Origin of the sequence: Bradyrhizobium sp., assembly GCF_016213215.1 — a bacterium.
Classification (GTDB): domain Bacteria; phylum Pseudomonadota; class Alphaproteobacteria; order Rhizobiales; family Xanthobacteraceae; genus Bradyrhizobium.
In genome coordinates this window covers 1-93938 of the sequence record NZ_JACRAW010000038.1, presented here as the reverse complement: position 1 = coordinate 93938, position 93938 = coordinate 1, and the positions used below count along the sequence as shown (strand labels likewise).

The window sequence follows — 93938 nt, the reverse complement described above, 5'->3', positions numbered from 1 at the left end:
TGACTCCCGTGATCAAGCAGGCCAGGGTGGATGATGCTTTCCTCATCCCTGATGAGGAAGCCGTTCCGCTGATCTACCAGTTGCTCCAGCATGAGGGTCTGTGCCTGGGCGGATCGAGCGGCATCAATGTCGCCGGCGCCATCCGATTGGCGAAACAACTCGGCCCCGGAAAGACGATCGTCACGGTGCTGTGCGATTATGGCAATCGCTACCAGTCGAAGCTGTTCAACCCCGACTTCATGCGCTCGAAGAACCTGCCGGTTCCGGATTGGCTGGAGAAGCGCACGAAGATCGAAGTGCCGTTCGTGAACGTCTAAAGGTCTCTATTCGTGTCATTGCGAGGAGCGCAGCGACGAAGCAATCCACTCCATCTCCAAGGTCACATTCACTGGATTGCTTCGCTTCGCTCGCAATTGACGCCCCGCTCTCTCACCGCAGAATCTGGCTGAGAAACAGCTTCGATCGCGCGTGCTGCGGATGGGCGAAGAATTCCTGCGGCGTGTTCGATTCGATAATCTGCCCCGCATCCATGAAGACCACGCGATTGGCCACCTCGCGCGCGAAGCCCATTTCATGAGTCACGACCAGCATGGTCGTCCCGTCCCTGGCGAGATCGACCATGGTGTCGAGCACCTCCTTGACCATTTCGGGGTCCAGCGCCGACGTCGGCTCGTCGAACAGCATCACCTTCGGGCTCATGGTCAGCGCGCGCGCGATCGCGACGCGCTGCTGCTGACCGCCGGACATCTGCCCGGGATACTTGTGGGCCTGGTGCGGGATCTTGACCCGCTCCAGGAATTTCATGGCGGCGGCCTCGGCGTCCTTCTTCGGGATGTTGCGCACCCAGATCGGCGCGAGAGTGCAATTGTCGAGCACGGTCAGGTGCGGAAACAGATTGAAGCTCTGGAACACCATGCCGACTTCGCGACGGACTGCGTCGACATGCTTCAGGTTCGGCCCAAGCTCGATGCCGTCGACGATGATCTCCCCCTCCTGGAATTCCTCGAGCGCGTTGATGCAGCGGATCAGCGTCGATTTGCCTGAGCCCGACGGCCCGCAGATCACGATGCGCTCGCCCTTCCGGACCTCGAGATCGATGTCCCGAAGCACGTGAAAATCGCCGAACCATTTGTTTAGGCCCGAAATCTTGACGATCGGATCTGTGGACATGGCGACCTTAGTGGCGGCGATGGGCGTTGAGCCGGTTTTCGACAAAGAGAGAATACCGCGACATTCCAAAGCAGAAGACGAAGTAGATCATTCCCGTAAACGCGAAGCCTGTAAACGCCATCGTCGGGGTCGCCCACGTGGGATCGGAGAAGGACGCCCGCAGCGAGCCCAACAGGTCGAACAGCGCGACGATGGAAACCAGGGAAGTATCCTTGAACAGAGCAATGAAGCTGTTGACGAGGCCTGGGATGACGTGGCGCAACGCCTGCGGCAGCACGATCAGCGACGTCGTCTTCCACCAGGACAGACCGAGCGCCGACGCGGCCTCGGCCTGTCCGCGCGGAATGGCCTGCAGGCCGCCTCTGATGACCTCGGCCTGGTAGGCACCGGTGAACAGCGCCACGCCGATCAGCGCGCGCACCAGACCGTCGACGGTAAAATTGCCCGGCAGAAACAGCGGCAGCATGTAGGTCGCGAAGAACAGCACCGTGATCAGCGGCACGCCGCGCCAGAATTCGATGAAGGTGATTGAGAAGATGCGGATCAGCGGAATGGTGGATCGACGGCCCAGCGCGAGCGCGATCCCGATCGGCATGGAAGCCACGATACCGGTGATGGCGATGACCAGCGTGACCAAGAGACCGCCCCACAGCCGCGTGTCGACGATCGCAAGTCCGCCGTGATCCAGCCCCAAGGCTTTGATCACGACTGCGATCCCGGCAAAGGTCATGAGGCTTGCGATCAGCGCCCGCCAGCCGGAGCGAACGCCGCCGCCGAGCAGGAAAAGGATCAGCGATACGATCACGGTCGTGACGACAAAATCGATCCACACCGGCTGGCCGGAAGCCTGGATCTGATCGCGCAGCCAGGTCAGCGGGGAAACGAGCCAGGAGATCGCAATGCTCAGCAGCATGATTGTCTTGCCGACCGCCCAGAGCAGCGGGCCGATGGCCGAATTCTGGCTGAGGTTGATCAAGACCTGACCGGCACTGCCGATGCTGTCGTCGAACAGCTGCAGAATGCCGACCGTCCAGCTCACGCCGAAGCCGCCAATGCCGCCACCGCGCAGCAGGAAGAACGCAAGCACCGGGAAAGCGAGGAAGAACAGCCCGGAGCTTACCCCTTTCGCCGGCAGCCGCGGAATCAGCAGCGGTACCAAGAGGACCGCGCCGAGGAAGAACGTCAGATTGACCCGCCAACGCTCGGGCTCCGGATAGAAGCCATAGATCAGCTGGGTGAGCTTCGCCTGAATATAGGGCCAGCAGGCGCCGACCGGATGCCCGGCATTCTCGGCAAGACATGCGGCGCGATCCTTGCCGCTCCAGACCGCGTCGACCAGCAGGAATTTGAGCGACGGGATGATCGTAAACCAGAGCAGCAGCACGCCGAGCAAGGTCAACAGGATATTGGTCGGCGAATTGAACAGGCGCGTGCGCAGGAAGCCGATGAGGCCGGTCGTTTTCACCGGCGCGCGACGCTCGGCAACGAGATCCTGCCTGACGAAGGATGACGCGGTGGTGTCGGTCATGCGGCCAGGCTCCGGTTGATGCGCCAGCCATAGACGCTCATGATCGCGCTGGTGATGAGCGAGAGCAGCAGGTAGACGCCCATGGTGATGGCGATGATCTCGATCGCCTGCCCGGTCTGGCTCAGTGTCGTACCCGCGAAGACCGAGACCAGATCGGGATAGCCGATCGCGACCGCGAGCGACGAATTCTTGGTCAGGTTGAGATACTGGTTCGTCAGCGGCGGAACAATGACGCGCATCGCCTGCGGCACGACGATCAGGCGCAGCGTCGCGCCACGGCTCAGACCCAAGGAAGAGCCCGCCTCCATCTGCCCCCTATGCACCGACAGGATGCCGGCGCGGACGATTTCCGCGATGAAGGCGGCCGTATAGGTCGACAGCGCCACCGTCAGGGCAACGAACTCCGGAATGACGCGCGAACCGCCCGCGAAATTGAATCCTTTGAGCTGCGGCAGCTCGAAGGTGATCGGAACACCGAACACGAGCAGGGTGACCAGCGGCAGCCCGACCAGGAGCCCGAGCACATAAGGCCAGATCCTGATCAGCTGTCCGCGCTGGAACAGCGCGCGCCGTGAATAGACGCGCAGCACAAGTGACGCAACGATCCCGACGGCGAGCGCCACCAGAAAAGGATCGAGGCCCGCTTCGGCGATCGGGCGCGGAATGACCAGCCCGCGATTATTGAGAAAGAACGCTCCGAACAGCGAGATGCTCTGCCGCGGACCCGGCAGCGCCGCCAGCACCGCGAGGTACCAGAACAGGATCTGGAACAGGAGCGGCAGGTTGCGCACCAGCTCGACATAGATGCCACCGATCCGCGACAACAGCCAGTTCGGCGAGAGCCGGCACAACGCGACGATGAATCCGATTACCGTGGCAAAGAAGACGCCGATCACGGACACCAGCAGCGTGTTCAGAAGGCCGACCAGGAACACCCGCGTATAGGTGTCCGATCCCGTGTACGGGATCAGGCTCTGACTGACGTCGAAGCCGGCCGTGTTTTGCAGGAATCCGAAACCCGAGGCGATGCGCTGGCTTTCCAGGTTTGCGCGGGCATTGGCCACGATCTCATACGCGATCCAGGCCAACACCGCGGCGAAGGCCACTTGCACCGCAAAGCCGCCCCATCCGGCCCTGCCGCCGAGTGCGCGCTTCAGCTTCAGCGCGAACTGCGGCGGGGGTTTTCGGGCCTCGGTGCTCATCGCCGCAGCGGCGCGTGCCGCTGATCAGCGGATCGGCGGAGCGTACTGGATGCCGCCCTTGTTCCAGAGCTGGTTGATCCCGCGGGCAATCTGCAGCTTGGAGCCGACGCCGACATTGCGCTCGAAAGACTCGCCGTAATTGCCGACCGCCTTCACGATTCGCGCGAACCAGTCCTTGGTCAGGCCGAGCTGCTCACCGAGATTGCCGTCGGTGCCGAAGGCGCGCTTCAGCTCCGGCTTGTCGGATTTCGCCATCTCGTCGACGTTCTTCTGGGTGACGCCGAGCTCTTCGGCACCGACCATCGCAAACAGCGTCCATTTGACGATATCGAACCACTGATCGTCGCCATGGCGGACCATCGGGCCCAAAGGCTCCTTCGAGATCACCTCGGGCAGCACCACATGTTCGGTGGGATTGGCGACCTTGAGCCGCTCGGCATAGAGCTGCGACACGTCCGACGTGAACACGTCGCAACGTCCGGATTCATAGGCCTTGACCGTTTCGTCGGCGGAGGCGAACGCAATTACCTCGTACTTCATGTTGTTGCCTTTGAAGTAGTCGGCGAGATTCTGCTCCGTCGTCGTGCCGGTCTGGACGCAGACCGAGGCGCTGTTCAGCTCCAGCGCCGAATTGACCTTGAGCGACTTCTTCACCAGGAAGCCCTGGCCATCGTAATAGGTCACGCCGGTGAAGGAGGCGCCGAGCGAAGTGTCACGCGACAGCGTCCAGGTGGTGTTGCGGGACAGCACGTCGATTTCGCCGGACTGCAGTGCGGTGAACCGGTCCTTGGCCGACAGCGGCACGAACTTGACCTTGGTCGGATCGTTGAGAACCGCGGCCGCGATCGCGCGGCATACGTCGACGTCCAGTCCGGTCCAGTTGCCCTTGTCGTCCGGCGAGGAGAAGCCGGGCAATCCCTGGCTGACGCCGCAAGATAGCATGCCCCGGTCCTTGACCGTCTTCAGCGTTTGCGCAGTGGCTGTCTGGGCGGTGAAACCGGCGGCGAAGGCGAGGGTGAAAACCAGAGTAACGCGTTTCATGGCAAAGGCCTTTCGAGGTCGTCCTGGGAACGTGCTATCAACGCGCAGGTCGATGGGCCAAACCCCGCCATCCCGCCCGCGAACGTTCGCCTTGAGGCCGCAACGCATCGTCCAGGCAAGCGAATGGATCGAAGGTCGCGCAGGCCCCTCAACATGCGGCGACTGAACAGCTCCTCCGCATCACAGAACGATTGGCGTGCCCGGTCAAGGGGTTGACGGGGCTCTTCCGGCTCCTGTTATTAACGGTCCTACCCTGCCCTTTCTCGGTAGGATCTTTTGGCCTAAGGCAGAGCGCCAACGGCACTATATGTCTGAAAGCGAACGCATGGACTCCTCGCGCGGCCCCGGCTCTATCCCGCAACAGCCCGAAACCCGGCTTGTCACATCCGGCCGCGACACCAAGGCGCAGAGGGGCTTCGTCAACCCGCCGGTCGTCCATGGCTCGACCGTGCTCTATCCGACCGCGGAAGACCTGCACGCCCACCGCGGCGAGTTCCAATATGGTCGGCACGGCTCCCCGACCACCAAGGCGCTGCAGGAGATGCTGATGGCGCTGGAGGGCCCGGAATGCGCGGGCGTCGGCATCGCGCCCTCCGGCCTCGCTGCCATTACCACCGCCCTGCTCTCCGTGCTGAAGGCCGGCGATCACCTTCTGGTCTGCGATAACGTCTATCGGCCCTCACGCAATTTCTGCAACGGCTTGCTTGCGCGATATGGAGTCGAAACCACCTTCTTCGATCCGCTGATCGGGGCCGGCATCGAGCGAATGTTCAAGCCCAACACCAGGGCGGTGCTGGTGGAAGCACCTGGCTCGCAGTCCTTCGAGATGACCGACATTCCCGCGATCGCGGCCGTGGCACACGCGCGGGGCGCGCTGGTGATCGACGACAACACCTGGGCAACGCCGCTCTATCACCGCTCCCTGGAACAAGGCGTCGACATCAGCCTGCAGGCGGCCACCAAATACATCGGCGGTCATTCCGACATCATGTTCGGCACGATCTCGGCCAATGCGAAAGCCTGGCCGTCCGTTCTGGAGACGATCCGCCTGCTCGGCGTCTGCGCCGGTCCCGACGACGTGTTCCTGGCGCTACGCGGCATGCGCACGCTGGCGGTGCGCCTCGCCCAGCATTACCGCTCGGGCCTGGAGATGGCGCGCTGGCTGGAGCACAGGCCGGAGGTTGCGCGCGTGCTGCACCCGGCGCTGGAAAGCGATCCAGGGCATGCGATCTGGAGGCGCGACTTTACCGGCGCCTCCGGGCTGTTCAGCATCGTGCTGAAGCCGGCGCCGCAAAAGGCCGTCGACGCGCTGCTCGATTCGGTTGAATTGTTCGGCATGGGGTTTTCGTGGGGCGGTTTTGAAAGCCTCGTGATCCCGTTCGACTGCTCGAACTACCGGACCGCCACCAAATGGGTCCCAGGCGGCCCCACGCTGCGTCTTCACATCGGCCTTGAGCACGTCGATGACCTGAAGGCCGACCTCGAGCGCGGCTTTGCCGCTTTCAACGCAGTGTTGGCCGGCTGAGGCGGGATGCGGCTTCCGGCGCGGTCGCAGGATCCGCAGCCGCTCACCCGCCCGACAGCTGCTTTCGGTTGATGAGGATGAAATAGACGTTGCGGAAGTAGACAATCAGGCCGAACGCCTGTCCCGCAATGAACACCGGGTCGCGGCGGTACAGGGCATAGATCAACAGCAACATCCCACCGCCGATCGAGAAGAACCAGAACGCGACCGGGACAACGCTCCTGCGCGCGCGCTCGGATGCAATCCATTGCACCGCAAACCGCATCGTGAAGAACCCCTGCGCGATGAATCCGAGAACGACCCAGGCATCGAACTTGGCGACGAAGACGTCGTGCAGATAGTTGAGCAGGTCAGTCATAGGGTCACCTCGGTCACCTCGGGCGTCGGCTTCTTGCGGCGGATCAGCCACCACACCCCGGCAAGATCCATGATCCCGACCCAAACCCGGTCGAAAAAGCCGTAATTCGAAACGCCGGAATGGCGGGGCCGGTCGATCACGTCGACATAGGTGACATCGTAGCCTTCCCGCCGAACCAGGGCCGGCAGAAAGCGATGCAGTCCGTCGAAGTAAGGCAGCATCAGGAACACGTCGCGCCGAAACGCCTTGAGCCCGCAGCCGGTATCGCGCGTCCCGTCATGCAGGATCGCGTTGCGCACGCGGTTGGCGACGCGTGACTGGAACTTCTTGAAACCCGTATCCCTTCGACCAACCCTTTGGCCGGCGGCGAGACCGACGTGTTCGCCACCCTTCTCGATCGCCGAGATCAGATCGGGCAGAAAGGCCGGATTGTTTTGGCCGTCACCGTCGAGCGTGGCCACGATGCCCCCGCGGGCCGCGCGTACGCCGCTGCGCACCGCGGCCGATTGGCCGGTCGACTTGGCATGACGGAGTTGACGCAGATTGCCCCGCTGCTCCATCGCATTGATCAGCCGCTCCCCCGTCGTGTCGGTCGAGCCGTCGTTGACATAGATAATTTCGTACTCCCACCGGCCCTCGAGCGCGGCCACGATCTCCTCGATCAACGGCACGATGTTCCCGGCTTCGTTGCGCACGGGCACGACGATGGAGACCGCTACGGCTGGTTCGAAAGAAGGCAAATCGAAGCTCACGGTTTGGGTTGGGTGGCGGCAGGCGCCCCGGGCGTCGCGGCGACCGCTTTTATGGGGCCGGTGCGGCGCGGGCAACCCTTTTGAAGCCTCGTGATACCGGGTCGGGCAGCGGTACGATTTCGCCGCCCGCGCGGATCGCAAATCCCAGCCGCCGGGCGGCAAACCAGTATTGCACCGCCATCGCGCCGACGATGCCGACCAAGGCGCCGGCCACCACGTCGCTCGGGTGATGGGACAGCAGCACGAGGCGAGTCAGCGCAATCGCGACGGCGTACAGGTACATTGCAGTCCGCACACGCGGCCAGAGCGCGCCGACTGCGAAAGCAAGGGCAAAGGCCGTCACCGCATGCCCGGATGGCAAACTGTAATATGCCTCCGTTCCATTGAAGGGCACGAAATTGAACGGATTGGCCTTGCCGCCGACAAACGGGCGGCCGCGGCCGACCACCCACTTCAACAGATCGCCGATGAGCACTGATACCAGCACGGCGAAGAACATGAACTGAAGCCGCGTACCGATCCCGAGCAACAGAGCACGCGTGTTCCCGTGCAACGCTGCCGCGGCCAGCGCGACCAAAACCAGTGCGCCGCCCAACGACAACAGCACATAGGCGTCCTTGCCGAACTCGGTCAGGATCCGCACCGGCCACAGGGTGGGCGTGCCGCGGGGTGGCATCAGCTCGATCTCAGGCCCGTCCAGCGCAATCATCAGCAGGATGATCAGCGCCGCCCCGGTCGCGGCAAGCAGCAGCGAGTGACGCGCCAATTGGCGCGCCGCCTCGGCGCGGCGAGAATGGGATGGCTGGCGCACGAGTTGCAAGGCCGCCCGCCGCGAAATCGCGAGCAGTTGGGCGACATAGCTCGGAGACCGGCTCGCGCCGGCTGGCGGCGACATCTTATTCGGTGCCTTCCGAGCGGAAGATCGCGATCGAAATTGCCCGGCCCTGCGAGAAGTTGTAGCCGTCGACGCGGGCGCCGACATCATATCGCAGCCCAATCGCCTCGGCGCGTTGGGCGAAACTGCGCTCGGAGCGCTGCTCCACCAGCGCGAAGCGGCAACTGCCCTGCTTCAGGAAATCCGCCGCACCCGAGCCGTCAGTCAGCAGCGTCGACGTGCCGGTCATGAAAACCAGGCTCGGCTCGTGATAGCCGGCCGCGGCGGCTTTGGGCCCGACGCAGGTCACGTTGCGCAGCGCGCGGGCAACCTCGGCGCTCGGGAACAAGGGCGTCAGCGACGGCAGGACAATCCCATAGACTGCAATAGCCAGAAACACCGCCGCGGCAACGGCGTTGAGAAGCGAGCGTTCGGCATGGTTGTTATCGTAGAGCCACCAGGCGAACAGGCCGAAGATCAGCGCGGCTGCGATGAACGGCCACGCGGCGAACCCCGGGTGCAGCGTCAGCTTGACCGCGCCGACCACGGCGATGATCGAGCCAAGCGCAGGGATCGCGAACCACCACGCCGATCCACGCGTCAGCCAGGAGCGCGACAGCACCCGCCGCTCCAGCGCGCCGGCGGTCAGAATCGCGATCGCCGGATAGAGCGGCAGCACATAATGCGGCAGCTTGGTCAGCACCGCCTCGAATACAAGCCATGACGGAATCAGCCAGGCCAGCAGATATTGAGCGCCAGGCTCGCGCCGCGCCCGCCAGACCGCGGGCGCTGCCATGGTCGCGAGCGCGGCTCCCGGCCAGAATGTCACCCAGAACAGCAACAGGTACGCTCCGGGCGGCGCACCGTGGGATTCCTGCGCCCCCAACTTGCTGAGCATGTCGCCGCCGACGGAAGTGGCGAAGAAGGTGTCGCCGGCGCGCAGGAAGATGGCGACGAACCACGGCAGCACGAGCACCAGCGTCCACATGAGGCCCCACACGGGGCGCAGGCGCCGCAGCCAGGCGGCGTCGCGGTCGAGCACCGCGAGCGTGATGATCGTCAGCCCCGCAAACATCAGGATCAGCGGTCCCTTGAGCAGGATGCCGCCGGCAAGCGCCGTCCAGAAGATCACAGGCCAGCTCCAGGGCGGGTGAACCGGATCCTCGCCGCGCTGCCAGGACAGATAGACTTTGGACAGCGCGCCCATCGCCGCGACGACGGCGAGCAGCAGCATCGCATCGGTCTTGGCGAGCCGCGCTTCGACGCCAAGCAAGACCGAGCTGCACATCATCAGCGCGGCCAGGACCGCGCCGCGGCGCGTCACGAAGCCGAGCGCGGCCCAGTAGGTCAGGAGCACCGCGCCGATTGCACCGATCAACGAAGGAACGCGATAGACCCAGATGCGGAGCTGTGCCCGCGGCAGGCCGAACGCCGAGGCGGTCTCGACGGCAGCGGACTGCAACCAGTAGATGCCGACCGGCTTCTTGTAACGGACGTCGTCCTGGAAACGGATGTCGACGTAGTCGCCGCTTTCGACCATCTGCTTGGTCGCCTGGGCGAACCGCGCCTCGTCGCGGTCGATCGGGGGGATCGTGAAGAAGCCGGGCAGGAACAGCAGCAGCGCGCACACGACCAGGAAAGCGGCGGCCCGAAAATGATTGCCGGTGACGAATTCGATCACGCGCATGAGCCGGTTACCCGGGTTCACCAGGTTCTTCGGCTCGCGCGGCTCTCCAAAACGGGGGCGTGCGTAGGTCTCGGCCATCGACCCCGCATACGCTGAAACTGCCGCGCCTACAACTGCTTAGCCCCCAGCCTATTGAATTCGGATGACAACTGTGTCCGCGGTGCCCTTGGCGTCGATGACGGTGAGCCGCGCGAAACCCGGCCCGGGCGGGTCGATCAGGCGCTGGCGGCGGCCATCGATCTCGCCAACCGCCATGCCGTTGACCAGCACCGTCATCGGCAGCACCCCACCAGCAACCTTGACGGGCATGGCTGAGGCGCCGCCGGCGGTCCGGTCGACGTCGATGCGCGAGCCGTTCAGCGGAAACTGGATATGCGGCGCCTGCTCGCCGCCGGACCGCACCAACTCGCCAACCGGCCGGAACCGGCGGAGCGGCAACGGCAACTTGGCGTTGCTGGCAGCCAAGGTTCCTTTCGGCGCCTTTGACAGCGGCGCCGGCAGTTTGCCGGTCCGGGCGAAAGCGTCGAACAGGATAGGAGCCGCGGCGGTGCGTCCGATCAGCCCTGGAACCGGGGCACCGTCGGGACGCCCGACCCACACGCCGATGGTCATGCGGCCGTCGAAACCGACCGACCAGGCGTCCCGGTACCCGTAGCTGGTCCCGGTCTTGAAGGCGATCCGGTTGTGCGGCGCGTTCTCGGGCGGCGGCGTGCCCAGCAGGACGTTGCCGACCTGCCAGGCCGCGACCTGGTCCAGCAGGCGCAAGGGATCGCGCTGATCGTCCTTGTCGGTGACGATCTCGTGCAGCGGCCGGGTTGTCCCCAGCCGCGCCAGTCCGGCATAGAGCTGCGCCAGATCCTGCAGCGTGATCCCGACGCCGCCCAAGCCCATGGCTAGCCCCGGCGCCTCGTCCTTGGGCAGCACGAGATTGACCCCGCCCTGGCGCAGCCGCGAGGTCAGCCGGCTGGAGCCCACCCGATCGAGCAGCGCGATCGCCGGCACGTTCAGCGACAGTTGCAGCGCCTTTCGCACCGGCACCGTGCCCTGGAACGTCATGTCGAAATTTTCCGGGGCGTAGGAGCCGAACCGGATCGGGCGATCGTCAATCAGGCTTTCGGGATGGACAAGGCCATCCTCGAAGGCAAGCCCATAGATGAACGGCTTCAGCGTCGAGCCCGGCGAACGCACCGCGCGCGTCATGTCCACCTGCCCTGCACGGGCGTGATCGAAATAGTCGGCAGAGCCGATACGGGCGAGCACGTCGCCGCTTTCGTTGTCGACCGCGATGATGGCCACGGAGATGTTCGGCCCCAACGCAATCGCCCGATCGCGGGCGAGCGGCTCGAGCACTCTCTGCAAGCCGGCATCGAGGGTCAGCCTGACGACCGGCAGATCCTTCATGGTGGTGATGGCCTGATCAGCCGAATGCGGAGCCAGGATCGGCATCGGCTTGCGCAGCCGCGGCACCGGCGCGGCCTTGGCCTGTGCGGCATCTTCCGCGCTCACCAGGAGCTCCTCGACCATGCGGTCGAGCACCCGGTCGCGCGCGGCGCGGGCAGCATCCGGATAGCGATCGAGCCGGCGGGTTTCCGGCGACTGCGGCAACGCGACCAGGAGCGCGGCTTCAGCGAGCGACAGCCGCTTCGGCTCCTTGCCGAAATAGCCCAGGGATGCGGCACGAATGCCTTCGAGATTGCCGCCATAGGGCGCCAGCGCGAGGTACAGGTCGAGGATCTGATCCTTGCTCAACTCCCGCTCAAGCTCGATCGCGCGCACCATCTGCCGCAGCTTGGCGTAAAGCGACCGCTGCCGCCTCGGCTCCATCAGCCGCGCCAGCTGCATGGTGATGGTCGAGCCGCCCGAGACGATCCGGCCGCGGCTGATCAGCTGAAGTGCGGCGCGGCCGAGCGCGAGGGGATCGACACCGTGATGGGAATGGAAGCGCTGGTCTTCATAGGCCAGCAGCAGCTTGATGTAGGTCGGATCGACGCCACCCCTCGCATCGACGGGCAGCCGCCAGCGCCCGTCGGCCATCGCATAGGCGCGCAAGAGTCTGCCGTTGCGATCGACCACCGTGGCGGAAACCTCCCGCGCCTTGTCGAGCGGCAGCGGGCCGAGCGAGACGACCCAGGCCGTGAAGGAGGCGCTAGCAACGATAAAAAGCGTTGCGGCCGCAATGAGGAAGATGCGACCTGCCCTGCTCTTCACTCCACCGTCATGGCCGGGCTTGACCCGGCCATCCACGTCTTTCCCCGCTGCACGCAGTTTCGTGGATGCCCGGGTCAAGCCCGGGCATGACGACCGAGTATGCGGAGCCGCTTCGCTCATCTCGCCTTCTCATTCCCCGGACGCACCTCGACGGTACCGGTGCCGGTGCGGCCGTAGCGCGAGGGATTATACATGTCCTCGACATAGGCCTGCGGCAGCACATACTTGCCCGGCGACACCGCGCGCACGACGTAGGCCACCGTGAACACCGACTTGTCGTCGGCGGCGCGGTCGACCGCCGCGGTAAAGCGGTCGTCACGGAACTGGGTGTCTTCAGGCTCCTCGCCATCCTCGATCCAATCCAGCGTGCCGGTCTCGCCGGAGGAGACGAGATGCGGATTGTCGATCTCGAGCCCGGCCGGCAGATGGTCCGAGACCATGATGTGGCCGAACTCCGGTTTGGCCTCGGTGATCTTCAGGACCACCGCAAACCGGTCGTTCTGCCTGACCTTGCTGATGTCGGCCGGCTTGCCATCGAGCGTGAAATAGCTGCGTTCGATCTTGAAGCCATTCGATGCCGCCGGCTCCGGCGTGACAGGCGAACCCGACACCGAGACCACCGCCTGCACCGGCGCATCGCCGGTGTTGGTGATCTTCAGCTGCTTGTTCGCCATGTCCGATGCCCTGTAGCTGCGATACACAGCGCTCTTGACCGGCTGGCCGTCGATGTCGAGCGACAGGTTCTCCTTTGCGAGCGCCCGCGCCGCCAAGACCAGCCAGGCATTCTCCTGGGTCGAGGTGTACGGCGTCAGCCCGCGCGCGGTTTCGATCCGGCTCACAGCCTGTGTCAGCGTCGCGCGCGGCGCATTGCCTTCGCTCGCCAGCGACACCAGCGCGGCGGCATCGCGCAAGGCCGAACCGTAGTCGGTGCGCCCGAACTCCAGCACCGGCTTCGGCGCCAGGCTTTCCAGCGCCGCCCCATAGACCCGCTCGGCCCGGTTGCGGTCGCCGACCAGCGCCAGCGCCGCCGCAAGCTGCGACTTTGCGATCGGAGTGGCCAGGTTGTTGAGCTTGGTGTCGGCGAGATAGCGCAAGTCGCCGATGGGCGCCGCGCCGTTGCGGGCCAGCACATAGAGCCCGTAGGCGAGATCGCGTCCGCCGTCCTTTTCCGGTTCGTTGGCATTCACCACCGAGTTGCGGATGCGATCGAGCGCGTTCTTGAACAGCGCGTCCGGCACCACAAAGCCTTTCTCCCGCGCCCGGGTCAGGAAGTCCGTGACGTAGGCGTCGAGCCAGGCATCGTCGCCGCCGGCTGACCACAGGCCGAACGACCCGTTGGAGCCCTGGCGGGCCAGCAGCCGCTCGATGGCGTCCCTGATGCGCTGGTCGACTTCGGTGTCCATCGCCAGATGCGCGCCCGCCGCAAGCTCGTTGACATAGAGCAGCGGCATCGCCCGGCTCGTGATCTGCTCCGAACAGCCGTAAGGATAGCGATCAAGCGCCTTCAGGATGGTCGCGGCATCGAGCGCGGTCGAGAGGCTGGCCGAGATCGAAACGCTGCCGGTGCCCGGCACGAGATCCGAGAACATGTCGGCGGTCAGCGTCAGGCTCTCGCCCCTGGCAAGCGTCCGGATCGAGCGGCGCGCCAGAACCTGCGTCGCCGGCTTCACGTCCAGCGCGTAGTGCCGCGCGAGCGCCAGCCCGTTCGGTCCCTTGATGTCGACGTCAAGGGTGGCGGTGCCGGCCGCGTCGGCGTCCAGCGCGAGCGACAGCGAAGAGCGCTGCTTGGCGGCAAGCTTGACCGTGGTCGCCGGATTGCCGCTCATCTTGACGGGACCGGCGGCCTTGACGTTGAGCGTGTAGTCGCCGGACGCGCCTTCGACATTGTCGATCTCGAAATTGACCGTGCCGTGATCGCCGTTGAGAAGGAAGCGCGGCAGGGTTGCGGTCAGCACCACCGGATCGCGGATGGTGACGTCGGTCGTCGCGCGGCCGAGCTTTGTGGCGGTCCAGGCCACCGCCATGACGCGCGCGGTGCCGGCGAACTCCGGAACTTCGAAGCTCACCTCGGCGCTGCCGTTGGCTCCGACCGTGACGATGCCCGAAAAGAGCGCGAGCGGCTTCTGGGTCGGCGGGCTGCCCTGCAGCTCGACACCTGCCCCGTCGCCGCCGGATCTGATCTGGCCGCGAGTACCCTGCATGCCGTCGATCAGCTGGCCGTAGAGATCGCGGATCTCCGAGGTCATCTGGCGCTGGCCGAGATAGTAATCGTCCGGCGCCGGCGGCTTGTAGTTGGTCAGGTTGAGGATGCCGACATCGACCGCGGCGATCACCACCTTGGCGTCCTCGCCGGGATTGAGCCCGTCGATCTTGACCGGGATCTTCAGCGTCGAGTTCGGGCGGATCAGCGAAGGCGGCGACAGGCTGACCGCGAGCGTGCGGGCCTTCTTGTCGATACCGAACCATTCTATGCCGATCGCTCGGCCCGGCATGCGCTGCGCCGCCGCATCGAGCGGCCGGCGAAACGTTGCCACGACGTAGGCGCCGGTGCCCCAATCCTTGCCGACCGGAATCCTGACCTGGGCGGTGCCTTCCTTGACGTCGACCGTCTGCGTGGTCAGCAGCCGGTCGCCCAGCACGCTGATGGTGAGCTTGCCGGCGCTGCGTGCATTGACCGACACGGTCATAGTCTCGCCCGACTGATATTCCGGCTTGTCGATCGAGGCCTCCAGCATGTCCGGCGTGTCGGCGCTGCCGTCCGAATACCAGCCGACGTCGAACTGCACCGAGGTGATCGGACCATCGGCTTCGTTCGACTTGACGTCGAGCCGATAGCGGCCCGGTTGCGGCGACAGCGTGACACGGGACGGCTTGTCGGCCGCGATGGTGAGATCGCCATCCGCGATGCGGCGGGTGCTCTTGACCGGCTCGTATTCCCAATAGGAATTCTGCCGGTACCACTGGTAGCGGGATTCGATCTTCAACAGCTCATAGCGAAGGCTGCCGCGCGGCAGCGTCCTGCCTTCCGGCGAGACGAACACGACGTCGAACGAGGCCTTGTCGCCCTCGGCGACGTTCTTGCCGTCGAACAACGGCTTTACGCCGAGCATCGCGGTCGCGGGCGCCACCGGCAGCACGATCTTGCGCTCGACCGCGCGACCGCCGGCTTCCACCATGCGAATGAAGATCTGGGCTTCCTGCGGACGCGACGAAGAGGGCTGCTTGTCGAGGCTGACCGGGAAGGTCGCCGTGCCCTTGGCATCCGACTCCGGCAGATCCTCGATCGGGGTGCGCTCGTTGCTCGAGGTCTCTTCGTCCTTGACGCCGAACTGATAGCCGGGGAAGCCGGGCCGATCGGACGCAGGGGCGACCAGCATGTCGCCTTCGAGCCGCAAGCCGGACGCCGGGGCGCCGTAGAGGAAATGCCCGTCCACCCTCAGTTCCACCGGAACCTGAGCTTTGATCTGCTTGTCCTTGGAAGTCAGGTCGAATTCGATGCGATCGGGGACGTAGTCTTCGACCATGAAGGTGGTCTCGCCGACCGAAGACCCCTTCGGATCGGTGAACGCCCTCACCCGCCACGTCCCGGTCGGGACCGCAGAGTTGAGCGGCACGGCGAGCGTGCGGCCGCCTGCGCCCTGGTCGGCCAGCACGGCACGGCGGAATTCGACCCCGTCCGGGCGCTCGATCACGAGCGTCAGCGGCCCGCCGGTGATGGCGTTGCCCTGCCCGTCGCGCACAAGCGCGGTCAGGTACACCGTCTCGCTGGAGCGATAGACGCCGCGCTCGGCATAGACGAAGGCATCGGCGCCGGGCGGCACCACGCGTCCCTTGACGCCGCGGTCGGAAAGATCGAAGGCATTGGTCTTCAGGCTCAGAAACGCGTAATCGGTCTTTTCGCCCGACACGGTCAGCATCGCCGGCGACAGGCCGCCCTCGCCGCGCGCCAGCCCCGCCTCGAACAGCGCATGGCCGGCCTCGTCGGTCTTTCGGGTCGCGAGGATCTCGTTGTTGCGGGCGACCAGCCGCACCTCGGCCTTCGCAACGGCATCGGTCGATGCGAGCGAATTGACGAAGACGTGGATGCCGTCATTGCCGGAATAGGCGGTGACGCCGAGGTCGGAGACGATGAACCATTGCGTGGCAAGCGATGAATCGTCGTCATTGGACGGCCCCTTGGCCGCCGCCGTCATCACGTACACGCCCGGCTGCAAGTCGCCGACCGCCTGATCGACCGGAAACGCGGTGGTGACGTCCTGGTTCAGCGTCGTCGCGGTCGCCAGCTCGCCCGACCAGACCTTGACGCCGCGCTCGCCGCCGAGTTCGAAGAGCTGGTAGCGGCTCAGCGTCCTCTGGAAATCGCTGTCGACCACCGTATTGATCAGGTTGCGGTCGCCGATCCGGAAGATGTTGATGCTAACCGCCGGCGTGTTGACGCTGACGACGGGAATGCCGCGCTGGCCGGTGCGCGGCAGTACATAGGCGCGGCTGGTGAAGCGCACGAACGGCTTGCGGTCGCGCACATAGATGTTGAACTCCGCCGATTTCGGCAAGGACTCCTTGACGGTCGACGGCAGACCCGTGCGCAGGTTGATGTTGTAGCGCTCGCCATGCTTCAGCCCGTCGACACAGAGCTGCTTGCTTTCGGCCGACAGCGCCGGCTTGTCGGTGCCGGCCAGCGCGACGAAGGGCGAGAAATCCGTGCGCTTGGCCAGTTCCTCGGAGAACTGGAAACAGGCCCGCGGCGAGGCCGAATCGGAGTCCACGGTATAGTCGAGCAGCCGGAAGCCGTGCTCGTCGCGCATCTTCTCGTATTGCCCGCGCACCTCGGCGACCTCGCGCAGGTCGAGCGAGAGCCGCAGCGCGTCCAGGGCCGGCCGCCACAGCTTGCGCTGCGACATGGCGCGGCCGAGCACGGCGAGCGCGGCCGCCTCCTCGCCGGGATTGCCCGCGCGCTGGTAGGCGATGTAGGCGGCGGTCGAAGCGCGCTCCAGCAGGAAGGTCTGCTCGCTGGTGCTCTTCGGAGCGATCTGGAAGATGACGCGGCCGAGCCGCAGCCAGTTGCCGCTGTCATCGGGGGCGGTGGCGGCGATCTGGCCGAGGATCTGCAGCCCGGTGCGGAGATCGTTGCGCTTGAAGGCGGCGTCGGCGTCGGTCCGGAGCGTCGCCGCGCTCTTGGCCACGGGTCCCGACTCGCTCTTGATCTGGGCCTCCAGCTTGATCGCGGCATCGGCAAGATCGTCCCGTTTGAACGCCTTGTCCGCCGCCTGGGCGGAGGCCAGGCCAAGCGCGAGCGTTGCGCAAAGTATCGCAGCGCGAACCAAACCGATCATGATGGAGCTCCCGGAGCGCGGCCAATGCGGCCGCGTTTGCAAAGAAGTACGCGAAATGGTGACCGACTGATGGCAATGGAACTCGAAACAGCCAAAGGTCGTGTTCGTCATGGTAATGCAAGTTCAAGGCGCTGCCGAGCAGGCAATCGCGGCGCGCGCTGGTTTATCGGCGACCGAACTTTCGGTCCACCGCTCCGGTTTGTCGCCCGCCTCCCGAAAACGGTTCGCAAGGGGCTTGGCGGCGAAGCGGATTTTTCATATTGCCCGTGGTAAACTCCGCTTCGGCGGGTCTGCCCGGACGGTCCCATAGCTCAACTGGATAGAGTAGCGGATTTCTACTCCGCGGGTTGCAGGTTCGAGTCCTGCTGGGATCGCCATAAAAACAAATACTTAGAGGCCATTCTTAGCGCGAAAGCACGCTGGGCCTGTAGAGAAGATTCTCCTTAACTCCCACTACCGTCCCCTGCACTCCCAGGGCGATCGCATATGACTCTATGGAGGCTGTGAACGGCGCGGCCTCATGGTTCGAGACGCGCCCACCATGAGGGTCCAGTATTTCGCCGCGAAACAAGACCTCATCCTGAGGAGCCCGCTGAAAGCGGGCGTCTCGAAGGATGGTCGCGGAGAAACTGCCACCAAGTTCGTTTTCAAATGCGATAGCCCTGCCTGCACTCCCGGCAGTTCGGCGCAATATCGAGCGGAACAGGCGTAGCTGCCCTTGGGAATCTCGTGCTACATGCGCAAGTTGATAGACAAAGGCGCAATCTCTGCCGCGAGGATGCGAAGTCGTGCCTGCTGTTTGAAATCGATGCCGCATTGACTCGTCTTTGCGAGCGAAGCGACGCAATCCAGACTGCCTCGGCGGTGACAGCCTGCTTCGTCGCTTGCGCTCCTCGCAAAGACGTTGCCCCTTCGCAAACCGGACGCGCGCATCCACCAGATGATGATCGATGCGCCGGAGCGCTGCGTGTCTCTCGACGGTCTCGGCGACAATCCCGAGCCGCAGGTGAGATCGGCATGACCACGACCAAGGTGGTTAAGGCTGTCAAGCTATCGCGGAACTTGAATGGCAACGGGTTGTCGCTGCGGAGATCTGACCTCGACAAGAGTCATGTGAGGTCATGCCTGGCCGTGCCGATGCGTCGGATCGCCCACGTGGGCTAGCCACACGCTCTACGCGCTGACGTCGTGGGAAGATCAATTGCGGTGCAACAAGCAGCGAAATCCGTCGGCGCGCACCCGCGCAAACCCGCGCCGCGCTGCAGCAGCCGGCTGGCCGCTTGCTGCGGCTACAAAGCAAGATGACAACGTGAGCTGACGGTGGCAGACTTCGTTCACGGCCAGGCGGCAAGAAAACAGAAGAAGAGAACCCGCCAAGGTCACATCGGGAGGAGATGGCTCATGAAACGCTCGTTTCTGGGAATGCTCGGTGGCGCCCTCATGGTAGTGGCGTCTCTCGTATCCGCCAGTGCGGTCATGGCGCAGACGCAGACAAAAACGCTGAAGATGCAGGCCACATGGCCGGCGTCGCTCACACTCTATGACAACTTCACCTACTTCGCCGACCGGGTGAACAAGCTGTCGGCCGGCGCGCTGAAGATCGAGGCGATGCCCGCCGGCCAGGTCGTGCCGGCGTTCGAAGTGCTGGACGCGACCCACAAGAAGGTGCTCGACGGAGCGCATGCGTGGGCCGGCTACTGGACCGGCAAGAACAAGACCGCGATCCTTTTTACCGGCGGTCCTGGCGGCACGTTCGGCATGGACTTCATGGACGTGATGGGCTGGCTCTATCACGGCGGCGGCCTCGAGCTTTACAACGAGTTCTACCAGAAGGAACTCAAGCTCAACGTGATCGTGTTCCCCATCCTGCCTGCCGGGCCGCAGGCGTTCGGCTGGTTCAAGAAGCCGATCCAGACGGTCGAGGACATGAAGGGCATGAAATGCCGCCAGACCGGCATGGCCGGCGAAGTGTGGCAGGCGCTCGGCTTCACGGTGGTCAACATGCCGGGCGGCGAAATCATTCCTTCCGCGCAGCGCGGCGTGATCGATTGCGCGGAATGGGTCGGCGGCATCGAGGACATGCAGCTCGGCTTCCACAATGTCTGGAAGTACCACTATTCGCCCGGCCTGCATGAGAACGTGACGGTCGGCGAACTCGTAATCAACGGCGATGTGTGGAAGGAGCTCAGCCCCCAGCATCAGGAGATCATCAAGTCGGCGGCCAACGAGACATTCCTCGTCTGGTGGACCAAGTGGCAGCGCCAGAATGCCGATGCGCTGATCGAGATGCAGCAGAAGCACGGCGTGCAGATACTGCGCACGCCGACCGAGATCCTGCTGGCCTTCATCAAGAAGTGGGACGAGATCGCGGCGGCCGAAAGCGCCAAGAACCCGTTCTTCAAAAAGGTGCACGACTCGCAGAAGGCGTATGCGAGCGCTGTGGTGCCGTACAAGCGGTCCTATTTCCCGCCGTACTCCTTCATGGCGAACTACTACTTCCCCGTCGAGAAATAGGGCTTCGTCCGAGGGCGGCCGCTTCGACCGCCCTCAATTCCTGCGCGGCGGTCCTGCGCGCCGCAAGGCGCGCCGCGCAAACGTTCGGCTGTAGGGGGATGGATGGCTGAGACAACAGGGAGGCAGCCGCCGGCGCTCCTGGCCCTAATCAGGATCATCGACGGCTTCACGGACCGGACCGGCACGATCATCTCGTGGCTGTCCGTGCCGCTTGTCCTGAGCGTCGCCTACGAGGTTGGATCGCGTTACCTGTTCAACGCGCCGACCATATGGGCCTACGACGCGACCTACATGCTCTACGGCTCGCTGTTCATGCTGGGGGCCGCCTACGCGCTGCACAAAGGTGCCCACATCCGCACCGACTTCTTCTGGGAAAAGTTCTCCATCCGCAGGAAGGGCTGGATCGATACGATCTCCTATATCGTCTTCTTCTTCCCGAGCCTGATCATGCTGTTCCTGATCAGCTGGAACGAATTTCACTACGCCTGGCTGATCAACGAGACTTCGGACCAGACACCGTGGCGGCCCGTGCTGTGGCCTTTCAAGTTCGTCGTGCCGCTCGCTTGCCTCCTGCTGCTGATCCAGGGCGTGTCCGAGCTGATCAAGAGCTTCTACATGATGCGCACCGGTGTCGAACTCGAGCACAAGGCGAAGGTCGAGATATGACCGCAGAAGCGCTCATCGGCCTCGTCATGCTTCTGGTCTTGCTTGGCGCGATCTTCATCGGCGTGCCGATCTCGTTCACGTTGCTGTTTCTCGCCTTTTCGTTCGGTTACTGGGGCATGGGCGCGACGGTCTTCGAACTTGGCTACTTTCAGACCATCGGCATGATGAAGGAGGAACTCCTGGCCGCCGTGCCGCTGTTCATCTTCATGGGCTTCATCACCGAGCAGGCGGGCCTCATGGAGCGCCTTTTTACGGCGTTCCGCATGCTGCTTGCGCCGGTGCGCGGCGCGCTCTTTCTCGTCGTCATCCTGACATCGACCGTGTTCGCGATGGCGACAGGCATCGTCGGCGCCGCCGTCACCGTTCTTGGCATCATGGCCTCGCCGATCATGAACAAGGCGGGTTATGATGCCAAGCTTTCAGCGGGCACGATAACGGCGGGCGGCACGCTCGGCATTCTCATTCCCCCGTCGGTAATGCTGATCGTGATGGGACCGGTGCTCGGGGTGTCGGTCGCCGATCTCTATGCCGCAGCCTTCGGGCCGGGCTTCCTGCTGGCCGGCATGTACATCGCCTACCTGATGGGCCGCGCCTTCCTGAACCCCAAACTCGGGCCGCCCGTGCCAAAGGACGAGCGGATCTACTCGGCGGGGCACATTGCGCGCGAGGTGATCATCGGCACGCTACCCCTGCTCGGACTCATCACGGCGACGCTCGGCTCGATCATCGGGGGTCTTGCGACGCCGACGGAGGCCGCCGGCATCGGCAGTGTCGGCGCGCTGATCCTGGCCATCGCATATGGCAGGTTCTCGCTCGGCGGACTGCAGCGCGCGCTGACCTCGACGATGTCGACGTCGAGCATGGTCCTGCTGCTGGCGGTTACGTCGAATATTTTCGGTGCGGTGTTCGCCCGCCTTGGCTCGGCGAACTGGATCACCGAGACGATGCTCGGCCTCCAGTTGCCTACGAGCCTCATGCTGATCGTCGTGCTCTTCCTGATTTTCCTGCTGGGTTGGCCGTTTGAGTGGCCAGCCATCATTCTGGTGTTCCTGCCGATCTTCTATCCGGTCGTAAAGGGCATGGGCATCGACCTCATATGGTTCGGAGCATTGGTGGCGGTGGTGCTACAGACCGCCTTTCTGTCGCCGCCGGTCGCCATGTCGGCGTACTATCTTAAGCAGGTGGTGAAGGGCTGGAGTCTCGCGACGATTTACGCCGGCATGTTCCAGTTCATGATCCTGCAGGTGATCTGCGTCGGGCTGATGATCACCTTTCCCGGCATTGCGACCTGGTTCCCGCAGACGCTGAACGAGGCATCCCGCCGTCAGGTGATCCCCGAGGAGTACAAGAAGATCATGGAACAGCAGAAGCGGGCACCGTCCCTGGAAGACGAAGACTGGCTGACACCAAAGAAGAAGTAGCCGCGTGTCGGCCGGGTCGGCCCTTGGGCAGTTCGTCCGCCCTTTCACGCCAGATCGCGATGATGGCATGGCGATGTAGCGCATGGCTGAAACAAGCCAATTCCAACCGTCAAATCCCCACCAGCAGGCGCTCGCGCGTGATGGGCAGCCTGCGTTGCACAGGCCCCGCTTTTCCTCCCGCCGCCGATAATAGACCTTGCTTTGCGTGCGCAATAGGAAGCTAGTGTTGATCTCATCGGGGCCACGCTGCTCAGCCGCTGGGCGGCCCTGGAATCATACGTTTCCAAAAATTCTGTGGAGCCCCGGACGGCCGCGAAAGGTGACGCGCGATGAACAATTATAGTCCGCTGTCGCAAAGCCAGATCATCACCACCGTCAACCTGGTTGTCCTCGCCATCATCGCCATCACTATGTTTGCGCTCTGACAAGACGCGCTGGAAGCTGGTGCCCTGTTCCAGCGCCGGAACCGACTTAACGCACCGGCGGTTAATTCTGGCACAGCGTTCGTCACGGAGGTTGTCCTTGGCGCAGGCCGCGCGATTGGAAATGCCGCAGTTGAGCAGGCATGGCCGCTTCTGATTGAGCTATGGCGCTAGCTTGCCGATCACCGCTGACTGTGAACAAACCGTCCACCAACTCCCTTTGGCGAAGATGACCCGCACGCGACGAGCGTGAAGCGTTCATTCGAGGCTCTCGCCGCCGCGGCCGCGCCACGATCCCCCGGAAAAATCCCGGACTGCGGCGATGGCCAGGGCTAAGCGATTGAGGGGTGGCGCAAAACGGCGGGCCGGGTCAAATCTTTCTACTCCGCGGGTTGCAGGTTCGAGTCCTGCTGGGATCGCCACTGATTTCAATGTCTTGTGCGTTCTGTTCTCATTTTTCCGTGTACGCTTGTCGCTGCCTTCGTATCGTCAACCGCTTCCGCGGTTGGACGGGTCAAGATTTCTATTCTTCTCCGGAGGTATGGGCGGATAGCCGGGAAACTTGTACCACCCCGGGGGGACGGCGACACCTTTGCTGGGACGAACGACGATGTGATCGCGTGAGCGGGAGTGATGCACCGTCGCGGCGTTGGCAGAAGCGCAAAGGGCGATCAACAGGCCCAAGGCCAAAACAGAACGCATCGGGTTTGCTCCAATTGACCTACCGCCGCTCCCATGTGGAAGGCTGGCCGCACCGCCGCAATCTGTAGCGGCCTCACGATCGGTCAAATTGGCGGCACCAAAGGTGCATGACCCCGCCCTCACCCGCCCCGCTGGGGCTAAAGGCGACGCCCACAAGGACCTGACCGCTGCCCACTCTGGGGCGCGAACGCGCCATCGGTATTGCGCTCGCCCCAGGGTTGCAGGATGATGCCTGCCAAGGGCGGGGGCTAGAAGGTGGGCGGAATCACTGACTTTATTGCGCTGGATGTCGAAACGGCCAATGCCGACTTCGGGAGCATTTGCTCGATTGGGCTAGTCCACTTCCGCGATGGGACCGTCTTCAAGTCCCTTACGATCCTGGTTGACCCTGAAGACGAATTCGATCCGATCAATATCGGCATTCATGGAATCCGACCGGAGCACGTTTCCGGTAAACCAACCATGGCGAAGGTCTTTCCGGTCATCAGCGCAGCCCTGCAGGATACCGCCATCGTCCACCACAGCCCGTTTGATCGAACGGCGCTTGCGCGGGCGGCGGATCGGTACGGCACTGGTGGACTACCTTGCTTTTGGCTGGATACGCTGCAGGTCGCGCGGCGCACATGGGACGGGTTCCGCCACAATGGCGGTTACGGTCTCGCCAATCTGGCGGGTGCGTTTGGAATAGAATTCAAGCACCATGACGCGGCCGAAGACGCGCGGGCTGCCGGGCTTCTTTTGCTGCGCGCGGTCACCGAGGGCGGCGTAACGTTGCAGCAATGGGTCGACGATCTCGGTTATGCGTCGACTAAGTCCACGGCGCCAAAGCGAATTAAGCGCCCGATCTATCCGAACACCAAAGTCGCAAGAAAAGGGGATGGTGACGGACCAATTCTAGGCGAGACGGTCGTTTTTACCGGCGAGCTTCAGATCGCGCGGGACGCAGCCGCATCATTGGCCTCAATAGCTGGCGCTGACGTCGCCGATGGCGTGACGAAGAAAACGACGATTTTGGTCGTTGGCGATCAGGATCTGCGGCTAACAAGGGGCCAAGCAAAAAGCTCAAAACACCGAAAGGCCGAGGCCATGATCGCTTCCGGTGCCACCATCCGCATCGTCGGGGAAAGCGATTTCATGCTCATGGTAGCCAGCTAGACTCCGCTGATGGTTTGGGCAAGTTCTGCGCGGACTAAGTGCACCGGCACCGTAACTCCTTGCACGGGGAAACATCTTCTACGGATCGACGACAGCCATGATTGCTCACTCAGACCCGACAGGCAAATCACTCCCAAAATCCCGTCAAGCCCCCGCCGCGAAAATATTTCTCTTTTCCCGAATTCGGATTTGGCGTATACGCTGGTCCGTCCCGGCCCGATATGAGGGGCGGTTCGCGAGTCGTCACGAAGCGCGGGCCGGGATGCGGTGGACGCATCCGCGCCGGCGCGCAATCGCAAATCGCAGGGCCTCTCTCGATCCGGGAGTGGTGAGCGATCGGGCGGCGCGCGAGACGAACGGCGCAAGGTGCGTACGGCAAAACCGTGTGGTCCTGACACCCGTTGCTGGTGCCAAGTCCGCGGAGGCTCTTCCGCCCAACCGGGATTGAGATGCTAGCCTCAATCCGCGGACGACGGTGGCAAAAGGAATTCGTCGCCGGGGAGAGCACGGTATAAGCCGTAAGGCCACTGCGCAGGGAAGGCCGGGATGTCTCGGCTGCCCTGTGGTTTTCCCGCTGTGCATTTTGCGCAGAGCCTGCGCACAGCGGGCCACGGGTGTCAGCCGGCACCCGGTCTTCCCTGCGCCCTCCGTTTTCAAGGAGGGTGAGACGACGAGCAAAACTCGGGCAAAACATGCCGCGAGGATGCGAATTCGTGCCTGCTGTTTGAAATCGATGCCGCAATTTGACTCGTGTTTGCGAGCGAAGCGAAGCAATCCAGAATGCCTCCGCGGCGACAGTCTGGATTGCTTCGGAGCTCACGCTCCTCGCGACGACGTCGTTGAAACGGACGCGCGCCGCCATCTCGCTTCGATTGGCGCGTTGATTGCGCGGATGCGGACTTGAAGCGCGGCCCAAGGACGGCGCAGTTTCGCCGCCGGGTGCCTGCCGGGCCGGACCGTTCGCGCGGTTCGGCCGTGTTCGCGAAACCTATGGCCTCATATCTCTCGTCATTCCGGGATGCGCCGCAAGGCGCAGGCGCGGAATCCAAAACCACAGGCTGGGGTTATGGATTCCGGGCTCGCCTCTTCGAGGCGCCCCGGAATGACGGTAACTAAGACCGCCGCGCCGACTTCCTGATTTCGTCCTTCGGAGAAGATCTCCTTGGCATGCGCGACATCACAAGGACAACAACTTCGCTGCTACGGGAACATCTTCGGCCGGCGCAGTCTGTTCGAGCTCGCCATCCATTGCGGCAGAGGCGCGCCGTCGCGATGCCGGCCGCCGGCGCAGGCGGCTGCCCAGGCCGTGACGGCCCCAAGCAGGGTCGCCGCAGCAACCGAGAACGCCAGAATGATCGAAGTCCGCCGCGAACGCGCGATGGCTGTCTTTGAATCGGCCATCACCGCGTCGACCCGCCGCTCGGATTCCGGCGGCGATAGCCCGGTTATCGCCGCGACCAGCTGGACGAGGTAGGTCCTGTCGTCACTGCTCACGCCGCTGTGGCTTGACGACGTCAGCAGGACCCGACCGGCCTCGGCGCGCTCAGCGGTCAGGTCGGCGTTGGCCGGCCGGCGAGCCGCGCGAAACAGCTTGTCGATCTGGTAACTGAGCAGTGGTTCGGCCGCGGTAGTGTTGGCACTCGACATCCCCGTCGAGGCGCGATTGGCTGTCGCGGCTCCAATTCCCGCGGCCAGCATAGCGCCGAGCAGAACCGCCACCGCCCAGGCGGTCAGGCCATGCAGGCCATCACGTCTCTCCACATCTTCTGCTTGCGCCCCTGCCAGCGGCATTCTTGTTCGGCCTGCGATATAGCCGCCAAAGCCGAAGCTCACGATCGCCTGCAAAATCAGGTAGATGCCCGAAAGCAGTGCGAGCGCGCCCGAAGCATCCCGCCAGCTCGGCGAGGTGGAGCTGACGCCGAGCCCGACGGCAACCCCGAACGCCACGAGGATGAATGACAGCGCGGCAGCACTCAGCGCGCCGGCGACCACAGGCGTCCATTGCAGATAGCGCCCCTCCTCGCCTTCAGGCACGACAACTTCGATGCTCATCTGGGTGGTTCCCTACCTGAGACCGAAGAACGACAGGATGGCCAAGATCACGACAATCAAGCCGATCAGATAAATCAACCCGTCCATGCGACCCTCCTCTCCGGGGTCCCTGCGCGCAGATAATCGCCGCACGGTGACGAAGGTTCCTGTTGGGCAGAGCGGCGAGCGGACGAGGAACGGCGCAAAAAAGAAGAGGCGGGCACCAGGCCCGCCTCGATCGGATCAAATTGCAAAGAAGATCAGTAACATGCCCGCGGATCGGCCTGGACGTACTGCCCGCTGGGATGGCGGTAGTAGCAGTTGCCTTCGGCCAGATAATAGCCCGGCCGGGAGGCTGCGGTTGCGCCGGCGATCGCGCCGGTCGCGCCACCCACGATGGCGCCCGCGGCGGCACCCGAGGCGTTGCCCGAGATCAGGCCGCCGAGCAGACCGCCGACAATGGCTCCGCCGAGCGCGGAAGCACCGGGATCGGCCGGCGGTGGCGGCGGAGGCGGCTCATACGCCACCCGCGGGGGCGGCGGCGCGTAAGTCACCGGAACGTCGTCGACGTATTCCTCGGAAATGTAGGTGGGCGGACCGTCCATCGGCTGAGCATAGTAGTACCTGGCCCCGCCGACGTCCCACCACCAGCCCAAGCGGCCGTTGTGGCGTTCGTGACGCCAGCGCCCGCCTTCCCAGGCGACATGGCCGCGATAATGCTGTCCTCCGTAATCGCGCATCGGCACCGGACCGCGTGCCATGCGGCTCCCCGCGTGCGGCGGCGGACCACCCGCGCCCACCCTGCTCTGGCCCGGCGCCGCCATCGTCGAGGGAGCGGCCCGGCTCGTCTGCTGCTGCTGCGGTGGGGGCGCCACGCGGCCGGCCTGCGGAGGCGGCGGCGCCGTTCTGGCGACCGGCGGCGGTGGCTTGTGGCCAGGGGGCGGCTCGCGTCCGGTTCGCCCGCCGTCCTGGGCCTGAGCCGACAGCGCCACCATCGAGACGACCGATACGATGGGAACAATGAGCCTGGACCGGCTAAACGACTTCATAGTGCCTACCCCTCCGTGCCTGGCGCCGCGGCTTCGCGCCCACGACCTGCGTGGAACCCGCGCCGGAATGCACATACCTGACGCTCTTCTGGCGCCGTGTCTTGTTACAAATGATTAAGATCACGACAATTTTGCATGGGATCCGGTCCGGCGGGAACAGAACCGGCCGCCGTTTCCTGCGAGGTTGCGCTGAGGTGATCCGGAAAGCAGCAGCAACGGCGGCTTTCGCCAGGGAAACGGCGCCAGCTGATGACGGTCGGCGATTGCCGCGTGCCCCTGCCCTAGCGCGCCGGTTCGATGATGTTGCAGTTTGTCCGTCCCGACATCAGGCAATCCTGCATCCTGCTGGTCGCCGTCAGCTCACGGGCGAGCCACAGGCCGACCGCAAGAAGGGCGGCAGCGATGATCAGTCCCGCGACTGCGCCGCGGCGATTGTCGCTTCGTTCGGGGTCGGGCATCGATCAGGCGTTTCCTTGCGACGCCCCCACTTGTATCAGTTCCATCCGGCCGCGTCATACGCGCGGCCGATGGCGGACGGCGTCCTTGCTCGACGTCTCGGCGGCCGGCAGCAGCTGAGGGGCTGTCGGTGCACAGGTCGTCACAACGAAGGCGATCTGGCTGCAAGCCCAGCCGGCCCCCAGAGCGGCACTGGAGACAGGCCGCGGCCGAGCAAGAACCATCGCGGCACCGGCGAGGACCACGGCCAGAGCCACCATTGCCAGGGTTCGCGAGCTTACCAGGTTGAAGTTCATGGCCGATGCTCCGTTTCGTTTGGGTGCCGGACCTTACGTCGCCGGCCCCATGCTCCCTTGTGGGGGAAATCACATTTCGACAAATTTTCTGGACTAAGGAGGGTCGCCGATCCAGGGGCTTTGCGAGCGCGCGATTCACTGCGATATATGTGGCTTCATGGCGCACAGGGATGTACACGCTTGCTCGATCGCACGCAGTGAAGTAGCACCGCGTTCCCTGCGGTCGGACTGACCTAGGATTGATGTTGAAGAAGACAAGGCTCGTTCAATGAGTGGATTCAAGGAGCCCGGCTTTGCTGACCGCCAAAAGGCGGCCCAGCAGGCGAGGCAAAATCTCCTTAACAAGTTTCGTGCCCAGCCCGGACCCGACGATCCTGCGGTAGCGGCACGGCGCGCCGAGCGCGAGACGCTGGCTGCAAAGCGGACTGAGGCGAAGGCTGCCCGCGAAGCCGCGAAGGCCGAACAAAGGCGTCGCGAGCAAGAAGCCGCGGCGGCCGATGCAGCAAGGATCGCTCGCGAGAAGGAAGAGGCTGCCGCGAGGCTCGCCGAGATCGAGGCCGAACAGAAGGCCAAGCGCGACGCGCGCTATGCCGCGCGCAAGTCCAAGAAGAAGTAACTCCTCGATGCGGACGAGCGGCCCTGCAGCAAGTGCGCGGCAGGGCCATTGGCTGCGGACGAGCGCCATCCCGGCGTGGACGACCTCGCCGGCAGATCAATTCTTCTTCATCATGCCGTCGTCCTTCTTCATCCCGTCCTTGGGCATCGCATCCTTCTTCATGCCGTCATCCTTGGACATCGCGTCCTTCTTCATGCCGTCCTTGGACATGGTGTCCTTCTTCATGGCGTCGTCCTTGCCCATCTTGTCCTGAGCGAAGGCTGCGGGCGCAAGCGTCAGACTGAGCGAAACAGCGGCAACCGAGATGCCGAGCGCGATACGGGTGCGAATGGTCATGGTCTGCGTTCCTTCGAGAATGGTTTCCTGAGCGACGGATGCCGCCTCATTCTCGACGAGACTGCCTCGGCCGTTGTTACGCAGGCGCGCAAATATCTTGCCGGAGGCGTCTCTTGACCGGCCGAATCCCGCGTCTCCTTGTGTTCGACACAATTTTCGCCCGGCTCGGCCATTTTGGTGCCGTTCGGTTGACCAGATCGTCCGGCAAGGGTGCGCCGCAGCATCACTGCGGCTTACCGCCGCCGTCTCACACTATGAGAGTAGAGAATTCGGGACGAAGACCGGCGAGACGCTCATGCCGGTCTCACGCCCGATCAAAGAACTTTTGTCCCAGGGGAACCTCCATGCTTACACGCCGCCATCTCCTCACTGCAGCCGTTGCCGCGCCTGCCATCCTTCGCTTCGGTGTAGGGACGGCAAAAGCTGCGACCGCGCTGAAGATCTCGCACCAGTTTCCGGGCGGCACCATCGACAAGGGCGATTTCCGCGACCGATTGTGCCGCATGTTCGCAGCCGAAGTCGCAAAGCGCAGCGGCGGCGACATCACCGCCGAAGTTTATCCGAACTCCTCGCTGATCAAGACCACGGCGCAATTCTCGGCGATGCGCAAGGGCGCGCTCGACATCAGCCTCTATCCCATGCCCTACGCGGGCGGCGAGTTGCCCGAGACCAACATCGGACTGATGCCGGGGCTGGTGACCAACTACGATCAGGGGCTGCGCTGGAAGAAGGAGCCGGTCGGCAAGGCACTTAGCGATTTCCTGGCTGACAAGGGCATCCTCCTGCTCACCTGGGTCTGGCAGGCCGGTGGCGTCGCCAGCCGCTCCAGGCCGATCGTGGCTCCCGAAGACGTGAAGGGCATGAAAGTGCGCGGCGGGTCACGCGAGATGGACATGGTCCTGCAGACCGCCGGCGCGTCCGTCCTCTCGGTGCCTTCGAACGAAATCTATGCGGCCATGCAGACCGGCGCCTGCGACGCCGGCATTACCTCCTCCACCAGCCTGATCTCGTTCCGGCTTGAGGAAGTGTCCAAAGCGCTCACCTCCGGCGCCGGCGCGTCCTACTGGTTCATGCTTGAGCCGCTCATGATGTCGAAAGCGATCTTCGATAAGCTGCCGAAGAACCACCAGGACATCATCCTGGCCGTCGGCAGCGAGCTCGAGGAGTTCGGGAAGAAGGGCGCTCAGGCAGACGATATCGAAGTGGTCAAGGTCTATGAGAAGGCCGGCTGCAAGATCGCCAAGCTCGACACCGCGACCGTCGGGAAGTGGCGCGACATCGCCCGCGATACCGCCTGGAAGGACTATGGCGCGAAGACCGCGACCTCAGCCAGCCTCCTGAAGCTCGCCACCAACGTCTCCGCATGATGCACGGTCCGCTCCCGAGTCGTGGCGACCGGATGGATGCTGCTGCGGGGAATGGACTCGCAGCGGCGGTCGACCGCGTTCTTTCCATCTGCAATGGCATCATTGTTAGCCTCGCCGCGATCGCGTTGATAGCGGCCTGCGTCATCCTGAGCTACAGCGTGCTGAGCCGCGCGCTGTTCCAGAGCGCCAACTACTGGCAGGACGAGGCGGCGGTGTTTCTCCTGGTCGGCGCCACCTTCATGACCGCCGCCTATGTGCAGCAGCACCGCGGCCATATCGGCATCGAAGCCTTCGTCGGGCTGATGTCGCCGATGGCCAATCGGATCCGGCTCTGGCTTGTCGACCTCACAAGCTTCCTGTTCTGCGGCTTCTTCACCTGGAAATCGTGGACGCTGGCGCACGAAGCTTACGTCGACGGCCAGGTTTCGAATTCGATGTGGTCGCCTCCGCTCGCCATTCCCTACGGCCTGATGGGGCTAGGCATGACCCTGCTCTGCCTGCAGATCCTGGTCCAGCTCGCCGAGCCCTTCAGCGGGGCCAGACGGCGATGAGCGTGTTGGGCATCGGTCTATCTTACGGCCTCGCGACCCTGTTCGCGATGTTCTCGGGCATGCCGATCGCGTTTGCTCTGGGCGCCGTCGCGATCGTGTTCATGGGCATCTTCATGCCGGCGGCATCGCTCGACACCGTGACGCAGAACGTCTACGAGGAGATGGCGTCGATCACGCTGTTGTCGATCCCGCTCTTCATCCTCAAGGGCGCGGCCATCGGCAAATCGCGCGCCGGTCAGGACCTCTACTCGGCCTTGCACGCCTGGCTGCATCGCGTTCCCGGCGGGCTTGGCGTCGCCAATGTCTTCGCCTGCGCTCTGTTTGCCGCCATGGCGGGCTCTTCTCCCGCGACCTGCTCGGCAATCGGTTCAGCCGGCATTCCCGAGATGCGCAAGCGCGGCTATTCCGGCGGCTTTGCCGCAGGCATTATCGCCGCCGGCGGCACGCTCGGGATCCTGCTGCCGCCCTCGATCACCATGATCCTGTTTGCCGTCGCGGCGGAGAAGTCGCTCGGCCGGCTGTTTCTCGCAGGAATCGGGCCCGGACTTCTGCTCGTCACCCTGTTCGGCATCTATGCGGTCATCCGCTTCCGCCAGGAATATGCGGCAGCGCAGGCCGCATACGAGCAAAGCGGCACGGCTTCGGCCATCCTGACGCGCGACGAGTTCAGCCTGGCCGAACGCTTCAACGTGCTGCCGCGCGTCATTCCCTTCGTGCTCCTGCTGACCGGGGTCATGATCGCGCTTTACGGCGGCTACGCCACGCCGTCGGAGACCGCCGGTCTCGGCGGCCTCCTGGCGCTGGCGCTGATTGCCCTGATCTACAGCGTGTGGAAGCCGAGCGACCTCGGCCCGATCATGAGATCCACGATCCGGGAGTCGACCATGCTGATGATGATCATCGGCATGTCGCTGCTCTATTCCTATGTCATGAGCTATCTGCACATTTCACAGTCGGCCGCGGAATCGATCGTGGCGATGCATCTGCCGCGCTGGGGCCTGCTCGCCGCGATCCTCGGCATGGTGATCGTGCTCGGCTTCTTCCTGCCACCGGTCTCCATCATCCTGATGACCGCGCCGATCATCCTGCCGCCCCTGCGCGCCGCCAACTTCGACATCATCTGGTTCGGCGTCGTCATGACCATCGTGATGGAGATGGGACTCATTCACCCACCGGTCGGGTTGAATATCTTCGTCATCCGCAACGTGGCACCGGATATTTCGTTGAGCGAAGTCATCTGGGGTACGCTGCCGTTCGTGCTGCTGATGATGGGAGCGGTGCTGCTCCTGTGCATCGCGCCGGAGATCGCGACTTGGCTGCCTGACCTGGTGATGGGACGGGAGGGAGTAAGATAGCGTCGCGAGGGTAGCGGCTAGTCTGCCGCCCGCTTCGCCTTCGCGTTCAACGCTGAGGCCACCCGGCTGACCGGCGGGCGGCCGAGCACGCGGCTCATCTCGTTGGTCGCGGCGAGCAGCTTCTCCATGTCGATGCCGGTCCTGATCCCCATGCCATGGAGCATGTAGACGACGTCCTCGGTCGCCACATTGCCCGTCGCGCCTGGAGCGTAGGGGCAGCCGCCGAGGCCACCGGCGGCGGAGTCGATGACGCGCACGCCCTCCTCCATGCCGGCATAGAGATTGGCGAGCGCCTGGCCATAGGTGTCATGGAAATGCATTGCTAGACTGGCGACAGGGACCGTCCCGCCAACCGCGCGCAGGAGCTGTTTCGCCTTGAGCGGCGTGCCGACGCCGATGGTGTCGCCCAGCGAGATCTCGTAGCAGCCGAGGTCCCAAAGCGTCCTGGCGACCTCTGCGACCGCCTGCGGCTTGACCTCGCCGTCGAACGGGCAGCCGAGCACGCAGGAGATATAGGCGCGCACCTTGACGCCATCAGCCCCGGCACGCGCGAGCACAGGCTTGAATCGCTCGATGGACTCGGCGACCGAGCAATTGATGTTGGCGCGAGAAAACCCCTCTGAAGCGGAGGCGAACACCGATACAACCCTGGCGCCGGCGATTAGCGCCGCCTCATAGCCCTTCTCGTTCGGCACCAGGACGTGGAACTCGGCATCGGTGATATGGCTGACGCCCTTCAGGACCCGGTCGGAGCTCGCCATCTGGGGAACCGCCTTGGGCGAGACGAACGCGCCGACCTCGACCGTATGCAGCCCCGCGCCGACCAGCGCCTCGATGAAGCGGATACGCGCCTCCATGCTGACAGGCGTCTTCTCGTTCTGCAGGCCGTCGCGCGGCCCCATTTCGATGATGCGGACCTGTTCGCTCATCTCGCCCTCAGTCGCCTTGAGGCTCGACCTCGGCCAGCTCGGCGCCTTCCTGCACGATATCGCCGACCTTGCACCTGATCGCCCTCAATGTACCGGCAAACGGTGCGCGCAACGTCTGCTCCATCTTCATCACTTCCAGCGTCAGGATTGCGGCGCCCTTATCGAGCACCGTCCCTTCCTGCGCGAGGATGGCGACCACCGTACCGGGCAGCGGCGCGACAATCTTGTCCTCGCCGGTCTGCTCTTCGGTTTCCCCGCCGAAGGGATCGACCCAATGCAGATCGAACCGCCCGTTGCGCGTCCTCAGATAGAGCTCGTGGCCGTCGATCACGGCCGCGACCTGCGACTTGACGCCGTCGAGCGTGAGATCAAACCGGCCATTTTCGCCGGGTGACACCTCGAAGGCGAATTCGCGCTCGCCGGTCGATAGCGTCGAGGGACCGTTGCCGTATGTCAGGGTCACCTTCTGCTCGGGCCCATGCCCGACGCGGAAAGCGAATACCCGCTGCCGGCGCCCGACCGGCATCCAGCCAAAGGTTTGCCAGGGCGAACGTGCCTCGGTGCACACAGCTGCCCGCTCCTCGGCCACGATGGCCGCGACCGCAGCGCACAGTTCGAAATCCGAAGGAGCCGCAGGCGGACGCGCCAGATTCGCCAGCTCACGCTCGATAAGGCCGGTATCGATCGTATTCGCCCGCACCTTATCGTGCGTCAGCAGCGCCGACAGGAACGGAATATTGGTGACAACGCCGCGGACGTCGGCCTCCTCGAGGCCGCGGTTGAGGCGCTCAATGGCCGCTTCGCGCGTCGGCGCCCAGGCGATCATTTTGGCCAGCATCGCATCGTAATAGGGCGAGACCGCATCACCCTCGCGATAGCCGGCGTCGATGCGCAGGCCGCTCACCGCTGCCGGCAGGCGCCAGGTCTTGATCCTGCCGACCGAGGGCATGAAATTCTTGTTCGGGTTCTCGGCGTAGACCCGCGCCTCGATGGCGTGGCCGTTGAGACGGATCTGGTCCTGACTGAGCGGCAATCCCTCGCCGAACGCCACCCGCAATTGCCACTCCACCAGGTCGATGCCGGTGATCAGTTCGGTGACGGGGTGCTCGACTTGCAGGCGCGTGTTCATCTCGATGAAGAACACGTCCTTGCCATCGGAAACGAACTCGATGGTGCCGGCGCCGACATAATTGACCGCGCCAGCCGCCTTGCGTGCGGCGGCGCAGACCTTCTCGCGTTGCGCGGCATTCAAGGTCGGCGATGGCGCCTCCTCGATCACCTTCTGGTGCCGCCGCTGCAACGTGCATTCGCGCTCGAACAGCGACAGCAGGTTGCCATGGCTGTCGCCGATCACCTGCACCTCGATATGGCGGGGATTGTCGACGTACTTCTCGATCAGGAGGCGGTCGTCGCCGAACGCCGCCTTGGCTTCGCGCTTGGCGCTGACGATCGCCGGCGAGAGCTCGGCGGCCGAACGGACGATGCGCATGCCGCGACCGCCGCCGCCAGCGGAAGCCTTCACCAGGACCGGAAAGCCGATCCTCTCGGCCGCGCCCGAAAGCGTCGCCTCATCCTGCGCTTCGCCGTGATAGCCCGGCACCAGCGGCACGCCGGCCTTCTCCATCAGCGCCTTGGAGCCGGACTTTGAGCCCATCGCCGTCATCATCTCAGCGGTCGGGCCGACGAACACCAGTTCTGCGTCGAGGCAGGCCCTGGCAAAGTCAGCGTTCTCGGACAGAAAGCCGTAGCCGGGATGCACGGCCTCGGCGCCGGTCCTGCGGGCCGCCTCGATCAGGCGTTCGACGTTGAGATAGCTGTCGCGCGCGCGAGCCGGCCCGAGCAGCACGGCTTCATCGGCCATGCTTACATGCATCGCGCCGCGATCGGCCTCGGAATAGACCGCCACCGTCCGCAAGCCCATGGCGCGCGCTGTGCGAATAACGCGACAGGCGATTTCGCCGCGGTTGGCGATCAGGAGGGTACGGAAACGCCGGTACAGGTTCGAGCGGTCCATCGTCACATCCTGAACAGGCCAAACTTCGTTGGTTCGATCGGCGCGTTCGAGGCCGCAGAAAGCCCGAGGCCGAGCACGAGCCTGGTATCGGCGGGATCAATCACACCGTCGTCCCAGAGCCGCGCGGTTGCGTAGTAGGGATTGCCCTGGCTTTCATATTGAGCGCGGATCGGCGCGCGGAAGGATTCCTCCTCCTCCTTCGACCAGCTCTCACCCTTGGCTTCGATGTTGTCGCGCCGCACCTGGCTCAGCACCATGGAGGCCTGCTCGCCACCCATCACGGAGATGCGGGCGTTCGGCCACATCCAGAGGAAGCGCGGGCCATAAGCCCTCCCGCACATGCCGTAGTTGCCGGCACCGTAGGAGCCGCCGATCACCACGGTGAACTTCGGCACCGAGGCGGTCGCAACCGCGGTTACCAGCTTGGCGCCGTCGCGCGCGATTCCGCCCGCCTCGTATTTCCTGCCGACCATGAAGCCGGTGATGTTCTGCAGGAACACCAGCGGGATGCCGCGCTGGCAGCACAGCTCGATGAAATGCGCGCCCTTGAGCGAGCTTTCGCTGAACAGGATGCCGTTGTTGGCGATGATGCCGACCGGATAGCCAAAGATGTGAGCAAAGCCGCACACCAGCGTCTGGCCGTAGAGCTTCTTGAATTCGTCGAACTCGGAGCCGTCGACCACGCGCGCGATGATATCGCGGACATCGAACGGTTTCCTGCCGTCGACGGGGACGACACCGTAGATCTCCTCCGCGGGGAAAAGCGGCTCGCGCGCCTCGCGCATGTTGAGCGCCGGCCGCGTCGGGGGCTTAAATGTCGCAACGATGCGCCGGGCGATCCCGATCGCATGGGCATCGTTCTGGGCGTAATGATCGGTGACACCGGAATGGCGGGAATGCACGTCGGCCCCGCCGAGTTCTTCCGCGCTCACCACCTCGCCGGTCGCCGCCTTCACCAGTGGCGGGCCGCCGAGGAAGATGGTGCCTTGATTGCGCACGATGATGCTTTCGTCCGACATCGCCGGCACGTAGGCGCCCCCCGCCGTGCAGGATCCCATCACGATCGCGATCTGGGGAATTCCAAGCGCGGACATCTGCGCCTGGTTGTAGAAGATGCGGCCGAAATGCCGCTCGTCGGGAAAGATCTCGTCCTGCAGCGGGAGAAAGGCGCCGCCGGAATCGACCATGTAGACGCATGGCAGGTTGTTCTGGCGCGCGATGTCCTGTGCGCGCAGATGCTTCTTCACCGTCATCGGATAGTAGGTGCCGCCCTTGATCGTCGCGTCGTTGGCGACGATCACGCATTCGCGCCCCGAGATCCGCCCCACCCCGGTGATGACGCTTGCCGAATGCACGTCGCCGCCATAGAGGCCGTAAGCGGCGAGCGGCGACAACTCGAGAAAGGCGGTGCCGGGGTCGACGAGGAGATCGACGCGCTGGCGCGCGAGCATCTTGCCGCGTGCCGTGTGCCTCTTGCGCGAGGCCTCCCCGCCAGCGTCGGCTACGAGACCGAGCTTCTCGCGCAGGTCGGCGACCAGGGCGCGCATCGCCTCAGCGTTGCGGGCAAAGTCGGAGGATGAGGGATCAATGCTGGAATGGAGCGGCATGGCGTTCCGGACTTGAGGGACGGCGCAATTTGCGTCTTGCGTCTTGCGGCTGGATCATGGTGGCATCAGATTGCCACTCGGCGCAATCCCAGGCCTTTGAAACCGCTCACCCCGCCCCAAGCCGGGTCCTACGCTAATGGGTCCAAGGTTCGCCGCGCCGAAAGGAGAAATTGTCCGCATAGGCAACAGACCGCCGCACGGGCTCCTTGGGCTCGATCACCTGGTAAGGAATGCCCTTGCGCTCGCAATAGGCGACCGCCTCTTCCTTGGTGTGGAAACGCAGCGTGATCTGCTGCTTCATGTCGGCCGACGAGGTCCAGCCCATCAGGGGCTCGACCGCGCGCGGCTTCTCAGGCTCATAGTCGAGCTGCCATTCCCGGGTCTTGGCCTTCCCCGATTGCATGGCGTTCTTGGCGGGCTTGAAAATACGTGCGGTCATGGGCGGGCCGGACCCTTAAAGGCTATGCGACACGGAAGCGCTTGGTGGAAACCGCCGGGATAGTATAGAGACACCTTTCAAGGATTTGATCGGTGATTCCTCGTCCAGGAGGTTACCCTGCCGGTCCGTATAGTCATTATACCGCGCCGTGACAATCTCGTGTCTTGCGCTTTGCGAGCGGGAACGAGGGGCTGGCGGCGCGGCGGTGTCTTGATCTCGTCGCGAAAGCATCACCTCGCATGGGCCTCTTGAAGATCAACGCAACCCTACCCGAAAAGGGCCGCGACCTCCGGCTCGACCTGTTTCGCGGGGTGGCGAACTGGGCGATTTACCTGGACCATATCCCCGACAACGTCGTGAACTGGATTACGACCCGGAACTACGGCTTCAGCGACGCCGCCGACCTTTTCGTCTTCATCTCCGGCTATACGGCTTCCTTTGTCTATGCGCGGATGATGCTTGAACGCGGCTTCATCGTCGGCGCCACCAGGCTGACCAAGCGCGTGTGGCAGCTCTACGTGGCCCATATCGTCCTGTTCGTCATCTACATCGCCGCGATTAGCTATCTGGCGCTGCGTTTTGGCGACTCGGAGATGATCAACGAGTTCAACGTCACCGGGCTGGTCGACCACGCGACTGAAACCCTGCGGCAGGGCCTTTTCCTGAGGTTCAAGCCTGTCAATCTCGACGTGCTGCCGCTCTACATCGTGCTGATGGGACTCTTCCCGCCGGTGTTATGGTTCATGCTGCGTCAGCCCGACCTGACGATGCTCGCCTCGATCGTACTGTGGCTGCTGGCGGGCCACTTCGGCTGGAATCTCACGGCCTATCCGGCCGGCACCTGGTACTTCAACCCGTTCTGCTGGCAGGTGCTGTTCGTATTCGGTGCCTGGTGTGCAATGGGTGGCGCGAAGCGATCGGTGTCGCTCATCAATGCGCCCATCACGCTCTATTTCTGCATCGCTTACCTGATCTTCGCGCTCATCATGACCATGGCCGGCCGTTTCCCCGATTTCGGAGCGCTGTTCCCGGACTGGCTCTATTCGGCGTTCAACCCGAACGACAAGACCTTTCTCCCGCCTTACCGTTTCCTGCACTTCGTCGTGATCGTGATCCTTGTCATCCGCTTTGTCCCGAAGGAGTGGCCGGGCCTAGAGTGGAAGATATTCGATCCGCTGGTCGTCTGCGGCCAGCAGTCGCTCGCCGTATTCTGCGTCGGCGTATTCCTTTCCTTCGTGGGACATTTCGAACTGAGCATGAGCTCGGGCTCGCTGTTCGCCCAGATCTTCGTCAGCCTGACCGGAATCGCGATCATGACCACGGTCGCCTATTACATCTCCTGGTCGAAGCGGCAGGACAAGCCGCTCCCGAAGCCCACCCCGACAAAGGCGGGCTGATTCCACAGGGGCCACCGGAAAGACCGGCCCGACGCGACGGTTTTCTGTCCGGTTGACCTGGGTCAACCCGATTCCATTCGAGGGAACTAGATTGCGGTGCGGACCTAGGTACGCCGCAGCCCCGGGGCGACCGCGAGCTTGCGAGTTCTTCGAAGCGTGTGTTCAGGGGCCCCGCGTGGTAAAGGCGAACGGCCTGACGCCAGGCTTGTCCGGCCCGATCTTATTGCGGCGATCAATATGGAAATGAAGGTTGCGCCACCGTCCGCTGCCAAGACCGGAACCGGGCTTGCAGCCACCCGGTTGCGGGTGTCGCCACTGAGGCTCGTTTCCGTGGCGCTGCCTTTGCTCGTCCTCGTCTCCGCGGGCTGGTGGCTTTGGCGTGGTCCGACCATCACCGTCGTGAACGTGAGCCGCGGCGACGCGGCAGAAATCGTTTACGCCACAGGCGCGGTCGAGCCCGAGACGTGGTCGCGCTCGACACCGCTGGTGCGAGGCCGCATCGTGGAGCGATGCCGCTGCGAAGGAAAGTTGGTCAAGGCCGGCGACGTTCTGGCGCGCCTCGACGACAAGGAGCCCTTGGCGACGTTGAACGACCTGCGGGCGCTGGAAGTGTTCCAGCGCCGGGAATTTGACCGGCAAACCCAGCTGCTGGAGCGCGGCGCCACGACGTCCCAGTCCTATCAGCGTGCCGAAAGCGACCTGGCGCGAATCCAGGCCCAGATCGCCGCTCAAACGCAGCGACTGGACCACTACAAGCTGTTGGCCCCGATGGATGGCGTCGTGCTCAAGGAAGACGGCGAGGTCGGAGATATGGTCGATCCTGGCACCATCCTCTACCGGATCGGCCTGGAGAAGCCGCTGTGGGTTGTTGCTGACGTCAACGAAGAGGATATCCCGCGCGTCCAGATTGGCCAGAAGGCCTTGCTGCGTACCGATGCCTTTGCCAACCAGCCGTTGTCCGGTCACGTCAAGCAAATCACCCCGGCGGGCGATCCCGTTTCCAAGACATTCCGCGTCCGCATCGGGCTGCCGGACGACACGCCGCTGCGGGTCGGCATGAGCGTAGAAGCCAACATCATCACCCGCGAGAAGCGCGACGTCGTTCTGGTCCCTGCAAACGCAGTGGTCAACAACGGCGTGTTCGTGATCGAGAACGACCGCGCTCGCATCCGTAAGATCAGCACTGGCATCCGCGGCAGCGGCTTTGTTGAAGTTCTCGACGGGGTGCGTGAGGGTGACGTGGTCGCCTCCCCGGCTACAACGAACATTCGTGACGGATCCCGGGTTCGGTCTGAACTGACCGGATCCGGTGCGCCATGAACCTCGTCCTCTCGATCGCCTGGACCCATGTCCGGCACCGAGCGCGCCAGACGCTGGTAGCCATCGCCGGCGTTATGACCGGCGTCGGGTTCTCAGTGATGATGGCAGCGATGATGGAGGGGTCCCAGGACGACTTCATCAAGACCCTGGTCGACGCGCTGCCGCACATCTCGATCACCGACGAGCTGCGCGAGCCGACCCGGCAGCCTGCCGACAAGTTCTATGCAGCAGCTGAGTTCCATGGCCTCACCCCGGATGTCCGGCGTCCCGGCATCAAGAACCCGATGGCAACAATCGCATCCCTGCAAAGCTGGGTGCCGGGCGCACTGACGCCCTCGGTTCAGTCCAAGGCCGTGCTCCGCTTTGCCGGCCGCAATTTGACGATCTCGGTGATCGGCATCGATCCCCGCACCGAGGCCGACGTGTCCAACCTGGCGACGCACATGAAGCAGGGCACGCTGAATTCGCTTTACCGGTCTTCGAATGCAATTCTGATTGGCGACCGCCTTGCCCAAAAAATCGGCGCGCGGGTGAATTCCAACATTACGCTCGCCTCAGCCGAAGGCTCGACGATGAATGCAACCGTGGTCGGCATGTTTCACTCAGGCTTCCGCACCACTGACGAAACCACGGGGTACGTGCTGCTCAAGACAGCACAGATCCTGGAAAGGCAAACCGGCATTATCAATGAGATCCGCGTTCGGACGCAGGATCCGATGCAGGCTCGTCTGATCAGCGAACGGATCGGCGAGCAGACTGGCTATAAGTCGATCTCGTGGCAGGAGGCGCAAGAGGACCTTCTCTCGGCGATAACGCTGCGTAACGTGTTGATGTACACCATCGTCGGCGCCATTCTGCTGGTGGCAAGCTTCGGCACCTACAACATCATCTCCACGATCACGCACGAAAAGACGCGTGACATCGCTATCATGAAATCCCTGGGATTCCGGGACGGAATGATCAGAACGATCTTCATTGTGGAGGCGCTGCTTGTCGGATTTGTCGGCTCGGCGCTGGGCTGGGCTCTGGGCTATCTGATGACGCGAGGGCTGGCGTCCCTCGAATTCAAGACGCCGTTCTCGGACTTCAATCACCTGCCCGTCCTCTACTCGGTCAAGCACTATCTGCTGGCGACGGCGGTTGCGCTGTTATCGAGCTTCGTCGCGGGGTACTTCCCCGCCCGTGCTGCAGCTCGGCTGCACCCCGTGGACATCATCAGGGGCGCGACGTGACAACGGCTCTCATTGAAGCGCGGCACATGACCAGGATCCTTTCCGGTGTCGTGCCGGTTACGCTGGTGCAGGACATCAGCCTAACCATCATGCCGTGCGAATTCGTCGCCATCACCGGTCCCTCGGGATCGGGCAAGTCGTCGCTACTTTACCTGCTGGGCCTGCTTGATCTGCCGACCAGCGGCGACGTGCTGATTAACGGACGATCCACGCGCACGATGACCGAGGAGGAGCGCGCAGAGGTTCGGCTCGCTCACCTCGGCTTCGTGTTCCAGTTCCACTTTCTCCTGCCGGAGTTCTCGATCACGGAAAATGTCGCGCTGCCGATGCGCGCGCTGGGCCGCCTGGCACCCCGCGCCATCGTAGCCCGCGCCGAGGATCTGCTGGACTCGCTCGGTCTCGGCGATCACCTGCGCAAGACTCCGGACCAGCTATCGGGCGGCCAGCGCCAACGAGTTGCGGTGGCACGGGCGCTTGCCAACGACCCTCCCGTGATCCTCGCCGATGAACCGACAGGCAGTCTCGATTCCGTCTCCACGGAACAGGTATTCGACATCCTGCGCGATCTGGTCGAGCAACAGGGAAAAGCGGTCGTTTCCGTTACCCACGATCTCAATCTCGCCGCGCGCATGCACCGTCAAATCCGCATCATCGACGGGCGATTGGCCAGCGACGAGCGCTCGATTGGCGCAAATGCGTAAGCGGCCCAGCCATAGGGTCAGGGGTGCAAGAGACTATTCGCAAGAGAATATTAACCACGATGACTTACGCTTTTGTCCGTCATGGATACGCAATTTCTGCCGCAGCAGATCGTGGTTCAAGAGCCAGCCTGCGCAAGGATCGTGAGGCTGCGCATTGCGGAACGTCCGAAGGCCGCGAACGACAACGAGGTGAAGTGGCCCCTCGTCCCGTTCCCCGACGGCTGGTACGCCTGCTGCTAGCACCTATTGAAGCGTCTTCGGTGATCTGACGCATCGCACGATCGCGCTCATACAGGAGCCACAACGCCCGGGCGGAATGTGCTCGCCGAGTGGCGTCGGATATTCACTCGGCCCTTAAAATCCGACCCTCATTGGCGTACCTGGCTTCCAGGAGTTCGATGACGGCGTGGAGATGTCCACGAGGGAACCCGGTATCGGGGCACGTCGAAGCCCTATCAGGTCCATCAGGTGCTCTAAGACGAAATCGCCCGCAGTTACCCCTCTCTGATCGAGAGCCTGCAGCCGCTGCGGCAAGTGCCGCAAGGTCGACGCCGCCAAGTGCCTGCGCGACGGCTGGCCGAAGTGCTGCGGCGTGAACGCGCGACTGCATCCGAAGATGAACAACACATGAGCCGCAAGAAGAACTGGCCGCCCTACCTCTACCGCTGGGACCGGCAGGGCCGCAAAGGCTGGCGCGCGGGACCATGAACTTGCCGACGGCTATCGAAGGTAACTAGTCGCAAAGCGGTGCGGCGGACTGGCCGCGGCTCAACCGGAGTCGTTTAGCGCTCCAGTAGTATGACTCGACTATAACAACCGGCACGTCTAGACTGCGCGCGGGCCGGGTTTATTGATGCACACCTCTAATAACAAATCTCTGGAAGACGACGCCAGGCGCATCGCGATCGAGATGGGCGACCCCGCGATCGACGACAGCGAATGGGAAATCTTCTTCGGAAGGCGTTTCGGGGTCCTGGAGGATAAGCGCGAGGCGAAGATGCTTTTCGCCTATTCTGCCGCGCACACGGTTGCCGGGCACGCGCAGAGCGAGTTGGAAGCGCCTCCGCGACGCACGGCCACCATGGTGCTGCTGGCGTTGGCAGCGACCGCCGTGCTCTACGCCCCGCTCTACCTGTACGCCCAGGCCGGCTACGTCCCCGGGGATCCGCACATCCTTAGACAGCACTTTGTCCGGCTCGACCAGAACGCCTGGATCGCCTACTTCGGAACGCATGCGCGGGCCAGAACCGATACGGCCGACTATCCGGCCCGCTCCACGCTGCAGCTCTACGAGGACAGCCGCCCGCTCGGCCCGGCCCACGCGCCGCACCGCGAGATCGCGACCAATGGCGGCGGCAGGTATTCGCACTGGTTCAACGGCCTCGAAACGCTGATCTTTTCGACAAGCGACAATTCCGACCCCAATACCAACGGGCGGACCTATCGGGCGATCGATCCCGAATATCGTGATCCCTACCTGCCCGGGCGCAAACGGGAAGCTGTCGCGGCGAAATAATCCGAAGAAGCCATTGTCGGGTTCGACCTGATCGCAAGCGGACCAAGAAAAACGTCAGAATCGCAGTGAGCAGAATCAGCTGGTTAGCTGGTCGGGGCACGCGGATTCGAACCGCGGACCTGCAGTACCCAAAACTGCCGCGCTACCAGGCTGCGCTATACCCCGAGATCCAGCAGACCGAGTCGATACACGCTTGAGACGCCACCAGCAAGGCGGCAACCGCACCCTATTTGCCGCTGAACAGGGGGTGGGCGACCCGGTCACCGGGCCGGATGCCGTACTTCTGCGCCGTTCCAGCCGGCACCTCCAGCACCCCCCGTGCCAAGCCATTGGATGAAATGATCCTGGTCGACATCGGCTCGGTATTCTCGGCGATGCGAATGATCCGCCCGTCGGCGCGGATGAAGATCATGTCGAGGGAAATGTAGGTATTCTTCATCCACATCGACACTTCCTGCTCCGGCGAGAAGTCGAACAGCATCCCCTTCCCGTCTGCGAGTTCCTTCCGGTACATCAGCCCGGTTTCCTTCTCCTTCGGTGTCGTCGCCAGCTCCACGGAGAAGACCTGCACTCCGTTCCTGGTGACGATCTCGAGGGTTTGGAAGCTGGCGGCGCGAGCGTCCGGACCCGCAAAGGCGAACAGGGCAAAGGCGACGCAGCCGACAAGCCAGAGCCACGCCAACGACGGGTCAGCCTTTCGTTGAAACTTCATGGGGAGGGCACTCATCCCAGCAGCGGTAAGAGGCCCCATCCTTACGCGGCGATCGTGGGGATTACCAGACTGCCATACCAAGCAGCCGGCTTGGAGACGACATCGGGGTCGCCTCGCGAATGAGAGAGTTGGCTACCGGGACTCCGCCCGTCAGTGCGACGACAGCGCGGGCGAGCCCGTCTCCGGATGAATTTCGGCCGCCATCATCCCCTTGGAACCGGGCCCGTAGCGGACCAGGACATACTGACCCGGCCGCAACTCGGTCATACCGAAGCGGCGGAGCGTTTCCATGTGCACGAAAATGTCCGGCGTCCCCTCGCCGCAGGTCAGGAAGCCGAACCCGCGGAGGCGGTTGAACCACTTGACCTGCGCCCGCTCCAGGCCGCTGGTTGGGGTGACGCTGACATGGGTGCGGGGCGGCAGCATCTGCGCCGGATGAATCGCCGTGGACTCGTCCATCGACAGGATCCGGAACGCCTGGTGGCCCTTGGCGCGCTGCACGCATTCGCAAACCACGCGCGCACCCTCGTAGGCGGTTTGATATCCATCACGCCTCAGCACGGTGACGTGCAACAGGACGTCCGGCCAGCCATTGTCCGGAACGATGAAGCCATAGCCTTTCGAGGCATCGAACCACTTGATGACGCCCGTTATCTCGACAAGGCTCGCGCCGGCCTCGCCAAGGCCTTGAAACGGGTTGATCGCGGTATCGCGCCCGCCGCCTGGAAACTCGCCTGCACCAAGACGGGTTGTCCCGGTCCCGCCTGGCACGCCCCCGACCTTCTTGGACTCTAATCCGTCCGACCCCATGACCCCGGACCCCACACATCAATTGCGGCCTGCCATCGTGACGACAGCGCCGAAAACACGCGTCCGTTCAGAGCAGCTCCTTAGGACGACACACGAATCTTTCGAATCAAAAGATAACACTCCCGCTTGCCGCGCATAGACAAAAAAGAGATTCGGCGGAACCTATGAACAGTCTTGCACAGGCGCACGAATCACTTGGAGCATCAATTGCCGACAAACGGACCAAGGGCCTCGCCGATATCATGCCGGATTACCAGGTCGGCGATGTGGTCCTGATCGGTCGGGTCCCTGTTGATAATCACAAGCCGCGCGCCGCAGTCCTTCGCCATCATCGGGAAACCCGCGGCGGGCCACACCACGAGCGACGAACCGATCGCAATGAACAGGTCACAGTGCTGCGTGAGCTCGGTAGCGCGGCGCATCGCATCCTCCGGCATGGCTTGGCCGAAGGAGATGGTGGCGGTCTTGATCGGTTCGCCGCAATCGATGCAGTCAGGCGCACTGCCTCGTCGTATCGCTGCTTCACCCAGCCAAGCTCGTAGCGCTGCCGGCACCCGAGGCAGCGCGCGTAAGTGGTATTGCCGTGGAGCTCGACCACGTGGTCCGGCGCGATTCCGGACGCCTGGTGCAGATTGTCGATGTTCTGGGTTATCACCGCCGGAATCTTGCCGGCGCGATAAAGCGAGGCAATCGCCCGATGCCCGCGCCCGGGTTTGGCCGTGGCGAAGGTCGCTTCCATGGCAAAACGACGTCGCCAGGCCTCGTTGCGCGCTTCGTGGCTCGCGAGGAACTCATCGAACCCGATCGGACGGTTGCGCTCCCACACCCCTCCCGGCGAGCGGAAATCGGGGATTCCGCACTCTGTCGAGATCCCGGCCCCGGTGAAAGGCACGATGGTTGAGGCTGCGGCGATCATGTCGCCGAGCCGTTCGACGCCACTGCCAAGATCCGGTGCAATCATGGTGGGTTTCCGTGCTTTGGACGTGCTCCTATAGCACGTCCAAACGGAGCCCTGCCGGGGGTTGCCTCATCCTCGCCGCCGGCACTGCCGGAGCGACGCGAGCGGATCAGGCCGCCTTGGCCACCGCGTCCTTGGGCTCGTCGATCTTCTTGTCTTCGCTCTTGCGCTGCTTGCTCGTCGGCACCGCGGCGACAGCCTTCTTGATCGGCCTGTATTGCGCGAGCTTTTCCAGCTCGGCTTCCAGCTCCGCCTGGCGCGCCGCCACCTTTTCCATCAGTTTCTCGGTTGCACTCTCGCGCAGTTTCGCGAGTTCTTCGATGCTCAGTGAATCCAGATCAAACTTAGCCATGAGGCCTCCCCTTTGCTTCTTGGCTACCGGGAAGACGGGCGAGCGACAAGGACACGAAGCATTTTATCCACCGTGGCGCGCGAATGTGTCCACCGTGCGCGAAGCATGCGCAGGCAGGAAGTCGCTCGATGTGCGTACCACAATCCTGCACCGTCTACTCCCAATTCGCGCCCCACTCTCCTACCCCAATCCGCATCGGGACAGGAGATTCGAACTCGATAGAAGGGATGGGCAAATGGCAGAACAAGAAGAACGAAGAACACGCGAGCGCTCAGAGATCGAGGCGCGGGTCGCGGCCTTTCGTGCCACGCAGGAGAAGTTCAGGCAGGAACGCGAGGAATATTTCGTGTCGACGCTGGAGAACGCCCGCAAGGTGGAAAGGCCATCTTTCTGGCCATGAGCGATGCCGAGCTTTCTCGTGCCATTGCCGAGTTCCTCAAGGAGACGCCGTCGGCAGAGACAGGAAGAAGCAGTCTTGGCCGGCGGTTGGATCACTTCCGGCCTTTGAAGCTCACGGCCCGCTCCGGCCATGTGAGTTGCGCGGGTCGGCGCGCGCTCGGTGCAGGAACCCGCAGCGGTCTTGCGGGATTGAAGTCCAGAGGTGGCGAATGCCCGTCTGGCTTGACGTCCTGCTCAATCTCCTCGGCTATGCCGGCTTCGTCGCGATCGCGACGCGCGGCCCCTCGGCTCGGGCCGGTTCGGACGACGAGCGGTTGTGCGGCAACAAAGACTAGTTGGCGGTGTTCGGCTGGCCCGCGGTGCGTACCAGCCTGTCAGCCTTGACCAGCACGCGGCCTTCTTCGGGCTGCGGTCGCAGCGAAAAGCTGATCATGACGAAGGCAACGCAGAACAGCGCGCCGACTCCCACAACACGTCGGTAGGTTTCTCTGTCGGCTTGATAGAATGAAGGGACCATGGCTGTCTCCGCCAGGTACACCTATCGCAACAGGCCACAACTGCAACGCGATCTGGGTTTTAACCTAACCGAATAGGTTTATCCGTTCCGCGGAAAGCCTTTGTTAGCCCTCCTGTAGCGCGCTTCACCCCGTAAGCATCCGGCACGTGCCGCAATTCATCACGCAAATGCGAGATCGTGCGGATAAGCATTTCCTGATGATCGCCCCCTGCCGGCGTCCGGCGTTTGCTGCTATTCAGACCCGAAGCAACGGCTTTAGGGAAGCAACGGCTTTAGGGGAGACCTGACCATGCGTTACCTCCACACCATGCTGCGCGTGCGCAATCTCGACATCGCCCTCAAGTTCTTCCGCGATGCGCTCGGGCTGAAGGAGGTACGGCGGATCGTCAATGAGAAGGGCCGGTTCACGCTCGTCTTCCTGTGCGCGCCCCAGGACGAGGCCCAGCTGAAGCACCTGCCGTCGACCCGTGGCGCGCCGCTTGTGGAACTCACCTACAATTGGGACGAGGAGAGATACGGCGAGGATCGCTTTTTCGGCCACCTCGCATACGAGGTCGACGACATCTATGCGACCTGCGAGCGCCTGATGAAGCTCGGCGTCACCATCAACCGTCCGCCGCGCGACGGCAACATGGCGTTCGTGCGATCGCCGGATCTGCACTCGATCGAGCTGCTTCAGAAAGGCGAGCCCAAACCGCCACAGGAGCCGTGGCTGTCAATGCCGAACACCGGCCACTGGTAGGCAGCTCCCTGCCGGAACCAGCGAAGTCATCCTGCGTTTTCTCCTTGATTGTGGATGGAGGAGGAACCATGGGACGAGGACTTTTGCTTTGGCTGCTTGGCGTGCCGATACCGGTGATCATCCTGCTCTGGTTGTTCTTCGGCGGCTGACATTTCATGTGAATTTGTGACATGCCGCTCCAACGAAGGCTCCGCCGCACGGCGGGGCTTTTTCGTTTCTTGCATTGCGATCGCGGTCGCGCGGCCTGCATTATCAGGGCCTCAAACAATAGCGAAAGGGAGCGACGACGTGCCGGAGGACAACCAGCCGCAATTGACGATCTGGGGCCGGACCAACTCGGTCAATGTACAGAAAGTGCTGTGGTGCCTTCGTGAGCTCGATCTCAGCTATGAGCGGATCGATGCCGGAATGCAGTTCGGGCGCAATCAGGATCCAGATTATCTCGAGATGAACCCCAACGCGCGCGTGCCGACCCTGGTCGACGGCGATTTCGTGCTGTGGGAATCCAATTCCATCATGCGCTATCTCTGCCTCGCCTATGGCCGGGGCACCCCGATCTACCCGCAGGCACCGAGACAGCGCGCCGCCGTCGATCGCTGGCTGGACTGGACATTGTCGACGGTGCAGCCCGTGGACCGGCCGGTGTTCTGGGCACTGGTGCGCACGCCGCCCGATCAGCGCGATATGGAGGTGATCCAGGAGAAAGCCGACGCCGCCGCGGAAGTATGGCGGATCGTCGATCGCCAGCTCGCCACGTGCTGCTTCATCGAGGGCGAAGATTTCACCATCGCCGACATCGCGCTTGGTGCCTTTGCGCGGCGATGGCTCGGCGTGGAGGGGATCAGGCGGCCGACCCTGGCCAACCTCGCCCGCTGGTTTGCACGATTGGCGGAGCGGCCGGGCTTCGTTCAGTTCATTGCGCCGCCAATGTCATGACTGCTCAGCGCCACCCGCGCTCTGCCAGAACGACATAAAGGATGAGTGCGAGCGTGACGCCCACGACGACAAGGCGCCTGGTCCAGCTCATGCCCCGGCCAACCCACCAGAGCAGCGCGCAATACATCAGTAGCGGGACGATGATGTCGAGCTGCAGCAGCCCTCCCATCACCCGGTCCTTTACCTGCGCCCGCCGCCCGCGGCGCCCACCCCGATCCCGATGGCTCCGCCAATCTTTACGCAAGTGTCGCTGCCATCGACCTTGACAAAGCCGGGCCCGAACGCCGCGCAGGAATTGGCGGCCGGTGCGCTCTTGGGGGCAAGCCGCTTCACCGGCGTATCGTCTACTGCCGCCTTGCTCAAGGGTTGGGCTGCGGAAGGGACGAGCAGAGTGACGAGGAAGAGGAGCAACAAGCTTCGCATCGGGCCCTTTTAGCCCGACGGCCGACCCGAGGCCATCTGCGGCTTCGACGCAGATCAGATGAACTTGATTCCAGCCGAGCGGCCTCGACGCCACACCACTCGGCAGGAGCGGCTCGCCTTGGTGTTACGCGCAAATCCCAGCCGCACTGTGCCCGGCAACTGGCTCGCGTCCTCGTTCAGGGTGATTCTGGCTCCCGATCGTGAGAGGTCCTGCACGACGCAGTTGCGGGCAGCGAAGCCGCCATCGAGCGTGATCCAGGCGGGCTGGGATAGCGATTTGCGCGCTTCCCGTTTCTTGGTCAGGGCCATTTCAGCGAATTCTCCTGCTCCAGCGCTACCGCAGGGAACCCTAAGAAACCGTTGATTTTACCGCCGAAACACCCTCCGCGCAGCTCGGTCGCGCCCTGCCCGGCTTTGCTCCGGCAGCGCTCCCGAATGGCTTGCCCGGTCGCGCAAAGGCCACTATACGTTCGGCCGCCCCCCGGGTCCGGCGCGACCTTTCGGGTCCGGTACGGCACCGCCGCGGCCATCGGTCGACTGCCGTAAGTATAAAGTGTGATGAGCCATGCGAGCGGCAGCCACGACCTTGTGGTGGGGCTTCCGGTTTGCTCCCTTCGTCTATCGGTCAGGACGCCACCCTTTCACGGTGGAGAGAGCGGTTCGATTCCGCTAGGGAGCGCCACTTCCGGCGTATTTCCCTTGTCAAACTGGCTGTTCGGATCGCAGTAGGCCGGCTGCCCGGGCCCAGCGCAGCGTGATACGCCATGAATACGGACGCCTTTGGCGGCGGCAATACGCTGCCGCTATTGCGCCCTACGCGCCTTTGTTAGCGAGCTGCGATCAGCGCGCCGCCTCCTGGATCGTCAGCCTTGCCGGCCGTCGGAATCCAAGTGGATCAATTCGCAGATCAGATGAGACGTCTGCCCGGCGACCCCGATAGCCCTTGTCGACCGGTTCGATGGTGACGTCGAACTCCACGGAGACGCCGCGCATATTTCTTCCGCCGGTCTGCCACCATTTGCCGACGCGCATCCAGACATGATCGCGGATGAGAATTCCGGTCTCAGCTTCGACGACATCGGTAAACAGGAGGGTTTGAACCTTGGATCCTCTCCAACGGCGCATCGTGCCCAATCGCTCGAGGGTCGCCCGGACGCGCATCCGTCGCTTTTGACTTTCCATCAACGCGCCACCTCATGCGTGCGGAGATTGTGTGCCGCCTTACGCGAAGGCGATGCGCTGTTCATTTTGGCTCAGAATGAGTTGCAGGAGCCACTCTTCCGGGTCGAGCCGGCAGTTCGTATTTTGTCCTGACTAGCGCCATTTCTTTACAACACTGGGCACTCAAGCTGCATTCTTGACGCGCGAAACGGCGACGAGCGCTCGGCAGGACCATTTTGATTTTATACAAGCCCCGACCGCATGGGAATTAGGTTCATAAGTCCACCGGTTAGCTAGCACAGGTTGCGAATTTGTTAGTTTCACGTTCAATAGGCCATTCAACCTTTGCCGGTGACCAGATGTTCTTTGATAATTTCTCCGCGCAGTCTTTCGAGCGCTTGATCCAAGCGTTGAGTGTCAACGTACTTGGTCCGGGGATCGTCGTATTTGGAGCTGGGCCGGATGGCGGGCGGGAAGCTACCTTTGAGGGCACAGTGCCCTTTCCTAGCTTAGAAGCTCGGTGGAACGGCTATATTGTTATCCAAGCGAAATGCAAAGAAGTTCCGAAGGGTGACGCCAGAGATGCGAGTTGGCTGATAACCCAACTGAAGGCGGAATTTGGCAAATATCAAAAAAACAAGCGTCTTCGACGCCCAGAGTATTACATCATAGCGACTAACGTCACGCTCTCGCCCGAAGCAAAAAATGGCGGAAGAGCGAAAGTCGAACGTCTAATCGAACAATATCAAAAGAAGCTGAAATTCAAAGCAGCTGCAATATGGGCAGCAGATGATTTGCGGGCCCTTCTGGAGAATGCCCGCGACGTGCGCATATCCTACTCGGCTTGGCTCACGCCGGGGGATGTTCTCGCTGAATTAATTGACCTTATTGCCCGCCCAAAGCTGAAAGATGTTCTTCCATTAGCGCTAGCTCGTGACCTAAGGCAAGAGCGTGATATTCGCCTCAGAGACGCAGGGCAAGAAACAGAGAAGCCAGTTTACCTACACGACCTCTTTGTTGATTTGCCTTTTCTGCATGAAGTGCATGTAGAAAAAGGCAAACCTGAAGATGGGGACGAGGAGGATGAGGCCGAAGAGCCATTCCAGAACTCTGACGAACGGAAAGAGAGCGCTCCGAAAATCGTCGCTGAAATCCTGCGACGGGCAGCGGACAAACTCGACAGCGAGGCCATCTCTTGTCACCCGCGGCCCGACAAAGGGCGCTCGCTTCCGTTGCCCAACAGGATTGTAATTCTCGGCGGCCCGGGGCAAGGCAAGTCAACTCTCGGTCAATTTCTGGCGCAGGTTGCCCGAGCAAGGCTACTATCACAGCATTCAAGCGCACAACTAAACCCCCAGACAGCCGATCTTGTTTTTCCAGTTTTGGAAAGAGCTCGTATCGAAGGCCTGCCGCTCAACGGTCCTGCTCGTTTTCCAATTCGCGTCGATCTACCTCTCTACGCGGATGCATTGCAGAAAGCAGGAGGCAATGGCGTCAGTCTTATTGCCTTCATGGCGGCGCGTCTTTCTCGCGATGTGGATCAGGCTATCTCGGCAACCGATTTGCGTCACTGGTTGTCGAGTTGTCCCGCGCTGATCATCTTGGACGGCCTGGATGAGGTGCCGCCAAGTGGAAACCGCGCGCAGCTTATCAAGAGCATTGATGCGCTTTGGGACGATTTGAGCTTAGCGAAGTCAGACGCTCTTGTTGTCGTCACGACGCGGCCGCAGGGCTACAATGACGACCTAAGTTCTCAATACTGGCAGCATTGGGAGCTTTCGCCGTTAACTGCACCAAACGCTCTGAATTTTGCTCGGCGACTTTCGGAAGTTCGTCTCTCGGACCCCGACAGGCGGGAGGCTATTATTGCTGAGCTGACCCGCGCGGCAAACGATGCATCAACCATGCTCCTACTCACGACGCCACTTCAAGTGACTATCCTCTTTGGAATTTCCCTTTTAAAGGGTGCCATACCACAGGATCGGTGGGAGCTTTTTGAGCGGTACTACACTCTTCTCCGCGATAGAGAAGCTCAGAAAACAAGTTCTGATGCTCAGCTAATTCGTGACTACAAGAGGCAAATCGACACCGTACACTATCAGGCGGGGTTCATTCTCCACGTGATATCGGAGGTCGCTGGCGCGGCTAATCCGCATCTGTCTGTTGAGCAGTTCAGAGCGTTGGTCGTCAGACTGTTATCCGAGGAGGAGTACACGCCAGAGGAGGTTTCCAGCATTTCTGAACAGCTTGTTCGAATTGCCACTGAGAGGCTTGTTCTGCTCGCATGCCGCGTAGAAGGCAGGATCGCGTTCGACGTGAGATCATTGCAAGAATTCATGGCAGCAGCTCAAATCGCTGCGTTCTCGACCACCGTCGTGGTGCAGCGTTTGCGAGCAATCGCGCTCAGCGCTCACTGGCAGCACGTCTTTCGTATAGCTGCGAGTAAGATATTTTCTGTGGCTGAACTTAGTCCACTGCGCTCCGAAGTGGTCGCAATCTGTCACGCACTCGATAACGGCGACCAAGGTGAAGACGGTCGATTAGTGCGCTCCGGAGCAAGGCTCGCATTGGAGTTGTTGCACGACGGTTTGGCTCATACTGCTCCAGTTTTCCGCAGAAATCTCGTTCGTCGAGCGCTATCTGTACTGGATATCGGCCCAGACATGTTGGACCCGAGGCTCAAACTCCAACTGGTTTCTGGCACTGCAAACGTTTTCCACGAGGAACTAACTAGTCGACTTTCGCAAGGGAACACTCCCGCTGCGAAGGCGGCTTGGGCTCTAACATCAGAGCTTCTTGATGTTGATCCTGCCTTCTCGGAAAGCATCATGCTGGCTCATTGGCCTTCCGACCCCAACCGAGTGCTTGAAACCGTCGATGTCATGACTGGTACTTGGACTAGTCGGTTGATAGAGGAAATTAAACTAGCCCAAGCGGAAGCTGGCCCGCGAGCGACCCATCGCTTCATCGATGATATTGAGTGGTACGACGAGGATGAGCCTCCAAGCGTGACGTTGGAAAAAATGTTGCGCTTTAGCGTTCTTCCATCAGGTTTCTTGAACAACCGCCTCACTGAACGAGTAGCGATCCGTGATCGTAGCGGCCACGTGGTCTCAAACTCGGCGTTCGTTCCTCTTGGCGAAGCACCTGCCTACGTTATTTGTCCCGATTTGCAAGCTAGGCCGAATTGGGCGGCTTATCTGGCTCTGGCGACATTTGTCAGCAAGCCGTCCGCTACGTCACTCGCTCGAATGCTCCGGCAAATGGCCGTCTGCGGTCGCGAAGGGCTTCCGACCCAAGGTTTGCCTTGGATTTGCGTCTCAATCCTTGCTGAACTACAGGATGGAGCCTCAGCCGAGTTGCTGGCGCAGGAGGTTGAAGATGGGAAGTTTGGCGACCTCGATGACTGGAAGGCGGCCGAGGAACGGTGGATCGAGAAAGGTGCTTATCCCGGTGATTTTGAGCCGTGGGCGAGCGGGCGATACTTCAACGCAAGTGTTGGATCAAAGGGGCTAGCTTATCTCAATGTATTGAGGCCCTTCGGGAGGGACACCGGGCCATTCAAATACGATGATTTCACTGTCGTTTTGCGGGGTATTCAGTCTGAGCAGAAGAAGATCAGGCTGCTTGAAATCCTGATTTCAAACATGCGCCACAGATCGAGCGATGCTCTTCCGCAAGGGGCGAGAGAGTTAATTGAGGAAGCTATCGACCTCGTTGCAGAGCATCAGCGCCTCAAAGTCGCGAGGCTGTTTAGTTACCTGCTTAGGGCGCTTGGTGCTTGGGAGAGAGACAAGTTCGTTGATCTCGTTGATGAAGCGGGGCTTCGGGGAGCGCGTCAATTTGCTCCAACACCTCTCGTTGCTGCGGCCTTCAACCGTGATCCTCGACGGCGAGGCCTCCTCCCGTTTCTTAGGGTCGGACCAGGAACGGGATTTCAAGCCGCTATCTCTAGGCTAGACGGATCAGCGTTTACGGCTCTGCCAAGTGACCCTCCATCTGTGCGGCATGCAGTAGCGCTATTGCGGCTCGGTAGGAATTCTTGGGGAGAGAAAGATGTGCCGGAGCTCCTTCGCGATTTGAATTGGGCACCCGGTGAGCTTCACATCCCTCCCTCTGCCATTCCAGACTTGCGGAAGCATCCCGACTATCCGTCCTTTCTCCGAGCCCTTTGCTTAAGGCCCGTTGGAGAGCCGATTGTTTTGCACGCTCCTCTTAGGCTCCTTGCCTATGATCTTGGAGCGCGGCCGTCTCCGTTGACCAAACAAAGCAAGCGAGCGGAGCTGGAACTTCCGGATTTTCCAAATAAGAGCTGAGCCAGTAGGTTCGACGGTTTGCTCGAAGGCAAGAGCGTGCGGCAAGATGCTCCAATTAGACGGGCTTCGTCGCATGCGGGATCATTACGGTGACAGTGCACTTAACTCCCCTCGCGCGGCTTCGGCCCACGTTTGGCGGGTTTGAGGACGCGCCGCGTCCTGCGCTCGATGGCATCCATGAATTTGCGACTGCCGAGCGGCCGGCCGATGGTCTCGGCCCGGCACAGCCGCTCGATCATGTCGGGATCGGCCTCTTCGGACAGAAAGGCCGCGAAGTCCGGATAGCGCTCGCGCACCGGCGCGATCGCCGTCACGCCATCGTCGCGTCCGCTGATCTGCGCCCGCACGCTGGACCACTGCCAGTCGCGCGCGCGTTTGACGAGCCGCGCCCGCACCGGATTGAGCGACACATAGCGCAGCGCCGCTGCCAGATGATCCTCATCCATCGCCACGCAGCCGAACCGCCCCTGCCAGAAATGACCGGTCCGCTTGCGGCGCGCATGGATGACGCCTGCGTAGCGCCGGTGCACCGGCGCAAGCGCGCGGCGCAGTCCGTCGGCATCGGCCGGCACGAGGATCAGGTGGACATGGTTCGGCATCAGGCACCACGCCCAGATCTCCACCTCGGCTGCCCGGCAGGACGCGGCGAGCAGATCGCGATAGAGCCTGTAGTCGTCATCGCCGAAAAACGTCCGCGCACCGCCGTTGCCGCGCTGCGTCACGTGATGCGGCAATCCGGGAATGACGACACGGGCGAGACGAGCCATGCGGCCCAGCATGAACCACGGACAAGGGGAACGTCAATTACGTGCACTGTCACCGTAATTCCGTAATTCTGTTGGAATCGGTGGCAGGCTTCGCCGGCGACATCGGCGCGGTGCTGACAAAGCAAGATATTTCGACTAACCTTCATTGCGGGCCAGCAAGGCTGGGCAGGACACGGCCCGCGAGAGGAGATCGATGAGCACAGTAAAAATCGCTCTGGCCCAGAAGAGTGGCGCCCTGATCCATGTTCGTTCCGGCGACATGGTCGTCGAAGCCTTGCGCCAGATGCGCGACAACCGGGTCCGGTCGGTGCTGGTCATCGACGACGACGTGCTGGTCGGTATCGTGACCCAGGGTGACTGCGCCATCAAAGTGCTGCTGCCCGGGCTCGATGCGAAGCAGACGCCGGTGGGCCAAGTGATGACGCGCAACCCGGTGACGATCAAGCCGGACGATCGGCTGGAAGGCTGCATGGCAATGATGTCTGCGCGCGGTTTTCGCCATCTGCCAGTGCTGGACGCGGGCAAGGTCGTGGGCGTGATCTCGATCGGAGACGTCGTCAAGAACATCATCCGGGATTTGGAGCACAACGTGGACGACCTGATGGGCTACATCATGACGGATAGCCCCGGGGGCTGACAGACGAACCGTGGTGCCGTCGCCCCCCGTCACCGATTTTGCGGCGGGCCTAGTTCTTGGGTATTACGGTGACAGTGCTGGACTGCACCCCTGAAGTGAGACACGGTAGTTGCGGTGACAGGGCGGCATTACGGCATTACGGTGACAGTGCACTTAACTCTCCTCGCGCGGCTTGGGGCCGCGTTTGGCGGGTTTGAGGACGCGCCGCGTCCTGCGCTCGATGGCATCCATGAATTTGCGACTGCCGAGCGGCCGGCCGATGGTCTCGGCCCGGCACAGCCGCTCGATCATGTCGGGATCGGCCTCTCATCCTTTCAACGGGAGACATCCCTTGGTTGTGCAGCGGGAAGCGCTAACCTTCGGTAAACGGCCTGCCGTAGTTTCCGCATCTGGCCCTTAGCTGAAAGACGGCAGACCTGGCGTTGCTTCTGCTACCCGGGTAAGACCGGACGCTATTCGCTCAAAAATGTGCTGGTTGCCAAGGTGAGAAGTCTCGCACCGACTCTCAGTGTTATTTCTCGCGCGGCACCTGCTGAGTTGTCGCGTCCCGGAGTCCGGATTTGGACATTTCCGATAACGCCTCCGGGAAGTTCCAATGGTTTGTCTTATCGATGGTGTTTCCGCCAGGAAGCCCCCGTTGCTCTTTGCAGACCCACTCACTTCATCCCTTCCAGCAAGCTCCGCGCCTCACCCAGCAGCACCCGAATCTGCCTTCGCTCCGCGAGCGCATCCCTGGCGAACAGGCCGTGCTTGCGCGCGTTCTGGTTCGCCTTTGGCGCGCCGGATCGCGGTGCGCCGCCGTGCATGCGGCAGCGCTTTTTGCCGTGCACCGCCGGGGAGCGGCAGGCGCCGCCGCAACGGGTTTTGGCGCCGCAACGCGGGCTCGTTAGCATCGGGCCGGTGTTTCTGATGTGATCGCTCATGCCTGTGCTTTTCGCCCGGTCTCAGCGCAATCGCGTCCTCGCCTGAAGCGCGCGACGTTCGGCGCCTTCGCCGCGGATGCCGGGTTCTTGTCGGGAACGATCACGCTCGCATGCTGCGTGACGTTGCCGACAATGGCCTTGCCGCCATCCCCCACCGACACGTTCTGCACGGTGAGCTCTCCATGGCTACGGCAGCGGTTACCCTTGCAGATAGCTCGAATCCCGGCTATATTACTGGATATATCCATGGAGAGCATTGTGGGCAGCAAGTCTCAGAAGCGCGCCATCAGGAACTATCGGAATCGTCTCCAAAAACGGGGAATTGCCCGGTTCGAGGTTCTTGGGCTCGACGGTGATCGCGACCTCATCCGATCGCTCGCGCGACGCCTAGCGGAAGACGGGCCGGATGCCTCACGGCTGCGGGCCGCAGTCACTCAAACCATTTCCGGTGAGCCGCCGAGGAAAGGCGGCATTCTCGCGGCACTTCGCCGCTCGCCTCTCGTGGGTAGCGATATCGCTCCGGTTCGCCAGTTTGAAACCGGGCGCAAGGTCGAGCTGTGAGCCGTTATCTCCTTGACACCAACATCATCAGCAACGTCACGAAGCCGACGCCTTCGGAAGCGTTGCTGGCCTGGATGGGGGAGCAGGTCGATGAGCATCTATTCATTGCCTCGCTCACCGTCGCCGAAATTCGGCGCGGCATATTGGAAAAGCCCGCCGGGCGGAAACGTGACCAGCTTGATGCCTGGTTTTCCGGTCCGGAAGGGCCTCCGGCGCTTTTCGCTGGCCGCGTGCTGCCATTCGATGAGAAGGCGGCCCTGATCTGGGGCCGCTTGATGGCTGAGGGAACCGCGAACGGACGGCCGCGCAGCGCTCTCGACATGATCATCGCTGCGATTGCAGAGGCCAACGACTGCATCGTCGTCACCGACAACGAAAAGGACTTTGCCGAGGTCGAGATCGTCAACCTTCTCCGGAATGCGATCTGATCGCCGAACAAACATGAGCCGTTCCGCCATCGGATTTGATTGACCCGTCGCTGGTTTCTGTTGGTTCGCGCGCTTTTTGCAAAACCCACTCACCTCATCATCTCCAGCAGCTTCCGCGCTTCACCCAACAACGCCTGGATCTGCCTTCGTTCCGCGATCGCATCGCTGGTGAACAGGCCGTGCTTGCGCGCGTTCTGGTTGGCCTTTGGCGCGCCGGATCGCGGCGCGCCGCCGTGCATGCGGCAGCGCTTTTTGCCGTGCACCGCCGGTGAGCGGCAGGCGCCGCCGCAACGAGTCTTGGCGCCGCAACGCGGGCTCGCCAGCATCGGGCCGGTATTTCTGATGTGATCGCTCATGCCTGTGCTGTCCGCCTGGCCTCAGCGGAATGGCGTCCTCGCCTGGAGCGCGCGGCCTTCGGCGCCTTCGGTGCAGCCGATGCCGGGTTGTTGTCGGAGACGATCACGCTCGCATGCTGCGTGACGTTGCCGACAATGGCCTTGCCGCCGTCCCCCACCGACACGTTCTGCACAGTGATGGCGGGCTCGCCATGGCTGCGATAGCGGTTGAGCGCATCCATCTGCGCGGGAAAGGTGCGGGCGAGCCTGCCCAATGCGCGCGCCGCGCTGTCGTGCTGGGCGAGGTCTTTCGCATTCGCAAGGTGATGGGCGCATCGCATCGCCATGAGATGAACCGAAACCATCTGCGCCACCAGCATGGCCTCGACGGAATCCCTGGGCTTGATACTCTTCACCATCGAAATCGCGAAAGAGAGGTTGACCTCGTCGGGACGCCCCCCGTTCACACTGACCTTGACCAGTTGTCCGAGAATGCCATCCAGCGCTTCGCGATCGGCGACGCCCAGTGCGTCCGCCATCAGCTGTTCGCCGAGCTCGGGGTCCGGATGGTCGATGGAGAAACCGTTCGACTTCAGCTTGATCCGCGGGGTTCTCGCAGCTTTGGCCGGGTCGGTCGCGGCAATTGCCGTGGACGTCGTGATGTCCGGAGCTGTGTCCATGTCTGATGTCCCAGGCAGGCGCGCGAGGGAGGCGCGCGGCTCGGTCACGCGCAGGCGATCGTTCGCCGCGGCGAGCCGGTGCAATTTCAATGTGGGTGAGGATTTGGAGTCGCAATCGCACCGGAGAGCCCCCTGACGCGGGGCGACGGGCGTTTACGAGATTGGGGTACGATGAACGAATGCCGCTGATTTGCCCGACGAGTCAATCGTCTCGTTCGAAGCGTTCATGCCGCCTGCTACTTTGCATGGGGTTGTTTTGTTGAAATGGGTACCAGGCTCAGAGTGCCCATCCAAGCAGGCGTCGCAGAGTTGCGCTGCCGTTCGCCTCGATCCAGCGTCCATGGCTGAGAATGATGCGTTCCGGCTGCCATGCCAGGATTTTTTGGACCGCTGCTCTCGTCTTTCGTTTCTGCAAGAGCAGCGGCAAGCGCATGCCGAAGAATATTTGGCCGCGCGGATGGTACATCCCGGTGAGTCTGGCGGCGAAGCGCCACGGTTGCCTCATCTTATCGAGTTCGAGATTGATGATGGTGTCGGCCAAAATGAGGGTCTTCGAATCCTCGTGGAAGAAAACGATCTCTCCGAAAATTCCTCCTGGAACGGTGGTCTGATCGATCTCGCCGCGCCACTCCTCCGGCGGTTCGGCGCCGAGGTCTCTGTCAAATCGCACGTCGATACCCCGCGAGCGCGCGCGCTCGCGTGCGTGCGGGGAGGCCCAGGCAACCGCATCCGGAAACGCCTGTGACCACTCTCCGATGTGCGCGTAGTGGAACTGGTTCGGCGATACGAGATGGCGGACCGTGCCTATCGCCTGCAGCCTCTCGGCGAGCGCCGCGTCGAATGCGATGGGGGAATGGAGGAAAAGGTCGCCGTTGCTGAGCCGCACCACGGTCATCCGAGTGGTGAACGGCAACGGAAGCCTCACCCCGGCTATCGTCAAGTACTCGAAAGGGCCGTCTACGATACCGATGTCTTGAGCGACCGGTTTGTATTGGTTTACGGGTTCGTAGAGTCCTGACGCGGCATCGGCCATGATCGTATCGCCATTCAATGCTGCATCGGAATCCCGATGATCCTGTGCGACAACACGTCTAGCCGCATCTTCGTGCAAGCTCCAGCCGCCGAGCCGGTAATCACTCCGGCCTGGTCAAGCCGTAGTGCCGCGATCGATCGTTGTTGTCCTCAATTGAATTGGCGCGCGTCCCAGGTTTGCCGTTGTGCGTGGTCCGATTGCCAGGACACGCAGCGGCTCCAGAGCGAAGCTGAACAAGGCTGGATAGAGGCGGAGAAGGCCCTCAACCCACTCGGTACCGAGGAATGGCTGAGGCTCGCTGCTGAATGGACCAGACTGGCGCAAGCTGCCAATGGGAGACAGAGCTCGTCTTGAGGACGGCAAGTGCGAGACGGAGACCTGGATCTCGGTTCCGGACTTATCGGTGATCACAACCCGCAGCCCGCGATCTTCGATACAGCTGTCCGCGGCGAGCCTGGCTGCCAATCTCTGGCCGTAAACGACTGCCTCCCGTCCGGTTTCGAATTGAATGCCGCGCGTGTCCCGAATAGCTGGCGCGTTCGTGCTCCTGATCTCAAAATAGTACGTTTGCATCCGTTTCCTCGCACAGACAAACAGACGGGGACCTGCGGTGGTCTCGCGCCATGCGTTGGTTATTGTTGGAGAGAGGCGACTCTGCCTCTAGCCCGGTCGAAATGCTTCGCTGCATAACTCTGATCGGTTCCTCCTGTTTGACGTGGATCAACGGAAGCGACACCGCAGCTGAGCTCTGGCCCGAATTCTGATGCGTCTGAGTTCCTGCAAACAAGCATCCGCGACCTGGTCGCGGGCGAGGACAGTCATCCCATTCGCATCGTTGCTTTCGATCCGGCTGAGGGCTGGCCGCGTGACGTTTCGCCCTCGCTGCGCCGCAGATGCTATTCACCGGTGCCGATTCCTATTCGAATGAAGGATAGCATCGTGCACTGGACGCACAGATGCAATCCGGCGGTCTACTGCCTGGCCTTATGCCAACTTCGATCGTGCTCCCGCTCCTCGCGGCGCTGCCTTTCGTCTCGGACGTCAGGATCTGGACGCAAGAACGATGAGGCAGCCGTGCTCGGTTGTTCTTCGTCGGGCTGGGCTTGGGACCCACCGTAAGTTTGCCAAGCGTTGTTCCTCTCCATCCGAAGATTGATCCTGGTCTTCGTGTCGCAACGAACTTGATCAAGATCACCCCGGATCAACTCTGCTGACGCGGCCGCCTTGCACGCCGCCTTCCCGCCCGGAAACGTCAAAGCGGCAACCCAATTTGTGCACTCCATCCGGACCCGCACGACAGAGTCGGTCAACCGGCGACATCTTGGCCAGCCCGCGTTAGCGGCCAGCTCCCAAATTAACGTCCTCGAAAGAAGAGATCGCTATTGAGAAGCATTACTATTGTTCCGCTCTATTTCATCCCGACATACCAGGGCCTGACGCGCGCCATTATGGAACATTCAGCTTCGCTGATCGCCGAACTGGAAGAGGCCGTCAGACATGGTTCGTCAGACAGGCGGATCAGCACCCTTCGCAAGGTCACGGATCTGTTCCTGTATAGCGGCGAACGGCTGAGTGACGAACAAGTCAAAGTGTTCGACGACGTGTTGTGTCATCTCACCGCCCGCGTCGAAAGCCGGGTGAAGGCCGAACTCGGCTCGCGGCTTGCCCCACTGGACTACTCCCCTGAAGGGGTGATCGAGCGCCTTGCCCGGGACAACGAAATCGCCGTGGCTGGCTCTGTCCTGGAGAGATCGTCACGCCTGGCGACGCACACCCTCGTTGAAATCGCGATGACCAAGGGACAGGATCACCTGCTCGCGATCTCGGGACGGGCAAATCTGCCGGAGGCCGTGACGGACGTTCTCGTCGAGCGAGGCGAGCGCAAGGTCATCAGAAAGCTCGCCGGCAACGACAGCGCGCGCTTCTCCGAGACCGGCTATGGCGGCCTGGTCGCGCGCGCCGAATCCGATGACGAACTCACCGAGGTACTCGGGCTTCGAATTGATCTTCCGGCCAAATTCCTGCGCGACTTGCTGCTGCGCGCCACCGAAGCGGTGCGAAACCGCCTGGCAATGACCGCGCCTCCAGAATTGCAGGAGGAAATCAAGCGCGTCCTGACGAGTATCGCCAACAAGGCGCAGCAAGGCATGTCGCAGACGCGCGATTTCAACCGGGCGGAAGCGGCCGTTCGACGAATGAAGGGGCTGAACGAGCTGACCGACGCCGCGATTGCCCGGTTTGCCGAAGACAGGAAGTTCGACGAGATCGCGGCCTCACTTGGCCTCCTCAACAACAGCGCGCCAACCGAGCTGATGGCGAGGGTAATTGAAGGTCCGCGCGCCGATCTCGTGCTCATTCCCTGCAAATCGGCCGGTTTGAGTTGGGGCACGGTCGAGAAAATTCTTCGCCGGCGGCCCGTCAAACACGAGATCGATGACGTGACGCTCAAGGTTGCCTTTCAGGACTACGGCAAGCTGTCGACAGAGACCGCCGAGCGAACGTTACGTTTTTGGCAGCTCCATAACAGGATCGAGAAATAGGCCGCCGCGCACCCCGCCGTAGGCTGCGTTTCCGGTTTGCCTCCTTCTGTCGGTCAGCCGCCCCTTTCCATGGTGAAGAGAGCGGGCGGATCGATTCCGCCCGGGAGCGCAAGTCGGCTTGCCCTGGCGAGCACCTAAATGTACTCGTCAACACGTCCTGCGACCAAAAGCCAGCCGTGCACGATCCTCCATTTGTCGCGCCCCCTTGGATTGAACTCCAGGAGCGACGACTTGGAAGCATCAAGCTCGGTGTAGAATTTGAGGGTCTCTCTGGCGGTGAGACCGTAGCGCGGGATGCCTCGTTGCCGGGTCCAACGGTCCCACTCCCGAACGATAAGCACTTGTCGTCTCAGCCCACGCGTCATTGCTAGCCCGCCTGAATACGGTCAATGAAATCGCGCTGGTTTTTTGGTAGATTGGTTCAACTTGCGCCGTGCAAGCGAGCCGGGCCCTGCCGCCGTAGGGCTCGTGCGATTTAGTCCCGTCCCCTTAAAGCTAAGTAAACACGGACAGAGAAAGCCCGCGTCGAGCGCACACGCTGTACCGATCGCCCGGTTGCAAGCCTGCTTCGCATCAACGACTTCCGCAGCGCCTTGGCCAGACTTCCCAAAGAGTTCGCGACGAGAATCATCGTGAGTTTGGCGAGGGAAGCAGCATCAATCTTGAACCATTCTCAGACGGATGTCGGAGGCAAAGCCATTCTGGGCCTGATGTGTCGGCCATTCAATATTGTCGTGGCGGAGAACGGCAAGTGCCGGGGCGAAAACTCCCTGGTCACCTTGCGGACGCTAGCTGCGCGGTCAGCGCCACGACCGGCTCGATTGTTTTAACCCACGTTGTAATGTCGTCAGATTCCACCCCTTTGCGCTCGTTCATCCACGCCGATTGCGGTAGATTGGCACCACAACCGCGAACCCTAACGGTGTCGAGAACCTCATGGCTGTCGGCAAGATCACTTGGGAGAAAGCCGGCCACGTCACCGAGCCTGGGCGCTACATGTTCACCTTCGGCTGGCTGACCATCACGGCCGCGGATCTGGATATCTGGAAGCAGTACCCGCATGCGACCTTCACGCTCGTAGCTCAGCGATCTTCAGAAGATTCGGCTGGCGACGAATTCACACTGGGCGCGTTCGACGTTTCGCCTCGCGCCTGACCATCAGGCGCGCGATTTCCAGGCCCAAAACCTCGACACAACCTGCAGGATTGATCCACAGATTCACGCAACTTCATTAACTCCAATGAAACAGCCGCTCCGATAGGTTGGAATTCGGCTGGCTGACCGAATGGACCGAGCCATTTCGACAGATGGGGAAGCATGATCGCACTGTTCAATAACTTGCGAATCGGCGCCAAGCTTGGCGTCGCTGCGGCACTCGGCATTCTTTTCGTCGGACTGATGATTACAAACCAGATAGCAGGTAGCGCGGCCGTCAATCGTGCCAACGAGAGCGCGCTGACCCAGGCTGGCACTGCGCGCGCCGCGGTTGAAATGAAGGCTGCCGCCCGCGGCCTGCAGATCGGTGCGATCAATATCCGGTTCGCCGCCACCGATGACGAGCTGCAGAAGGCCAAGGATTATTTCGCGAATCGGCTGACAGCATTTGCCCGATTGACGGACGAGATTACCCGCCTCGCTCCATCGGCCGATACCCGAGCCGAAGTCGACAAGCTGAAAGGCGTCGCAGGCAGCTATGAGTCTGCCGCCCGGAAACTGGCGATGATCAAGACCGAACTGCTCGAGTTGACTGCCGTCGAGTCGTCGGGGCTCACACTTTCCACCGAGTCGCAGCACCGCGCTGCCGAGCTGACAGGTGACGCACGGCAGATCTCGAACTCCGTGGTCCTGCCCCTGTCGGAGCAGCTCGAGTCGGCCGCCAATGCGATCGTGGATCGCGCCAAGAAGGAAATGGCGGACGAAGTCAGCAGCGCGGCGCAGCAATCCGCGTCATCCGAGCGGATGTCCCTGGGTATCGGCGGGCTAACCGCCCTGCTCCTGATCGCAACTTCCCTCCTTTCGGTGGTCGCGATCGCCCAACCGATGCACCGGCTGAGCTCGGCCATGCAGGAGCTCGCCAACGGCAATTTCGAGGTGCGGCTGCCCGGGCTGGGCCGCAAGGACGAGATCGGCGCCGTGGCGCAGGCGGTCGAGAATTTCAAGATCAAGGCCGAGCAGAAGGCTCGCCAGGAAGCCGAGACCAGGCACCACCAGGATCAAATCGCTGCGCAACAGCGCAAGGCCGAGATGATCCGACTCGCCGATGCATTCGAAGGCGCGGTGGGCGACATCATCAAGACCGTTTCGTCTGCATCCGGCGAATTGGAAGAAGCAGCGGGCGCGATGGCCACAACGGCCTCGCGTGCGCAGGAAACGACCACCGCAGTGACCGAAGCCTCGGAGGAAGCCTCGACCAACGTGCAGTCGGTCGCGAGCGCCACGGAGGAACTGTCGTCCTCGGTCAGCGAGATCAGCCGGCAGGTGCAGCAATCCGCACGCATGGCGGCGGATGCCGTCAGCCAGGCCCGCGCCACCACGGGCCAGGTCAGCGAGCTGTCGAAGGCCGCAAGCCGTATCGGCGACGTCGTCCAACTGATCAATACCCTCGCCGGCCAGACCAACCTGCTCGCCCTCAATGCGACCATTGAGGCAGCACGGGCGGGTACCGCCGGCCGCGGCTTCGCGGTGGTGGCTTCCGAAGTGAAGGCGCTTGCCGAGCAGACCGCCAAGGCAACCGGTGAAATTGGCCAACAGATCGCTGCGATCCAGTCCGCGACGGACGACTCGGTGGGAGCCATCGGACAGATCAGCGATACCATCCAGGGGCTGTCGGAGATCGCCTCGACCGTCGCCGCGGCAGTAGAGGAACAAGGTGCGGCGACCCAGGAAATTGCACGCAATGTGCAGCACGCCGCGCACGGCACTCAGGAGGTCTCGACACGCATCACAGCGGTGCAGCGCGATGCCAACGCGACCGGATCGGCATCGTCGCAACTGCTGGCCGCGGCGAAATCGCTGTCCAGCGACAGCAACCGGCTGCAGGTCGAGGTCGGAAGATTCCTGGAGAGCGTGCGCGCAGCCTGAACTGAGCCTGGCGCACTGGCACGAATTCAGTATTGGACGCATGTTGCGCCGCGCAATCGCAGCCCGCGATCGAAGATCGACGGCGCAAAATACATGGATTCGCTGAGCGCGGAGGATGCCCTGGTGACATCGCGCATGGGCAGGGTTTGTCGCGCCTGCTAACCGGCGGCGTTGCTGAAAGCAAGCGCACGCTGAATGACACGTGGTCGCATCTACGCCGGTAGATAACGCGGCGAAACAGACTATTCTGAGCGTGATGAATCTGCTTGAAGCGCTTCCCACCGTGATCGGAACCGCAGCAGTGGCGCCTGCGCTGCTGATGCTGTGGCTCGTCATCGCGGCGGGTGAACGCCCCGGGCCTCCAGCGCAGGTCTGGACCGCCTTCCTGTTGGGCGCCGCCAGCATTTCCCTGCTCGGGCTTGCCCGCGCTCCGTTTGCATCCATTGTCGCGGCTCCCGAAAATCCCTGGGTCGCACAGGCGATGCGTTCCATCTTCGGCGTCGCCCTGCCCGAGGAAGCGGTGAAGGTCATCGCCATTGTCGTAATATCGGCAAGACGGAAACCATCTGCCGACCCGATGGATCCCGTGGTGTATGGCGCGGCCGTCGGGCTCGGCTTCGCGGCCTATGAGAACCTCGCCTATCTCGTGCAGCATGCCGAAATGTGGCGGTCGCTGGCCGCCTTGCGCAGCGTGCTCACGGTCCCCTTCCATGGCGCGCTCGGCATCATCGCCGGCGCCTATCTTGCATTGGGTCGCTCGGGCACCGCGCTCGGCGCTCATCGGCACAACCGCGACTGGGCACGTCTGTCGAGCCGGCTCCTCATGTTCATGGCCCCGCTGGCATTGCACTCCGCTTTCGATTTTCCCCTGCTCACGCTGCAGCAGCATGTCGACCTCTCCCCGACGTCTCGGATGGTGCTCGGCGCCACGAGCCTGCTGATCGGCTTCGGCTCCATCGGCTTTGCCGTCCGCCTGGTGCACCGTGTCGGTCGCCACCAGTCTCCACGCACCGAGGTCGGGCGCGAACGCCTCAGCCAGTTGCGGCGCATGTGGGCATTGCTGGTCGCCGGCGGCGGCGCTGGCTTTGTCGGGCTCGCCTTCGTACTGACATCGATCCGTCACTGGCTACTCAATCACGACCACAACGCGACCATCGTGCTGGTGCCGATCGGGCTTGTTTCGATCCTGCTCGGCATCGCCCTGCTGATCGTCACATCGGCAATCTACATCCTCGGTCGCAACCGCATCCGCACCAGCGCCGAGGGATTTACCTCCCCGTCCGGCGGCGGTTAGGATCGGAAAACTCCGACAATATCTCAGCATCTCAGCGTCTGTGCATCGATGCCGGGATCGGTGCTCCAACAAAGGAGTCGGAGCGCGTTGGCGGTCGATGCAATCGCGTTGTAGAGTGTGATTCACGGCGCCGCTGCCAAGGAGGTTGCGATGACTGCTCCCGAGGACTTCACCCGGCTGCAATCTGAAATGCGTGCCACGGTACGCGAGCACTGGGTTGCATTCCTGATCGAGGGCATCCTCCTCGCGATTCTCGGACTTGCGGCGATGATCGTGCCGCCGCTGGCAAGTCTCGCAGTCACCATCTTTCTCGGCTGGATGTTCCTGATCAGCGGCATCGCGGGCCTCGTGCTGACCTTCTGGGCGCGCCAGATGCCCGGCTTCTGGTGGGCGCTGGTGTCGGCCGTGCTTGGCGTCATTGCCGGCATCATCCTCATCGCGGCTCCCGTGCAGGGCACCTTCACGCTGACCATCGTAGTCGGCGCCTATTTCCTCGCCGAGGGCGTGGCCTCGATCATGTATTCGCTCGAGCATCGCCGCGAATTGACCGGGCGCTGGTCGTGGCTGCTGGTCGCCGGCCTGATGGACATCCTGATCGCAGCCGTCATTATTATCGGACTGCCCGGATCGGCGCTCTGGGCGATCGGCCTTCTGGTCGGAATCAACCTCCTGTTCGGCGGGGCCACGCTGATCGGAATGGCGCTGGCGGCGCGCAGCGGCAACGTCTGAGATTTTTCGCCTCATAGGGGATGACAAGCCCAAACCAGTGCGCTATAGAGCGCGCCCATGATCACCGTCGCCACCAGCTATTTTTGGTACTTTAGCTACGACAGCTCGCTGGCGGCGGGAGGATCGCGCTCAATCTGAGAATTGCAGCAGAAGTCCGAACAAGCCGCCAGACCTGGCGGCTTTTTTGTTGCCGGCAGGTCCTTAAGAACCAGGAGCCCGCCGTGTTGAGTACGACAGATGATCTACGCATCAAGGAACTCAAGGAGCTGACTACGCCGGAAGAGGTAATGCGCGAAGTGCCGCGCACCCTCACCGCGACGCGCGTCGTCATGGCAGCCCGCAACGCCATCCACGCCATCCTGCACGGCAGCGACGACCGCCTCCTGGTCGTGGTCGGTCCCTGCTCGGTGCACGACCCCGCCGCCGCACTCGACTACGCCGAGCGCCTCGCCGCGCTGCGCGAAGAGCTTGCCGACAGGCTCGAGATCGTGATGCGGGTCTATTTCGAGAAGCCGCGGACGACCGTGGGATGGAAAGGGCTGATCAACGACCCGAACCTCGATGAAAGCTTCGACATCAACAAGGGCCTGCGGCTGGCGCGCAGCGTGCTTTCGGCGGTGAACAATCTCGGTGTGCCCGCCGGGACCGAATTCCTCGACATGACGACGCCGCAATACATCGCCGATCTCGTATCCTGGGCTGCGATCGGCGCGCGCACCACTGAAAGCCAGATTCATCGCGAGCTCGCTTCCGGACTGTCCTGCCCGGTCGGATTCAAGAACGGGACGGACGGCAACGTGCGCATCGCCGCCGACGCGGTGAAGTCCGCCTCGCATCCGCATCATTTCATGGCCGTCACCAAGCGCGGGCGTTCGGCGATCGCCTCGACGGCCGGCAACGAGGACTGCCACCTCATTCTGCGCGGCGGCCGTACGCCGAACTTTGACGCCGCCAGCGTCGATGCCGCGGCCGGCGAACTCCTCCGTGCCGGCGTGAGCACGCCGATCATGATCGATACCAGTCACGCCAACAGCAGCAAGCAGCCGGAGAACCAGCCGCTGGTCGCAGCCGACATCGCCCGCCAGCTCGCTTCCGGTGAATCGCGCATCATGGGCGTGATGATCGAGAGCAACCTCGTCGCGGGCCGCCAGGACGCAAAGCCCGATGTCGCCCTCACCTACGGCCAGAGCATCACCGACGGCTGCATTGACTGGGCGACCACCGTTCGCGTCCTGCACGAGCTTGCCGAAGCCGTTGCGGTCCGGCGAGCGACCCGGCGCCGCCGAATGCGGGAACGCTCGGCCTAATATCAATCGTCGGCGGGACGTGTTCTCGCGCGCGCCCCGCCGGCCGATCAGCAGCCGCGGCAGATGTTCCTGATCTTGCGATCGAGGGCCGCGTCCTCCTTGTTGGCCGGGCTGTTCGGGTCGCTCAAATTCTTCTCGCTCGGCACATCGGCCGCCCGCGGCTGCCGATGCCCGACCGGCGCCTGGATCAGCGGCTTGCTGCCGCTCGGATTTGTCAGCGTCGACGTGCCTCCGGTCTGTGCGCCTGCCGGGGCACCGACGAGAAGAACCAGGAGCGACAACGGTAGGATGGTTCTTTTCATTCTGCTCCTCCTCATTCTGCTCCTCCAATCTTCAAAACGGTTGGGACCGCATCGGCCCGCGGCTTGCGTTCCCACCCTCACCGGCCGGGAGGGTAGAGATGAACCTCGCCGCAATAGTCCGCGACACGATAGCGCGTTTCATTGCCGCCTTCATCCTTCCCGGCTGCGATATTTTGCGCCCGCTCCAGGTAAGTCGGACCGACCGGAGACTTGCCGTTTCCACCTGGAATATCGAGTACATATTCCGGCTGGCACAGGCCGGACACCCGTCCGCGCAAGGCGCGCATCAGTTCCTGCCCCGCCTCCAGCGTCGTGCGCAGATGCGCGGTTCCCGGGGCAAGGTCGCCGTGGTGAAGATAATAAGGCTTGATCCGGCATTCAACGAGGGCCCGCATTAAAGCTTCGAGCGCGCCGATATTGTCGTTGACGCCACGAAGCAGGACGGACTGGCTCACCATCGGAATGCCGGCATCGACCAGCCTTCCGCACGCGGCGCGGACTCTCATCGTCAATTCGCGGGCGTGATTGGCGTGCAGCGCGATCCAGACGGTGGTGCCGTTCACTTTCAGCGCCTGCACCATCTCGCCCGAGATGCGCGCAGGATCAGCCACCGGAACGCGTGTGTGAATGCGGATGATCCTGACGTGATCGATCGCGGCAAGATCATTGATGACTTCCGAAAGCCGCCGTGGCGACAGCATCAGGGGATCGCCGCCGGTCAGGATCACTTCCCAGATTTCACGATGCGAGCGGATGTAATCGAGCGCGGTTTGATAGGCGCTGTCCGACAGCGCAGTCTCCTTGCCGGGGCCGACCATCTCGCGGCGAAAGCAGAACCGGCAGTACACGGCGCAGACGTGAATCAGCTTGAACAGGACCCGGTCCGGATAGCGGTGCACGATACCTGCAACCGGCGAATAGGCGTGGTCGCCGATCGGATCGGCCCTTTCGCCGGCCTGCGCCACCAGCTCTTCCGCGCTCGGCACGAACTGACGCGCAATCGGGTCTGCCGGATCGGAGGTGTCGATCAGGCGGGCCAATTCCGGCGTGATCGCCACCGCATAGCGCGAGGCGACTCCTTCCAGTTCAGCCTGCGCTGCTGGCGGGACAAGCCCCTGCGCGACCAGATCGGCCACCTCGCGCAAGGTGCGTGCTCGATCGTGCTTGTTCATCGTTCACCCGCGGGCGGCGTCCAGACCACCTGATCGATTTTCAAGGCGCCGCTTGCCAGCATCACCAGCCGGTCGAATCCGAGCGCCACTCCGCTCGCTTCCGGCATGTGGGAGACCGCCTCCAGAAAGTCTTCGTCCAGCGGATAGCGCTCGCCATAGCGCCGCTGCTTCTCCTCCATCGCGAGCGCAAAGCGGCGGCGCTGCTCGCGCGCATCTGTCAGCTCGCCGAACCCGTTGGCGAGTTCGACCCCGCAGGCATAGACCTCGAACCGTTCCGCCACGCGGCGATCGGAGGCCTTGACGCGGGCGAGCGCGGCTTCGGGGGCCGGATACTCGAACAAGATCGTCAAGCGCCCCTGCCCGAGGTTCGGTTCAACATGTTCGACCAGGATCTTGCTGAAAAGATCCGACCAGGTGTCGTCATCGGCGATCCGCACCTTGTCCCCGGCGGCCGTCGCGAGCGCGGCACGGTCGCCCTCGCCGCCGACAATGGTTGCGAGCAGATCGATCCCGGCAAAGCGCTCGAACGCGCCCGCAACGGTCAACAGCTCCGGCTCGGCAAACGGATCGGCGGTGCGGCCGCGGAACGAAAACTGTCGGATGCCGGTCGCCTGGGCCGCATGGGCGATCACGACGATGCAGTCGGCCATGATCGCATCGTAGGGCGCGCCGGCTCGGTACCATTCCAGCATGGTGAATTCGGGCAGGTGCAGGTCGCCGCGCTCCCTGTCGCGAAACACCCGCGCCAGCTCGAAAATCCTGGTCTCCCCGGCCGCCAGCAGCTTCTTGCAGGCAAATTCCGGCGAAGTCCTCAAGTACCGCGTCAGACGCTCGCCGTCACTGCGCAAGATCTCGGTCCTGGGCGCGTGCAGATGGGTTTCGTTGCCCGGCGAGACCTGTAGAATCCCGGTCTCCACCTCGACAAAGCCCTGTTCGTCAAACCAGGCCCGGATCGCGCGGGTAATCTCGCGCCGGGCGGCCAGGAAAGGCCGCTTGTCGGCGTGCCGGTCGGCCGCCCAGAACGGAGAAAACTGGTCGTCAATAGCCATTAACCGGCCGCCGCGACGGTCCGCAAAACGCTGGCATCCAGCGGCAAAATCAGTATGTTGCGCCCCGAAATGGCCGCACAGGCCTCCCCACGCTCGTGTCCTGCCCGGTGCCGGGCCAAACCATCAGGAAAAATAGCTTTGAGAGTCATCGCCAGTTCTATTCGCAAAGGCAACGTTATCGAGCAAGACGGCAAGCTTTACGTCGTTTTGAGCGCCGAGAACATCCATCCCGGCAAGGGAACTCCGGTCAGCCAGATCGAGATGCGGCGAATCAGCGACGGGGTGAAGATCTCCGAGCGCTACAAGACGACCGACCAAGTCGAGAAGGTCACGATCGAGGAGCGCAATTACACGTTTCTGTACGAAGATGGCGACGGCTTCCACTTCATGAACCCCGAGACCTATGACCAGGTGCAGGTGCCGAAGGACATCGTCGGCAATTCCGCCGTCTATCTTCAGGAAAACATGACGGTGAAGCTGTCGATGCACGATGCGACCCCGGTCACGATCGCCCTGCCGCAGCGGGTGACGCTTGAGGTCGTCGACACCGAGCCGGTCACCAAAGGGCAGACCGCCTCCTCGTCCTACAAACCGGCGGTGCTGTCCAACGGCGTGCGTACCGCAGTGCCGCCGCACATCACCGTGGGCACCCGTATTGTGGTGATGACGGAAGACGGCTCTTATTCCGAGCGCGCAAAGGATTGAGCTGACGGCAGAGTTGGGGCGCCGGGGGGCGGGGAATTGGGAAGGAAAGCTGTCGGGTTCGTCGCGCGCCTGCTCGCCTCGCTTTCTCTTCTGGAAATCGGCGGGCTTGCTGCCAGTGCCGACGAATTCCGTACCCCTTCCATCTCGGCGGTGCGCGTCGACTGGCGCGCGGCCATCGACCAGTTGCGGACCGAGATCAACGCGCATCCCGCGATCGCTTCCGACTTCGTGTTTGCGACGCGCCGCGCGGTGTCGAGGTATGACAGGCGGTCGTTGCCGGCGCTGGTCCGGCTGAACGCGGTTACATCGCCTTTCTTCCACGGCATTTCGCGCAGCTCCGTTCCGGTGCTCCTGCCCCTTGACGTGGGCGCCATTCTGGAAGCGCTGCGCGCCGGTGCCCCCGCGAGCCTGTCGCTCGCGCACTACCAATCCGACTTCCGACCCGTCGACCTGTTCGACGCCGGGCCCGCCGGCTATGACGCGGTGTTCTCGCTCGAGCCCGGCGCGGGAGACGACCTGCCGCAGCGGGTTTTCGCCAAGCCCGTCGAGGTGCAGATCACCGGCTCGATTCTCGTCTATGACATTGCCGATCCGGCCGGCGGCAAGGGCGAGCCGGTCAAGTCGCTGGCCGCGCAATATCCGGACCTGCGCCGCTTCATCCGCGAAGGCTACGTGCGTTATGCCTTCACGCGCTTCGGGGTGCCCTATGTGGTCTCGATCCAGTGCCTGGACAGCGTGCCGAAAGCGCGGCGGCTGGCGTGCCGCGAGGCCTATCCGGTCGCCGAGCGATTCCTGAAGGCGCTGCACGTCGCAGGCGGACAGCGAACGCGGCCGCGCTTCGACATTGCCTCCGAGCTCGCCGAGCGGCCGCTCGAACGATCGCCCGATTTCACCTATCGTCCGCCCGGCGACATCATTGCCAACAGCGGCTATCGCAAGCAGAGCGGGCGTGCCGACTTCATGGTCTATTCGCAGGTCCGTTTTCCGGTCGAGAAGGCGCCGGCCACCGTCCGCTCGCAGTCTTTCGGCAAGCGCGACAAGGCCGACCTGCCCACCGGGTATCCGTGGCGCGACAATTTCTGCGAATCCCGCAGCTTCAACGTCGGCCAGTGCGGCGGTGAGTTCGGCCACCAGGGCGAGGACATCCGCGCTGTCCCCTGCCCACCCGACCATGAGGCCGGCGAGAACTGCGATCCCAAGCGTCAGGGCCTGGTCGCCGTGCGCGATGCCACCGTGATCCGCGCCCCCAAGCAGCAGGGCCTGACGCTTCAGGTCAACAGCCGTACCGAGCACATCCGCTTTCGCTACATGCACATGAACCCTTCCGCGATGGACGACGCCAACCTTCTGAACGGCCGCATCCTGTCCGAGGGCGAGAACGTCGGCGTCATCTCCAACTATCTCGATCATCCCAACGGCACCTCGCGCCATCTGCATTTCGACGTGCAGGTGTTCACCCGCGACGGCTGGATCTGGGTCAGTCCCTACGCAACGCTGATCTCGGCCTATGAGCGCCTGATCCGCGGCCGCGGACGCGAGATCGGGCCTGAAATCGCCGGCCCATCCGCCGTCGCGCACACGCTGCCGGACGACGTGCTCAAGCCCGACCAGCAGGAAGGCGAGAGCGAGAACTGAACTGCGTGAAGTCCGCAACGACATTAGTGCCGTCATCCTGAGGTGCTCGCGTAGCGAGCCTCGAAGGGTGAACGGCCCGTCTGCAAGTACAATTCAGGAGTTGGTTTTAGATCTCGGCGCTCCTGCGCGCCGGCGCGACAACTGACTGATGGCGTTCCAGTCCGAGCGAACAAGCGCTTCTTTCTTGGCTCGGCTCCAGCCCTTGATCTGCCGCTCGGCCGCGATGCCATCGGTAATTCGATCGAAATATTCCGACCACACCAGAACCACGGGACGTCTTGTGTATGTGTATCCCGGGTAGGCTCCGGCGTTGTGCTCATCTACGCGTTTCGACACGTCCTCGCCCGTAGCGCTTCCAACGTAGAAGGAGCCATCTGCGCAGCGCAGCATGTAGACGTAGATGCCCATTCCAGTCATCCTTCGAGGCTCCCCGCGCGGCGCGATGCGCCGCACGGCTCGCACCTCAGGATGACGGCACCGAACAAGGTGTCAACGTAAGATGTTGGCGCCCCGCTGCATCAAGTTGCCTGTCAGTGCCACAGTTCGAGCGAAGATGCCGCCTTCTCCAAATTCGTCCCGTCATCCTGAGGCGCTCGCATGGCGAGCCTCGAAGGATGCACGGCCCCACTGGTGCCCATCGCTCTTCGATGCCTCCGCTTCGCTCCAGTGGCTCGGGAGAATGAACCGTCTTCGCGTCCGCGCCCGTTTCAACCCTCATGGTGAGGAGGCGCGCAGCGCCGTCTCGAACCATGAGGCCCGCTAACACAGCTCTGCCCTCGCCCTTCGAGACGCTTGCTTGCGCAAGCTCCTTCAGGGTGAGGTGATAGACTTTCGCTCGCGGCAAGATTCGATTTGCAAACAGCAGACGCGACTTCGCCTTCTCGCGGCGCAATTCGCCCGAGTTTTGCTGTCCTCTTCACCCTCTTTCATGCAAGAGGGCGCAGGGAAGACCGGGTGCCCGCTGCACCCGCGGTCTCGTGTGCACACACGCTAAGGAAATCGCACACGAGCATACAGGTACAGCCGACGACACCCGGCCTTCCCTGCGCAGTGGCTTTACGGCTTATGACGAGCTCTCCCCGGCGACGAATTCGTTCTTGTCACCGTCGCTCCGCGGATTGGCGACGCCTCACACCCGGTTGGGCTCAAGGCGCCTCCGCGGAGCTTGACTGCAGCAACGGCAGCCAGGACCACACGCTTTTGCCGTACGCGATCCCGCCTCCGCCAAGGCTTCGGCGCGGCAAGCCGCACCAAACCTAAAGCCAAGTCAAGTAACAGCGCCGTTCGTCCTGCGCGATGCCCGGGACGCTCACGGGGTTCGGCTCAATCCTCTGCCCGCCCTGCACCCTCGCCTCGCGCCGACGCTGCCGCGTCCACCGCATCTTCATCCCGCGTTCGTGACGATCGCGACCCGCCCCTCTTGCCGGGATGAGACGGGTGAAAGATAGGCCGGTTCGTAATTCTGAAAAAGCGAATTATTTTGGCGCGGGGCGGTAGACCGAGCCCTGGGGTGATTTGCCCGCCAGGCGGCCCAAGCAGTTGTGCTCGCGTGAGCGGGAGACGACGTGCGGGACTTTACGATCCTCTGTATCGCTTTGCTCGCCCGGGTACCTGATTTGCCTGTCAGGCAGTCGAACGCCTTTCCTTAACATTGTGCATACGTAGTTTCTCACCTATTGCCAACCGCCTTAGCTCAGAGGACTTCCACGTTCTGGAACGCCCAAACCCAGGCCTTTCGGAAGCCCTTCCCTCGTCTATTGCCGACAAATTCCGGCTATCGATTCCGGCTGCGTTAACGGCAAGCTGCTAAGGCAGGCCGCAGGAAAACGCGGCGCTTTCGGACATGCTCGCCATCCATAGCTGGTTCTTCTTGTCCTTTGATGGGCGCATCAGTCGCCACGAGTTCCGGCTCGGCTATTTCGGCATCGTGCTTGCCACCGCATTCCTGAGTCGGACCCTTCTGATAGCGAGCACTCCGCCCGTCCAATTTTATGTGAACCGCAGTGACATCGACCGCGCACAGGGTTTACCAGTACTGCTGGCGACGTTGGTCGCGCTTTGGCCTCTTGCCGCTGTGTTCGCCAAGAGGCTGCACGACCTCAACCTGTCCGGATGGTGGCTGCTTGCGTTCTTCGCGATTTCTCCCCTGTCGCACGCCATCAATATCCGCGCATGGATCGTTATCTTGATCGTCGTGGCCGCGATGTGCATCATCCCCGGCGCCCGTGGGAACAATCGATTTGGCGGTGATCCATTGGCCCATAGCGTTCATGACGCCTAGAGCACCGCCAGCACCATGATGCCGAGCGTCATCAGCACGGCCGCGAACGCTCGGGCAAGGCCAAATGGCTCATTCATGATGAAGATGCCGATCAGCACTCCAAAAAGCGCGCTGCATTCGCGAACAGCTGAGACAGGCCCAATTGGCAGATGTACCGCGGCGACCAGGAAGGTCAGATAGCCCACACTTGAGAGTATGCCCGCACCTATTCCTGTTGGCCAGATCGCAAGTAGTGAAGGCACAAACGACCGGCCGCGCGCGACGGTGGTATAGCCCAGGATGCCCACGCCAGACGCAATTTCGAGCGCTGCGCTGAACCCGAGAACGTTTTCACTCAACCTGACTCCCGCGCCGCTGAGGAAGCTATAGGCTGCAATGCTCGCGCCAATCAGCATCGCGTAGACCAGGGCGCCCGAACTGCCGCGACCCAAGAGAGCCAGCGTCACAATACCCAGCGAGATAGAGATCACCCCCAAGAGTTGGAGGACCGAAATCGTCTCGTTGAGTAGAAAGAACGCAATGGCAGTCAGGAGGACAGGCGCCAAACCGCGCGATAGCGGATAGACGAAACTGAGATCCCCGATGTGATAGGCTTGAACGAGGAGTGCTTGATAGATCCACATGGCAACTGCCGCGGCGATCATCCAGCTTAGGCTCCCGATCGAGGGTGCCCCTACCGCCCACAGGACGATAGCGCCGTACAACAGGCCCACGATGCGAATCGCGACCATCAGCACCAGGCGATCGGACGTGGTCTTGAGAAGCGCATTCCATGACGCATGACCGACAGCGGAAAGCAGGACGAGGCCGAAGAGTAGATTTTGATTCATAAGTGCGACAGGCCGTTGATTGTTGTCTTGCAACGAAGCCGAAAGATCATTGTGCAGCGGCCAGGCCGCGCGATCATGAATTGATCATATCCGCCCGGCTTCCGAGAGCAGCGCAGGAGCGGACATGCCAATATCCATGCGAGCGAACGAGGGCGGCTCGCTTGAACTATTGGGCGCTGTAGAGGAGTCCCAGGGGCGGGCAGAGCCGCACCGGGTCAGTCCGTCCCGGTCGGCTTGACGTATTGGCGGCCTGCAGTCGTCATGGCGACGAGCTTGTGCTTGCCGCGGCTTTGACGAACGCGTAGCGGGTGTGTGTCATGTGATCTCCTTTCCGGTAACCAACACGTCACCCAAGGCGATCACGAGCGCGCCGCCCCGCGATCAGCGGGCCGGCTCGCGCGTTCTCTTTCATCCGGACTGTAACCGTCGGCTCAGGCATCGCACCTGATCTGCTCGACCCTTCCAGTGGAAGGCGCTCGCGGGCTCGCAGCACGGGCTGCATACCGCCGGTAGGGAGTTTCACCCTGCCCTGAGAACATTCGAATGCTGCCTTGGCCGGAACAGGCCGTCAATGGACAACTTGCTTGATGCTGTCGGGGACACAACGTGGCAAATACTCACAACGACGTCGCTCTCCCGGCGAACGTACATGCAGGGCCTCGGTCCGCTTGAGTGCGCTCTGAAGCACACTACTCAATAAACGTCGTCAGCTGCGCGCCGTCGTCAGCCACGAACACCGCGATCAGCTCAGCCGGCTCGGTGTTGCTGGCGTTGGCGGAGACCAGATGCGTCGAGCCCGGAGGCTCGAAGAAGGATTGCCCGACCTTGAAGGTCTCGAGCGGGCCGCCGCCGAGCTGGGAGCGGATTTCGCCCTTGGTGACGTAGGCCGTCACCGAACCCGAATGCCGGTGCGCCCGCGTGAAGCCGCCGGGGCCGTAGGAGACGCGCACGATGGTCACCCGTTTGCCCGGCACGTTCGGCAGCGCATAGGAGTCGATCGGTTCGACCTTTTCGAGCGGCGATGCCGCAGCACCAGAGGTCATGCACAGCGGCGCCACCACGCCGGAGATCGCGTCCATCGTCACGGGCAGCGTCTTTCCGATGGCCAAGGCGCAGGCAAGACCGGCAACGACGGCAAGCGAGACCGATCGCGTCCCGGGCTGCGCCGGCGCGAGGGAAACGCGTCTATTCCTTGAAGACCAGTTCGATGCAATTTGACGCGTCATTGCGAGCGAAGCGGAGCAATCCAGGATGTGGCCGCGGAAAAAGCCTGGATTGCTTCGTCGCTGCGCTTCTCGCAATGACGGAATTGAGGGGAACGGCATCCTTGCCATCGAAGTCATGCGTCTTCTCCTCCGAGATGTCGTGGCTGTTGCGGATCAGGACGCCACTGCACCTGCATTCCCCTGTCGCGCCGCCGGCACCCAGCCGTAGGCGACGCCGAAGCGCTTCCAGACGTTGATCGAGGCAACCGCCGAGGTGAGATACATCAGCTCCTTCTCGGAAAATTCGCGGCTTGCTTCGGCATAGACATCGTCGCTGACGCCGTCGGGCAGAAAGGTCAGCGCCTCGGTCCAGCCAAGGGCCGCCCGCTCGCGCGACGAGAAGATCGGCGCCTCGCGCCACACCGCGACGAGGTTGATCTTGTCCGCGGGCATGCCGAGCCGCTCGCTCTGCAGGATATGATACTGCACGCAGAAGGCGCAGCCGTTGATCTGGGAAGCGCGGATCTTGAGGAGCTCAAGCAACTGCTTGTCAAGGCCAGCCTTGCCGGCGGCATGGGAAAGCGTCAGCACGGTCTCATAGACATCCGGCGCCAGCGCCTTGAAGCCTTCGTACTCGCCGCGGACATGGGACATTTCGAGTTTCCTATGTTATAAGAATACTTGTAAGTTATAAGAGCTCTTATATGCCGGGCAAGACTGGACGAAGCGCAGGGCCGAAACGGCACGCAAAAGTGACTGGACGGAAAGCGACTTCACGGAAAAAGACGGCCTCGCGGCCGAAGAAGGCAGGAACGCGCCGAATGCCGCAGCGCCGCGAATCGGTTGTTCCTGACCTTGCGCGGTCGGGCCTCCGTCCGCCGCCGGCCGGCCAGGACAAGCGCGGCGAGCACGGCCACCTCGCCTATCTCCTGCGCCAGGCGCAGGCCTCCACCCGCCTCAGGATGGAGCGGACTCTGGCCGACCTTTCCGTCACGCCGCCGCAATTTGCCGTGCTGACGATGCTGAAGGCCTATCCGGGCCTGTCGGGGGCCGACCTCGCCCGCGTCGCCATGCTTACGCCCCAGACGGTCGGCGTCATCATCCGCAACCTGGAGCGCGACGGCGCCATCCGGAAGGCGCCACACCCGGTGCACGGGCGCGTGCTGCAATGGACGTTGACCCGACGCGGCGCGGGCTTGCTGCAACAGTGCCGCCGCCGCGTCGTGGCGCTGGAGCGGCGATTGGTGGCCGGGCTCGGCGGTAGCGCGGAAAAGGCCATCCGCCGCTGGCTCGCCCGGATTGCGGCCGAGATGCAGGACACGGGCTAGCCTCGCCCGTCTCCCGGCGGGGTTGAAGTTCCGAAACGGTTTCGGGAAGCCGTGACTGCGCCCTGTGGCGCTTCGCGCTAGACTGGCGACATGCAACAGGTTGATTCTCGCAAGGCTCTCACCCGCCGCGCCGTTTTGCGATCCGGCCTCGGCGCGGGCGCCCTGCTCGCCTGCCCTGCGCCGGTGCTCGCCGCCGCCCCGCCCGGCTTTGACGAGTGGCGCGACAATTTCCGCGCCCGCCCCCTGTCCAAGGGCGTTTCCGCGGCGACGTGGCAGCGCTGCATGGGACGTGTCGAGCCCGACATGTCCGTGTTCAAGCAGTTGCGCAACCAGCCGGAATTCAGCGAGCAGCTCTGGCAGTACATAAACCGCCGCGTCTCGGACTGGCGCCTCATCAACGGCCGCGAGGCGCTGAAGAAGAACGAGGCGCTGTTTGCCCGCATCGAAAAGGAGTTCGGCGTCGAGCGCGGCACGCTGCTGGCGCTGTGGGGTGTGGAGTCGGCCTATGGCGATCCCCTGGTGCAGCAGAACCATATGAAGCCGGTGTTTCCCTCGCTGGCGGCGCTCGCCTGGAACGAGCCGCGTCGCAAGGCTTATTGGGAAACCGAACTGATCAACGCGCTGCGCATCGTCGATCGCGGCTGGAGCACGCCGGAGGAGATGCGCGGCTCGTGGGCCGGCGCGATGGGGCATTCGCAATGGATGCCCGAGGTCTGGCTCAATGTCGGCATCGACTACGACGGCGACGGCAAGGTCTCGCCGTTCGGCCGGCCCGACGATGCGCTCGGCTCGACGGCGAAATATCTCCTCAACCGCGGCAAGTATCGTCGCGGCGAGCACTGGGGCTACGAGGTCCGCGCACCCGGCGGCTCGACCGGCGGCAACCGCACCTATGCGGCCTGGGCCGCCGCCGGGATCACCCGCGCCGACGGCCAGCCTTTCCCGCAGCCCAATGCCTCGGCCCAGATGTGGATCCCGGTCGCAGGCGGCCCGGCGTTTCTGCTCGGTCCCAACTTCTATTCGGTGAAGAGCTACAATCCCTCGATGAACTACGCGCTCGCGATCTGCCATCTCGGCGATCGCATTCTGGGCGGCACGCCGTTCATCCGGCCCTTCCCCGGCTCCGAGCGCGCGTTGACGCTGCCCGAGGTGCAGGAGATGCAGCGGCGCCTTACCCAGCTCGGTTTCGATACCGGCGGCACCGACGGCCGCGTCGGCAACGACACCATGAAGGCGGTCCGGGATTTCCAGGCGAAAGCCGGCCTTGTACCGGCGGACGGCTATGGCGGACTGAAGGTGCTGGCCCGGCTGAGGCAGGGCGGATAGCGCTCCTTGCCCACGTCATTCCGGGGCGAGGCGAAGCCTCGAACTTGGAATCCCGACATTGTCGCGCGAGATTCGCGCTTACGCGCGCCCCGGAACGACGGGAAATTATCGAATCAGGTTCGGCCCCTGATCGGGTACGGCGACGTCTATCACGCGGAACTGAACGCGCTCGGCACCTTGGTAGCGGTCGACTGCAAGCGAGCCCGCGACATGAAGCTGCTGGCCGCGATGGGCGGCGAGCGCGTTGCCGAGCTTCTGGCCGACCGATCGGAACGCGATGCCGTTGACGATGGCGCCGTCGCCGGACTTGAAGCGCAGGCGCAGGTGCGCCTGCCCGACCTCGTCGGCGTAGACCAGTTGATGCGCGGGCAGCGCGATGACCGGCTCCGGATTGCCGCTGCCGAAGGGCCCGGCGCGGTTCAGCGTCGCGGCAAGCTCGACCGTCACGGCGCGCGCGGAGACCGCGCCGTCGATGAGCAGCTCGTTGACATGCCGCGCCTCCGCAACTTCGCTAGCCAGCGCCTTTTCCATATAGGCACGGAATTCGGCGAGATTCTCCTTGCGCAGCGTCACGCCGGCCGCCATCGCATGCCCGCCGCCTTTGAGCAGAATGCCCTCGCTGACCGCCTGCCGCACCGCCTTGCCGATGTCGACGCCCGGGATTGAGCGGCCCGAGCCGGTGCCGATGCCGCCGGGCTCCAGCGCAATGGCAAAGCACGGGCGCGAGAATTTTTCCTTCAGGCGCGAAGCGACGAGACCGACCACGCCGGGATGCCAGCCTTCGGAGGCGGTGACGATCACGGCAAGCTTGTCCTCCATCCCCAGCGAAGCCAGCGCCTCGGCCTCGGCCTGCGCTTCGGCGTCCTGCTCGATTGCCCGCCGCTCGGTGTTGAGACGGTCGAGCTCGGCGGCGATGCGCCCGGCTTCCGTCACGTCGCCTTCCAGCAAGAGGCGCACGCCGAGATCGGCGCGCCCGATACGGCCGCCGGCATTGATGCGCGGTCCCAGCATGAAGCCGAGATGCCAGGCTTCCGGCGGCCCGTTCAGGCGCGACACGTCCATGAGCGCGGTGTGGCCGACGTGATCGCGCCGGCGCAGCGCGATCAGGCCCTTGGCGACGAAGGCGCGGTTGAGCCCGACGAGCGGCGCGACGTCGGCGACCGTGCCGAGCGCGACGTGATGCAGCACGCTGAGCAGATCCGGCTCGGGCATTACACCGGTCCAGAAGCCGCGCCGGCGCAGTTCGCGACTGACGGCAACGAGCGTGACCAGCGTCAACCCGACGGCTGCGAGGTGACCGAGGCCTGAGAGATCGTCGGGGCGGTTCGGATTGACCAGCGCGTCGACCTCGGGCAGCGCCTCGCCGCATTGATGGTGATCGATGACCACCACCGACATGCCGAGGCGCTTGGCTTCCGCAAGCGGCTCGATGCTGGTGGTGCCGCAATCGACCGTGACCAGGAGCGTCGCGCCCTTCTGCGCGAGTGCGCGCACCGCTTCGGTGTTGGGGCCATAGCCTTCGAACAGGCGATCGGGAATATGAATGAGCGGGTCGAGGCCGCAATGGCGCAGGTGCCAGGCCAAGAGCGCCGCCGAGGTGGCGCCGTCGACGTCATAGTCGCCGAAGATCGCGACCTTCTCGCCGCGCGCCGCCGCATCCGCGATCCGCCTGGCGGCGGCCTCCATCTGCGTCACCGTGAAGGGATCCGGCATCAGTTTGCGGATGGTCGGATCGAGGAAATCCGGCACCGCATCGATGTCGACGCCGCGGCCGGCGAGCACCCGCGCCAGCATTTCCGGCAATTGATGGCGCTGCACGATGGCGAGCGCTTGCGCGGCGCCCCGCGCATCGAGCCGGTCGCGCCACAGCTTTCCCGTGAGCGAATGAGCGACGCCGAGAAACGCCTTAGGCGATTCGACGGGCAATGCGGTGGCGGACGGCGTCATAATGGATGTGTGAGATACGGTTGATCACTGCCCTGAACAAACCGGGCGGATACGGGTCAACGGCTGCTTCGCGTCGCGACCTGACGGATTCGGGCAGATCGCCGGGAGAGTGTGCCGCTCGAAAGGCGAGCTGTCACACCAAATTGCCGCGTTACCCGCCTTTTAAACAGGTACCTGCCGCCAACCGAGGATGCAGAGGGCGGAATCGACTGCACGGGCCGGCGCGCCAGAGCACGCCGTCAGCACCCCAGCCGGTCGGCAATTCCGGCAAAATCCCTCGCGACGATGTCCCAGTTGCCGGTCGCCTCGAAATCCTCCTTCTGCAGCGGGCCGTATTCGGTCGGCCGCGCCACGAAGGCGGTCTTCAGACCGTTGCTCTGCGCCGCCCTGAGATCCTTGTTGTGCGCGGCGACCATCATCACCTCGCCAGGGGCAAGACCGAGCAGGCGGGCGGCGCCGAGATAGGTTTCCGGATCGGGCTTGTAGTGCTCGAACAATTCGGCGGACATGACGAGGTCCCAGGGCAGGCCGGCGAACTTCGCCATGTTGGTCAAGAGCCCGACGTTGCCGTTCGAGAGCGGCGAGATGATGAACTTCTTCTTCAGCCGCGTCAGGCCGGCGATGCTGTCCGGCCATGGCTGAAGCCGGTGCCAGCCCTTGGTGAGATAATCGAGATCGGCGTCGGTCAGGCCCTTGATCGCCTGTTGCTCAACCAGCTTCTCCAGCGAGCGCCGGTGCAGCACGTCGAGGATGACGTAGCCGCGCTCGGGATGCTTGCGCACCTCGTCCATCGAGGCGACGTACACGCCGCGCCAACCGTCCACCAGGGCGGTCCAATCAGCCTTGATGCCGCGCGTCTGTCCCCACCAGGTGAAGTCGCAGATCAGGCTGGTGCGCCAGTCGACGACCGTGCCGAACACGTCGAACACCAGCGCCTTCACCGCGGAGAGGTCGGACATGCGCGTTTTCCCCTGCTCGTATACTCGTCATGTCGCGCCCCGGAATCACGCCGTTTGTTACTGCTCAATCCAGGTGGAATTTCTCCAGCTGGCGGTGCTCGGCCTTGATGGTGCGCACCGTCCCCGTGACCGAGCGCATCACCACCGTTTCGGTCTCTATGACGCCGTCCTTGCGGAATTTGACGCCCGAGAGCAGCGAGCCCGTGGTGACGCCGGTCGCGGCGAACAGGCAGTCGCCGGTCGCCATGTCCTCGATATTGTAGATCTTCCTAGGATCGTGAATGCCCATCTTGTGAGCGCGCTCGCGCTTGTCCTCGCTGTCGAGAACAAGACGGCACTGCATCTGTCCGCCGATACAGCGCAGGGCGACCGCCGCCAGCACACCTTCGGGCGCACCGCCCGTGCCCATATACATGTCGACACCGGTATTCTCCGGGTCGGCGCAATGGATCACGCCGGCGACGTCGCCGTCGGTGATCAGCCGCACCGCAGCTCCAGTGGAGCGCACGCCCTGGATGATGTCGGCATGGCGCAGCCGGTCGAGCACCAGCACGGTGATCGCGCTAGCGTCGACGCCCTTGGCCTTGGCGAGGCGGCGAACGTTGTCGGCGGGCGAGGCATCGAGCTCGACGACGCCCTTCGCATAGCCGGGACCGATCGCGAGCTTTTCCATGTAGACGTCGGGCGCGTGCAGCAGCGTGCCGCCGTCAGCTATCGCCATGGTGGCGATGGCGCCGGGCATGTTCTTGGCGCACAGCGTGGTGCCCTCGAGCGGATCGACCGCGATGTCGACCCTGGGCCCGGCGTTCAGCCCGACCTTCTCGCCGATATAGAGCATCGGCGCCTCGTCGCGCTCGCCCTCGCCGATCACCACGGTGCCTTCGATCGGCAGCTTGTTGAGCTCGCGCCGCATGGCGTCGACCGCGGCCTGGTCGGCTGCTTTTTCGTTGCCGTGTCCGCGCAGGCGCGCCGACGAGACGGCCGCACGCTCGGTCACACGCACGAGCTCGAGGGTGAGGATGCGCTCGAGCAACAGTTGCTGCGGGACGGAAATCTGGGTCGACATGGGCACACTCCTCTGAAGCTTCGCTGCGGACACATGGTCCGCACCAATTCGCGTCCGCGCGCGCCGTTTCGCGGTCGCGCTAGTTCTTCTCGATCCGTATCACCTGCGGCCGGCCGCTGATCACCTTGTCGTGCTGCACCGCCTGGAGCGCGCGCCTTACGGCGTCCTCATTGGTGGCGTAGGTAACCAGAATGACAGGTACAGGAGAAGCTTTGCCGGCGCGAGCCACTGCGGCGCCATTGGCATGGCGCTGCACGATCGATTCGATGGAAATGTTCTGCTCGGCGAGCCGGGTGGCGATCGCCGCCGCGGTACCGGGGAAATCGCGCGCCAGCAGGCGGATGTAATAGCCGCCCTCGTGGCGCTCCATCGGCGCCTTCTTCGTATCGCGCAACTGGGCCACGGGCCGGCCGAACGGCTTGGCGCGGATGCCGCGCGCCACGTCGGCGATATCGGCGACCACGGCCGATGCGGTGGCGGCGCCGCCCGCGCCCGGTCCGACCAGCGTGATCGGCGGAATGCCCTCGCCGTCGATGGTGACGGCGTTGGTCACGCCCATCACCTGCGCGATCGATGAGGATTTCGGAACCATGGTCGGATGCACGCGCTGCTCGATCCCTTTCGTCGTCCGCACCGCCACGCCCAGGAGCTTGACGCGATAGCCGAGATCGGCGGCCGCGCGCAAATCCTCCGGCGTAATCGACGAGATGCCTTCGACGTAAACAGCACTTTGAGCAACTTTCGTGCCGAAAGCCAGACTGGCCAGCAGCGCGAGCTTCTGCGCGGTGTCGTGGCCGTCGACATCGAACGACGGGTCGGCCTCGGCATAGCCGAGACGCTGTGCGTCCTTCAGGCATTCGGCGAAGGACAGCCCTTCCTGCTCCATCCGCGTCAGGATGTAGTTGCAGGTTCCATTCAGTATCCCGTAGACGCGGCTGATGCTGGTTCCTGCCAGTCCTTCGCGCAGGGTCTTGACCACCGGAATGGCCGCGCCCACGGCTGCTTCGAAATTCAGCGCACAACCGTGCTTCTCGGCAGCTCTCGCAAGCCGAAGACCATGCTTGGCCAGCAGCGCCTTGTTCGCCGTGACGACGGACTTGCCCGCGTTGAGCGCCGCCTCGACCGCCGACAGCGCCGGGTCGCCCGCCCCGCCCATCAGTTCGACGAAGCAGTCGATTCCGGGATGCGTGGCGAGTTCGAGCGGCGTCTTCGCCCATTCGAAACCGCAAACATCGACGGCACGCTTCTTGGACTTTGAGCGCGCGGTCACGGCAACGACGCGCGCGCCGCGGCCGCAGCGCGCCGCCAGCACGCGGCCCTGACTTTCGATCAGGCGGATGACTTCGGCGCCAACGGTGCCGAGCCCCGCTATACCCACTTTGAGGGGTGCGACCATGACGCAGATGACCTGCCGGAAAAATTAACGCCGGTTGGCGAGGGGAACCACGTTGTGCAACGTTTCGATGCCGCTTTCAAGGAAGCGGCGCACGCCGCGGGCCGCCTGGCGGATGCGTTGCTCGTTTTCCACCATTGCGATGCGGACGTAGCCTTCGCCGTGCTCGCCGAAGCCGACGCCGGGCGACACTACCACCCCCGACTTTTCCACCATCAACGTGGCAAAATCCATGCTGCCAAGACCGCGGAAGGCCTCCGGCAACGGCGCCCAGGCGAACATCGATGCCTGCGGCGGCGGTATCTCCCAACCCGCGCGGCCGAAGGACTCGACCAGCGCGTCGCGGCGCTTGCGGTAGGTTTCGCGCATCTCGCGGATGCAGTCTTCCGGTCCGTTCAGCGCGGCGGTGGCCGCCACCTGGACCGGCGTGAACGCGCCGTAATCGAGATAGGATTTCACCCGGGCCAGCGCCGCGATGATGCGTTCATTGCCGACGGCAAAGCCCATGCGCCAGCCAGCCATCGAAAACGTCTTCGACATCGAGGTGAACTCGACCGTGACATCGATGGCGCCGGGAACCTGCAGCACGGAGGGCGGCGGATTCTTGTCGTCGAAATAGACCTCCGCATAGGCGAGGTCCGACAGGATGAAGACCTCGTGCTTTTTCGCGAAGGCAACGAGGTCCTTGTAGAAGTCCAGGCTCGCAACATAGGCGGTGGGATTGGACGGATAGCAGACGACCAGCGCCAAGGGCTTCGGGATCGAGTGGATGATGGCCCGCTCGACGGCTTCAAAGAACAGCGGCGTCGGCTCCGACGGCACCGAACGGATCACCCCGCCCGCCATCAGAAAGCCGAACGCGTGGATCGGATAGCTCGGGTTCGGGCACAGGATCACGTCGCCGGGCGCGGTGATCGCCTGGGCCACGTTGGCAAATCCCTCCTTTGAGCCGAGCGTCGCGACGATCTGGGTATCCGGGTTCAGCTTCACCCCGAAGCGGCGATCATAATAGGCCGCCTGCGCCTTGCGCAGGCCGAAAATCCCCCGGGAGGCCGAGTAGCGGTCCGTCCGCGGCTTGCCCAGGGTCTCCTTGAGCTTGTCGAGGACGTGAGCGGGCGCCGGGAGGTCAGGATTACCCATGCCGAGGTCGATGATATCGGCCCCGGCGTTCCGCGCGGCCGCCTTGGCCCGGTTGACCTGTTCGAAGACGTAAGGCGGCAGGCGGCGGATGCGGTAGAAATCTTCCATGGGTCCTTGGCTCCGGCAACCAATAAGAAAGGGCAGAATCGCCGGCCTCTCCTTGCGCCGAGCGGCGTTCGGCTTCGTCGATAAAGCACTCCAAATCAATGACTTAGAGCGGATTCGAGCAAGAATCGATGAAGTTCGCCCTGATTTGCGGTTGAACGGCGGTCTTTTAGCACGGTCGCGTTCGCACGCCAGCGATTACCTTACCGGCCACCGGTTTCCTTGGACGAAGCCTGACGATCGCGCGCTGCCATCAATTCCGATTCGATCTTGGCCCGCTGCTCCGGCGTTATCGCCACCCCGTCGCGATCTGGCGGTATGTCATGCACCGGCAGATAGGCGCCCGGTTCCTTGGGGCGCGCCGGCGCATCGCTTGGCGTCAGACTGGGCAAGTCGACAACCGAACTCGAGCAGCCGCCGAGGGCAAGCGCGGCGGACAGCAGCGCTGCCGGAGCAAGCCGTCTCCCCTGCCGATCACCCGACATCACCCGCGGAAGTCCCCTGGTCCTCAAACACAACGACAAGGTCCGATGGTACGCCATCCGCCTGCGCCAGCTCAAACCATTCTTGATCGAAGCGAGCCGGACCCAACCAGCCAACTTGATCGTTGAGGCTTCAATGTGGCCAATCCGCGATATCTTATCGCAGTGCAACACATGTTTGACATGCGGTTAACCGCAACCATTCCCGTTCGCGATCTGTCGCGGTGACGAACCCGCATTGAATCGATAGTGTTCCCGGCATGAGCAACGTGACAACCGAAGTCCGGCCTGAGAAGAAGTTCGACGCAGAAGCTTTTGCGATGAACATCGCGCGAGCGCTCGAGAGCAGCGGCAAGGCGCTCGCGGCTTACCTCAAGCCGCGCGAGAACGGCCAGGTGCAGGATCGGCCACCGACAGAGGTGGCCGAAATGGTCAAGTCGTTCACGGCAGTCGCCGAGTATTGGCTGGCGGACAATGCCCGCGCGTCCGAAGTCCAGACCAGGCTCGCCAAGGACTATCTGGATCTGTGGGGCTCGGCGGTGAAACGTCTTGCCGGCGAAGAGGCCGCGCCGGCGGTTGCTCCCCCGCCGCGCGACAAGCGGTTTGCCGATCCGGAATGGAAGTCGAACCAGTTCTTCGATTTCGTGATGCAGCTCTACCTGCTGACGACGCGATGGGCGCACGACCTCGTGCGCAACGCCGAGGGATTGGATCCGCACACCCGAAAGAAGGCGGAGTTCTACATCCAGCAGATCACCAACGCGCTGGCGCCGTCGAACTTCGTGCTCACAAATCCGGAAGTGCTGCGCGAAACGCTGAGCTCGAGCGGCGAGAACCTGATGCGCGGCATGGAAATGCTGGCCGAAGACATCGAGGCCGGCAGGGGCATTCTCAAGATCCGCCAGTCGGATCCCGCCAATCTCGTCGTGGGCGTCAATATGGCGACGACCCCCGGCAAGGTCATTTTTCAGAACGACCTCATGCAAGTGATCCAGTATGAACCGGCGACGGAGAAGGTGTTGCGCACCCCGCTCCTGATCGTTCCGCCCTGGATCAACAAGTACTACATCCTCGATCTTCGGCCGGAGAAATCCTTCATCAAGTGGTGCGTCGACCAGGGCGTCACGGTATTCGTGATCTCCTGGGTCAATCCGGACAAACGGCTCGGGTCGAAGACCTGGGAGGAGTATGTGAAGGAAGGCGCGCTCGCCGCCATGGACGTCATCGAGCGAGCGACGGGCGAGATGAAGGTCCACACCATGGGCTATTGCGTCGGCGGCACGCTGCTCGCCACCACGCTGGCCTTGCTTGCGGAACAACGCCGCCAGCGCGTGACCTCGGCAACCTTGCTCGCCGCGCAGGTCGACTTCACCCATGCCGGCGATCTCTTGGTATTCGTCGACGAAGACCAGATCTCAACGCTCGAGCGCGAGATGCAAGCCGCGGGCGTGCTCGAGGGTTCGAAGATGGCCATGGCCTTCAACATGCTGCGCTCGAACGACCTGATCTGGTCGTACGTGGTCAGCAACTACCTCAAGGGCCAGCAGCCCGCGGCGTTCGACCTGTTGCACTGGAATTCGGACGCGACCCGCATGCCGGCGGCGAACCACTCCTATTATCTGCGCAACTGCTATCTCGAGAACCGGCTCTCGACGGGCACGATGGTGGTCGACAACACGCTACTCGATCTCTCCAAGGTCAAGGTGCCGGTCTACAATCTCGCAACGCGCGAGGATCACATCGCACCGGCCGAATCGGTGCTGTACGGCTCCCAATTCTTCGGCGGACCGGTGAAATTCGTACTCTCTGGCTCGGGGCACATCGCCGGCGTGGTCAACCCGCCCTCCTCCGACAAGTACCAGTACTGGACCAACGACAACATCAAGGGAGTCACTGTCGCGCAGTGGCTCAAGGGGGCCGAGGAGCACAAGGGCTCGTGGTGGCCGGACTGGCGTGAATGGCTGGCCAGCATCGATGCCGAGGAAGTGCCGGCGCGCCGCGTCGGTAGCGAGGCGCTGCCGCCGATCGAAGATGCCCCGGGCAGCTACGTCAAGGTTCGCGCGTAGCGCAATCCTGCACTCTCCTGTATAAGCTGCGCTCTCATCGGAGCGACCACAGAGGGAACGAGCTATGACGCGCGAACTGTTTTGGCTGACGCTGACAGTGATCCTCACCGGGCTGTTGTGGGTCCCCTACATCCTCAATCGGATCCAGGTTCGAGGCCTTTCCGGCGCCATGGACAATCCCTCGCGCAACGACAAGCCGCATGCGCCTTGGGCGACGCGGCTGATGTTCGCGCATGACAACGCGGTCGAGAACCTCGTCATCTTCGCACCGCTGGTCCTGATCCTCAATCTGATCGACTATTCGACCAAATGGACCGTGCTCGCCTGCGCCGTCTATTTCTGGTCGCGCGTCGCACACGTTATCGTCTACACCCTGGGCCTGCCCGTGTTCCGGACCGTCGCCTTCACCGTCGGCTTCCTGGCGCAGGCCGTTCTGGTGCTCGCGATCTTCGGAATTGTCTGAGGCCAATCCCGGCCGAGGAAACGGAAAAACCCCGGGCTTGGCCCGGGGTTTTTGTTGCGGCTTGCCGTTCTGGTCTCTCGCTACTTGTCGGCAAGCCCCAGCATCAGCCGCATGTTCTGGACCGCCGCGCCCGAGGCGCCCTTGCCCAGATTATCGAGGCGCGCGACCAGAACCGCCTGGCGGTGCTTGTCGCTGCTGAAGACATAGAGCTCGAGCATGTTCGTGCCGTTGAGGGCCTCGGGCTCGATGCGCCCGCTCCTGGCAGCGTCGGTTTCAAGCGGCATGACCGAAACGTAGCGGCTCCCGGCGTAGTGCCTGGCGAGCGCTGCCTGGAGGTCGGCCCCGCTCGGCTTGCCGGGAATCGTCTCGAGCTGCAACGGCACCGAGACCAGCATGCCCTGGCGATAGTTGCCTACCGACGGCACGAAGATCGGCCGGCGCTCAAGGCCCGAGTGAAGCTGAATCTCCGGCAGGTGCTTGTGCTCGAAGCCGAGCCCGTAGAGCTCGAAGGCCGGCGCGGTGCCGTCTTCGAAGCTGGCGATCATCGACTTGCCGCCGCCCGAATAGCCGCTGACCGCATTGATGGTCAGGGGATAGTCCGCCGGCAACACGCGAGCATCGACCAGCGGCCGGAGCAGCGCCACCGAGGCGGTCGAATAGCAGCCCGGATTGGAGACCTTCCGTGCTGCCCGAATCCTGTCGGGCTGCCCGGGGCTGAGCTCCGGAAACCCGTAGGTCCAGTCGCTGGCAACCCGAAAGGCCGTCGACGCATCAAGAACCCTGGGAGCGGCGGCCCCCATGCTGTCGATCACCGCGACTGTCTCTTTCGCGGCTTCGTCAGGCAGGCACAGAATGACGAGATCCACTTCCGCCATCAGCGCGCGCTTTGCCTCGGGGTCCTTGCGCTTGTCCTCGGCGATGCCCTTCATGACGACATCGTTCTGTCCGGCAAGGCGCTCGCGAATGCCAAGACCCGTCGTCCCCGATGCGCCGTCGACGAACACGGCGGGTCTGGTGGCGCTGCCGGCGATCCGGCTTTGATCGGTGTCGGAGAAGGTCATGGCACGCTCCTTTCGGATTTGTCCGATTGATCTGCAAAGGCCTGCGGCCGGGTATCGCGCATCAGGCGCGCGATCATTCCAGCGCCGGGCTCGGTCTGCGCGCCGAGCGCGTTCGCCACCGAGGCGTAGTCGACCTCGGACTTGTGCTGGTTGAGCTTGAAACTGCCTTCGATGTCCTCAACCGTCATCACCAGTCCCACGATCCCTTTCTTCATGGCCTCCAGCCGCGCCGTCGTCATCTTCGCCGAGGTCCACGGCTTCTTGGGCAGCAGCCTGCCCTCGAACGTGGCGCTGAGCGTATCGATCTGAACGGCGAGTTCATCATCCGACAGTCTCCGCACCGGCCCGGTCAGGTGCACGGACTGGTACAGCCAGGTCGGCACCTGGTCCGGCGAGACGTACCAGTCGGGCGAGACATAGGCATCGGCACCGTTGATGGCCAGCAGCCAGTTGGCCGCTCCGTCCGCGAGCTTGATCAGCGGGTTGTGGCGGGCGAGATGCAACGCCGCGCGCGGCGTGCCGTCGTCGGCATAGCTCAGGTAGAACGGCAGCGCCGAGGCGATCGGCCTTAAGCCGTCCCACGCGCACAGCGTGCCGAAGCCGCGCGCCTCAGCGAAGCTGAGGCTCGCGGCGCGATCGGGCTTGAAGTGAGGGGGCGTATACATCTCTAGCTCCTGCTTGGCCTGTGGGGCCGCCGGATCAGATCGCGCTGACAGGAGAGAGAATGCCGCGGACCGGATCCAGCGGCAAAGGCGATGATCTCAAACGCAGACGACCGCCCGTACCGCTGACATACGGCGGCGGCGGCGAGCAAAAAGGATGGTCGCGGCGTTGATCATGGCGGGCGGCTATAAGGCCGCGGCGGTCCGGCGTCAAGCTGTCGGGCTATCGCACGGCCCGGCCGCTCCCAGCGGCGCGAACGTCAAAAGGCGTGCCAGATCCATTCCATGATCCTGCCTATCACGTCGCCGAACAACAGAAGCGCGGCCGACCAGATCAGCGCCGAGACGAAATTGGCCATCTGGAAGGTTCCATAGGGCATCTCGAAGATGCCTGCCGCGAGCGGCACGGACGCGCGCAACGGCCCGAAGAAGCGGCCGATGAAAATGCTCGGAACGCCCCATTTCTTCACGAAGGCTTCGCCGCGCGGCAGGATGTCCGGATAGCGCGACAGCGGCCAGATCTGGGCCACGTGTTCCTTGTACCGAAACCCGAACCAGTAGGAGACCCAGTCGCCGAGCGCGGCACCGAGAGCCCCGGCAAGCCAGACCGGGTAAAAGTTGATGCCGCTGACCCCAATCAGGGCGCCGATCGCAACCAACGCCCCCCAGGCCGGCACCAGCAGGGAAACGAAGGCAATCGACTCACCAAATGCGAGCAGGAAAACGATCGGGGCGGCCCAGGCCTCGTGATCGCGCACGAAATCGGTCAGGGCGCGCGCAAACTCCTCCATTCCTGAAATGCCTTCCCGCCCGTCTTCAAAGCCGTGGTCGCGGAGGACTAGCCAGCCGCATGCAGGACATCAAGTCACAAAGCTGCGGTTGGCGAGCCCTGTACGGGGGCCTATTCGAGCATTATGTGAGTTGCCGCGCGGCCGATCCGCGTCTTCTCCGCACCAGATACCGCTCCGGCATTCCCATCCGACCGACCAGCGTCACTTTTTGAAGCCAAGCATGGCATAGTCACGCCAACCGATTCGCGGCCCGCAAAGTGCGCGCAAGACATGAAGTACAATGGCTAAATCTCTGAAAGCACTTCCAAAATCAAAGCCGTCCGGCGACCTTTTTGGGTCGACCGAGACGAAGGCGCGCGCGCCCGCCAAGGTCGCCTCCCGATCCTCCTCAGGCGGTGACAGCGATTATACCGCTCGCGACATCGAAGTGCTGGAGGGCCTGGAGCCGGTGCGGCGCCGGCCGGGCATGTATATCGGCGGCACCGACGAAAAGGCGCTGCATCACCTCTTTGCCGAAGTCATCGACAACTCGATGGACGAGGCCCTCGCCGGTCACGCC

At 63.1% G+C, this 93938-nt stretch carries 86 protein-coding genes, 3 tRNA genes, 2 pseudogenes and 1 riboswitch; of the genes and pseudogenes, 39 read left to right on the top strand and 52 right to left on the bottom strand.

All coding sequences use genetic code 11. The features are described from left to right. A partial coding sequence (locus HY852_RS08015; protein WP_367116349.1) for a pyridoxal-phosphate dependent enzyme occupies window positions 1-317 on the top strand: 317 nt, incomplete at its 5' end. Window positions 318-429: 112 nt separating this feature from the next. Here the strand turns inward: HY852_RS08015 and HY852_RS08010 are convergent. From HY852_RS08010 to HY852_RS07995, 4 genes are read right to left on the bottom strand one after another with little or no spacing between them, the layout of a single operon-like run. Then, window positions 430-1170 (bottom strand): amino acid ABC transporter ATP-binding protein, encoded by a 741-nt coding sequence (locus HY852_RS08010; RefSeq protein WP_291603889.1) that lies wholly within the window; start codon window positions 1168-1170, stop codon window positions 430-432. 7 nt (window positions 1171-1177) lie between these two features. Then, the gene (locus tag HY852_RS08005) at window positions 1178-2698 is read right to left on the bottom strand and encodes an amino acid ABC transporter permease (protein ID WP_291603887.1); all 1521 of its coding nucleotides are present in this window, start codon (window positions 2696-2698) and stop codon (window positions 1178-1180) included. Further along, window positions 2695-3900 carry an ABC transporter permease subunit gene (locus tag HY852_RS08000; protein ID WP_291603886.1) on the bottom strand — a complete coding sequence of 402 codons (1206 nt, stop codon included), beginning with the start codon at window positions 3898-3900 and terminating at the stop codon, window positions 2695-2697. The genes HY852_RS08005 and HY852_RS08000 overlap by 4 nt, the downstream gene beginning before the upstream one ends. Window positions 3901-3924: 24 nt before the next feature. After that, entirely contained in the window at window positions 3925-4941 is a 1017-nt protein-coding gene (locus HY852_RS07995; RefSeq protein WP_291603884.1) for an amino acid ABC transporter substrate-binding protein, read from the bottom strand. A gap of 325 nt (window positions 4942-5266) precedes the next feature. Here HY852_RS07995 and metC point away from each other — a divergent pair, with 325 nt between their 5' ends. Then, complete coding sequence (metC, locus tag HY852_RS07990; protein WP_291603882.1) at window positions 5267-6466, top strand: cystathionine beta-lyase; 1200 nt, start codon at window positions 5267-5269, stop codon at window positions 6464-6466. Between the two features lie 43 nt (window positions 6467-6509). On the opposite strand, the gene HY852_RS07985 is transcribed toward metC, so the two are convergent. The 6 genes from HY852_RS07985 to HY852_RS07960 all read right to left on the bottom strand — a co-directional run bounded on the left by HY852_RS07985 (window position 6510) and on the right by HY852_RS07960 (window position 17678). Next, on the bottom strand, window positions 6510-6824 hold the full coding sequence (locus HY852_RS07985) for a lipid-A-disaccharide synthase N-terminal domain-containing protein (protein ID WP_291603880.1): 315 nt from the start codon (window positions 6822-6824) through the stop codon (window positions 6510-6512). Further along, the gene (locus HY852_RS07980) at window positions 6821-7564 is read right to left on the bottom strand and encodes a glycosyltransferase family 2 protein (RefSeq protein WP_291603894.1); all 744 of its coding nucleotides are present in this window, start codon (window positions 7562-7564) and stop codon (window positions 6821-6823) included. Before HY852_RS07980 ends, HY852_RS07985 begins: the two co-directional genes overlap by 4 nt. A gap of 61 nt (window positions 7565-7625) precedes the next feature. Then, window positions 7626-8471 (bottom strand): phosphatase PAP2 family protein, encoded by an 846-nt coding sequence (locus tag HY852_RS07975; protein WP_291603878.1) that lies wholly within the window; start codon window positions 8469-8471, stop codon window positions 7626-7628. A 1-nt stretch (window position 8472) separates the two neighbouring features. Next, complete coding sequence (locus HY852_RS07970; RefSeq protein ID WP_291603876.1) at window positions 8473-10215, bottom strand: glycosyltransferase family 39 protein; 1743 nt, start codon at window positions 10213-10215, stop codon at window positions 8473-8475. Between the two features lie 51 nt (window positions 10216-10266). Next, window positions 10267-12465, bottom strand: a complete 2199-nt coding sequence (gene pbpC / locus HY852_RS07965; protein ID WP_291603873.1) for a penicillin-binding protein 1C — start codon at window positions 12463-12465, stop codon at window positions 10267-10269. After that, complete coding sequence (locus HY852_RS07960) at window positions 12462-17678, bottom strand: alpha-2-macroglobulin (RefSeq protein WP_291603872.1); 5217 nt, start codon at window positions 17676-17678, stop codon at window positions 12462-12464. The genes pbpC and HY852_RS07960 overlap by 4 nt, the downstream gene beginning before the upstream one ends. Before the next feature lie 300 nt (window positions 17679-17978). On the opposite strand from HY852_RS07960, the gene HY852_RS07955 reads away from it, so the two are divergent. The 5 genes from HY852_RS07955 (at window position 17979) to HY852_RS07935 (ending at window position 24558) form a co-directional block, all read left to right on the top strand. Continuing rightward, window positions 17979-18055: transfer RNA gene (locus HY852_RS07955), tRNA-Arg, on the top strand. A gap of 1024 nt (window positions 18056-19079) precedes the next feature. Beyond that, window positions 19080-20192 carry a TRAP transporter substrate-binding protein gene (locus HY852_RS07950; protein ID WP_291603871.1) on the top strand — a complete coding sequence of 371 codons (1113 nt, stop codon included), beginning with the start codon at window positions 19080-19082 and terminating at the stop codon, window positions 20190-20192. A gap of 102 nt (window positions 20193-20294) precedes the next feature. After that, window positions 20295-20858 carry a TRAP transporter small permease subunit gene (locus HY852_RS07945; protein ID WP_291603870.1) on the top strand — a complete coding sequence of 188 codons (564 nt, stop codon included), beginning with the start codon at window positions 20295-20297 and terminating at the stop codon, window positions 20856-20858. Further along, window positions 20855-22279, top strand: a complete 1425-nt coding sequence (locus tag HY852_RS07940; RefSeq protein WP_291603869.1) for a TRAP transporter large permease subunit — start codon at window positions 20855-20857, stop codon at window positions 22277-22279. Before HY852_RS07945 ends, HY852_RS07940 begins: the two co-directional genes overlap by 4 nt. Window positions 22280-23658: 1379 nt before the next feature. Next, a complete protein-coding gene (locus HY852_RS07935; protein ID WP_291603867.1) occupies window positions 23659-24558 on the top strand; it encodes an exonuclease domain-containing protein in 900 nt (299 codons plus the stop codon). Window positions 24559-25758: 1200 nt separating this feature from the next. Here HY852_RS07935 and HY852_RS07930 read toward each other — a convergent pair. The 4 genes from HY852_RS07930 to HY852_RS07915 form a co-directional block, all read right to left on the bottom strand. Continuing rightward, complete coding sequence (locus tag HY852_RS07930) at window positions 25759-26610, bottom strand: hypothetical protein (RefSeq protein WP_291603866.1); 852 nt, start codon at window positions 26608-26610, stop codon at window positions 25759-25761. A 239-nt stretch (window positions 26611-26849) separates the two neighbouring features. Further along, on the bottom strand, window positions 26850-27638 hold the full coding sequence (locus HY852_RS07925) for a hypothetical protein (protein WP_291603865.1): 789 nt from the start codon (window positions 27636-27638) through the stop codon (window positions 26850-26852). A 281-nt stretch (window positions 27639-27919) separates the two neighbouring features. Next, entirely contained in the window at window positions 27920-28096 is a 177-nt protein-coding gene (locus HY852_RS07920; protein WP_291603864.1) for a hypothetical protein, read from the bottom strand. 54 nt (window positions 28097-28150) lie between these two features. Beyond that, on the bottom strand, window positions 28151-28390 hold the full coding sequence (locus tag HY852_RS07915) for a hypothetical protein (RefSeq protein WP_291603863.1): 240 nt from the start codon (window positions 28388-28390) through the stop codon (window positions 28151-28153). 268 nt (window positions 28391-28658) lie between these two features. Here HY852_RS07915 and HY852_RS07910 point away from each other — a divergent pair, with 268 nt between their 5' ends. Further along, a complete protein-coding gene (locus tag HY852_RS07910) occupies window positions 28659-29006 on the top strand; it encodes a DUF6481 family protein (protein ID WP_291603862.1) in 348 nt (115 codons plus the stop codon). 96 nt (window positions 29007-29102) lie between these two features. Here HY852_RS07910 and HY852_RS07905 read toward each other — a convergent pair whose 3' ends face one another. Continuing rightward, window positions 29103-29342 carry a pentapeptide MXKDX repeat protein gene (locus HY852_RS07905; protein ID WP_291603861.1) on the bottom strand — a complete coding sequence of 80 codons (240 nt, stop codon included), beginning with the start codon at window positions 29340-29342 and terminating at the stop codon, window positions 29103-29105. A 344-nt stretch (window positions 29343-29686) separates the two neighbouring features. Here HY852_RS07905 and dctP point away from each other — a divergent pair, with 344 nt between their 5' ends. From dctP to HY852_RS07890, 3 genes are read left to right on the top strand one after another with little or no spacing between them, the layout of a single operon-like run. Then, entirely contained in the window at window positions 29687-30709 is a 1023-nt protein-coding gene (gene dctP, locus HY852_RS07900) for a TRAP transporter substrate-binding protein DctP (protein WP_291603860.1), read from the top strand. Then, window positions 30706-31260, top strand: a complete 555-nt coding sequence (locus tag HY852_RS07895) for a TRAP transporter small permease (RefSeq protein ID WP_291603859.1) — start codon at window positions 30706-30708, stop codon at window positions 31258-31260. Before dctP ends, HY852_RS07895 begins: the two co-directional genes overlap by 4 nt. Then, window positions 31257-32615: a TRAP transporter large permease gene (locus HY852_RS07890; RefSeq protein ID WP_291603858.1), complete on the top strand. Its 1359-nt coding sequence runs from the start codon at window positions 31257-31259 to the stop codon at window positions 32613-32615. Before HY852_RS07895 ends, HY852_RS07890 begins: the two co-directional genes overlap by 4 nt. A gap of 17 nt (window positions 32616-32632) precedes the next feature. On the opposite strand, the gene HY852_RS07885 is transcribed toward HY852_RS07890, so the two are convergent. The 4 genes from HY852_RS07885 to HY852_RS07870 form a co-directional block, all read right to left on the bottom strand. After that, complete coding sequence (locus tag HY852_RS07885; protein WP_291603857.1) at window positions 32633-33544, bottom strand: hydroxymethylglutaryl-CoA lyase; 912 nt, start codon at window positions 33542-33544, stop codon at window positions 32633-32635. 7 nt (window positions 33545-33551) lie between these two features. Continuing rightward, the gene (locus HY852_RS07880; protein ID WP_291603856.1) at window positions 33552-35558 is read right to left on the bottom strand and encodes an acetyl/propionyl/methylcrotonyl-CoA carboxylase subunit alpha; all 2007 of its coding nucleotides are present in this window, start codon (window positions 35556-35558) and stop codon (window positions 33552-33554) included. A gap of 2 nt (window positions 35559-35560) precedes the next feature. Continuing rightward, window positions 35561-37165 (bottom strand): carboxyl transferase domain-containing protein, encoded by a 1605-nt coding sequence (locus HY852_RS07875; protein ID WP_291603855.1) that lies wholly within the window; start codon window positions 37163-37165, stop codon window positions 35561-35563. Window positions 37166-37298: 133 nt separating this feature from the next. Next, window positions 37299-37604: an ETC complex I subunit gene (locus HY852_RS07870; RefSeq protein WP_291603853.1), complete on the bottom strand. Its 306-nt coding sequence runs from the start codon at window positions 37602-37604 to the stop codon at window positions 37299-37301. Between the two features lie 239 nt (window positions 37605-37843). On the opposite strand from HY852_RS07870, the gene HY852_RS07865 reads away from it, so the two are divergent. The 5 genes from HY852_RS07865 to HY852_RS07845 all read left to right on the top strand — a co-directional run bounded on the left by HY852_RS07865 (window position 37844) and on the right by HY852_RS07845 (window position 43770). After that, window positions 37844-39001 carry an OpgC domain-containing protein gene (locus HY852_RS07865; protein WP_291603852.1) on the top strand — a complete coding sequence of 386 codons (1158 nt, stop codon included), beginning with the start codon at window positions 37844-37846 and terminating at the stop codon, window positions 38999-39001. A 237-nt stretch (window positions 39002-39238) separates the two neighbouring features. After that, on the top strand, window positions 39239-40321 hold the full coding sequence (locus tag HY852_RS07860; RefSeq protein ID WP_291603850.1) for an efflux RND transporter periplasmic adaptor subunit: 1083 nt from the start codon (window positions 39239-39241) through the stop codon (window positions 40319-40321). Then, window positions 40318-41553, top strand: a complete 1236-nt coding sequence (locus tag HY852_RS07855; protein ID WP_291603848.1) for an ABC transporter permease — start codon at window positions 40318-40320, stop codon at window positions 41551-41553. Before HY852_RS07860 ends, HY852_RS07855 begins: the two co-directional genes overlap by 4 nt. 26 nt (window positions 41554-41579) lie before the next feature. Next, complete coding sequence (locus tag HY852_RS07850) at window positions 41580-42254, top strand: ABC transporter ATP-binding protein (RefSeq protein ID WP_291603846.1); 675 nt, start codon at window positions 41580-41582, stop codon at window positions 42252-42254. A gap of 853 nt (window positions 42255-43107) precedes the next feature. Beyond that, on the top strand, window positions 43108-43770 hold the full coding sequence (locus tag HY852_RS07845) for a hypothetical protein (RefSeq protein ID WP_291603845.1): 663 nt from the start codon (window positions 43108-43110) through the stop codon (window positions 43768-43770). 88 nt (window positions 43771-43858) lie between these two features. Here HY852_RS07845 and HY852_RS07840 read toward each other — a convergent pair. The 5 genes and pseudogenes from HY852_RS07840 to HY852_RS07820 all read right to left on the bottom strand — a co-directional run bounded on the left by HY852_RS07840 (window position 43859) and on the right by HY852_RS07820 (window position 46602). Beyond that, window positions 43859-43935 (bottom strand) — tRNA-Pro (locus HY852_RS07840). A 61-nt stretch (window positions 43936-43996) separates the two neighbouring features. Then, window positions 43997-44482, bottom strand: coding sequence for a DUF192 domain-containing protein (locus HY852_RS07835; RefSeq protein WP_291603843.1), 486 nt, complete (start codon window positions 44480-44482; stop codon window positions 43997-43999). Between the two features lie 150 nt (window positions 44483-44632). Further along, entirely contained in the window at window positions 44633-45292 is a 660-nt protein-coding gene (locus HY852_RS07830) for a cold-shock protein (protein WP_291603842.1), read from the bottom strand. A 203-nt stretch (window positions 45293-45495) separates the two neighbouring features. After that, window positions 45496-46253: pseudogene (locus HY852_RS07825) on the bottom strand (NAD-dependent deacetylase). 106 nt (window positions 46254-46359) lie between these two features. Continuing rightward, complete coding sequence (locus HY852_RS07820) at window positions 46360-46602, bottom strand: hypothetical protein (protein ID WP_291603841.1); 243 nt, start codon at window positions 46600-46602, stop codon at window positions 46360-46362. Window positions 46603-46837: 235 nt separating this feature from the next. On the opposite strand from HY852_RS07820, the gene HY852_RS07815 reads away from it, so the two are divergent. Beyond that, window positions 46838-47002, top strand: coding sequence for a hypothetical protein (locus tag HY852_RS07815; RefSeq protein WP_291603839.1), 165 nt, complete (start codon window positions 46838-46840; stop codon window positions 47000-47002). 208 nt (window positions 47003-47210) lie between these two features. Then, complete coding sequence (locus HY852_RS07810; RefSeq protein ID WP_291603838.1) at window positions 47211-47336, top strand: hypothetical protein; 126 nt, start codon at window positions 47211-47213, stop codon at window positions 47334-47336. On the opposite strand, the gene HY852_RS07805 is transcribed toward HY852_RS07810, so the two are convergent. Further along, a complete protein-coding gene (locus HY852_RS07805) occupies window positions 47333-47518 on the bottom strand; it encodes a hypothetical protein (RefSeq protein WP_291603836.1) in 186 nt (61 codons plus the stop codon). The genes HY852_RS07810 and HY852_RS07805 overlap by 4 nt on opposite strands. Window positions 47519-47807: 289 nt before the next feature. Here HY852_RS07805 and HY852_RS07800 point away from each other — a divergent pair, with 289 nt between their 5' ends. Both HY852_RS07800 and HY852_RS07795 read left to right on the top strand, forming a co-directional pair. Then, the gene (locus tag HY852_RS07800) at window positions 47808-48260 is read left to right on the top strand and encodes a VOC family protein (protein ID WP_291603834.1); all 453 of its coding nucleotides are present in this window, start codon (window positions 47808-47810) and stop codon (window positions 48258-48260) included. Window positions 48261-48548: 288 nt separating this feature from the next. Further along, a complete protein-coding gene (locus tag HY852_RS07795; protein WP_291603832.1) occupies window positions 48549-49196 on the top strand; it encodes a glutathione S-transferase family protein in 648 nt (215 codons plus the stop codon). Window positions 49197-49200: 4 nt separating this feature from the next. Here the strand turns inward: HY852_RS07795 and HY852_RS07790 are convergent, their stop codons facing one another. Genes HY852_RS07790 through HY852_RS07780 form a run of 3 tightly spaced genes read right to left on the bottom strand, consistent with a single transcriptional unit; the run spans window position 49201 to window position 49928 of the window. Continuing rightward, window positions 49201-49365 carry a hypothetical protein gene (locus tag HY852_RS07790; protein ID WP_291603895.1) on the bottom strand — a complete coding sequence of 55 codons (165 nt, stop codon included), beginning with the start codon at window positions 49363-49365 and terminating at the stop codon, window positions 49201-49203. An 11-nt stretch (window positions 49366-49376) separates the two neighbouring features. After that, window positions 49377-49619 carry a hypothetical protein gene (locus tag HY852_RS07785; RefSeq protein WP_291603831.1) on the bottom strand — a complete coding sequence of 81 codons (243 nt, stop codon included), beginning with the start codon at window positions 49617-49619 and terminating at the stop codon, window positions 49377-49379. Between the two features lie 54 nt (window positions 49620-49673). Continuing rightward, window positions 49674-49928 (bottom strand): PilZ domain-containing protein, encoded by a 255-nt coding sequence (locus HY852_RS07780; protein ID WP_291603830.1) that lies wholly within the window; start codon window positions 49926-49928, stop codon window positions 49674-49676. A 298-nt stretch (window positions 49929-50226) separates the two neighbouring features. On the opposite strand from HY852_RS07780, the gene HY852_RS07775 reads away from it, so the two are divergent. After that, window positions 50227-50301, top strand: a tRNA-Glu gene (locus HY852_RS07775). A 158-nt stretch (window positions 50302-50459) separates the two neighbouring features. Here the strand turns inward: HY852_RS07775 and HY852_RS07770 are convergent. Next, a complete protein-coding gene (locus HY852_RS07770) occupies window positions 50460-50744 on the bottom strand; it encodes a hypothetical protein (RefSeq protein WP_291603828.1) in 285 nt (94 codons plus the stop codon). 395 nt (window positions 50745-51139) lie between these two features. Between HY852_RS07770 and HY852_RS07765 the strand changes: the two genes are divergently transcribed. Beyond that, the gene (locus HY852_RS07765) at window positions 51140-55096 is read left to right on the top strand and encodes a hypothetical protein (RefSeq protein ID WP_291603827.1); all 3957 of its coding nucleotides are present in this window, start codon (window positions 51140-51142) and stop codon (window positions 55094-55096) included. A gap of 101 nt (window positions 55097-55197) precedes the next feature. On the opposite strand, the gene HY852_RS07760 is transcribed toward HY852_RS07765, so the two are convergent. Next, window positions 55198-55863, bottom strand: coding sequence for a transposase (locus HY852_RS07760; RefSeq protein WP_291603825.1), 666 nt, complete (start codon window positions 55861-55863; stop codon window positions 55198-55200). A 193-nt stretch (window positions 55864-56056) separates the two neighbouring features. On the opposite strand from HY852_RS07760, the gene HY852_RS07755 reads away from it, so the two are divergent. Beyond that, window positions 56057-56500, top strand: a complete 444-nt coding sequence (locus HY852_RS07755; RefSeq protein ID WP_291603824.1) for a CBS domain-containing protein — start codon at window positions 56057-56059, stop codon at window positions 56498-56500. Window positions 56501-56653: 153 nt separating this feature from the next. Here HY852_RS07755 and HY852_RS07750 read toward each other — a convergent pair whose 3' ends face one another. The 3 genes from HY852_RS07750 to HY852_RS07740 form a co-directional block, all read right to left on the bottom strand. Beyond that, window positions 56654-56791: a hypothetical protein gene (locus tag HY852_RS07750; protein ID WP_291603823.1), complete on the bottom strand. Its 138-nt coding sequence runs from the start codon at window positions 56789-56791 to the stop codon at window positions 56654-56656. Between the two features lie 365 nt (window positions 56792-57156). Then, the gene (locus HY852_RS07745; RefSeq protein WP_291603822.1) at window positions 57157-57423 is read right to left on the bottom strand and encodes an HGGxSTG domain-containing protein; all 267 of its coding nucleotides are present in this window, start codon (window positions 57421-57423) and stop codon (window positions 57157-57159) included. Next, window positions 57420-57593, bottom strand: a complete 174-nt coding sequence (locus HY852_RS07740) for a hypothetical protein (protein WP_367116340.1) — start codon at window positions 57591-57593, stop codon at window positions 57420-57422. The genes HY852_RS07745 and HY852_RS07740 overlap by 4 nt, the downstream gene beginning before the upstream one ends. A 76-nt stretch (window positions 57594-57669) precedes the next feature. Between HY852_RS07740 and HY852_RS07735 the strand changes: the two genes are divergently transcribed. Next, window positions 57670-57984, top strand: a complete 315-nt coding sequence (locus tag HY852_RS07735; RefSeq protein WP_291603821.1) for a hypothetical protein — start codon at window positions 57670-57672, stop codon at window positions 57982-57984. Continuing rightward, on the top strand, window positions 57981-58412 hold the full coding sequence (locus HY852_RS07730; RefSeq protein ID WP_291603820.1) for a type II toxin-antitoxin system VapC family toxin: 432 nt from the start codon (window positions 57981-57983) through the stop codon (window positions 58410-58412). The genes HY852_RS07735 and HY852_RS07730 overlap by 4 nt, the downstream gene beginning before the upstream one ends. A gap of 89 nt (window positions 58413-58501) precedes the next feature. Here the strand turns inward: HY852_RS07730 and HY852_RS07725 are convergent, their stop codons facing one another. The 3 genes from HY852_RS07725 to HY852_RS07715 form a co-directional block, all read right to left on the bottom strand. Further along, complete coding sequence (locus HY852_RS07725; RefSeq protein ID WP_291603819.1) at window positions 58502-58768, bottom strand: HGGxSTG domain-containing protein; 267 nt, start codon at window positions 58766-58768, stop codon at window positions 58502-58504. Beyond that, on the bottom strand, window positions 58765-59427 hold the full coding sequence (locus tag HY852_RS07720) for a hypothetical protein (RefSeq protein WP_291603818.1): 663 nt from the start codon (window positions 59425-59427) through the stop codon (window positions 58765-58767). The genes HY852_RS07725 and HY852_RS07720 overlap by 4 nt, the downstream gene beginning before the upstream one ends. A gap of 277 nt (window positions 59428-59704) precedes the next feature. Beyond that, window positions 59705-60460: a DUF4336 domain-containing protein gene (locus tag HY852_RS07715; protein ID WP_291603817.1), complete on the bottom strand. Its 756-nt coding sequence runs from the start codon at window positions 60458-60460 to the stop codon at window positions 59705-59707. Window positions 60461-61842: 1382 nt separating this feature from the next. On the opposite strand from HY852_RS07715, the gene HY852_RS07710 reads away from it, so the two are divergent. The 6 genes from HY852_RS07710 (at window position 61843) to HY852_RS07685 (ending at window position 69411) form a co-directional block, all read left to right on the top strand. Then, a complete protein-coding gene (locus HY852_RS07710) occupies window positions 61843-63000 on the top strand; it encodes a DUF2336 domain-containing protein (RefSeq protein ID WP_291603816.1) in 1158 nt (385 codons plus the stop codon). 936 nt (window positions 63001-63936) lie between these two features. Beyond that, entirely contained in the window at window positions 63937-64155 is a 219-nt protein-coding gene (locus HY852_RS07705) for a hypothetical protein (RefSeq protein ID WP_291603815.1), read from the top strand. A gap of 162 nt (window positions 64156-64317) precedes the next feature. Further along, window positions 64318-66081: a methyl-accepting chemotaxis protein gene (locus HY852_RS07700; RefSeq protein WP_291603814.1), complete on the top strand. Its 1764-nt coding sequence runs from the start codon at window positions 64318-64320 to the stop codon at window positions 66079-66081. 256 nt (window positions 66082-66337) lie between these two features. Beyond that, window positions 66338-67375 carry a PrsW family glutamic-type intramembrane protease gene (locus tag HY852_RS07695; protein ID WP_291603813.1) on the top strand — a complete coding sequence of 346 codons (1038 nt, stop codon included), beginning with the start codon at window positions 66338-66340 and terminating at the stop codon, window positions 67373-67375. A 150-nt stretch (window positions 67376-67525) separates the two neighbouring features. Next, window positions 67526-68104, top strand: coding sequence for an HdeD family acid-resistance protein (locus HY852_RS07690; RefSeq protein ID WP_291603812.1), 579 nt, complete (start codon window positions 67526-67528; stop codon window positions 68102-68104). Between the two features lie 221 nt (window positions 68105-68325). Then, the gene (locus tag HY852_RS07685) at window positions 68326-69411 is read left to right on the top strand and encodes a 3-deoxy-7-phosphoheptulonate synthase (RefSeq protein ID WP_291603811.1); all 1086 of its coding nucleotides are present in this window, start codon (window positions 68326-68328) and stop codon (window positions 69409-69411) included. A gap of 47 nt (window positions 69412-69458) precedes the next feature. Here the strand turns inward: HY852_RS07685 and HY852_RS07680 are convergent, their stop codons facing one another. From HY852_RS07680 to epmA, 3 genes are all read right to left on the bottom strand, one after another. Then, complete coding sequence (locus tag HY852_RS07680) at window positions 69459-69713, bottom strand: hypothetical protein (RefSeq protein WP_291603810.1); 255 nt, start codon at window positions 69711-69713, stop codon at window positions 69459-69461. Window positions 69714-69790: 77 nt separating this feature from the next. Then, complete coding sequence (locus tag HY852_RS07675; RefSeq protein WP_291603809.1) at window positions 69791-70885, bottom strand: lysine-2,3-aminomutase-like protein; 1095 nt, start codon at window positions 70883-70885, stop codon at window positions 69791-69793. Then, window positions 70882-71934, bottom strand: a complete 1053-nt coding sequence (epmA, locus tag HY852_RS07670) for an EF-P lysine aminoacylase EpmA (RefSeq protein ID WP_291603808.1) — start codon at window positions 71932-71934, stop codon at window positions 70882-70884. The genes HY852_RS07675 and epmA overlap by 4 nt, the downstream gene beginning before the upstream one ends. A 138-nt stretch (window positions 71935-72072) precedes the next feature. On the opposite strand from epmA, the gene efp reads away from it, so the two are divergent. Together efp and HY852_RS07660 are read left to right on the top strand one after the other, a co-directional pair. Then, complete coding sequence (gene efp, locus HY852_RS07665; RefSeq protein WP_291603893.1) at window positions 72073-72639, top strand: elongation factor P; 567 nt, start codon at window positions 72073-72075, stop codon at window positions 72637-72639. A gap of 36 nt (window positions 72640-72675) precedes the next feature. Continuing rightward, a complete protein-coding gene (locus tag HY852_RS07660; RefSeq protein WP_291603807.1) occupies window positions 72676-74274 on the top strand; it encodes a M23 family peptidase in 1599 nt (532 codons plus the stop codon). 93 nt (window positions 74275-74367) lie between these two features. On the opposite strand, the gene HY852_RS07655 is transcribed toward HY852_RS07660, so the two are convergent. Next, on the bottom strand, window positions 74368-74682 hold the full coding sequence (locus HY852_RS07655; RefSeq protein ID WP_291603806.1) for a GIY-YIG nuclease family protein: 315 nt from the start codon (window positions 74680-74682) through the stop codon (window positions 74368-74370). Window positions 74683-76117: 1435 nt separating this feature from the next. Between HY852_RS07655 and HY852_RS07650 the strand changes: the two genes are divergently transcribed. Continuing rightward, complete coding sequence (locus HY852_RS07650) at window positions 76118-76555, top strand: DUF805 domain-containing protein (protein ID WP_291603805.1); 438 nt, start codon at window positions 76118-76120, stop codon at window positions 76553-76555. On the opposite strand, the gene HY852_RS07645 is transcribed toward HY852_RS07650, so the two are convergent. The 3 genes from HY852_RS07645 to HY852_RS07635 form a co-directional block, all read right to left on the bottom strand. Beyond that, entirely contained in the window at window positions 76552-77418 is an 867-nt protein-coding gene (locus tag HY852_RS07645; RefSeq protein WP_291603804.1) for a hypothetical protein, read from the bottom strand. The genes HY852_RS07650 and HY852_RS07645 overlap by 4 nt on opposite strands. 363 nt (window positions 77419-77781) lie before the next feature. Next, window positions 77782-77926, bottom strand: a riboswitch (FMN riboswitch). A 148-nt stretch (window positions 77927-78074) separates the two neighbouring features. After that, on the bottom strand, window positions 78075-78611 hold the full coding sequence (locus tag HY852_RS07640) for a cupin domain-containing protein (protein WP_291603891.1): 537 nt from the start codon (window positions 78609-78611) through the stop codon (window positions 78075-78077). Between the two features lie 153 nt (window positions 78612-78764). Next, window positions 78765-79244, bottom strand: a complete 480-nt coding sequence (locus tag HY852_RS07635; RefSeq protein WP_291603803.1) for a carboxymuconolactone decarboxylase family protein — start codon at window positions 79242-79244, stop codon at window positions 78765-78767. A gap of 167 nt (window positions 79245-79411) precedes the next feature. On the opposite strand from HY852_RS07635, the gene HY852_RS07630 reads away from it, so the two are divergent. Further along, window positions 79412-79918 carry a MarR family transcriptional regulator gene (locus HY852_RS07630; protein WP_291603802.1) on the top strand — a complete coding sequence of 169 codons (507 nt, stop codon included), beginning with the start codon at window positions 79412-79414 and terminating at the stop codon, window positions 79916-79918. Between the two features lie 90 nt (window positions 79919-80008). Further along, the gene (locus HY852_RS07625; RefSeq protein WP_291603801.1) at window positions 80009-81244 is read left to right on the top strand and encodes a lytic murein transglycosylase; all 1236 of its coding nucleotides are present in this window, start codon (window positions 80009-80011) and stop codon (window positions 81242-81244) included. A 105-nt stretch (window positions 81245-81349) separates the two neighbouring features. On the opposite strand, the gene recJ is transcribed toward HY852_RS07625, so the two are convergent. The 6 genes from recJ to HY852_RS07595 form a co-directional block, all read right to left on the bottom strand. Then, window positions 81350-83191: a single-stranded-DNA-specific exonuclease RecJ gene (gene recJ / locus HY852_RS07620; protein ID WP_291603800.1), complete on the bottom strand. Its 1842-nt coding sequence runs from the start codon at window positions 83189-83191 to the stop codon at window positions 81350-81352. A gap of 239 nt (window positions 83192-83430) precedes the next feature. After that, complete coding sequence (locus HY852_RS07615) at window positions 83431-84150, bottom strand: haloacid dehalogenase type II (protein ID WP_291603799.1); 720 nt, start codon at window positions 84148-84150, stop codon at window positions 83431-83433. Between the two features lie 64 nt (window positions 84151-84214). Then, window positions 84215-85216: a class II fructose-bisphosphatase gene (gene glpX, locus HY852_RS07610; protein ID WP_291603797.1), complete on the bottom strand. Its 1002-nt coding sequence runs from the start codon at window positions 85214-85216 to the stop codon at window positions 84215-84217. Window positions 85217-85295: 79 nt separating this feature from the next. Continuing rightward, window positions 85296-86612 (bottom strand): homoserine dehydrogenase, encoded by a 1317-nt coding sequence (locus HY852_RS07605; protein ID WP_291603796.1) that lies wholly within the window; start codon window positions 86610-86612, stop codon window positions 85296-85298. 24 nt (window positions 86613-86636) lie between these two features. Then, entirely contained in the window at window positions 86637-87857 is a 1221-nt protein-coding gene (locus HY852_RS07600) for an LL-diaminopimelate aminotransferase (protein ID WP_291603795.1), read from the bottom strand. A 200-nt stretch (window positions 87858-88057) separates the two neighbouring features. Beyond that, the gene (locus HY852_RS07595) at window positions 88058-88339 is read right to left on the bottom strand and encodes a hypothetical protein (RefSeq protein WP_291603794.1); all 282 of its coding nucleotides are present in this window, start codon (window positions 88337-88339) and stop codon (window positions 88058-88060) included. Between the two features lie 257 nt (window positions 88340-88596). Here HY852_RS07595 and HY852_RS07590 point away from each other — a divergent pair, with 257 nt between their 5' ends. Then, entirely contained in the window at window positions 88597-90402 is a 1806-nt protein-coding gene (locus HY852_RS07590; RefSeq protein ID WP_291603793.1) for a class I poly(R)-hydroxyalkanoic acid synthase, read from the top strand. Between the two features lie 64 nt (window positions 90403-90466). Continuing rightward, entirely contained in the window at window positions 90467-90865 is a 399-nt protein-coding gene (locus HY852_RS07585) for an MAPEG family protein (protein WP_291603792.1), read from the top strand. Window positions 90866-90945: 80 nt separating this feature from the next. Here HY852_RS07585 and argC read toward each other — a convergent pair whose 3' ends face one another. From argC to HY852_RS07570, 3 genes are all read right to left on the bottom strand, one after another. After that, window positions 90946-91926, bottom strand: a complete 981-nt coding sequence (gene argC / locus HY852_RS07580; protein ID WP_291603790.1) for an N-acetyl-gamma-glutamyl-phosphate reductase — start codon at window positions 91924-91926, stop codon at window positions 90946-90948. Continuing rightward, window positions 91923-92591 carry an FMN-binding negative transcriptional regulator gene (locus tag HY852_RS07575; RefSeq protein ID WP_291603789.1) on the bottom strand — a complete coding sequence of 223 codons (669 nt, stop codon included), beginning with the start codon at window positions 92589-92591 and terminating at the stop codon, window positions 91923-91925. Before HY852_RS07575 ends, argC begins: the two co-directional genes overlap by 4 nt. 257 nt (window positions 92592-92848) lie before the next feature. Beyond that, window positions 92849-93379 carry a DedA family protein gene (locus HY852_RS07570; protein ID WP_291603788.1) on the bottom strand — a complete coding sequence of 177 codons (531 nt, stop codon included), beginning with the start codon at window positions 93377-93379 and terminating at the stop codon, window positions 92849-92851. A 280-nt stretch (window positions 93380-93659) separates the two neighbouring features. On the opposite strand from HY852_RS07570, the pseudogene HY852_RS07565 reads away from it, so the two are divergent. Next, a pseudogene (locus HY852_RS07565) lies at window positions 93660-93938 on the top strand (DNA topoisomerase IV subunit B); the annotation flags it as partial.

Excerpts from the sequence above, each read along its gene's own strand:
- HY852_RS08010 (WP_291603889.1), bottom strand. The coding sequence starts at position 1,170 with ATGTCCACAGATCCGATCGTCAAGATTTCGGGCCTAAACAAATGGTTC.
- HY852_RS08005 (WP_291603887.1), bottom strand. The coding sequence starts at position 2,698 with ATGACCGACACCACCGCGTCATCCTTCGTCAGGCAGGATCTCGTTGCC.
- HY852_RS08000 (WP_291603886.1), bottom strand. The coding sequence starts at position 3,900 with ATGAGCACCGAGGCCCGAAAACCCCCGCCGCAGTTCGCGCTGAAGCTG.
- HY852_RS07995 (WP_291603884.1), bottom strand. The coding sequence starts at position 4,941 with ATGAAACGCGTTACTCTGGTTTTCACCCTCGCCTTCGCCGCCGGTTTC.
- metC (WP_291603882.1), top strand. The coding sequence starts at position 5,267 with ATGGACTCCTCGCGCGGCCCCGGCTCTATCCCGCAACAGCCCGAAACC.
- HY852_RS07985 (WP_291603880.1), bottom strand. The coding sequence starts at position 6,824 with ATGACTGACCTGCTCAACTATCTGCACGACGTCTTCGTCGCCAAGTTC.
- HY852_RS07975 (WP_291603878.1), bottom strand. The coding sequence starts at position 8,471 with ATGTCGCCGCCAGCCGGCGCGAGCCGGTCTCCGAGCTATGTCGCCCAA.
- HY852_RS07970 (WP_291603876.1), bottom strand. The coding sequence starts at position 10,215 with ATGGCCGAGACCTACGCACGCCCCCGTTTTGGAGAGCCGCGCGAGCCG.
- pbpC (WP_291603873.1), bottom strand. The coding sequence starts at position 12,465 with ATGAGCGAAGCGGCTCCGCATACTCGGTCGTCATGCCCGGGCTTGACC.
- HY852_RS07960 (WP_291603872.1), bottom strand. The coding sequence starts at position 17,678 with ATGATCGGTTTGGTTCGCGCTGCGATACTTTGCGCAACGCTCGCGCTT.
- HY852_RS07950 (WP_291603871.1), top strand. The coding sequence starts at position 19,080 with ATGAAACGCTCGTTTCTGGGAATGCTCGGTGGCGCCCTCATGGTAGTG.
- HY852_RS07945 (WP_291603870.1), top strand. The coding sequence starts at position 20,295 with ATGGCTGAGACAACAGGGAGGCAGCCGCCGGCGCTCCTGGCCCTAATC.
- HY852_RS07940 (WP_291603869.1), top strand. The coding sequence starts at position 20,855 with ATGACCGCAGAAGCGCTCATCGGCCTCGTCATGCTTCTGGTCTTGCTT.
- HY852_RS07930 (WP_291603866.1), bottom strand. The coding sequence starts at position 26,610 with ATGAGCATCGAAGTTGTCGTGCCTGAAGGCGAGGAGGGGCGCTATCTG.
- HY852_RS07925 (WP_291603865.1), bottom strand. The coding sequence starts at position 27,638 with ATGAAGTCGTTTAGCCGGTCCAGGCTCATTGTTCCCATCGTATCGGTC.
- HY852_RS07920 (WP_291603864.1), bottom strand. The coding sequence starts at position 28,096 with ATGCCCGACCCCGAACGAAGCGACAATCGCCGCGGCGCAGTCGCGGGA.
- HY852_RS07915 (WP_291603863.1), bottom strand. The coding sequence starts at position 28,390 with ATGAACTTCAACCTGGTAAGCTCGCGAACCCTGGCAATGGTGGCTCTG.
- HY852_RS07910 (WP_291603862.1), top strand. The coding sequence starts at position 28,659 with ATGAGTGGATTCAAGGAGCCCGGCTTTGCTGACCGCCAAAAGGCGGCC.
- HY852_RS07905 (WP_291603861.1), bottom strand. The coding sequence starts at position 29,342 with ATGACCATTCGCACCCGTATCGCGCTCGGCATCTCGGTTGCCGCTGTT.
- dctP (WP_291603860.1), top strand. The coding sequence starts at position 29,687 with ATGCTTACACGCCGCCATCTCCTCACTGCAGCCGTTGCCGCGCCTGCC.
- HY852_RS07895 (WP_291603859.1), top strand. The coding sequence starts at position 30,706 with ATGATGCACGGTCCGCTCCCGAGTCGTGGCGACCGGATGGATGCTGCT.
- HY852_RS07890 (WP_291603858.1), top strand. The coding sequence starts at position 31,257 with ATGAGCGTGTTGGGCATCGGTCTATCTTACGGCCTCGCGACCCTGTTC.
- HY852_RS07885 (WP_291603857.1), bottom strand. The coding sequence starts at position 33,544 with ATGAGCGAACAGGTCCGCATCATCGAAATGGGGCCGCGCGACGGCCTG.
- HY852_RS07880 (WP_291603856.1), bottom strand. The coding sequence starts at position 35,558 with ATGGACCGCTCGAACCTGTACCGGCGTTTCCGTACCCTCCTGATCGCC.
- HY852_RS07875 (WP_291603855.1), bottom strand. The coding sequence starts at position 37,165 with ATGCCGCTCCATTCCAGCATTGATCCCTCATCCTCCGACTTTGCCCGC.
- HY852_RS07870 (WP_291603853.1), bottom strand. The coding sequence starts at position 37,604 with ATGACCGCACGTATTTTCAAGCCCGCCAAGAACGCCATGCAATCGGGG.
- HY852_RS07865 (WP_291603852.1), top strand. The coding sequence starts at position 37,844 with ATGGGCCTCTTGAAGATCAACGCAACCCTACCCGAAAAGGGCCGCGAC.
- HY852_RS07860 (WP_291603850.1), top strand. The coding sequence starts at position 39,239 with ATGGAAATGAAGGTTGCGCCACCGTCCGCTGCCAAGACCGGAACCGGG.
- HY852_RS07855 (WP_291603848.1), top strand. The coding sequence starts at position 40,318 with ATGAACCTCGTCCTCTCGATCGCCTGGACCCATGTCCGGCACCGAGCG.
- HY852_RS07850 (WP_291603846.1), top strand. The coding sequence starts at position 41,580 with ATGACCAGGATCCTTTCCGGTGTCGTGCCGGTTACGCTGGTGCAGGAC.
- HY852_RS07845 (WP_291603845.1), top strand. The coding sequence starts at position 43,108 with ATGCACACCTCTAATAACAAATCTCTGGAAGACGACGCCAGGCGCATC.
- HY852_RS07835 (WP_291603843.1), bottom strand. The coding sequence starts at position 44,482 with ATGAAGTTTCAACGAAAGGCTGACCCGTCGTTGGCGTGGCTCTGGCTT.
- HY852_RS07830 (WP_291603842.1), bottom strand. The coding sequence starts at position 45,292 with ATGGGGTCGGACGGATTAGAGTCCAAGAAGGTCGGGGGCGTGCCAGGC.
- HY852_RS07820 (WP_291603841.1), bottom strand. The coding sequence starts at position 46,602 with ATGGCTAAGTTTGATCTGGATTCACTGAGCATCGAAGAACTCGCGAAA.
- HY852_RS07815 (WP_291603839.1), top strand. The coding sequence starts at position 46,838 with ATGGCAGAACAAGAAGAACGAAGAACACGCGAGCGCTCAGAGATCGAG.
- HY852_RS07810 (WP_291603838.1), top strand. The coding sequence starts at position 47,211 with ATGCCCGTCTGGCTTGACGTCCTGCTCAATCTCCTCGGCTATGCCGGC.
- HY852_RS07805 (WP_291603836.1), bottom strand. The coding sequence starts at position 47,518 with ATGGTCCCTTCATTCTATCAAGCCGACAGAGAAACCTACCGACGTGTT.
- HY852_RS07800 (WP_291603834.1), top strand. The coding sequence starts at position 47,808 with ATGCGTTACCTCCACACCATGCTGCGCGTGCGCAATCTCGACATCGCC.
- HY852_RS07790 (WP_291603895.1), bottom strand. The coding sequence starts at position 49,365 with ATGGGAGGGCTGCTGCAGCTCGACATCATCGTCCCGCTACTGATGTAT.
- HY852_RS07785 (WP_291603831.1), bottom strand. The coding sequence starts at position 49,619 with ATGCGAAGCTTGTTGCTCCTCTTCCTCGTCACTCTGCTCGTCCCTTCC.
- HY852_RS07780 (WP_291603830.1), bottom strand. The coding sequence starts at position 49,928 with ATGGCCCTGACCAAGAAACGGGAAGCGCGCAAATCGCTATCCCAGCCC.
- HY852_RS07770 (WP_291603828.1), bottom strand. The coding sequence starts at position 50,744 with ATGCGCCGTTGGAGAGGATCCAAGGTTCAAACCCTCCTGTTTACCGAT.
- HY852_RS07765 (WP_291603827.1), top strand. The coding sequence starts at position 51,140 with ATGTTCTTTGATAATTTCTCCGCGCAGTCTTTCGAGCGCTTGATCCAA.
- HY852_RS07760 (WP_291603825.1), bottom strand. The coding sequence starts at position 55,863 with ATGGCTCGTCTCGCCCGTGTCGTCATTCCCGGATTGCCGCATCACGTG.
- HY852_RS07755 (WP_291603824.1), top strand. The coding sequence starts at position 56,057 with ATGAGCACAGTAAAAATCGCTCTGGCCCAGAAGAGTGGCGCCCTGATC.
- HY852_RS07750 (WP_291603823.1), bottom strand. The coding sequence starts at position 56,791 with ATGATCGAGCGGCTGTGCCGGGCCGAGACCATCGGCCGGCCGCTCGGC.
- HY852_RS07745 (WP_291603822.1), bottom strand. The coding sequence starts at position 57,423 with ATGAGCGATCACATCAGAAACACCGGCCCGATGCTAACGAGCCCGCGT.
- HY852_RS07735 (WP_291603821.1), top strand. The coding sequence starts at position 57,670 with ATGGAGAGCATTGTGGGCAGCAAGTCTCAGAAGCGCGCCATCAGGAAC.
- HY852_RS07725 (WP_291603819.1), bottom strand. The coding sequence starts at position 58,768 with ATGAGCGATCACATCAGAAATACCGGCCCGATGCTGGCGAGCCCGCGT.
- HY852_RS07720 (WP_291603818.1), bottom strand. The coding sequence starts at position 59,427 with ATGGACACAGCTCCGGACATCACGACGTCCACGGCAATTGCCGCGACC.
- HY852_RS07715 (WP_291603817.1), bottom strand. The coding sequence starts at position 60,460 with ATGGCCGATGCCGCGTCAGGACTCTACGAACCCGTAAACCAATACAAA.
- HY852_RS07705 (WP_291603815.1), top strand. The coding sequence starts at position 63,937 with ATGGCTGTCGGCAAGATCACTTGGGAGAAAGCCGGCCACGTCACCGAG.
- HY852_RS07700 (WP_291603814.1), top strand. The coding sequence starts at position 64,318 with ATGATCGCACTGTTCAATAACTTGCGAATCGGCGCCAAGCTTGGCGTC.
- HY852_RS07695 (WP_291603813.1), top strand. The coding sequence starts at position 66,338 with ATGAATCTGCTTGAAGCGCTTCCCACCGTGATCGGAACCGCAGCAGTG.
- HY852_RS07690 (WP_291603812.1), top strand. The coding sequence starts at position 67,526 with ATGACTGCTCCCGAGGACTTCACCCGGCTGCAATCTGAAATGCGTGCC.
- HY852_RS07680 (WP_291603810.1), bottom strand. The coding sequence starts at position 69,713 with ATGAAAAGAACCATCCTACCGTTGTCGCTCCTGGTTCTTCTCGTCGGT.
- HY852_RS07675 (WP_291603809.1), bottom strand. The coding sequence starts at position 70,885 with ATGAACAAGCACGATCGAGCACGCACCTTGCGCGAGGTGGCCGATCTG.
- epmA (WP_291603808.1), bottom strand. The coding sequence starts at position 71,934 with ATGGCTATTGACGACCAGTTTTCTCCGTTCTGGGCGGCCGACCGGCAC.
- HY852_RS07655 (WP_291603806.1), bottom strand. The coding sequence starts at position 74,682 with ATGGGCATCTACGTCTACATGCTGCGCTGCGCAGATGGCTCCTTCTAC.
- HY852_RS07650 (WP_291603805.1), top strand. The coding sequence starts at position 76,118 with ATGCTCGCCATCCATAGCTGGTTCTTCTTGTCCTTTGATGGGCGCATC.
- HY852_RS07640 (WP_291603891.1), bottom strand. The coding sequence starts at position 78,611 with ATGACGCGTCAAATTGCATCGAACTGGTCTTCAAGGAATAGACGCGTT.
- HY852_RS07635 (WP_291603803.1), bottom strand. The coding sequence starts at position 79,244 with ATGTCCCATGTCCGCGGCGAGTACGAAGGCTTCAAGGCGCTGGCGCCG.
- HY852_RS07630 (WP_291603802.1), top strand. The coding sequence starts at position 79,412 with ATGCCGCAGCGCCGCGAATCGGTTGTTCCTGACCTTGCGCGGTCGGGC.
- HY852_RS07625 (WP_291603801.1), top strand. The coding sequence starts at position 80,009 with ATGCAACAGGTTGATTCTCGCAAGGCTCTCACCCGCCGCGCCGTTTTG.
- recJ (WP_291603800.1), bottom strand. The coding sequence starts at position 83,191 with ATGACGCCGTCCGCCACCGCATTGCCCGTCGAATCGCCTAAGGCGTTT.
- HY852_RS07615 (WP_291603799.1), bottom strand. The coding sequence starts at position 84,150 with ATGTCCGACCTCTCCGCGGTGAAGGCGCTGGTGTTCGACGTGTTCGGC.
- glpX (WP_291603797.1), bottom strand. The coding sequence starts at position 85,216 with ATGTCGACCCAGATTTCCGTCCCGCAGCAACTGTTGCTCGAGCGCATC.
- HY852_RS07605 (WP_291603796.1), bottom strand. The coding sequence starts at position 86,612 with ATGGTCGCACCCCTCAAAGTGGGTATAGCGGGGCTCGGCACCGTTGGC.
- HY852_RS07600 (WP_291603795.1), bottom strand. The coding sequence starts at position 87,857 with ATGGAAGATTTCTACCGCATCCGCCGCCTGCCGCCTTACGTCTTCGAA.
- HY852_RS07595 (WP_291603794.1), bottom strand. The coding sequence starts at position 88,339 with ATGTCGGGTGATCGGCAGGGGAGACGGCTTGCTCCGGCAGCGCTGCTG.
- HY852_RS07590 (WP_291603793.1), top strand. The coding sequence starts at position 88,597 with ATGAGCAACGTGACAACCGAAGTCCGGCCTGAGAAGAAGTTCGACGCA.
- HY852_RS07585 (WP_291603792.1), top strand. The coding sequence starts at position 90,467 with ATGACGCGCGAACTGTTTTGGCTGACGCTGACAGTGATCCTCACCGGG.
- argC (WP_291603790.1), bottom strand. The coding sequence starts at position 91,926 with ATGACCTTCTCCGACACCGATCAAAGCCGGATCGCCGGCAGCGCCACC.
- HY852_RS07575 (WP_291603789.1), bottom strand. The coding sequence starts at position 92,591 with ATGTATACGCCCCCTCACTTCAAGCCCGATCGCGCCGCGAGCCTCAGC.
- HY852_RS07570 (WP_291603788.1), bottom strand. The coding sequence starts at position 93,379 with ATGGAGGAGTTTGCGCGCGCCCTGACCGATTTCGTGCGCGATCACGAG.